Below are 115343 nucleotides of genomic sequence, written 5' to 3'. Positions count from 1 at the left end.
TTCACCCAGCAAACCGATGCCGAACAGAATCAGGCCCATGAAGAAGAACGCGATCGCGAACAGCGTGAACACGCCTTCGGCCTCGGCCCCCATGGCGAAACGGCGCACCAGCAGCAGCACGACCAGCGCGGCCGAGGCCACCGACATCAGCATGCCGAGCATGGAAAACATTTGCAGCGGCACCAGCGAAAAGCCGGTCACCAGGTCGAAATTCAGGCGGATCAGGCTGTACAGCGAATATTTCGACTCGCCGGCCGCGCGCTCCTCGTGCTCGACCACGACCTCGGTCGGGTTGCGCGCGAAGCGGTAGGCCAGCGCCGGCACGAAGGTGTTGACCTCGCCGCACTGGTTCATCAGGTCGACCACGTTGCGGCCGTAGGCGCGCAGCATATTGCCCTGGTCGGTGATCTTGATGTTGGTGATTTTTTCGCGCAGGCGGTTCATGGCCCTGGAGGCGTAGGTGCGCCAGGCCGAGTCCTTGCGCTTGCGGCGGATCGAGCCGACATAGTCGTAACCCTCGCGCATCTTCCTCACCAGCAGGCCGATCTCTTCCGGCGGATTCTGCAGGTCGGCGTCCAGCGTCACCATGATGTCGCCGCGCGCCGCCTCGAAGCCGGCCAGGATGGCCATGTGCTGGCCGTAGTTGCCGTTGAACAGCACCACGCGCGTGACGTCCGGACGGGCGCGGAACTGCTCGGCCAGGATCGCCACCGAGTTGTCGCGGCTGCCGTCGTTGACGAACACGATCTCGTAGGACATGCCCAGCTTGTCGAGCGCCGGGTACAGGCGGGCGAACAGCGTGGCCAGGCCGTCCTGCTCGTTGTACACGGGGATGACGATGGACAGCTCAGGATAAGGCAGCTCCCGGTTCATCTTCAATCCATCAGGGCTTGGGCGGCGGCCACTTGGCCACGGTAGGCGTCGAAGATCTTCTTCAGCGCGTCGGCCATGCTGGTGCTCGGTTTCCAGCCCAGCTCTTCGCAGGTGTTAGTGATCTTCGGCACGCGGTTCTGCACGTCCTGGTAGCCGGTGCCGTAGTAGGCGCCCGAGGTGGTCTCGACGATCTTGACCTGCTTGGCGCCGGTCGCGTACTCGGGGTATTTGTCGGCCAGCTCCAGCATCATGCCGGCCAGCTCGCGGATCGAGTAGTTGTTGACCGGGTTGCCGATGTTGTAGATCTTGCCGCTGGCGGCGCCGTCCTGGTTGGCGATGATCTTCATCAGCGCGTCGATGCCGTCGTCGATGTCGGTGAAGGCGCGCTTCTGGCTGCCGCCGTCGACCAGCGAGATGTTCTCGCCGCGCACGATGTGGCCGAAGAATTGCGTGACCACGCGCGACGAGCCTTCCTTCGGCGTGTGGATCGAGTCGAGGCCGGCGCCGATCCAGTTGAACGGACGGAACAGCGTGAAGTTCAAGCCTTCCATGCCGTAGCCCCAGATCACGCGGTCCATCAGCTGCTTGGCGTTGGAATAGATCCAGCGCGGCTTGTTGATCGGGCCGCAGATCAGCTCGGAGTTCTCGGGATCGAATTCCTCGTCGTGGCACATGCCGTACACTTCCGAGGTCGACGGGAACACCAGGTGCTTGCCGTACTTGGCGGCCGAACGCACGATCGGCAGGTTGGCCTCGAAGTCCAGCTCGAACACGCGCAGCGGCGCCTTGACGTAGGTCGACGGCGTCGCGATGGCGACCAGCGGCAGGATCACGTCGCACTTCTTGACATGGTACTCGACCCATTCCTTGTTGATCGTGATGTCGCCTTCAAAGAAGTGCATGCGCGGGTGTGCCAGCACGTCGGTGATGCGGTCGGTGTTCATGTCCATGCCGTAAACGTGCCAGTCCGTGGTTTCCAGAATGCGCTTCGACAGGTGGTGGCCGATAAAGCCGTTGACGCCGAGAATGAGTACTTTTTTCAATGTTGCACCAGTAAGTTGATCGTATTAAGCCGCGATTGTGCATTCTCGATCATTAACCGAGCATTAAAAATTACCGATTGGTAATAGAAGTACAAGCCGCACCCGGCGCCCCGGGGGCGACGGCGTCACGCCGGCGGTCACTCGGCCCTGGCCGGGTGGCAGCCGATATGATAGGTCGGCCCCAGGCGCGCGCAGACCGCCGCCGCGTCGAACACCGGCCCGCTCGCGGACGGCATGCCGGCGAACATGAACACCAGATTGTCGGCGGACGGCTCGATAAACTGCGGCGCAGCCGTATCGGACTGCGGCGCCGCCACGGCAAAATGCGTATAGCCGTGCCGCAAGGCCAACTCGGCACTGCGCAGCAAGGCGAACTCCCGTATCAAATCGCGGCGGGTGTGGCTGTTGGCCACGATTTCGACCCGCCACAGGGCCGGCCCCAGTTGCTTGTCGGCATATCCTCCGTCCGCGCCCCTGGCCTGGTACTCGGTGCCGCATCCGGCCAGCAGCAGCGCCGCCAGCAAACCGTTCACCCTATTTTTCATGATTTCTCCTGGTGGGATCCCGCCGCCGGCAAGCGGACCGTCACCACCAGTCCGATGCCGCCGGCATTGCTCGACAACTCTATCTCAGCGCCGTGTTCATCGACCACGTTCTTCACAATAGACATGCCCAGTCCGCAGCCCCACAGTTCATTGCCGTCGGGCCGGTAGAAGCGGTCAAACAGTCGCGCGCGGCTGGCTTCGGGCACCCCCGGACCGTTGTCGCTGACGCGCAGGCAGGGCCGGCCCTGATCGAGTTCCACCGCGACATCGACCTGCCCGCCGCGCTGGGTATAGCGCAAGGCGTTGTCGACCAGATTGTTCAGCATCACCTGCAAGCCTTCGGCGTGGGCCGGCGCGATCACCGTGGCCGCGCCGGCCGCGATGCCCAGGTCGATGGACTTGCTCTCGGCATGGATGGCGTGGTCCGACACCACGGCCTGCGCCAGCGCCAGCAGGTCGCACGGCAGGCGCGGCGGCGGCGACTGGGTCTGTTCGTGGCGGGCCAGCGTCAGCAACTGCTGCACCAGATGGGTCGAGCGGTCCAGCCGCTCGTGCAGCTTGCGGAACGACTCGGCGCGCAAAGCCTGGTTGCTGGAACGCTCGGCCAGCTGCAGCTGCAGCTTGAGCGCCGTCAGCGGCGAGCGCAGCTCATGGGCGGCGTCGGCGACGAAATTGCGCTGGGCCGACATGGCGCTGTCGATCTGGGCCAGCAGGCTGTTGAGGGAAACCACGATCGGCAGCAACTCCGGCGGCAGGCCGTCGGCGTCCAGCGGCTGCAGGGCGCTGGCGGAACGGCCGCGCACCGCCTGCGCCACCCGCTCCAGCGGCCGCAGCGCGGTGCCGACCACCACCCAGATCATCACCGCCAGCGCCGGCAACAGCAGCAGCAGCGGCGGCAGCACGCTCAGCGCCATGTGGGCCGCGACCCGCTGGCGCAGCGCGATCGGTTGCGCGACCTGCACAAAGTAATCGGCGCGCAGCTCGGCATACACGCGCCAGCGTTCGCCGCGCGAGGAGATCGTCCGGTAGCCCGGCTCCGGCTGCCGCGGCAAGGCCTGCGCCGGCTCCGACACATAGACCGCCGCGCCCTGGCGGTTCCAGACCTGCACCAGCACCACGTCGTCGGAATCGGGCTCCACCGGCACCCGCACGGCGTCGCCCATTTGCAGCGGCAAGGCCCAAGCCACCTGGCGCAGGCGGATGTCGGATTGCTCGTCGGCCTCATGATCGGCCAGCCGGTACAGCATGAAGGCGGCGGCCAGCGTGCAGCACAAGGCGCCGATCAGCAAGCCGATCAGCAAGCGGGCGCGGATCGATCTCATGCGAGGCTGGTCAGCTTGTAGCCGACGCCGCGCACGTTCTTGATGAAATCGCTGCCCAGCTTCTTGCGCAGATGGTGGATGTAGACGTCGATGGTATTGCTCTCGATTTCCTCGCCCCAGCCATAGATCTTCTCTTCCAGCTGGGCCTTGGTGACCACGCTGCCGGGGGTGTCGAGCAGCGCCCGCAGCAGCGCGAACTCGCGCGAGGACAGCGGCAGCGGCGCGCCGTTGAAAGTGGCGTCGTGCGCCGCCAGGTTGACGGTCAGGCCGCCGTGCGACACCACCGAATGGCTGCGTCCCCCGCGCCGCCGTAATACCGCGCGGATGCGGGCCAGCAGTTCGTCGACGTCGAACGGCTTGACCAGGTAGTCGTCGGCGCCGGCATCCAGTCCCGCCACCCGCGCCGCCGTGGCGTCGCGCGCGGTGACGATCAGCACCGGCGTCTCCCCGCCCTGGGCGCGGTGGCGGCGCAGCACATCCATGCCCTGCCGCTTGGGCAGGCCCAGGTCCAGCACCAGCAGGTCGTAGACATCCTGCCGTATCGACAACTCGGCCATGTCGCCGTCGCGCACCCAGTCGACCGCATAGCATTCGCCGCGCAACGCTTCCTCCATGCTTTCACCGATCATGGGATCGTCTTCTATCAACAGTATGCGCATGACTCTCCTCTACGGCTTTGCTCCGGCTCGCAGTGTAAGACAGCCTTCATTAAACCATTATTAACGCCGCGGACAGCGCGCATAGCGCATCAGTAGGCCAGCGACCGCAGCCGCACGGTCTTGCCGTAGCGGTCGTCGAAGCCGTAGACATCGATCCGCACCTTGCCGCTGGCGTGGACCCGCACCATGGCCCAGGCGTACATGCGGTCCTGCGGATTGGCCGTGTCGCCCGGCTTGGCGGTGAACGGCGAACCGCCCGAACCGACCATCACCTGCCAGGCCTTGCCGCCGCTGCCCCTGCCCGGCTGCTGGGCGTTGAAGATATGCTGGTGGCCGCAGAAATACGTGGCGCCATACTGGTCCATCACATCCCAGAAGGCCTTGGCGTTGTCCGGATCAATGTCCATGCCGTCCAGTTCCACGCCCTGCTTGAAGAAGTAGGTGTAGGCCGGCTTGTGGCCGAAGGCGAACAGGTTCTTGATGCCGCGCGCCCGGGCCTGGCGGAAGTCCTCCGCCAGCCAGGCCGCCGGGCCGTGGCCGTCGTTGCCCACCGGGTCGGTATTGATGACGGCGAAATGGCTGCCGCCGGCGTCGAAGGAGTAGCTGAGCTGCGACTGGCTGGTCTGGATCCGGTCCGGGCCGCCGACCACCGGCGTGTTGTCGGCGTCGAACGCGGTCGCGTCGAGGCCGGTGACCTGCTTCCAGCGCGGCACATCGAGTATCAGGTCGCCCATATTGTCGCGCCAGACCTGCTCGTTCTCGCCGCGCGCGACCTTGACGGTCTTGCCGGCGGCGTCCTTGCCCTTGTACTGCATCTCGTGATTGCCGCTGACCGGCACCACGTAGGTGCCGGTTTCCATCAGGCCGGCGGTCATGCCGCGCCAGTAGGCGTACTCGCGATACAGCACCGCCTTGTCGGTGGTGTAGCCCATGACCATGTCGCCGTTGAAGAACAGCGCCTTCGGCCTGGCCACCTGGATCTCGCGCAGGATGCGCGCCAGCGCCCTGGTGTTCTGCAGGTAGACCTTGTCCTGGCGGGTGTCGGAGGTGTCCGGGTCGGCGCGCGAATCGCCGACCGTGGCAAACGACATGACCACGGGATCGCGCGGCGCCGCCTGGGCCGCGGCCAGGGACAGGGCCAGGATCGCGGTGGCGCCGCGGCGCTGCATGGAGGTGGTGAGTTTCATGTCGGCTCCCGGTCAGAAATCGGCGCTCAGCGACACCGTCCAGCTGCGCTCGGGGACAAAGGTGTACTGGTCGAACTGCACGCCCTTGCTGTTCGGTGTAATCGACGTCGCGTCCTGCTTGTCGAACAGGTTGTTGATGCCGACCTGCGCCTTGACCGCCTTCACGACGCCGTTGAGGCGCCAGCGGTAGCCGGCGGTGAAGTCGGCCACCGTGTAGGAACCGATCTTGTAGGCCGCGGGCTCGCCGTCCTTGGCGTACTGGCTGCCGACGTTCTTGGCGATCAACGCGCCATACAGGCCGTGATCCTTGTACAGCAGGCCCAGCGCGGAGGTCGACTTCGGCACCTTGGCGATCTGCAGGCCGCTGTCCTTGGCTTCGGCCTTGTTCAGCGAACCGTTGGCGTGGACCGAGAAGCCGTGGCCCATATAGTAGGTGGCCGACGCTTCCACGCCCTTGTACACCACCCCGCCCTGGTTGTAATAGACCAGGTCATTGCCGCTGCCGCTAGAGGCGATCTTGTTATTGAAGTCGATGTAGTAGATATCGCCATCCAGCGTCAGGTTCTGCGACTGGTACACGCTGCCGGCCTGGTAGTTGGTCGAGGTTTGCGGCTTGGGCGTGCTCAGGTTCGGGTTATTCACGTAGAACATCGACAGGTCCGGCACCAGGAAGCCGCGCGCGGTCTGCGCGTAGGCCGACCAGTTGCCGCTGATGGCGTAGTTCGCGGTCAGGAACGGCAGCGTTGTGTCGTAGGTCTGGTCGGCCTTGGTGGGGATGCGCGTGCCCTGGTTGACGGCCGCGTCCAGCGAGCGCTTGAAGTTGACGTACTTGACGCCGGGCGTCACGGTCCATGAAGGCGCCAGCGCCCATTCGAATTCGATGAAGGGCTGGTACTGCTTCCACGACGAATCCTGCTCGTAGGAGATGTCCTTCGGCGCGCTCGACTCCTTCGGATTCGGCGCGTTCAGCGTCCAGTCCAGGTCATAGGTGTGGCGCTCGGTGCTGGAACTCTCCAGCCACACGCCGGCGCGCAGCAGGCCGGCGCCCATGCGCTTGGTGACCTTGGCGATGTCGCCGTTGACGCGATAGGAATTGAGCTTGTTGTAGCCCGGGACGTTCTTGTTGCCCGCGGCGCCGGCCTTGGTGCCGTTGGCGGTGGCGCCGCTGGCGTCCTGGCCGGAGAAGGTGTTGTTGTCGTAGGCGTAGGTGTAGAGCGTGTTGTCCAGCGCCCAGCCGTCGCCCAGGTTCGATTGCAGGCGGATGTATTCGAAGTCGGTGCGCTTGTCGTTGTAGTTGTAGGCGTAGTAGTTCTGGCTGTTCGGATCGTTGTTGAGCGAGTAGTTCTTGCCGAACTGCGCCACCTGGCTCAGCGTCACGCCGGCCTTGTCCGGCACGAAGCTGTGGATCTTGTTATAGGTCGAGAACAGCGTCAGCGTGGTTTCCGGCGCCAGCGGCATCTGCAACTTGAACTGGTAGTTGTCCTCGGTCACGCCGCTGTAGGTCTGGTAGCCGTCGCTGGTCAGGCGCGAGGCGTTGAACATCATGCGGGCGTCGTGAAATTGCGGCAGCACGCCGCTGTCCACTTCGGCGCCCCACATGCGGGTGTTCCACGAACCCACGCTGGCGTAGGGGCTGAAGCGGAAGTCCTGCGACAGCTCTTTCGAATACAGGTTGATCGAACCGCCGAAGGTGGCTTGCCCCAGGTTGCTGGCGTTGCCCGGGCCGCGCTCGATCACCATGCCGCCGATGATGCGGGCCGGGAAGTAGGAAGTCGAATGGTGGGTAGGATTGTTGGTGTCGCCGAACGGGATGCCGTCGTAGGTGACGTTGTACTCGCCGTCCTGGAAGCCGCGCAGCGTGACCTTGGATTCGCCCAGCCCCGGGCCGTTGGCCGAGATGCCGGAGCCGATACTGGGCGCGATGCGCGCCACCGCGTTGAAGTCGGCCAGCGGCGTCACGGCCTGCTCGATGAAGGTGGCGGTGATGATGGACTGCGGCTGGGTCGCCTGCAGCGAGGCCTGCACCGGTGCGCGGTTGGCGACGTTGGAGCCGGCCACCACGACGCGGCTCTTGATCGCTTCCGCGTCGAGCGCGGAATTGGATTCGACCACCGCATCGTTGACGGTTTGCGCCGAGGCGCCGCCGGACATCAGGGTCAGCGCCATCAGCACCTGCGCCGACATGACAGAGAGGACCAGTTGCTGCTTGTTGTTCTTCATGTGACTTTCCAGTTTTGAGTAGGTAAAAACCGGCTAGTCTAGGAAGCATTTGTGACAGCTTAATGAATCATGAAGATTGATTTTCTCCTTATAACAACAGGCTCCCCTTCATTTTTACGCAATCCGAAACGCCTGCCGCGAACAGCCTATCAGCTCAATTATTAAAGCCGAATTAAAGCATCTCCGCAGGCGTTTAATGCTGTTTTAATCCGCCGCCCGATAGCATGCCCTCCATGAAAAAAATACTTCTCCTACTGGTTCCGCTGGCCTGCGCCGGCACGGCGCTGGCGCTCAGCCTGCGCAGCGCACCGGCCGCCGCGCCGAAACCCGCGAAAATCCCGCTGGTCAGCCTGATCGAGGCCAGGCGCCAGGATCTGCCCCTGGAACTGAGCGCGCAGGGACACCTGGTGGCGCTCAAGCAGGTTGAAGTGCGGCCGCAGCTGACCGCCATCATCACCGCCATCCATTTCAAGGAAGGCGACGAAGTCAGGGCCGGCCAGTTGCTGTTCACGCTGGACGGCGCCGACGCCGGCGCCGCCCTGCAACGGGCGCAGGCGCTGGCGGCGCAGACCCAGGCGCAACTGGCCGACGCCAACCGCGACTACGGCCGCGCCTCGACACTGGTCAAGTCCAACTTCATCACCTCCAGCGCGGTCGATACGGCGGCCAGCAAGGTCGACGCGCTCAAGGCCCAGCTGAAGGCGGCGCAGGCCGACATCGAAAGCGCGCGCCTGGCGCTGACGCATACCCGCATCGTGGCGCCGTTCGACGCCACCAGCGGCGCGGTGGCGGTCCATCCGGGCAGCCTGGCGCAGACCGGCGCGACGGCGCCGCTGGTGACGCTGGCGCAGTTCGCGCCCATCGGCGTCGAGTTCAACCTGCCGGAGCAGGATCTGCAGGCGATCCTGCGCGCGCGCATGGACGGTCCGGTCAAGGTGCTGATCGATGGCCCGGACGGCGCGCCGATCGCCGGCGAGCTGTCCTTCATCAACAACATCGTCAACAGCGATACCGGCACCATCAACCTGAAGGCCACCGTACCCAACCAGCGCAAGACGCTCTGGCCCGGCGCCTATGCCAGGGTCACGGTGCTGGCGGGGCTGGACAAGGGCGCGGTGGTGCTGCCGCCGCAAGCCGTGCTGGAGGGACCGGCCGGCCGCTTCGTCTACCTGGCTTCGGCCGGCGGCAAGGCCGTGCGCCAGCCGGTGACGCTGCTGCGCATCCAGGGCGAGCTGGCGGTGGTCACCGGCCTGGCCGGCGGCGCCCGGGTGGTACTGGAAGGCGGCGGCAACCTGCGCGACGGCGACGCCGTCCGGGTGGCGCCGGCGCCGGCGGCGCCATCCGCGCCGGCGGCCAAGGCCGCGCCATGAGCATCGCCGAATTCTGCATGCGGCGTCCGATCGCGACGCTGCTGGCCTGGCTGACCATCGTCGCCGGCGGCGCGGCCTGCTGGCTGCAGCTGCCGCTGGCCGCGCTGCCGAACTACGACACGCCGACCATCCAGGTCACGGCGCGGCTGTCGGGCGCCAGCCCGGACACCATGTCGACCTCGGTGGCGACGCCGCTGGAAAAACAATTTACCGCGATTCCCGGCCTGCTGGCCACCACCTCCAGCAGCATCCAGGGCGAAACCCAGATTACGCTGGAGTTCGACCCGAGCCGCAATATCGACGCCGCCGCCGGCGACGTCCAGGCGGCGCTGTACCGCGCCACCCGCGCGCTGCCGACCGAGATGACGACGCCGCCGTCCTACCGCAAGGTCAATCCGGCCGACGCGCCGGTGCTGCTGATCGGCCTCGATTCGCCGTCGCTGAAACTGACGGAATTGAACGGCTACTCGGACAACCTGATCGTGCCCGCGCTGTCGACGCTGAGCGGCGTGGCGCAGGTGACGGTCAACGGCCAGAAGCGCTACTCGGTGCGCATCGAAGTCGATCCCGACCGGCTGGCCGCGCTGAACCTGACGCTGGACGAGGTCAGCACCGCGCTCAAGGCCGCCAATTCAAACGCGCCGCTGGGCCAGTTCGACAGCAGCCGCCAGATGATGACGCTGAAGATGCCGCCCGGGCTGATGAAGGCGCGCGACTTCAGCGCCCTGATCGTCGCCACGCGCGGCGGCCGCAATGTGCGGCTGTCCGACTTCGCCACGGTCCTCGACAGCATCGAAAACACGCAGAACACCAGCTCCATCAACGGCAAGGACGCCATCCTGCTGTCGGTGCAACGCCAGCCGGGCGCCAACACCGTCGCCATCATCGACGCCATCCGCGCCATGATGCCGCGCCTGGCCAGCCAGATGCCGGGATCGGTGCGCATCCAGCTGCTGAACGACCGCTCGGTCTCGATCCGCAACGCGATCCACGACGTCAACCTGACCATGCTGCTGACCATTGCGCTGGTGGTGCTGGTGATCCTGCTGTTCCTGCGCCAGCTGGCGGCCACGCTGATCCCGGCCATCAGCCTGCCGGTATCGCTGCTGGGCACCTTCGGCCTGATGTTCGCGCTGAACCTCAGCCTAAACAATATCTCGCTGATGGGCCTGACCATCGCCGTCGGCCTGGTGGTGGACGACGCCATCGTGGTGCTGGAAAATATCATGCGCTACATCGAGGAAGGCATGGCGCCGTACGACGCGGCGGTGCGCGGCGCCAGCGAGGTGGCGTTCACCGTGGTGTCGATCTCGGTGTCGCTGGTGGCGGTGTTCATTCCGGTGTTCTTCATGCCGGGCACCATCGGCCTGTTGTTCCACGAATTCGCCATCGTCGTCGCGCTGTCGATCGCGGTGTCGGCCGCCGCCTCGCTGACCCTGATCCCGGTGCTGGTGCCCAAGTTCATCAAGGCCGCGCAGCTGCACCGCGCGCCGCCGGCCTGGAGCCGCGCCTTCGAGGCGGGCTTCCAGCGGGTGCTCGCCGCCTACGCCCGCGCGCTGGAATGGGCGCTGGCGCGCCGCACGCCGGTGCTGCTGGCCGCGCTGGCCACCTTCGCCCTGACGGCCTGGCTGTACACCAGCGCGCCCAAGGGCTTCTTCCCGCAGGAGGACACCGGCCAGATCTCGGCCAACGTCGAGGCGCCGCAGGACATGTCGTACGAGGGACGGCTGGCGGTGCTCAAGCAGCTGCAGCAAGCCATCATGGCCGACGACAGCGTCACCGACGTGGTGGCCAAGGTCGATCACGACACCACCTCGTTCTACATCACGCTGAAGGATGCGGCGCTGCGGCCGGCGATGCAGGACGTGCTGGCCAGGCTGCGCAAGGAAACCAACTTCCTGCCGACCATCCAGGTGTTCTACAGTCCGGTGCAAAACCTCAAGATCGGCGGGCGCGGCTCGAAGAGCACCTACCAGTACACGCTGCAATCGGTCAGCCCCGGCGACTTGAACCTGTGGTCGGCCAGGCTGATCGCCGAACTGAAAAAAGGCGACGTGCTGGTCGGCTTGAATAGCGACGCCCAGTTCGACGGCCTCGATGCGCGCATCGACGTCGACCGCGAACAGGCCGCCACGCTGGGCGTTGACATGGCCAGCGTGCGCAACACGCTGTACGCGGCCTACGGCACGCGCCAGGTGTCGACCATCTACGCTCCGGAAGACAGCTACCAGGTCATCATGGAACTGGCCGACCAGTTCCGCCGCGACGAGAACAGCCTGGCCAGGATCCAGGTGCGCAACGCCGGCGGCAGCCTGGTGCCGTTCAGCGCCTTCAGCACGGTCAGCCGCGCGCGCGGCACGATGGCGGTCAATCACCAGGGCCAGCTGCCGGCGGTGACGATCTCGTTCGACCTCGCGGCCGGCAAGTCGATGTCCGACGCCACCGCCGCGATTGCCGACGCCCAGCAGCGCATCGGCCTGCCCTCCTCCATCTTCGGCGCGTATGCCGGCGCCGCCGCGCTGTTCCAGCAATCGCAGAACAGCCAGCTATGGCTGATCGCCATCGCCATCGCCGCCATCTACGTCATTCTCGGCATGCTGTACGAGAGCTGGATCCACCCGGTCACCATCCTGCTGGGCGTGCCGTCGGCGGCGGTCGGCGCGCTGCTGGCGCTACGGCTGGCGGGCCTGGAGCTGAGCTTCATCGCCATGATCGGCATCCTGCTGCTGGTCGGGGTGGTCAAGAAGAACGCCATCATGATCATCGACTTCGCGCTGGAGGCGCAGCGCGGCGGCCTGGCGCCGGCCGATGCGGTGCGCCAGGCCTGCCTGCTGCGTTTCCGTCCCATCATGATGACCACCCTGTGCGCCATCATGGGCGCGCTGCCGATCGCGCTGGGCCTGGGCGCCGGCGCCGAGCTGCGCCAGCCGCTCGGCATCGCCATCGTCGGCGGTCTGCTGTTCTCGCAGCTGATTACGCTGTTCATCACGCCGGTGCTGTACCTGTGGTTCGACCTGCTGGGCGGCGGCGCGGCCGCCGCGGCCGGCATCGATGCAGAGCGCCTTCTTGAAAGCCGGCATTGATTATCACCACAACACCCCGCTACTGGACCGCCGCCCTGGAGCGGCCGGTGGAACGGCGGCACGGCCTGGCGCCGCGCGAACTGCTGGCGCACCTGGAACGGGTGAACGGCCATGCCGCGCACGCGCCGCCGGTCGACGACGGCTTCGTCGCCGATGTGGTCCAGGCGCTGCACGAACTGCCGCACATCGTGCGGGCGCGCCTGCGCGATAACTTCCTCGGCGTGTACTTCGTGTCCGGCGCGGGATCGTCGGCCGTCACCGATATCGTGGTCGGCCCCGAAGGCGAGTTCCACGGCATCGCCATCGCACTGGAAGTCAGCGCCGTTGCCGGCTGCGGCGCCAACGAATGGGCGACCTGGCGCGAAAACATGCCGTTCCAGCCTGGCGCATACCGGGTGGCGGTGCGGATTGCCGGCGACGGACAAGACAACCGCAAGAACGCCATCCAGTTCCTGCTGCTGCATGAAATCGGCCACGTACTCTCGGCCGGGCGCGGATTCGTGCCCGACTGGTGGCTGTTGCCGCAACACACCGGCAGCAACGCCGATTATTCCTTCCTGCCGCTCTCCTGGCGGATCGACGGCGGCGTTGCCAGCCCCCTGTCCGGCGGCGCGCTCCCATTGCGCGAACGGCTGGCCTACTACGGCGCCCCGAGGCTGTCCGCCGACCACATCATGCCCATGTACCGCGCCCTTCTGGCGAGCGGCTTTTTCACGATGTATTCCACGCTCAGCCCGGACGAGGATTTCGCCGAATCGTTCGCGCTGTACGTCCATACCGAGCTGCTGAACAAGCCCTACTTTGTGCGGCTGTATCATGGCCAGCGCCTGCTGCTGCAGTACGCGGCGCAATGGAACGAGGAGCGGTTCAACGGCAAGCTGCGCCTGCTGCAGCACTTCCTGCCGGACATCGCGGCCGCCGCGCGCCAGCCGTTTGCGCCGCTGATCGGCGTCGCCCCGCTGATGCGGATGGCCTTCGCCGGACAGGACATGGTGCCGATCGCCACCGCGCTGGTCGAACGCGCCGATGCCAACCCGCTCGACGCCCACGCCTACCTGGACTGCTCCACGGTGCTGCAACTCACCGGCGACCGCGAGGTGGCGATGCCGGTGCAGGCCGAAGCCGTGCGGCTGCAAGCCGGCTATACCCTGCCGTCCAAGGACGGCGTCACGGGCCTGCGCCTGCTGGTGATCATGGGCCTGGGCGACCTGATGGCGAATACGCCGATCGAATTCCTGCTGGAAGACAGCGACGTCGCCATCGAGCTGCTGTACCTGACCGACGAGGCGCGCTGGCCGCCGGCGCTGCCGGAGCATGACCTGATGATGGTGGCGGTGGCCGAATCGGACGCCAACCAGCCGCTGTTGCGGCGCCTGGCGGACTGGCTGGCGAACTGGAACGGGCCGGTGCTCAACCGCCCGGAGCGCATCGCCGTGCTGTCGCGCGACGGCGCCTGTGCCGCGCTGGCCGGCGTCGATGGCGTCGAGATGCCGGTCACCGCGCGCGTCGACCGCGCCCGGCTGGCCGCGCTGGCCGAGGCGCCGGCAACGCTGAAGGCGATCCTGCCCGACGCCGCCTTTCCGCTGATCGTCCGTCCGCTCGGATCGCACGCCGGCCACGACCTCGAGAAGATCGACGCCCCGGCCGACCTGGCGGCCTACCTGGAACGTGTCGCCGCCGCCCGCTTCTACCTGGCGCGCTTTGTCGACTATCGCGGCGCGCGCGGCATGTACCGAAAATACCGCATCGTGCTGATCGCCGGCCGGCCGTTTGTCTGCCATTACGCGGTCTCGGAACACTGGATGATCCACTACCTGAACGCCCACATGGACCGGAGCGCGGCCAAGCGCGCCGAGGAAGCCGAATGCATGGCGCATTTCGACCAGACCTTCGCCGTCCGCCACCGGCAGGCGCTCGCCGAGATCGACCGCCGCATCGGCCTGCCCTACGTCGGCATCGATTGCGCCGAGACGCCCGACGGCCGCCTGCTGGTGTTTGAGATCGACAACGCCATGATCGTGCACGCCATGGATGACCAGCAGTTGTATCCCTACAAAAAGCCGGCGATGGAAAAGGTGTTTGCGGCCTTCCGCCAGTTGCTAGAGGCGCGCCGCCGCCAGTGAGCGCAGCGCGGCCAGCAGGATGTCGATGTCCCGCCGCCCGCTGCGGTGATTGACCACCGCCACCCGTATCGCCAGCCGGCCGTTGATCGTCGTCAGCGACGGCGCCGCCAGTCCCGACTCCTGCAGGTCGGCGACCAGCGCCGCGTTCAGGCGGTCCGTGTCGGCGCCGCGATGGCGAAAGCAGACGATGTTGAGCGACACGGGCGCCAGCAGTTCCAGCTCGGGCCTTGACGCCACCTGTTGCGCCAGGTAGCGCGCCACGTCGCAAGTGCCGGCGATGGCCTCGCCCAACCTTGCGCTGCCGTACACCTTGAGCGTGAACCAGGTCTTCAGTGCGCGGAACCCGCGCGACAGGTCAGGGCCGAAATCGCAGGGCCACGGCGAACCGGCCGCCATGCCGCGCGTCTCGCGCCGCAGATATGCCGCCGGCGCGGCAAAGGCCTGCCGATGCAGCTCGCCGTCTCGCACCAGCACAAAGCCGGCGTCGTACGGCACCTGGCCCCACTTGTGGAAATCGAAGGCGATCGAATCGGCCTGCTGGATGCCGTCCAGCCGCGGCGCCAGCACGGGCGACAGCATCGCCAGCGCGCCATAGGCGCCGTCGACGTGGAACCACAGGCCGTGGCGCCGGGCAACGGCGCCCACCGCCACCAGGTCGTCCACCGCGCCCACGTCCACCGTGCCGGCGGTGGCGGCCACAAAGAACGGTTGCAGCCCGGCGGCGAGGTCCTGCCCGATCATCCGCTCCAGCGCCACCGCCCGCATTTCGAAACGCGGGTTGACCGGGACGATGCGCAGCGCCGCCCGGCCAAAGCCGGTCAAGTCCATGGCCTGCGCTATGCAGTCATGGGCCGAGGCCGATGTATAGGCCACCAGCTTGCCGCCGCCGGCGGCGACGCCGTCCTCGCGCACCGTCGTGCCGACGGCGGCGGTGCGCGCCACCAGCAGCGCGATCATGTTGGCCATCGAGGTGCCGGTGACGAACAGGCCGCTGGCCGTATCGGGAAAGCCGAACAGTTCCGCCATCCAGCGCGCCACCTGCCGCTCCAGTTCGACCGGCATCTGGTCGCGCCCGCCCAGGTTGGCGTTCAGGCCGGCGGCCAGCATCTCGGCCAGCATGCCGACCGCCGTGCCGCCGCCATGCACCCAGCCGAAGAAGCCGGGATGCGCGTTGCCCACCGCGTAGGGCAATACCTGTTGCATGAATTGCCGATGGACGTCGGCCAGGTCTTGCCCGCCACGCGGCAGCGGCTCGCGCAGGGCCTCGCGCACCGCCGGCGGCGCCGCCTGCCAGACAGGCCGTTCGCGCAGCGTGCGCAGGTGGACGATCATATCGTCGAGCATGCGGTGACCCTGTTCTCGGAATTGCTCCCAATCCTCCGGGTCCAGGGAATCATGCCGCATCGGCCGCCCCTACTTGCCGGCCTTGTCCATGGCGGCCAGCAGGTCCGCCATCGCCCGCTTGCAGGCCGCCGCATCGGGGCGGGAGGCGCGCAGGGCGTCGAGCGCCCTGTCGATGGCCTTGTCCACCAGATGCCAATCGGCCGCCGCACGCGGCTTCAAGCCGGCTTCGGCCTCGTCCCAGCTGGTTTCCAGGTCCTTGATGCGGGCCTTGGCGCCGGCCAGGTTGCCTTTGTCGACCAGCACCGCCGTGTCCTGGGCGATGACCTGGAACTTGCTCAGGTCGCCCAGCTTGGCCATGCTGGCGGCTTGCGCGTTGCCGAGGATGGCATCGAAACCCGGCACATGGGCCGTCGCCAGCAGCGCTGCGGCGGCGGCCGCCGCCAGGAAAGTACGCGGGATATTCATTGCTGCTCCTTTGAAGTGTGATGTCTGGAACTGACGCTGGCCACCAACACGGCGATCACCGTCAAGAATACGGCGCTGGTGTTGATGCTGCCCCAGCCGATGCCGCCATAGTCCGGCGATTGCGACAACAGGTCGCCCAGCGATGCGCCCAGCGGACGCGTCAGGATATAGGCCAGCCAGAAGGTCAGCACCGGATTGACGCCGCTCAGCCTGGCGCCGTAGATAATGGCGATCAGCGCGCCGAACCCCACCACGCCGAGGCGGAAACCCAGGCTCAGCTCCTCGGTGGCGAGGTCGCCGGCGGCGGTGCCCAGCGCGAAGGTCAGCAGGATGGCGGCCCAGTAAAACAGCTCTCGGCGCCGCGTCACGATGGTCTCGATCGCCAGCGTGCCCTCAAGCTGGTACCACAGGCCGAAGACGGCGGCCAGCAATGCGCCGAAGACCGCCGTGCTGGCGTACAGGCTGACGCCCAGGCCGTCGGTGAGCGCGTCGGTGATCTGCGTCCCGACCACGCTGAGCAACACCACCGTCAGCCAGTACACCCACGGTATGTAGCGCGTCTGGCGCAGCTGATGCAGCAAGGCCAGCAGCAACAGCGTGCCCATCGTGGCGCCGGTCAGCGCCGTCCCCAGTCCGGCGTGCACGGCCAGGTAGTCGGCGCCGGTCTCGCCCACGGTGGTCGACAGGATCTTGATGATCCAGAAGATCAGGGTGACTTGCGGTACCTTGTTGTCCAGACGGATATTCATGCGGCGGCTCCTGGCTGCGATGGAAAGATGAGCCATTAAACCGCAACGAAAGTTAAAGCCGCATTAACCTTGTTCTTCCGGCGCCGGCTAGGTGCTCCAGGCAACCGTTCCGGTCCAGTAACTCAAGAGAATAAGCAGGCCGAAGGCGATGCGGTACCAGGCGAATCCCACAAAAGTATGATTGGTAATAAACCGCACCAGCGCCCGTATGACGAAAAATGCGCTGATGAAAGCCGCGACAAACCCCACCGCAAAAATACCCGCATCGTCCACGGTCAGCGCGTTTCGCGCTTTATACAGGCTGTACAAGGAGGCCGCGCCCAGCGTCGGGATCCCGAGGAAGAAGGAAAATTCGGTGGCCGATTTTCGAGAAAGCCCGACGAACAAGCCGCCGATGATGGTTGCGCCCGAGCGCGAAGTGCCCGGTATCAGCGCAAGGCATTGCAGCCATCCTATCTTGAAAGAGTCCCGCAGCGACATGTCGTCCACATCATGCACGCGGACCGTGTGCTGGAGTTTTTCGATGTAGAGGATGACCAGCCCACCCGCGATGAAGGCCATGGCCACGGGCACCGGAGCGAAGAGGAAGGCCTTGATGCTCTTGCCGAACAAGAGCCCCAGTATCGCAGCGGGAATAAACGCGATGACTAGTCCGGATAGCAAACGCCGTTGAGCGCCGCCCCGCACGGCGCCGGCGCAGGTCGCCGCTATTTTTGCCCGGTATTCCCATACCACCGCCAGCATGGCGCCAAGCTGTATAAAGATTTCGTAGAGATCGCGCTTTTCCTTGTCGAGGAAGTTGAGCATTTCACCGGCGATAATAAGATGTCCTGTGCTTGATATCGGCAGGAATTCCGTGACGCCCTCCACCACGCCCATGACAATTGAACTGAGCAACAACGGCATATCCATGTGCATCCTTAAAAATATGTGAACGGCACGTTCGTCCGCACGACGAACTGTCTACCAGGCGGCCCCATGTTGAACTACGTTGTGTTTACATTCAATTAAAGACGTCATGGCCGTCTTCGTTTATCCTTATGCATCAGTGCCTATATGAACGGAGTAGATACAAGATGATGTTGCATATCCCCGATGTCCTGCGCGTCGAACAGGTCGCCGCCATCCGCAAGCGTCTGGACGAAGCCGACTGGGTCGACGGCCGCGCCACCGTGGGCAATCAGGGCGCCCAGGTCAAGCAGAACCGGCAGTTGCCGGAGACGTCGCCGCTGGCCCGGGAGCTCGGCCAGATCATCCTCGACGCGCTCGCCGGCAGCCCGCTGTTCTTCTCGGCGGCGCTGCCGCTGCGCACCTGTCCGCCGCTCTTCAACAGCTACGCCGGCGGCGAACACTACGGCAATCACATCGACGGCTCGATGCGCCGCATTCCCGCCACCAATCAATGGCTGCGCACCGACGTCTCGTCCACGCTGTTCCTCAGCGATCCGGACGAATACGATGGCGGCGAGCTGATTATCGAAGACGCTTACGGCACCCATGAAGTCAAGCTGCCGGCCGGCGACCTGATACTGTATCCGTCGACCAGCGTGCACCGCGTCGAGCCGGTGACGCGCGGCGCCCGCGTGTGCTCGTTTTTCTGGACCCAGAGCATGGTGCGCGACGACGGCCGCCGTTCGCTGCTGCTGGACCTGGACCGCAACATCCAGTCGCTGCGCGCCCGCCTCGGCGACTGCCCGGAAATGGTCGGCCTCACCGGCCACTATCACAACCTGCTGCGCCAATGGAGCGAGGTGTAGGCCTTAGCCGATCCGAATTCAGCGATTGGCGATGACGATGCGGCGGCTGTCTTCCGTCACCACGCGCATCGCCACGCCCCTGGCTTTCAGCTCGGCGTAGGCGTCGTCGCTGAGGATGGCCATGGCTTTCACGCCGGCGGCGGTGTGGCCGTTCCAGCGCGCGACGAAACCGTCCAGCTTCGGAATGGACAGCTCCGGTTGTTGGCGCTGGCCGAAGGTGAATTCATCCCAGTAGTCGACCAGGATCACGGTGCGCCGCAGGTAGAAGGTCATCGACTGTTCATAGGTGTGGACCGAGTAGACCGGGGTGTCGGCCTCCAGTTCGGGCAGCATCTTGGCCGCCACCGCCTTGCCGGCGCGCAGTTGGCCGTAGGGCTCGAAGCCGGCCAGCAGCATGTGGGTGGCGGCGAAGCCGGCGACGGCCATCGCCAGCACGGTCAGGTCCCGCCGCTGTTGGCGCGCCAGCAGCAGCGCCAGTGCGCCGCCGGCGGCGGCGGCGATGGCGGCCGCCAGCAACCACGGCTGGTAGGCTTCCAGCAACAGCCGCTCGTCCGGATGGCGCGCCGACATCCCCATCAAATGCGGCACGGCGGCCAGGCCGGCCACGCCGACCAGTACCAGCACGCCGGCGGCGATCGTGCGGTTCAGGCGCGAGGCGTTTTCCAGGTAGTTGCCGATCAGCAGGGCCAGCGCCGGGAAGATCGGCAGGATATAACCCGGCAGCTTGGAGTTGGAGTAACTGAAGAAGCAGAAGATGAACACCGCCCAGATCAGCAGCAGCAGCTTGGGCTGGAAGGCGGCGCCGCGCTCGCGCCTGGCGCCGCTGAACAGCGCCTGCGGCAACACGCCCAGCCACGGCAGGATGCCCGGGGCCAGCATGGCGAAGAAGTAGTACCACGGCCCTTCGCGGTCGTGGGTCTTCAGGAAGAAGCGCTCCCAGTGTTCGTGCACGAAGAAGAAATGCGGTTGTTCGGGATTTTTCAACGCCACCAGCACGAACCATGGCGTGGCGATGGCGAAGAACAGCAGCAGGCCCTTGCCCAGATGCAACCGTTTCCAGATCGCCAGGTCACGCGACAGCGCCGAGTACAGCACCAGCACCGCACCCGGCAGCACCAGGCCGATCAAGCCCTTGGCCAGCACCGCCAGCGCCATGCCGGCCCAGCAGACCAGCATCCAGTTGCGGTTCTCGGCCGGCGTGGCGTCGTCGCGCTGGGCCACCAGCAAGGCGCACAGGGCGATGGTCATCATGCCCGACAAGCTCATGTCGAGCGAATCGATCTGGCCGGACGCCACCCAGAACAGGCTGGAGCCGAGCGCCAGCGCGGCGTAGAAGCCGGCGCTGGCGCCAAGCACGCGGCGGCCCGCATAGCCGGTCAGCAGCACGCCGCCCAGGCCGCACAGCCCGGTCCACAGGCGCGCCTGCCACTCGCCCAGGCCAAACACGGCAAACGTGGCGGCGTTCATCCAGGTTTGCAGCGGCGGCTTTTCAAAGTACTTGAGGCCGTTCAGGCGCGTGGTGATCCAGTCGCCGCTGGCGAGCATTTCGCGCGCCATCTCGGCGTAGCGGCCCTCGTCGGGCGGGACCAGCGTGCGCACGTCCAGCGCGACCAGGGAGCACAGGATGAAGCCGGCAACGAGGAGATAGAACGCTGCCTTGGAACGGAGGAAATCGGGCATGGAATAAAGCGGGATCAGGATAAGTTGCCGCAGTCTAATGCGCCGACAATTAACCGAACATTAAGCCATCCGGCTAGAGAGCAAAAAAGGAACGTCCCGGATTCCCGGGATAGCCTGTGGGGAGTACAGACCTTGGGTATTCCGATCCGCAACTTAGTCTAATACAGTCTGATTCGGGCCAATTCGATCTAATGCAGTCTGAAATTCAGGGGTGTCAGTCTAAAACAGTCTCTGAAATCTGACGGAAAATCTAATTTGATCGATTTTTTAAATGCGAAAGTCTAAAGCGAACCATAGTCCAGTTCTGAGGCCCAACTTATAGACCCATTTGGAAAAGGACTAAATCATGGCATACGAACCTAAGCGCGCTGTAAACCTGCCGTTATCCGACTTTATGAGTTTGGAATTTCATTTGATGGACACCCGCCCCGGAGTCAACCCTGATACCTTCGTGACGCAACTCGTTCAACACTGGCTGGCGATTGACATGGAGCGAGTCGCGTTGCGCAGGAACGGACCGGCGATGCGCGGCTTTCAATGGAAGAACGTCTTCCTGCCCGAGGGAACCCGTCTGCGAACCCGCTACCAACAAACTATTGAATTCGCCAAGGTGGTCGGTGATCGCATCCTGTCCGATGACGGCGAGTCCTTGACCCCGTCGCTGTTCGCCAATCGTCACGCGAACGGGCGCAATGCATGGCGCCTTGTCTGGCTGCGTTTTCCCGGTGACGACTACTGGGTTCGCGCCATCGATTGCCGGACGCGTGCTGACGGCCAGCGGAGAAATGCGTCTAAAGATTGGAACTCAGAACGGAATTATGGTTCACTTTAGATTTTCGCTTCAAAAAAAGGGATCGAATTAGACTTGAAGCCGGATTTTATGGATGGTTTTAGACTGCTGCCTCGCGAATTTAGACTCGATTAGCCCGAAGCCGGTCCAATCAGACTGAATTAGACTAAGTTGGGATTTGGAATACCCGACCCAAGGCGCCGAACGTGGTTCCCTGAAGGCTGCGATGAGCCATAAAAAGGCCCGCTGGACGCGGGCCTGGGCTTGGTGCCGGTTTCTCTACGTTGTGCTCTTACTTCATCACCGTCAGCTTGTAGCGCTTGGCCGCCTTGAAGGTGTAGATGGTCAGCACGCCGTCCTTGACGTCGCCGCGCGCATCGAAGGCGATGTTGCCGGTCACGCCCTTGTGCTTGATCTTGGCCAGCGCCGGCAGGTACTTGGCCGGGTCCGGCGAGCCGGCCTGCTGCATCGCGTCGACCATCGTCATCAGCGCGTCGTAGGTGTACGGCGCATAGGTCTGCACCTCGATGCCGTAGCGCTTCTTGTAGGCCACGCGGAAATCGGCCATGCCTTTTTCCTGCGACGGCTCGACGCCGCCCGCTTCGGCGCAGATCACCTGGCCGTCGCTCATGGCCTCGCCCGCCAGGCGCGGCACCGAGTCCGAGCACATCCCGTCGCCGCCCATGAACTTGATCGGGATCCCCAGCTGCTTCATCTGGCGCAGCATCGGGCCGGCCACGGCGTCCATGCCGCCGAAGAAGATCATGTCCGGCTTGCTGGCCTTGATGGCGGTCAGGATGGCGCTGAAGTCGGTCGCCTTGTCGTTGGTGAACTGGCTCGAGACGATGCCGGCGCCGGCGCCGCTCTTCTTGACGTTCTTGACGAATTCATCGACCAGGCCCTTGCCGTAGGCGGTGCGGTCGTCGACCACGGCAATGCGCTTGACCTGCATGGTCTGCACCGCGTAGCGCGCCAGCGCGGCGCCCAGCTGCTCGTCGTTGGCGATGTTGCGGAAAGTGGTGTTGTAGCGCTGGCGGGTGTACTGCGGGTTGCTGGCCGACGGCGAAATCTGCGGGATGCCGGCGTCATAATAAATGCGCGAAGCCGGGATGGTGGTGCCGGAAGTCTCGTGGCCGATCACACCCTGTACCTTGGCGTCGACCAGCTTTTGCGCGACGGCCGTGCCCTGCTTCGGATCGGCGGCGTCGTCTTCAGCCTGCAGCACGATCTTGTATTTCTTGCCACCGATGACCACACCCTTGGCATTCAGCTCCTCGACCGCCATGCGGGCGCCGTTTTCATTGTCCTTGCCCAGGTGGGCGATCGGGCCCGACGTGGCGGCCACGTGGCCGATCTTGATGATGTCTTCCGCATGCGCGGCGCCAGTGGCGATAAAGGCCAGCGCGACTACCTGGCAAACTGTTTTTGTTGTGAACTGCATAAGATCCTCGTTGGTTAAGCTGATTAGGATACCATCCGGCAAATATCTCTGTCATCCGTGCGTGCTTCACGACACAACTGAAGTAGAATTCGAAAATCGAAACTTTGCCATAGAGATATATTCGTATGGAAATTTCCCAACGTATCGCCCGCTCCAGGCCACTGGCCACCACCGCCATGCACGGCCGGGTGGACGCCATGAAGGCAGGCGGTGAAGACGTGATCGATTTTTCCATCGCCATCTCGCATTTCCAGGCGCCGGCCATCGTGCACGACGCCGTGCGGCAGGGCCTGCGGATGCCCGCCCTGCCCTACACCACGGTCGGCGGCGACGCCGGCGTGCGCGCCAGGCTGGCCGCCAAGGTGACGGCCGAAAACCGCATCCCCGCCACACCGGCCGAGATCATCGTCACCAACGGCGCCAAGCAGGCCTTATATCAGGCGCTGTACGTGATGGCCGATCCGGGCGACGCCGTCATCATATTCAAGCCACACTGGCCAGCCTATGTCGCCACCTGCAAGCTGCTGGAACTGGAGCCGGTGCTGGTCGACCTGCCGGCCGTGGTCACGGATGAACTGCTGGACAGCCTGCCGCCGGCCAGGATCCTGATCATCAACAACCCGCACAACCCGACCGGCGGCGTGCTGACGGCGGTGGAACTCGACCGCATCGCCGCCTGGCTGAAACGCACCGGCACCCAAGCCATCGTCGACGAGAGCTATGAGAAACTGATCTTCGACGGCGAGCATGTCAGCCTGGCCGCGCGCGGCGACTGGCGGGAGATCGGCATCGTCACCATCTACTCGGCCTCGCAAAGCTACGCGATGATGGGCTGGCGCGCCGGCTTCGCGGTGGCGCCGGCCCGGCTGGTGACGGCGATGGAGACGCTGCAAGGCCCGATCACCGCCGCCGCGCCGATGCTGATCCAGCTGGCGCTGGCCGCGGCCTTCGAGACCGGCGCGCCGCACGCGATGCTGGCCGACTACCGCCAGCGGCGCGACCTGGTGCTGGACCTGGTGCACGGCCTGCCGTGGCTGGCCATGCGCCGCCCCGCGTCGGGCCCCTACCTGTGGGCCGACATCTCGGCGCTGACCATGGACACGGTGGGCTTCGCCGAGGATCTGCTGACGCATCGCGGCGTGGCCGTGATGCCGGGCGACGCGCTGGGCGCGCCGGGCCACATCCGTATCGGCTACATCTCGGACGATGTCGCCACCTTGCGGCGCGGGGTGCAAGCCATCATCGGCTTCGGCAATCAACGCTACCAGGCCGCCTGAGCGCCGTGGCTTTTCTCCTCTTTCAGCTCAACACCCTGCGCGGCCGCCTGATCCTGCTGGTGGCGCTGGCCATCTCGCCCATCGCCATCATGACCTTGATCAGCGGCGTGCGCGAACGCGAACACGCGGTGCAGGTCGCCGAGGAAAACCTGCAGCGCCTGACCAACCTGGCCGCCGCCAACGAAGCGCAATCGATCGAAGGCGCGCGCCAGCTGCTGCGCGACCTGGCCAGCATTCCCGACCTGACGGGCGACCAGGCCCATTGCAGCCGCCTGCTGGCCAACATCCAGCGCCAGAACCCGGACTACGCCAACCTGGGACTGATCCAGTTGAACGGCGAGGTGACCTGCAGCGCGGTGCCGTCCAAGACCACGGTCAACCTGGCCGACCGCTCGCACTTCCGCCGCGCCGTGCACCTGCGCCGCTTTGTCGCCGGCGGCTATGTGTTCGGCCGCGTGATCCAGAAGCACACCATCAACCTCACCTATCCCTTGCTGGACGAGGGCCAGCAGGTCCGGGCCGTGGTGTTCGCCGCGCTGGACCTGACCAAGCTCGATCGCTTCGTCGCCGACATCAAGCTGCCTCCCGGCTCGCTGCTGCTGACCGCCGATTCCGAAGGCAATATCATTTCGCGCAAGCCCAGCCCTGAACAGTGGTTCGGCAAGCCGGTGTGGCCGGAGATGCGCGCGGCGATGGCCGGCGAGCCGGGCAAGCCCGTGCTGCTGACCGGGCCGGACGGCGTCGAGCGGCTGCACCGCTTCGCCCGCGTCGGCAACAACGGCCTGTCCGACTACACGGTCACCATCGGCATCCCGGCCGCCGACATCACGGCCGTCGCCCGCCACGACCAGATGCTGGACCTGCTGGCGCTAGCCGCGACGCTGGCGCTGGCGATGCTGGCCGCGTGGTTCGTCGGCGACGTGCTGGTGCTGCGCCGGGTCAAGCGCCTGGCCACCACCGCCAACAGCATCGCCTCCGGTACGCTGGGCGCGCGCAGCGGCATCGTCTACGGCCGGGAGGAAATCAGCGAACTGGCGCGGGCGCTGGACGCGATGGCCGAATCGCTGCAGGAGAAGGAACTGCAGCACCTGAAGGCCGAGAGCCTGCTGCGCGAGGCCGACCAGCGCAAGGATGAATTCCTGGCCATGCTGGCGCACGAGCTGCGCAATCCGCTGGCGCCGATCAGCGCCGGCGCGCAGCTGCTGCAAAGCGGCCACGCCAGTCCCGAAGCGGTGCAGCGCACGGCCGGCATCATCGTGCGCCAGGTGCACCACTTGACGCGGCTGGTGGACGACCTGCTCGATGTCTCGCGCGTCACGCGCGGCCTGGTGACCTTGACGCGCGCGCCGCTCAACGTCGCCAGCGTGGTGGCCGACGCCGTCGAACAGGCGGAGCCGCTGATGAAGTCGCGCCAGCACCGCTTCGAGCTGTCGCTGCCCGAATCGCCGCTGGTGGTCTCGGGCGACCATAAGCGGCTGGTGCAGGTGCTGGTCAATGTGCTCAACAACGCCGCCAAGTACACGCCGCCGGGCGGCGCCATCAAGCTGGCGGTGCGCGCCGGGGACGGCCAGGTCAGGCTGATCGTCAGCGACAACGGCATCGGCATGTCGCCGGAATTGCGCAGCCGTGTGTTCGACCTGTTCGCCCAGGCCGACCGCAACTCGGACCGCTCGCAAGGCGGGCTGGGACTGGGGCTGGCGTTGGTCAAGTCGCTGCTCGAACTGCACGGCGGCAGCGTCGCGGTCGACAGCGCGGGCGAGCAGCAAGGCAGCACCTTCATCATCTCGCTGCCCGCCACGCCGAGCCCGGCGGCGCTGGCCGGCGCCTCGCCGGCGGTCAAGCCGGCGCGGCGCCTGCGGGTGCTGGTGGTGGATGACAACATGGACGCCGCCCAGACCCTGCAGCTGCTGCTGGAAGCGGGCGGCCACCAGGTCGTCGTCGCGCATACGGCGCTGGCGGCGCTGGAACTGGCGCAATCGATCTCGCCCGAACTATGCCTGCTCGACATCGGCCTGCCCGACATCAACGGCAACGACCTGGCGCGCGGCCTGCGCGCCCTGCCCCACACCGCGCGCGCGACGCTGGTGGCGGTGACCGGTTACGGCCGCCGCGAAGACCGCGAACTATCGATTGAAGCGGGCTTCGACCACTACTTCGTCAAGCCGGTGGATATGGAAAAACTGCTGGCCTTGATCGCCACGCTACCTTAAGACAATCAGGAACCTCATGACCGCAAGACTTCTATTACTCGGCATCGCCTGCAGCGCCGTGGCGCTGGCCTTCCCGGCACGGGCGCAAGAGCAGGCGATGAGCCGCCTCGCCGCGCAGCCGTCGGTAAAACAGGCGCTGGCCTATATCGAAAAAAACGAATCCATCACCACCGCCAATACGCTGGCCATCAACGCGATTCCGGCACCGACCTTTGCCGAGGGCGCGCGCGCCCGCGACTATGCGGAGCGCCTGAAGGCCGCCGGCCTGCAGGACGTGCATCTCGACGACGCCGGCAATGTGCTGGGCACATATCGCGGCAGCGGCAAGGGCCCGGTCATCGTGCTGGCCGCGCATCTGGATACCGTGTACCCGGCCGGCACCGACCTGACGGTGCGCGAAAAGGACGGCCGCTTCTACTCGCCCGGCATCGCCGACAACGGCCGCTCGCTGGCCGCCATGCTGACCATCGTCGCCGCGCTGCGCGACGCGAGGATCCAGACCGAGGGCGATATCCTGGTGGTGGCCAACGTCGGCGAGGAAGGCCTGGGCGACCTGAAAGGCGTGAAGTACCTGTTCAGCCAGCGCAAGGACATCAAGGCCTTCGTCGGCCTGGAGCCGGCGCTGGGCACGGACGGCGATCCGGTCACCCACATCGGCACCGGCAGCCGCCGCTTCAAGGTCGCGATGCGCGGCCCGGGCGGCCATAGCTACGAAGGCTTCGGCCTGCCGTCGGCGGTGCACGCGCTGGGCCGCGCCATCGCCCGCATCGACGAGGTGCAGGTGCCGGCCCAGCCCAAGGTGACCTTCAACGTCGGCGTGATCCAGGGCGGGCAATCGGTGAACAGCATTTCCGCCGACGCCACCATGCTGATCGACATCCGTTCGGCCGACGCGGCGTTGCTGGCCAAGGTGGAACAGCAGATCAAGGCCGCGATCCAGCAAGGCGTGGACGAGACCAACCGGCGCTGGAACAGCAAGGCCATCACCGCCGGGATCGAATTGATCGGCGACCGCCCGGCAGGACAGATGGGCAAGGACGCCGTGATCGTCAAGACCGCGCTGGCGGCGGCCACGGTGCAGGGCCGGCCGGCGCTGCTGGACAGCGCCCACTCGACCGACGCCAACCTGCCGATGAGCCTGGGCATCCCGGCGATCACCATGTCCGGCGGCGGCGCCTCGGGCGGCTATCACTCGGAAAAGAACGAATGGTGGTCGCCGAAGAACGCCCACACCGGGCCTCAGAACGTGATGCTGACCATCCTCGGCCTGGCCGGTGTGCGCGGCGTGACGGCGCCGGTTATTCCGTAAGACTCAGGTACTGCCGCGCTGCATCAGCTCAAAGCCGGTATTGATGGAGAGCCGCGACGGCGTGGACGGATGGTCGCCCAGCCGGTCCAGTATGGCCTGCGCGGACAGGGCGCCGATGCGGGCGCCATCCACCTTGATCGTCGTCAGCGGCGGGAAGGTGTGGGTGCAGAAATTCAGGTCGCCGAAGCCCATCACGGCCAGCTGGGACGGCACTTGCAGGCCGCGGCTTTGCGCTTCGATCAGCACGCCGTGCGCCAGCGTATCGGAACCGCAGTAGATCGCATCCAGGTCCGGGTGCTCGTCGAGCAGCTTGACCGCGCCCTCGCGCCCTTGCGGCAATCCGCCCGGCGCCGGCACGCTGTGCATGGCCAGCACGTTGACGCCCTGCTTGGCCAGCGCGACCTGGAAGCCCTGGTTGCGCCGTCCCGCGCGCGGATCGTCCGCCGACAGCATGCCGATGCGGCGGTAGCCCCGTTCCAGCATATGCGCCGCGCAGGCGTGGCCCACCTCTTCATGCGAGAAGCCGATCACCATGTCGATCGACTGCGGCGCCGTGTCCCAGGTTTCCACCACGGGGATGCCGATTTGCAGCAGGCGCTGGCGGGTGCTGTCGGTGTGCTGCATGCCGGTCAGGATGACGCCGTCCGGGCGCCGGCTGAGGATGGTCTCGACCAGGATTTCCTCGCGCCATACCTCATAGCCCGAAATCCCCAGCAGCAGCTGATAGCCGGCGGCCGTCAGGCGGTCGGTTGCGCCCTGCACCATGTCGGCGAAGGTCTGGGTGGAGATGGTCGGCAGCACCAGCGCCACCAGTTTGCTGCGGCTGGAGGCCAGTCCGCCGGCCAGCATGTTCTTGACATAGCCGGTGCTCTTGACGGCGGCCTGCACCTTGGCCAGCGTGACGGGGCGCACCAGGTGCGGTTCGTTCAATGCACGGGAAACGGTGATCGGCGACACGCCGGCCGCCTTGGCAACATCGATCAATGTAACGCTGCCGGCAGCGCTTTGGAGAACTGGCATCTTTTCTTCCGTGATGAACAGGGCGGGTGTTTGCGTAATCATTCTAACTGACAATTGGGCAATACAGTTGTGTTTGGCTGTTGACAGGTGCTTGGCAACGCCCTACACTCAAAAATGATTGCGCTATCATTTATTCCAATAAGGAGACGTCTTGAACCCCTTCGTGCCTTCATACCGCGCGCTGGCCGCCGCTTGCCTGCTGTGCCTGATGGCTGCGGCAAGCGCCGCCTCCAGCACCGATCATCCCCGCCAGCGCCAGTCGATCAACGAAGGCTGGCGCTTCCGCCTCGGCGATCCGGACGGCTTCAGCGCGCAGCTGCAATACGATGTGCGCCCGGAAATCAAGCAGAGCGCCGACGGCAAGGTGGCCGACGCCCGCCCCGATGAAGCGGAAAAGCTGCAGCGCCCCGCCAGCGGTCTGCTCAAGCCATGGATACTCCCGAGCGGCAATGCCTTCGTGGCCGATCCGGCGCAACGGACGGCGCGGCCGGCCGGCGAGCCGGCGCTGGCGTTGCCCTTGCTGCAGGCCGGCTTCGACGACCGCGCCTGGCGCGCGGTGACGCTGCCGCACGATTGGGCGATCGAAGGCCCCTTCCTCGCCACCGGCCCCTACGGCGGCATGGGCCGGCTCAAGACTTGGGGGCCGGCCTGGTACCGCAAGCAGCTCGACATTCCGGCCGGCGCCAAGGGCAAGGCCATCTTCCTCGATATCGACGGCGCCATGTCGCACGCCAGCGTATGGCTCAACGGCCGGCTGGTCGGCGGCTGGCCTTACGGCTATAACTCGTTCCGCCTGAACCTGACGCCCTACGTCACGGCGGGCGGCGTCAACCAGTTGGCGATACGCCTCGACAATCCGGCCGAATCGGCGCGCTGGTACCCGGGCGCCGGGCTGTACCGTAACGTCTGGCTGACCACCACCGACCCGGTCCATGTCGGCCACTGGGGCACGGTGGTCCGCACGCCCGAGGTATCGGCCGAAGCGGCGCGCGTGGAACTGGCCGTCACGGTAGACAACGACGGCCAGGGCGCCGCCACGCTGGACGTCGGCACGCAGTTGTACGCGCTGGACAGCGACGGCAAGCGCAGCGGGCCGGCGGTCGCCACCCTGCCCGCGCAGCGCGTGCAGGTGGCCGCCCGCGCCAGCGCGACGGTCAACGCGGCGGCGCGCGTCGCCAAGCCGCGCCTGTGGGGACCGTTGCCGCAGCAGCGCCCGCATCGCTACGTGGCGGTGACCACGGTCAGCCGCAACGGCGTGCCGGTGGACCGCTATGAGACGCCGTTCGGCATCCGCTCGCTGCGCTTCGATCCCGAGCAAGGCTTGTTCGTCAACGGCGAAAAGATCATGATCAACGGCGTCAACAACCATCACGACCTGGGCGCGCTGGGCGCGGCCTTCAATGTGCGCGCCGCCGAACGCCAGCTGGAAATGCTGCAGCAGATGGGCGCCAACGCCATCCGCATGAGCCACAACCCGCCCGCGCCCGAGCTGCTGGAGCTGACCGACCGCATGGGCCTGCTGGTGATGGATGAAGTGTTCGATTCGTGGGAACGCAAGAAGACGCCGCTGGACTTCCACCTGATCTTCCCCGACTGGCACGAGCAGGACCTGCGCGCGATGATGCGGCGCGACCGCAACCACCCGTCCATCATCATGTGGAGCGTGGGCAACGAAGTGGGCGAGCAATACACCGGTGAAGCGGGAGCCGCCATCGGCAGCAAGCTGGTCGGCATCGCCCACCAGGAGGACGCCACCCGCCCCGTCACCGTCGCCATGAACTACGCCAAGGCCGACATGCCGTTGCCGGCCACGGTCGACGTGATCGCGCTGAACTACCAGGGCGCCGGCATCCGCAGCCTGCCCGGCCAGTTCCCGGCCTTCCATCAGAAATTCCCCGGCAAGATGATCCTGTCGACCGAAAGCGCATCGGCGCTCAGCAGCCGCGGCGAGTACCAGTTCCCGGTGCCGGGCGTGATCAGCGCGCCGGTGCGCCCCGGCGCCGGCGGCGATCCGAAGCGCCAGCAGGTCAGCGCCTACGAATTGTTTGCCGCCGACTTCGGCAGCTCGGCCGACCGCTCGTGGGCCGCGCAAGACCAGAATCCCTACGTGGCCGGCGAATTTGTCTGGACCGGCTGGGACTACCTGGGCGAGCCGACGCCGTATTACGGCGCGCGCAGCTCGTACTCCGGCATCATCGACCTGGCCGGCTTCCCGAAAGACCGCTATTACCTGTACCAGTCGCGCTGGCGCCCGGACTTGCCGTTGGCGCACCTGCTGCCGCACTGGACCTGGCCGGAGCGCGTGGGCGAAGTCACGCCGGTGCATGTCTTCACCTCGGGCGACGAGGCCGAGCTGTTCGTCAACGGCAAGTCGCAGGGACGCCGCAAGAAAGCGCCGTACGAATACCGCCTGCGCTGGGACTACGTGGTGTACGAAGCCGGCGAGCTGAGCGTCGTCGCCTACAAGGACGGCAAGGAATGGGCGCGTTCGTCGGTGAAAACCGCACAGGCGGCGGCCGCGCTGCAGGCCAGCGCCGACCGCAGCAGCATCGACGCCGACGGCCGCGACCTGTCCTTCGTCACGCTGCGCGTGGTCGACGCCAACGGCGTGACGGTGCCGCGCGCCAGCCAGCGCATCCGCTTCAGCGTCGAAGGTCCGGGCGAACTGGTGGCCACCGACAACGGCGACCCGAGCAACCTGGAAGCATTCCACACGCCGGAGCGCGACACGTTCAACGGCCTGTGCCTGGCCATCGTCCGCGCCAAGCCCGGCCAGCGCGGCGCGATCACGCTGCGCGCCACGGCGGAGGGCCTGGCCCCTACCGCAATTGAAGTGCGCAGCAAATAAGCCCGACATATGAAAACAGCCGAACTACTCATTGTCGTCGCGGCGGCGCTGGCGCTGCCGGCGCACGCGCAGCAGGAAGCGCGTCCGGCGGCCGGGCTGGCGTCCAAGACCTGGACGCCGGACAACGGCAACGGCACCTTCACCAATCCACTCTTCTACGACGAGTTTTCCGATCCCGACCTGATCCGCGTAGGCGAGTGGTTCTATCTCACCGGCACCACGATGCACGCCATGCCGGGCCTGCCGGTGCTGCGCTCGAAGGACCTGGTCAACTGGGAATTCCTCAGCTACGCGGCCGACCGCCTGGACTTCGGTCCCGGCTTCCGGCTGGAGGACGGCAAGGGCATCTACGGCCAGGGTATCTGGGCGCCGAGCCTGCGTTTCCGCAACGGCACCTTCTATATCTTCACCAACATCAACGGCCGCGGCACGCAGATCTATGCCGCCACCGATCCCAAGGGACCGTGGAAGCACAGCGAGATGAAGCGCAGCCTGCACGACCTGTCCGTGCTGTTCGACGACGACGGCAAGGCTTATGTGGTCTGGGACCACCAGCAAATGCGTATCGCCGAGCTGACCGCCGACCTGACCGACATCGTGCCGGGCACCGAAAAGGTCTTGTTCGCCAAGACCGCCGGCATGGGCGAAGGCGCGCACTTCTACAAGATCGACGGCAAGTACTACATCCTCAGCGCCAATTACGCCGGCGGCTTCCGCATGCCGGCCGCGCGCGCCGACCACGTCTACGGGCCGTATGAGGTGAACCAGGCGATCAGCAAGGATGAAGGCTTCGGCATGGCGCGCGGCTACCGCCTGCGCAACAACCAGCCACCGTTCCGGATCGATCCGCCCGACCCCGCCTCGCGCGACGCCACCGCCCTGCACCAGGGCGGCATCGTCCTGACGCAGGCCGGTGAATGGTGGGGCTTCTCGATGATGGACTACAACTCGGTCGGTCGCCTGCTCGGCCTGGCGCCAATCACATGGAAGGATGGCTGGCCCTGGTTCGGCCTGCCGGGCAACCTGGGCCGCAACCCGCGCACCTGGGCCAAGCCGCGCACGGCCGCCGCGCAAGCCATCACGGTGCCGTATGAGCGCAGCGACGATTTCTCCGCCGCCGCGCTCAAGCCGGTCTGGCAATGGAACCACGCGCCGGTCGACGGGCAATGGTCGCTGACCGAGCGGCCCGGCTTCCTGCGCCTGCACGCGCTGCCGGCCGCCTCGTTCTGGCAGGCGCGCAACAGCCTGACGCAACGCGCCATCGGGCCGGTGTCGTCGCCGACGGTGGCGCTGGATGTGGCGGGCTTGCAGGACGGCGATGTCGCGGGCCTGGCCCTGCTCAACCTGCCCTACGCCACGCTGGGCGTCGAAAAAAACGGCGGCAAGCTGAGCATCGCGCTGTACGACCAGGCCAGCAACCAGCGCAGCCGCGTCGATAACGAGGGTACACGCCTGTGGCTGCGCGCCGAATGCGACTTCCTGACCGAGAAGGCGCGCTTCAGCTATTCGGTGGATGGCGAGAACTTCGTCCGCATCGGCGGCGACTTCACCATGATCTTCCAGCTGACCACCTTCCAGGGCGTGCGCTACGCGCTGTTCAACTACAACACACAGAACCGGCAAGGCGGGACCGCAGACTTCGACAGCATCGACCTCTACCAGCCCTATCCGCACGGCCTGATGCGTCCGATCCCATATGGCAAGCAGATCCGGCTGAGCGCCTTCAACGCGGACCTGACGGTCAAGGACATGGGCCTGGGCCGCGTCGCGCTGCAGTCAGGCGACGGCTACGTCACGGTCGACGCCGATGGCGGCGTGGCGATCCAGGCCGGGCAAGCGGCACTGGCGCAGAGCTTCCAATGGATCGAGACGCCCACGGGCGAGCTGGTGCTGATGTCGCTGCGGACCCAGCGCTTCCTCCGCGTCGACAGTAAGACCGGGAACGTTACGGCCGACAGCCCCGGCCCGCAGCCGGACGGCGCCGATGGGGTGCGCCTGGGCTGGTAGGCGTCCGGTACGCGACATATTGCAAAAACCACACAGTTCAAGTTATAGTGAGAATAATTCTCATTTAAGTTTTTGATGTTCAGTCACTTGCACCGAAATGGAAAACAATCATGTCCAACGCTGAAGCTCGTCAACAGATAGGCACTCTCTATAGCGAACACCATGGCTGGCTTGCCAAGTGGCTGAGTCACAAGCTCAATTGCAGGAATCTGGGCGCGGACCTGGCGCACGACACCTTTTTGAGCATCCTGACGGCCCGCTTGCCGCAGGATCTGCGCGAGCCGCGCGCCTACCTCACCGCGATCGCCAAGGGCTTGCTCAACACCCACCTGCGGCGCAAGAAGCTGGAGCAGGCCTATCTGGAAGCGCTGGGCGCCCTTCCCGAACCGGTCCAGCCGTCGCCCGAAGAGCGCCTGGCCGTCCTGGAAACGCTGGCGGAGATCGACGGCATACTCGACCGTTTGCCGGCCAAGGCGAAACAAGTATTCCTGCTGGCGCAGCTCGACGGCCTGTCCTATGCCGATATCTGCGCGTTGCTGAACCTCTCGCTCAGCACCGTCAAGCGCCACATGGTGCTGGCATTCCGGCGCTGCCTGGTAGCGCTGTAGTGGGCCCGGCGGTGCTGCACGCCGCGCCCGAAGGCGCGGCCATTCCCGAGGATGTGCTGAACGAGGCCGCCACCTGGCTGATGGAATTGCACGAAGGACCTTTGAGTGCCCGCCAGCGCGTGCAACTGGCGGAGTGGCGCCAACGCAGCCCGGAACACGAGCGCGCATGGGAAAAAGCGACCGCCCTGCTTGAAAAATTCGGCGCCCTGCCGCCGTCCGGCGCCAGGGCACTGAAGCAGATGGCGCTGCCGGAACGGCGCAGCGCCGTCAAGATGCTGGCCGCGCTGCTGGTGGCGGGGCCGGCCGCGTGGCTGGGCTTGCACAGCGCCCCCTGGCCGCAGCACGCCGGCGCCTACAGCACGGCCGCCGGCGAACGCCGCGACATCATCCTGGCCGACGGCACCCGACTCAGCATGAATACCGATACCGCCATCGATGTCGAGTACGACCAGGCCCGGCGTGTCATTCATCTGCGGCGCGGCGAAATCCTCATCACCACGGCCAAAGACAGCGCGCGCACGCCCCGGCCTTTCCTGGTGGCGGTGGATCAGGGCCGGATCCGCGCGCTGGGCACGCGCTTCACGGTGCGGCAACTGGACGGGCACAGCCGGGTGGCGGTGTTTGCCGGCGCGGTCGAAATCAGCCCGCGCGACACGCCGTCCGCCACGCTGATTGTTCCCGCCGGCAAGCAGTCCGCCTTCTCCGCGACGCGGATCGAAGCGCTGGCGCCCGCCGACGAGAACAGCATCGCCTGGCGGAACGGCATGCTGGTCGCCGACCGGATGCCGATGTCGCAGTTCCTCGAGGAACTGGGACGCTATCGCCGCGGCACGCTGCAGTGCGACCCGGCCGTGGCCAGGCTGCAGGTCTCCGGCGTCTTCCCGCTGGCAGATACCGGCTTTACGCTGTCGCTGATCGAGCAAACCATGCCGGTACGGATGCAGTATTTCACCCGCTACTGGGTCACCGTACTACCCGCCTGAAAATAATCGAAAAAAGATGAGCCTTTTTCGATTCTCGTTCGACATATCAGATAAGCACCCCACATCTGATACTCGAAAGGCCCGTAGTGAATTCTCACCCGTTCATCAAGTACGCTGCCGCCGCGCTGGCGGTAGCGGCAGCCAGCCATGCACCGCTGGCCCAGGCGCAAGCCGTCGCCGACGCCATCCTGTCGTACGACATACCCGCCGGTCCGCTGCACCAGGCGCTGTCCGGCTTTGCCGCGCGCGCCGGCGTCGCGCTCTCGTTCGACGGCAAGCTGCTGGAGGGAAAAAATAGCCAGGGCCTGCGCGGCAGCGTCACGGTCCAGGAAGGTTTTATCCAGTTGCTGCAGGGCAGCGGCCTGCAGGCGCGGCGCCTGCCCAACGGCGGCTACACGCTCAAGGCGGTGGTCCCGGCCGCCGGCCAGCGCACCGCCGAAGTGGTCTTGCCGCAGCTGCCGGCCATCGAAGTGACGGCGCAGCGCACCAACAGCACCATGATCCGTCCGACCCGCCAAAGCACCGCCATCGAGCGCGATGAGCTCAACGAGCTGCGGCAGGCGTCCGACACCCTGGCCACCGTGCTGAGCAAGGCGGTGCCCGGCATGGCCGATTCCAGCCGCACCATCACCGACTATGGCCAGACGCTGCGCGGCCGCAACACGCTGGTGCTGGTGGATGGCATACCGCTCAACACCAACCGCGATTCGGCGCGCAATATGGCGGCGCTGAACCTGGCCAGCATCGACAAGGTCGAAGTGCTGCGCGGCAGCAGCGCCATCTACGGCGCCGGCGCCAGCGGCGGCATTATCGCCGTGACCACGCGTCCGGCCGGCGGCTTGCCGTATGCCGAAACCACCGTCTCGCTGCGCTCGCCGCTGTCGCGTCCCGGCAGCGACGGCCTGGGCGGCGAAGTCCAGCACTACCTGTCCGGCGCCAGCGGCGAGATCGACTACGCGCTGAACATGGGCCTGCAGCATATCGGCGGCTCCTACGACGGCAAGGGCAAGCGTATCGCGCCCGAGCCCAGCCAGGGCGATCTGTTCGACAGCAACAACTATACCTTCGGCGGAAAAATCGGCTTGCGCATCGACCGCGACCAGCGCGTGCAATTCGCCGCCAGCCGCTATGTCGCCGAGCAGGACAGCGACTATGGTTCCGATCCGTCGGTATCCCGGCTGGCGGCAGGTACGGCGGTGGCCCTGCCGATCGACGGCCTGCAACTGGACAACCAGAACCAGCTCAGGAACACGCTGGCGAGCGTCAGCTACCAGCACAAGAACATCGCCGGCAGCGCCCTCTCCACCCAGCTCTACTATCGCGACTACTTCACCCGCTTCACGCCGTTCGATGCGCGCGCGGTCTCGACGCGCGGCAACAACGTCGATCAGGTCATGCAGAACTCCAAGGTCTTCGGCGGCCGCGCCACGCTGGATACGCCGCTGGCCAAGAATCTGCAGTTGCTGTGGGGCCTGGATTTCAACCAGGAGCGCAGCGACATGCCCGACGACATCTTCGATCCCGTCGCCTACGACGCCAGCGCCGGCAAAGTCTTCCGGCAGACCCGCACGCTGATGTACATGCCGCCGCTGACCACCCGCAGCATCGGCGGCTTTGGGCAGCTGCAGTACAAGGTCGACCAGCAATGGGCGGTCGAAGGCGGATTGCGCTACGAGCATGCGCGCGCCCGCTTCGACAACTTCATTCCGCTGTCGCAAATCCGCGCCGCCAGCCCGCAGCAGGTCAAGGGCGGCGCGCTGTCCTACTCGGCCTGGATGTCCAACGTCGGCGCGGTGTTCAAGCCGGTTCAGGGGCACGAGATCTACGCCTCGGCCAGCCAGGGCTTCCAGCTGCCGGACATGGGCCTGCAAATCCGCAATGCGACGCCGGCGTTCAACATCGCCTCGTCCGCGCTGGAACCGGTCAAGACCAACAACTACGAACTCGGCTGGCGCGGCGGCGTCGGCGACGTGCTGGGAACGCTGGCGGTGTTTCATACGACATCCAGACTCGGCGACGTGCAAAGCTTCAACAACGGCCTGATACTGACCCGCACCGCCGAAAAAATCACCGGCCTGGAGGCGAGCGCCGACTACCTGCCGCAGGCGACGCCCTGGGGCTATGGCGCCACGCTGACCATGATGCAGGGCCGCGAAACGCCGCAAGGCGGCAGCCGCGACCAGATCATGACCGGCTACCGCATTCCGCCCGCCAAGCTCACCGCCTACGTGCTATACAAGCCGACCGGCCAATGGAGCAACCGCCTGCAGGCCACGTACTACGGCGCGCGCGACTACCGCCTGAACGGCGTGACCAGCTTCGGCCGCCGCGACGTGGCGAGCTACACCACGCTGGATTTGATCAGCAGCTACCAGCTGACATCGCAAGACGCGGTCAGCGCCGGCATCGAAAACCTGCTCAACCGCTACTACCTGCCCGCCTACAGCCAGCTCATGCGCAACAGCAATAACACCAGCCGTTTGCCGGCCTCCGGCGCGGTATTGAATATCAGCTACAACCATCGCTGGTAACACCGGAGTGCCGAACCGCGGCCCTCCGCCCTAATAGTGGAATACGAATCATTATCACTGCTATTCAACATGAAAGGCACTGCCATGATACTCAAAAGCATACTGGAACGTGTCGGCGAGACGCCGATCGTGCACCTGTCCCGCATGTTCGGCCCGTCCCGGCACCAGGTGTACGCCAAGCTGGAATTGCTGAACCCGGCAGGCAGCGTGAAAGACCGCCCCGCCCGCTACATCATCGAGCGCGGCCTGGCCGAAGGCAGCATACGGCCTGGCACGCACATCGTCGAAAGCTCGTCCGGCAACCTGGCCATCGCACTGGCCATGGTCTGCCGCATCCACGGCTTGTCGTTCACCGCCGTGGTCGATCCCAAGATCTCCTCCGCCAACCTGCAGATCATCCGCAGCTATGGCGCCCGCACCCACATGGTGACGGAACAGGATAGCCAGGGCGGCTACCTGGAGACCCGCATCCAGCACGTCAAGCGGCTGTTGCAGGACGATCCGCAGGCGGTATGGATCAACCAGTACGCCAACGAATACAACTGGCTCAGCCACTACCACGGCGAAGGCGAGGAAATCCTGCGCCAGATGGATCAGGCCCCCGACTACCTGGTGCTCGGCGTCAGCACCTCGGGCACGCTGCACGGCATTGCGCGCCGCCTGCGCGAGCAATGGCCGGCGCTGAAAGTGGTCGGCGTCGACGCCGTCGGCTCGGTGCTGTTCGGCACGCCGTCCGGCACGCGCGAGCTGCCCGGCATCGGCGCCAGCCGCGTGCCGGAGTTGCTGAAGCGCGAGGAAATCCCGCAATCCATACACATCGACGACTACGAATCCGCCGTCGCCTGCCGCCAGCTGGTCGAGCGCGAAGGCATCTTTGCCGGCGGCTCCTCGGGCTCGGTGATGGCCGCGATCCAGCGCCTGGGCGCCAGCCTGCAGCAACCGTCCCGCATCCTCACCGTGCTGCCCGACCGTGGCGACCGCTACCTCGACACCGTCTATGACGACACCTGGCTGCAACGCATGCAGCAGCGCCACCTGCAGCGCAGCGCACCAAGCCCCGCCACCGACCTCGAACCGATAGGACTGCCCGCATGAACAACGCCGCACCATCCCTGCTGTACCTGAGCCGCGCCGACCTCGCCTCGCTGGGCGGCGGCCATTCGCAACCGTATGTCGACGCCATCCGCGACGGCCTGACCGCGCACGCGCATGGCCAGTATGTGCAGCCGCTCAAGCCCTACCTGCGCTGGCCCGGCGCCGACCATATCGCCGACCGCATCATCGCCATGCCCTGCTACGTCGGCGGCGACCAGCCGATCGCCGGCCTCAAGTGGATAGGCAGCCGCCAGCACAATCCTGCCAGCTTCGACATGGAGCGCGCCAGCGCCGTCATCGTCCTCAACGACGCCCAGACCAACTACCCGATCGCGCTGATGGAGGGTGGACTCATCAGCGGCATGCGCACGGCGGCGATCACCGCCGTGGCCACGCGCTACCTGGCCCGCGAAGGATACACCGACCTCGCCAGCATCGGCTGCGGCCCGATCGGCCGCATGCAGGTGCAGTCCCTGTTGGAACAATTCCCCGGCATCGCCAAGGTGCACCTGTTCGACATGTCGCCTGCGGCCGCCGCCGCCCTGGCAGCAAGCTGGTCCGCGCAGTATCCCGAAGTGCAATTCCTGGTGGCGCCGTCCGCCGAAGCCGCCGTGCGCGCCGCCGACGTGGTGGTGACGGCGACCGTCACCGACACGCCCTACCTGCCGTTCGACTGGCTCAAGCCGGGCACCTTCGTCAGCAACGTCTCCATCATGGACGTGCACAAGGACGTCTATGAAAAAGCCGACAAGGTGATCGTCGACGACTGGGAACAGTCCAACCGCGAGAAGAAAATCATCAATCAGCTGGTGCTGGAGGGCCGTTTCAGCCGCGAGCGGCTGCATGCAGAACTCGGCGAGATCGTCACCGGCAAGCGCCCGGGCCGGGAAAACAACGAGGAAATCATCCTGCTCAACCCGATGGGCATGGCGCTCGACGACCTGGTCTGCGCGCGGCATTTCTATCACCTGGCGCTGGCCCGGCAGGTCGGCACGCGCCTGCCGCTGTACGGATAAGGCCCATGACCACTTCGCTCAACCTGCCGCCGCACGACGCCGGCCTGCTGCAGGACGTGATCGACGCCCTGTGGCTGGAACAATTGTTCGATTTCCGCCGGCATTGCAGCTTTTCGGTCCAGCCGGGCGGCCGGGCGGCGCTCGGCATCCGGCTCGACGGTAAGCGCAGCCTGCTGCTGCCGGGCGCCGTGAGCGGAGGCCTTCGCCCGTTCCGGGTCGGCGCGGAAGCCCCGGTCTTGCAGGCGGCAACGACCGTAACGCCGCTGGGCGCCGGCGAGCTGGTCCTGCAGCTGCAAAGCGCCGCATGGTGGCAAGACCGCAGCGGCCGCTTCGCACATTTTTTCCGCCTGTCGCAGCAACAGGCCCAGGCCGACCTGGCGCGTGAAGCAGCAATCATGGCCGCCGTTCGGCGGCGGCCGGAGGAGCTGCTGCACTGGGAAGTGCTGAGCTGCCTGAAAGACCGGCCCTTCCATCCGCTGGCGCGCGCCAAGGAGTGGGACGGCGATGACGCCGGCAATGTCGCGGCCTGCCTGCCGACCGCCATGGCGCCGTTGGCGCTGGTCTGGATCGCCGTCGCACGCAGCCAGTTGCTCAGCGGTGGCGCGGGCGGCGACGCCGGCCAGCCCATCGCCCAGGCCATGCTGGATACAAGCCAATTGGAGCGGCTGGCCCAGGCCGCGCACCGGCAGCAAGCCGGCGGCGCAGACTGGCTGTGGCTGCCGGTCCATCCGTGGCAATGGCGCTGGCTGCAAGCACGACAGCCCGCCCTGGTGGACGGCTGCCGGCCGCTCGGCGACGACTTCGGCCACGCCGCGCCCACCGCTTCGCTGCGTTCGCTGGCCGTGCCGGGCCACGACCAGGTGCACGTCAAGCTGTCGCTCTCGGTCAACACGCTGGGCGCCATCCGCACGCTGCCGCCACGGTATCTGAAGAACGCCGCCGCCGCCGCCGCTTGCCTGGAAGGCCTGCGCGCCGGCGACGCCTGGCTGGCCCGCCACCTGTTGCTCTGCGATGAAACGCTGTGGCTCGCCAAGCACAGCGGCGGCGCGCAGGACGATGCCGGGCTGATCCGCAATAGCGGCGAACTGGCCTGCCTGATCCGCCGCTATCCGCTGCTGCCGCGACGCACGCTGATACCGATGGCGGCGCTTCCCGTACGTCTGGCCGACGGCACGCTGCCGGTGTTCGACCACCTGCTCGGCGGCGATGCGGGAGCCGAGCAGGCCTGGCGGCTGTTCGACCATATCGCCAGGCTGTTGATCGGCGTGGGGTTGCGCTGCGTCGCCAACGGCGTCATGCCGGAGCTGCATGGACAGAATATTGTGCTGGTATGCGACAACGCGCGGGTCGAGGCCTTGCTGCTGCGCGATCACGATACGCTGCGCGTCTGCCCTGAAGCGATGCGGCAGCGCGGCCTGGACGTGCCGCCGTACCACATCGACCGCAGCACGCCGAACACGCTGGAATTGCCGGGCGTGGCGCAGCTGCTGGCCTATTTCCAGACACTGGCCATCGAGGTCAACCTGTATGCCGTGCTGGCCGCGCTGGCGCAGCGCCATGGCGAACCGGAAGCGCGCGGCTGGCGCCTCGTCCGCGAGGCCATCGCCGAAGCGCTGGACGAGGTGGCGATGCACGAGCAAGACCGGGATGAGGTGCGCAAGCTGTTGCTGGATGCGGAACTGTGGCCGTTCAAGCAGGTGCTGGCGCCCTTGCTGGCCAGGAAAGACTTTGGCACGGGCATGCCCAGCAGCATGGGCGCCATCGCCAATCCCTTGCTGGCGGAGGAAGACTGAATGCGCCGGCGCCACGAAGACGCGGCCGCCCCACAACAGCGCAACCTGCTGCTGCTGCTGGTGTGCCAGAGCGTCACCACGCTCGGCATGATGACGGTGGTGCCCATCATGCCGCTCTATCTGGCCGCGCTGCCGCAGGCCGGCGCCTTGAGCGATCCGGCCGCGCTCATGCGCTGGAGCAGTCTGGCGCTGGCCGCGCCCGGCCTCGGCACGCTGTGCTGCGCGCCGTTCGCGGGTCGCTTCTGCGACCGCTATGGCTATCGGCGCATGCTGCTGGTGTCGCTGACCGTGTTCATCGCCAGCATGCTGCTGATGGCCATCAGCAGCGGCCTCGCCGGCTTCATCGCCGGACGTTTGCTGCAAGGCGTCAGCACCACCGGCCTGATCTTGACGGCGTTCATCGGCCGCATCAGCACCGACAGCGTGCGCGGTCGTAATTTCGGCCTGCAGGAAAGCGCGATCGGCGCCGGCGCCCTGCTCGGCCCGGTGCTGGGCGGCGTCATGCTCGACTACTGGTCCTTGCGTCCGATGCTGCTGGCCAGCGCGCTGTTCATCGGCGTCGCCGGCGTCCTCCTGTGGCTGCGCACGCAGGAACCGCCGCCCGCAACGATGCCGCCGCCAACGGACGACTTCAAAGGACTGCGCACGGTCCTGCGCCATTCCGACCTGCGCAGCTGGATGCTGGCCAGCTGCCTGGCGCAGGCGGCCGGCTTCGCCATGCTGACGGTGTTTGCACTGTTCATCCCGGCGCGTTTTCCTTTGCTGCAAACGCCGGGCAGCATCATCGGCGCCCTGCATGCGCTGGGCTGGCTGGCCACCATCATGGCGGGGCCGGTTTGGGGCAAGCTCAACGACCGTGGCCACGCGCGCCGCCATTTTGTGTACGCCGCGACCGGCTGCGCGCTGGCCAGCGCCTTGCTGATGGCCAGTAGCCAGCTCTGGGCGATCGCGCTGCTGCGCCTGGTCCAGGGCGCCTGCTACGCAGCGCTGGCGCAATCCATGCTGCTGGCCTGCCTGCGTCAAATGCCGGCGTCGGTGCACGGCTATGTGACCGGGCTGGGCCGCAGCTTCATGGTGGTCGGGCAACTGCTCGGGCCCATGCTGGTGATGCTCTTTTCGTCGCTGCTGGCACCGCAACATCTGCTGTGGCTGGTAGCACTGCTGTTCCTTTGCGCCGGATTGCTGGTATGGCGCCCCGCCGGCCACGCCGCGCATTCCCACCCCATTTAAGGAGAACCCTCCATGTCTCTATCGACCTCACAAGCCGGCGGTATCGAACGCCGCCTGGCGGAGCAATACATCAATACCTGGTGCCGCGAGACCGGCGTGCACGACCCGCGCATCGGCGCGCTGCCGGAGCCGGATGCCGGCCTGGCGCAGCCATTCGCCGCATGGCGCGGGCATGGCTGGACACCCTTCATCTTGCCGCTCGCCGGCGCCCGCGTGGCCGGCGCCTTCAGCTACTATTCGCCGATCGGCTACCATCGGCTCGCCAGTGAATTGTGGCTGGACGACGGCGGCGGCTGGGCGCGTGCTGCCGATGTCCCCGCCCTGACCGATCTGATCGCCGCCGCGCTCGCCGCCGACAGTCCGTCGCCCCAGGCCACGGTCAACCAGCATCGCCTGCAGGGATTGATGCGCAACAGCATCGCCAAGGTCCGGCGCTTTCACCGCGCTCCCCCGCAAGCCCAGCGCCCGGATTATGTGGTGTCCGAACAAGGGCTGCGTTTCGGCCATGTCTTCCACGTGACCTCCAAGGCCTCGGACGGCTTCAGCGAGGACGATCTGCAGGCCTATGCGCCGGAACTGGGGAACGCGTTCCAGCTGCATTATTTCGCCGTGCGTTCCGAGCTGATGGACATGCAAGCCATCGGCCGCAAGGCCGTGCCGATCGATCCCGATGCGATGCGGTTCGCCGAGGCGCTGCTCGCCGAAGGCGAGTACCGCCTGCTGCCCTGCCACCCGTGGCAGGCAAGGCATCTGCTCAAGCAACCCAACATCGCCATGCTGGTGCGCGACCGCGCGCTGATCTCGCTGGGGCCGCTGGGCGAGAACGTGTGGCCGACCTCGTCGGTGCGCACGGTCTGGCTGCCCCAACAGAATCTGTTCCTGAAGTTGTCGCTCAACATCCGCATCACCAACTTCGTGCGCAACAACCCGGACGAGCAAGTCGCCCGCGCACTCGATGCCAGCAAGGCAATCGGACTGCTGCCTGAAGCGCGGCTGCAGCAGGAGCATTTCCGCGTGCTGCGTGAAATCGGCAGCGAGACGCTGAAGCTGCCGGACCCGGAATTGCGCGCCGCCTGCGCCATCGTCTATCGCCAGGCGATGCCGGCGGAAGACACAAGCGAACTGCACCTGGTCGCGGCCTTGCTGGAAGAGTCGGCCGACGGCCATCTGCCGCTGCTGGACGTGGTGCGCCGGGCGGCCGGCGGCGTCGGGCCCGATGCCGGGCTGATACGGCGCTGGTGGCAACGCTATCTCGATGCCACCCTGCTGCCGATGCTGGAATTGTTTGCCGACTACGGCATCAGCCTGGAGGCCCACCTGCAGAACTCGCTGATCGCCTTCCGCGATGGCTGGCCGCAGCGCGGCTATGCGCGCGACATGGAAGGCACGTCGATCAGCCGCGAGCGCTTTCCCTTTCTCGACCGGATCGCCGCCGACAGTCCCGCGCTGTACGACGAAGCGCAGGCCTGGCACCGTTTTCAGTACTACGTGCTGGTCAATCACATCGGCCACCTCGCGGCCTGCCTGGCCCGGCTCGGCTGGTGCGACGAAGCCACCCTGTGGCGCGACGCCGCGCAACGCCTGCGCACCTGCCCGGCCGGCGTACAGCCGCTGGTGGACAAGCTGCTGCAACAAGCCACGCTGCCGGCCAAGGCCAACATGCTGAGCAGCTTCCACCAGCAGGGCGAAACACCCGCCTGGATCGCCATTCCCAATCCCCTGAGAACCTGACATCATGCCGACACGCCACTACCAAGAATTGATCGACAGTCCCGCCTATCACCAGGCCAGCCGGCGCGTGCTGCGCCAGTTGCTCGAAGCCTTGCTGTTTGAACGCGCGCTGCGCGGGATCGCGGTCGAGAACGGGCAAGTTCGCCTGCCCGGCCGCGACCACGAAGGCGCCGACATCGCCTACAGTTGCACGGCGCAGACCAGCTTCAGCTTCGGCCGCGTCCGATTGCTCAGCCCGCTCATGCGCGTCGCCGCGGACGGCAGCCAGGAGGAAGCCGGCGACCCCGCGCTGTTCCTGGCGGAGATCGCGGCCTTGCTCGAGGCCGATGCCCAGCGGCTGCAGCAATTTGCGGCGGAACTGCTGGCGACCCAGATCAAGGACGCCCAGACCCTGCATTTCCGCAGCCGCAGTCCACTGCGCGGCGCGGCCTACGACCGGATGGAGGCGCGCCTGACCGACAGCCACCCCTATCATCCGAGCTACAAATCGCGGCTGGGGTTCACGCTGGCCGACAACGCCGCCTACGGCCCCGAAATCACCGAAGCCGTCCAGCCGCTGCTGCTGGCCGTCAAGCGCGCCCGCGCCGCTGCGGCATTCGCCGCCGATGTCACCGCCATGGGGGAAAGCAACTACCTGCTGCACGAGGCCGACCATCTGCGCTTCGACCGGGAGTTGACGCGGCGCGGCCTGGCCGCCGGCGACTACCTGCCGCTGCCGGTTCACCCCTGGCAGTGGGAAGAGATCATCGCTCCGGGCTTTCACCAGGCGCTGGCTTGCGGCGATCTGCTGTTGCTGGGCCCCATGTCCGAACAATACCTACCGCAGCAATCAATACGCACGCTCGGCAGCATGACGGCGCCGCAGCGGCCCTCGATCAAGCTGGCCATGAATCTGGTCAACACCTCGACCTCGCGCGTGCTGGCGCCGCATACGGTACGCAATGCGGCGCCGATCAGCGACTGGCTGCAGGCGCTGGTGCGCGATACCGCATGGCCGCAACCGATGCGGCCGCCTGTGATCCTGCGCGAAACGGCGGGCGTCAGCTACACGCGCCCCGCCGCTGCCGCCGCCCAGTACGGCGCGCTGGCGTGCATCTGGCGCGACAGCATCCATCGGCATCTGGCGCCGCGGGAGCAGGCGGCGCCGATGACCGCCATCCTGCATATCGATACCGATGGACGGCCCCTGATCGATGACTGGGTCGCACGGCATGGCGCCGCCCACTGGCTGCAAACGCTGGTCGAACGGGCCTGGCTGCCGGTGCTGCACCTGCTGTGGACCCAGGGTGTCGCGCTCGAATCGCATGCGCAAAACATGCTGCTGCTGCACATGGATGGATTGCCCGAACGCGTGGCGCTGAAGGATTTCCACGATGGCGTGCGCTTCAGCCCGGCCTTGCTGGCCGGGCCGGCGCCGGCGCTGACCGCGCCGCCAGGCGCGCATGCGCTGGTCAATCCCAATTCATTCATCCAGACCGACGACGCCAACGAGCTGCGCGACTTCACCTTCGACGCCCTGTTCTTCGTCAACCTGGCCGAATTGGCGTGGCTGTACGCGCGCTTTTATGCGGTGCCGGAAGCCCGGTTCTGGGGCATCGTCGCCGATGTGCTGCATGCGCACCAGGCGCGCCATCCCGAACTGGCGGCGCGTTACGCGCTGTTCGACTGTTTTGCCGCCGAGGTCGATATCGAGCTGCTGGCCAGCCGCCGCTTCCAGTCCGAGATACGCCTGCGCACCCGGGCGGCGCCGAATCCGCTGGCGCGGCAAGCATGACAACGCTCAAACAGAGACTGGCGCTGCCGGCGCCGTTGTTCGGCCTGTTCTGCTCGACGCCGGCGGCCTTGACGGTCGAGCTGATCGCCGCCGCCGGCTACGACTTCCTGGTGATCGACCTCGAACATACGCTGATCGGCCCCGGCCAGCTGGCGTCCATGCTGCTGGCGGCGCGCGCGGCGGGCATCGCGGCGCTGGTGCGGGTGGCCGCGCCCTATCAGGCGCTGCAGGCGCTCGATCACGGCGCCGAAGGCATCGTGTTTGCGCGCATCCAGTCCGCCGCACAGGCGCAGGAAGCGGTGCGCGCCTGCCACTACGCGCCGCGCGGACAACGCGGTCTCAACAGCACATGGCACAGCGCCTACGGCCGCGACGACCTGGCCGCCGCCATGGCCGCGATGAGCAGCCAGACGCTGGTGATCGCCATGATCGAAGACGCCGAAGGCCTGTCCGAGGCCGACCGCATCGCAGCCGTCGACGGCATCGATGTCCTGATGGAAGGCGCGGCCGATCTGTCGCAATCGCTGGGCCTGCCATGGCAGACCCGCCATCCGCGCGTACGCGCCGGCGTGAGCGCGATACAGTCGGCCGCCAGCCGTCATGGCAAGGCGTTCTGCGTACTGCCGCGCGCCCGTGAAGACTTCGACGCCGCCATGCTGCAGCAGGTGCGCCTGTTCATCCTCGGCGACGACCGCGGCATCAGCCGCCGCGCCATGAGCGCCCATCTGGCGCAGCACCAACCCAACCTGGAGTAAGACATGCGCGAACAATTAGTCCTCGACTACATCCAGGCGCAGGCCACCCCGGCCTGCGCCTACCTCTACGACCTGGCGCATTTGCAGACCCGCGCCCAGGGTTTGCATGGCAAGCTGCCGCCGCAATGCAAGCTGTTCTATGCAATCAAGGCCAACAGCGATGCGCCGGTGCTAGAAGCGCTGCATCCCGCGCTGGACGGCTTCGAGGTCGCTTCGCTGGGCGAGATCGACAAGGTCCGCGCGGTGGACCGGCAGGTGCCGATTATTTTCGGCGGCCCCGGCAAGACCGACGCCGAGCTGGAGGGCGCACTGGACCAGCAAGTGATGCTGATCCACATCGAAAGCGAACACCAGCTGCGGCGCCTGGACTGGATCGCCGGCAAGCGCCGCCAGACCGCGCGCATCCTGTTGCGCGTGAATCCGGCCAGCCTGCCCGGCGACACCCAGGCCACCTTGCGCATGGGCGGCCAGGCCACCCAGTTCGGCATCGACCAAGCGCAGATGCCGGCAATGATCGCCTTGAGTCTGAGCCTGCCCAACATCCAGCTGGAGGGACTGCATATCCATGCGCTGTCGAACAACCTGCATGTCGGCGACCACCTGGCGCTGCTGCGCCACTACATCGGCCTGGCCCAGGCATGGGAGGAGCGCTATCGGATCCGCTTCGCCTGGCTCAATGTCGGCGGCGGCATCGGCGTCAACTATGCCGACCCCGCCCGGCAATTCGCGTGGGATGCGTTCTGCACCGGGCTGGCCGGGCTGATCGCGCAATGCCGGCCCGCCTTCCAGCTGATCTTTGAATGCGGCCGCTACATCAGCGCCGATTGCGGCGTGTATGTGAGCGAGGTCATCGATATCAAGACCACGCATGGCAAGAACTTTGCCATCCTGCGCGGCGGCTCGCATCATTTCCGCCTGCCGGTCTCGTGGCAGCACAACCATCCATTTACGATCGCCCGCCGCGAGCACTGGGGCTATCCGTTTGCGCGCCCCGGCGTGACCGATGCGCCGGTGACGATCTGCGGCGAACTGTGCACGCCCAAGGACGTGCTGGCGAGCGACGTCCAGGTGACGCAACTGCGCGCCGGCGATTGCCTGGTGTTTGCCCTGGCCGGCGCCTACGGATGGCATATTTCGCACCACGACTTCCTCAGCCATCCCCATCCCGAACGGCGCTACTTCAGCCGCTGATCCGCATACCGCGTCTCCTGCAAGCCCCCCTCGCCCAAGAAAAGTGCCAGTTAATCTACCTTTTGTGCAAAGCCATGCGGCCAAGAATTCATTACGCTACGACATCGCAAGTACAAAACGGAGATGCAACAACAAACGACACCGACAGCACCAGGGAATCAACGAGCAACCCAGGAGACAATATGAAAAAACTACAAGACCTATTAATCTGCAGCGCCAGCATGCTGGCGATCTGCGGCACGGCCTCCGCCCAAAGCGAGAGCGCCAGTACCATTCCGCCCAACGATGCGCCGCCGGCCGAAGCACCGCTGACGTCGGTGACCGTCACCGGCTCGCGCGTGATCAAGAACGGCGACGGCAGCCCGTCGCCGATGACGGTCATGAATTCGGATGACCTGCTGACCTCCAAGCCAGGCTCCACCCTGGCGGAAGCGCTCAACACCCTGCCGGTGTTCGCCGGCTCGCGCGGCTCCAGCAGCAACCCGACCACCGCCGGCAGCGCGGCCGGCGGCAGCGGTTCCGCCAACCAGCTCAACCTGCGCAATATCGGTTCGACCCGCACGCTGGTGCTGATGGACGGCAAGCGCGTGCCGCCGACGCTGTACAACGGCGCGGTCGACGTCGACCTGATCCCGCAGATGTTTGTCGAGCGGGTCGATATCGTCACCGGCGGCGTGTCGGCCGTGTACGGATCGGACGCCATGACCGGTGTCGTGAACTACGTGATCGATCACAAGTTCAACGGCGTCAAGGTCGACGCCAGCCATGGCGTATCGGAACAAGGCGACGCGGCCAAGTCCAACGCCGGCCTGGCCTACGGCGCCACATTGGCGCGCGGCCTGCATGTCGAGGCCGGCCTCGAATATCGCAAGGAAGGAGGCATCGACCACCGTTCGGACCGCGACTGGATGAACCAGGTGGGCGTGACCGGCGCCGGCACGGCGGCCAATCCCTATGTCCTGCAGAGTAATCTCCGGCAGAAGAGTTTCCCGGCCGGCGGCTTGATTACCAACGGCGCCCTGGCGGGACAAACCTTCAAATCCAACGGCGTGCTGAGTCCGTTCATCGCCGGCACGCCGACCGGCACGGCGGCGATTGAAGTCGGCGGCGATGGCGGCTACTGGGATTCCGGCCTGCTGTCCCAGCTGGAAGGCAAGCAGCTGTTTGGCCGGGTCGACTACGAGCTGACGCCCGATGTGCGCACCTATCTGCAGATCTCGGGCAATCTGAAAAGCAATACCAGCTTCGCGGAGACCAATCAGCTCAACGGCGTATCCCTGCGCCGCAACAACGCCTTCCTGCCGTCGCAGTACCAGGCGCTGATCCCGGCCACGCAGGCGACGTTCGGCTTCAGCAAGTTCATGACCGATATTCCGCGCATCCAGGCCGACTCGGATTCCAGGCAATGGGTCTACACCGGCGGCATTGAAGGCAAGTCCGGCGGCGTGAACTGGAATGCCGACTACACGCACGGCGTCGCCAAGCTCGACACGACCCTGGGCAACGTCCTGAATCGCCAGAAACTGTCGGGCGCGCTCGATGCGGTCAACAGCGGCGGCAAGACCGTGTGCAATATCACGGTGACCAATCCCGGCGTAGCCGACGATTGCGTGCCGCTGAATGTCTTCGGACCGAGCGCCTCGTCGGCGCAGGCGATCGACTACATCACGGACGACGTGCGGTTCGCCTCCAGGACGGTGATGAACGACGTCTCCGGCCAGATCACCGGCAGTCCGTTCGACAGCTGGGCCGGCCCGGTCAACGCCGCCGTCTCCGCCGAATGGCGCGACATGTCGTTCACCTCGCACAGCAGCTCGCGCCCCACCGACCTGGTCAACTGCACCGGCCTGACGCTGAACTGCGCCGCCGGCACCGCGCTCACTGAATTTGTGTTTGGCGAAAGTCCGCTGGCCGTCAGCCAGCGCGTATGGGAAGTGGCGGGCGAGGTCGATGTGCCGCTGCTCAAGGATGCGCCGCTTGCCAAAAAACTCAACGCAAACGGCGCCGTTCGCTACACCTCGTACAACACCAGCGGCAACTACGTGACGTGGAAAGCGGGGATAGACTGGAGCGTGCTGGACTCGCTGCGGCTGCGCGTGACGCGCTCGCGCGACATCCGGGCACCGACGCTGTACGACCTGTTTGCGCCGACCTCGATGGTGCAGGTCCGCCCCACCGACACGCTGACGGGCACCAGTCCGACCGTGCCGCAATACGACGTGTCGAACGACAAGCTGACTGCGGAAATCGGCAACACCACGACCGTGGGCCTGATCTGGAAGCCGATGCCCAAGCTCAGCTTTGCCGTCGACGCCTACCGCATCAAGATTTCCGACGCCATCACCACCGTCTCCGGATCGACCGCCGCGTTCCAGGCGGCGTGCTACAACAGCGGCGGCAGCTCGCCTTACTGCGCGTTGCAGGCGCGTCCCAACGGCTTTGCCGACAAGTCGGCCGCCAACGCGGTCACCGCCTGGTACAACCGCAGCGTGAATATCTCGCAAGTCGAAACCTTCGGTCTCGACCTGGAGGCCAACTATGCGGCCAAGCTGTTCGACCGTCCGATGTCGCTGCGCGTGCTGACCGCATGGCAGCCGCACGTCTACTACGAGCAGCCGGGGCTGGCGACGGTCGACCAGGGCGGCGTGGCGTTTGGCGCCGGCGGCATGGCCGCGACGCCGGCGGTGCGCGTGTCGGGCTTCTTCCGCTTCCGGCCGCTGGACGACCTGACCGTGGACGTCATGCAGCGCTGGCGCAGCGCCATGAAGTTGAGCGGCGATCCGGCCGAGGTGTGGGCCAACAACCACATGCGTTCGTTCGCCACCACCAGCCTGAACTTCGGTTATAAGGTCGACCTGGGATTGGGCGACGCCCAGCTCTACTTCAATATCGAAAACCTGTTCAACGCCACGCCGCCGATCGGCGCGTTCTCCGGCAACGGCACCAGGGCCGGCCTGCGCGACGGCTTCGCGCTGGGCGACGATCCGCGTGGACGTTACTTCACCTTGGGCGCTCGGACGCTGTTCTAGGCGGGCATCCAGCCGCGCAAATTAACGCTTGATATTAAGTTTGGCACCGAACTATAATGGTTCGGTGCCAAACTACATTAAAGGATCCACATGGACCACTTGAATCCACAATCGGCAGCAGCCTGGGTTAAGAGGTACTACCTCGCCAGTCGCGCGCTGATGGAAACGACCTTGCGTCCGCATGACCTCGGTTCGACGCAGTGGTATGTCCTGTGGCAATTGGCTAATAACGGGCCGACGGTGCAGCGCGACTTCTTGAACTTATTGCAGGTGGAGAAGCCAACGCTCAGCGAAATCGTGGGCGCCCTCGTCCGCAAAGGCTTCATCAAGCAAACGCCGGCCGCCGACGATCAGCGCCAAAGGCTACTCACGATCACTCCCGCCGGGCTCAAGCTGTGGAAGGGATTGCCGGACCCGATCGACCTGATCCTGAAGGTGTCCTTCGACGCGGTCGACGACGCCGAGCTCGCGACCGTTGTCCGGGTGCTCCAGGGCGCCACGGAACGACTAAGCCATCAACTAAAGGAAGGAAGCAAAACATGACGATCCTGGTAACCGGCGGCACGGGTCTTGTGGGACCGCGCCTGCTGAAACGCCTCGTGGAGGCCGGTGTTGAATGCCGCGCGCTGGTGCGGGCTGGCAAGCAGCTGCCTGCAGGCGTAACGCCGGTCGAAGGCGACATCCTCGACCCGGTCTCGCTCGCCGAGGCGGTACAAGGCGTGTCCGCCATCGTCCACCTTGCCGCCGTTTTTCGCACGCCCGACACCGGCCTGGTTTGGCGGGTCAATCTCGAAGGTACGCGCAACCTCATCGACGCGGCGAAGGCCCACGCGCCCGATGCGCGTTTCATCATGGCCAGCACGATCCTGGTCTACAACCCTGACAGCCCGCGTCCAGGACGCGAAGACGATGCCTGCGATCCGAAGGAAGACTACCCGGCCAGCAAGCTCGCTGCGGAAAAAGAACTCCGGGAAAGCGGTCTGAACTGGTCGATCCTGCGCCTCCCCTTCGTGTATGGCGACCAGGACGGACATCTGGAATCGCTGCCCAGGTATGTGGACATGCTGAAGTGGCATCCCGCCAAGAAGCTGAGCATGATCCATCATCGAGACATCGCCACCGCCGTCAATCTGGCCCTGTCTGGCGCGGTGGACGGGCGCATCGTCAACACGGTCGATGAAGCGCCGATTTCGATGTACGAGGTCGTCGAACTGGTCGGTGCGACGATGGCGCCGTCGTCCATGCCGCTTGAGCATCCCTGGTCCGGCCACGCCGACGGCTCGCTCGCGCGCAGCCTGGGCTTTCAGCCGACGGTCGCGACCATTTACCAAGCTCAGCGAGAAGAAATACTCTAGCCGCGCTGACGGTCCGGCAGTATGCGCGGCCCCGGTCAACGGGCCTCGCCCGCAGGACGAGGCCGAGGCATCGTGGTTTTGTGCAGCAGCGCACACAGCGCTTGGGCTCCCCGTGTAATTATTACAGTGGTTAAATCTTGACCCTGACTATTCACTATCTCTTGAGAGCGAACGCATGAATGCACAACACTATGACCCTAATTCGATGCTGAACGCAATCTTATGGAAGTTGCGATTGAAGAACGACGCTGCGCTATGCCGCATAGCCGAAGTCAATCCTGCTGTCATCAGCAAGATCCGGCATAACCGCATGCCGGTGAGCGCAGCGGTATTGCTGCGACTGCATGAAGTCACGGGAATGAGCGTCAAGGCGCTCCAGGACCTGATGGGAGACAGGCGGCTGAAATTCAGATTATCGACCGCTCAAGGCAGGCCGGGTGCGGAAAACGCGATGTGAACCGGCCTCTGCGGATCACAGAAACAAAAGGCCCGCGTTCTCACGCAGGCCTTTGATTGCATTGGTATTCTTGGTCGGAGGTGCAAGTTTCGAATTTAACTCGTCCGTAACAATAGAGCGGCTCAGTGGTTCCTGGTCTATGCCGTTTGACGGCCGCCTTCGGATATTTTTTTGTCAATTGAAAATCCGTTGTGCGAGAATGTCACTCCCGCCTTGGATAATGCGCCTGATGAACAAACTCGCCGTAGTCATAACTGGAATGACGCTGGTGCTAACCGCGTGCAAGCCCGCAGACTCTGCGTCTACGCGTGACATCCCAACGGCAATGAGCCGGACCGCGAGCACCCTGTTGCAGGCCAAACTGCTGCACGCGACCTCGATCGCGGTCGTCTATCGCGGCAAGGAATTCATCCAGCATCACGGCGAACTGGAGACCGGCAAAGCCAATCCTCCGAACAATACGACACTTTATGAAATCGGCTCGATCAGCAAGACTTTTGCTGGCCTGCTGTTGGCGAACGCGGTGCTTGATGGGAAGGCGACGCTCGACGATCCGATACAAAAGTACCTACCGGCCGCTTACCCGAACTTGCAGTCGCAGGGCGAGCCAATCCGCTTGCGCCATCTGATCACACACACCAGCAATATGCCGGGCATGCTGCCGCTGCAGGTGAACACGGTGTTAAAGGACTTCACTGCGCACGGCACGCCGGCCAAACTCAATGCCGCCTACGCCAGCTACGGGCAGCAGCAATTCTGGCAGGACCTGCACACAGTTAGCATCAAAGGCCCGCTCGGCAAAGAATATGCATATTCAAGCGCCGGTACCGAACTGGTCGCGTATTCTCTCGAGAAAATCTACGGAACACCCTACGAAGTCCTGCTCACGCAATTCCTGGCGCGCGAAGCCAGCATGCACGATACCAAGCTGCACGTGACTGCCCAGGATGCCGGCCGGCTGGCGCCCGGCTACCACAGCGACAATCCTGTCGCCACCACACCGATGCCGCAGTTGCCTTGGGGCGCGGCCGGGAACCTGAAGTCGACGATGCCGGATATGGTGAAGTACCTGCGCCTGCAATTGGACTCCAATCCCGCCGTACTCGAGTCGCACAAGCCGCTGGTGCGCTTTCAGGACGACTTCAGCATTGGCTATTTCTGGAATATCGGCCACAACAGCCAGTTAGGCACACACTATGTGCATCACGGCGGCGTGCCACGCGCACAAAGCTACGCCTATATCGTACCGAAATATCAGCTCGGGGTCTTCATCATCACCAACCAGAGCGGCAACGCCACTGCCGACGCCATGGAAAGCGCGCTGGCGCACATCTTCGACGCAGTGGAATCCATGCAAGGCGCGAACTAGGGTCGGCTGCGTCAATTGCTCAACTTCGCCCCCGTTAACTGTCCGTCCCGCTCAGCAACACCTGAATCACGCGCGCATTTAGCTCGCCTTCGCATTTCGTCAGGATGGATGGCAAGGCGCGCTTGAGAGCAATCGGTGTTTGACCTCGACGATCAGCACCATATACCGGTCCCTCGTAAGGAAAAACACGTAGGGAAAACCACTTGAGAATAATTACCTAGGTAAATATAATTCCTATCTCAGTGCAGGCACTTGATAAAGAAATGCTGCCGCCCGACCTGACTGCGTCGCAGTTTATCGTCGTCATCGGTGCGATGCGTGATCGCGCACGGACCGTAAATAAGTTTTGCCAGTTGGCCGCGATCGAGCCCGGCCCAATGTCACGTTTGCTGGATCGGATGGAGGCCAAGGGCATTGTCCGAAAAGTCCGCGATCAGGCGGACCGCTGCCAAGTCAATATTACCCTGACCGAAAAAGGCGCCGCGCTTTACCCATAGATCAACGCAGTGATCCACAAGGTCTACGGGCGCTCCCGTTTTTGCTCGACGGTGCCGGTCGCTTTCAATATTCCTTAGAAGGGTACACCCCATGAGTCAAGCAAAGAACAACAATACAGCAGCGCCTGCCAGCGGCAAGCGCTTCTCCCGACGCAAGTTTATTGGAGCCGCCGTGGGCGCCGCAGCAGTATGGGGTGGTTACTCGGTCTTCTTCGGTGGCCAATTCCGTGCCGCCAAGGCGGATCGCACGGTGGACGTGCTGCTGATCGGCGGCGGCATCATGAGCGCGACGCTCGGTGTCTATCTGTCCGAGTTGGAACCAAAATGGACCTTCGAAGTGTTCGAACGTTTGGACAAAGTTGCGGAAGAAAGTTCCAATGGATGGAACAACGCCGGCACCGGTCACTCGGCGCTCTGCGAACTGAACTACACCCCGATGGACGATAAAGAGGAAGTGCATATTACCCAGGCGATAGGCATCAACGAGAACTTCCAGATCTCGCGCCAATTCTGGTCGCATCAGGTGCGCAAGGGCGTGCTGGGCAATCCGCGCGAGTTCATCAATTCGACGCCGCACATGAATCTGGTGTTCGGCAAGGAGAACCGCGAGTTCATTCGCAAGCGCGTCGCGGCGCTGAAGGCATCGCCGCTGTTCGCCGGCATGGAAATGACCACCGATCCGGCCAAGGTTACTGAATGGGTTCCGATCATGATGGAAGGCCGCAAACCGGACGAGATGGTTACCGCCACCCGTTCGCCGCTCGGCACCGATGTGAACCTGGGCGCGATCACCCGCCAGTTCTACAAGCATCTCGGCGAAACCGTGGGCAGCAAGATTTCGACCGGACACGAGGTCCGCTCGATCACGCGCAACGACGATGGATCCTGGCGCGTATCGGCTTTCGACATCAAGGATAGTTCCAACATCCAGACGATCGATGCACGCCACATCTTCATCGGCGCGGGCGGCGCCGCTTTGCCGCTGTTGCAGTTGTCGGGTATTCCCGAAGCGAAGCAGTATGGCGGTTTCCCGGTAGGCGGCGAGTTCCTGGTCACGGACAATCCGGCAATTACCTCGCGCCATCTGGCCAAGGTCTACGGCCTGGCGGATACCGGTTCGCCACCGATGTCGGTGCCGCATCTGGACACCCGCGTGCTGGATGGTAAAACCGTGCTGCTGTTCGGACCGTTCGCCACCTGGTCCACCAAATTCCTCAAGAACGGATCGTATTTCGATATCGCGAAGGCAACCACGCCGTCCAACATCATTCCGCAACTTCAAGTCGGCGCCCATGAGTTTGCGCTCGTCAAATATCTCGCGCAGCAACTGGAGCTGTCCCGCGAAGATAAAATGGCGGCGCTGCGGCGCTACATGCCTGAGGCAAAGGACGAAGACTGGCGTTTGTGGCAAGCGGGCCAGCGTGTGCAGATCATCAAGAACATTCCCGACAAAGGCGGCGTACTGAAGCTGGGTACCGAAGTCGTGGTTTCGGAAGACCGTTCGGTGTCTGCGTTGCTGGGAGCGTCGCCAGGCGGCTCCACCTCGCCGGCGATCATGCTGTCGCTGCTGGAGAAGGTGTTCCCGGACCGCGTGAAGACGGACGCCTGGCAGGCAAAAATTCGCGAGATCGTTCCTTCGTATGGCAAAAAGCTCAACGAGAACCCGCAACTACTGGCGGCCACCTGGGCAACCACCGCTGAAACACTGCAGCTGGCCATCGCATCGCCAAGCCTGGACAGCTTCGTTCCAGGCGCCGAGCCCGTCGAGCAACCTGGGCAAGTGAAAAAAGTACCGGATATCGCACTGTAGTGCTGCCAGGCTGCAGCTAAGAAATGGACGCGTGAAGGCGTCCAACTGCAGGCACGCAGCGCTCCAGGGAGCACTGCGACGTCGATCATCATCGGTTTTTGTAAAGCCTACTCCGACGCTACTTGCGATCGGAAACCACTGAGCCTCCCATGCGGAGCGACGATCGGTTCGCGGATTAAACAAATACTCGGTGCAGTTAGCCGTCCTTCGTCATTGTGTACATCGGATGGTTTTGCTGGTTTCGAGGATCGAAATAGACCCCCTCCGCAAAATTGCGGAGGCCCCACCCGCCTGCATCTTTCGCTCGCTTGCGAATAAGTCGCAGCACGTCATCGCGACGATTACCGTGGATAGCTGCCACCTTCAGTGAATCAGTGACCAACCTTAACCTTCCGTCTGATACTCGGTCGTTCATGCGGCTCTCCTGGCTAATTTGTAAATCAGTCGAACGTCTGATAGTGGTTATAAAAGTCCGCAAGCGCAAGCCGTTCCACCAAGCCTTTCAATTCGTTATGGATTATCAGTACTCGCGCAATTCAGCCGCCAAACACGTGTAACCGTAAAGTTACGTGGATTCTCCGCTGCAGTGTGGTACATCTACTGCGTGAAGACCCAAATTCAAAATGCCAACCAACCAGCTAAGGCCACATCCCAAGGAATGTCGGAAGCTGTTAATGACGTTCGTCCGCAAGCGGCCGCCCAGGCAAAATTGCAGGCACTGGCTGCCCAAAGCCAACAGGCCCTTCAGCTAAAAAGTCTGCAAGCAATGGCCGATGAAGCCGCAACTCGTCAAAGAAAACCTCCTGCGCCCTCTCCAGCCAAAGCAACAGCCCAGTTGGAAGGCGATGAGGATGAGATGGGCTGGGAAGGTGCCGTCGGAACAGCCCTCCTATTGTTGGTGCTGAGCTACATAATTCGACTCCTATTCTCAAATCGCACCCAGCAACAGCAAGGCGTATTACGCGATCAAGCGGCGAACAATCCAGATGTTCAGAATGTTGTGGGCAAAGCTTCACAGCAAGCCCCGAATGCGCCACCAGAATCGCTGGCAGGCGTAGTGGCCGGGGAGGTTGCGCAACATCTGGATGGAGATGCTGCGTCGGAAAGCTCAACGGCAGCAACCATTCATACGCCCGTGGTGCCCGCCCCGGAGAGTATGAATGCTGAACAACTAGCCCCCCCCTCCATGCCGACTGCGGCGGAAGCGGATCTCGGCGGCGATCATGCAGCACCGGACCAAATCGATCATGGCTTGCTGCCCGAAGCCTCCTCGAATGCGAGTCCACTCATGCCATTGACACCCAGTCATGAGCTTGAGCCACTATCTGCTGCAACAATGCCGTCAGCTGCTGCGATGCCGTCAGCTGCAGCGTGGGCTGGTGACGCAGCGTTTGAAGATATCTACGAGGCGAAGGTCCAGCGACCTGATTTTGACGATGGAGGCTCGTCTGCCGCTATGTCTGAAGCCGATGAGTCTGCAGGACAGGAAGAAGGTACAAAACAACGGGGATATCGCGGTCGACGAGGAGGTCGAGGCGGCCGACGAGGTCGAGGAAGAAGATCCGGACGGGGAAGTTCTAATAGGGCGCCAGCATCGGCGGCAGCAAGTTCGTCAGCACCAGCGGCAGCGAGCTCCTCATCGACAGCTATCTCGTCCGAAGATGACGCCAGCGAAGGTGAATACAACGACATGATGGCGGAATTCGCTTATGACGAAGCCATGGCGACGAAAGCAAGAGAACTTGCTATTGAATTTCATCAAGCGTTCCAGAACAGAATATGGGAGGGAAAATACGTGATGTGGATAATTGATGGAGTTGAATATCACATCACCACCAGTGTAGGTGAAAACTATCACGTTACAACATCGGCCTCCAAAGCACAGCAAAAACGCTATTACTTCAGGCTTGGAGCAGATGGCCCCGAGGGCGTCGCACCTGCTGCAAGCGAGCGAGGCTCGGCCGGTAGCTATATGAATTTCGACAGAGCGCCAGCTAAAGTGAAAAAGTTTGTTAAAGAAAACCTAAACGGATTGCTTCCGAATTCGTGATATGGACGTAAGTTGTTCGTTTGCACGGTGATTTGATCCAGGATGATTGACCCGCTTTTTTATGTTGATCGTGCCTGCGAAGAGGGACCTTGATCCCCGTCACAGGGGGCATTCGGCTATGCAAGCAAATTTATGCTTGAAGTTGAGTCAAACTCTGATGCAAATCAACACTGCAAGGCTTTCAGCTGCTTGGCCTGAGGACTCGTTGCAGCCAGTTCCCGCAACCTGGCTTGAGCAACAGCCTCCGGGCGTTGGTCGCTGGCCCGTGCAAAGAAGGGGTTGACGCTCGCGTGGAAGCGCCGGCTGACACACGAGAATCACGGTTTGCGGATAGAGGCCGTCGCAGTCAACAACAAACGCGAGGTATTTTTGATAATACAGGAAGCGAGCGATATTGCACAGCATTGCACCAGGCAGGCGCAAGCGGCGATCTGGGCCGCGCTGCTGACCGCGCCCGGCGAGGCGAACTGTTCAAGATCCACGCCGAGCACATCGGCGCCGACACCATCACCCTGCCAGCCACACGAAGACGCTGGGCACGCGAGTGATCCCGATCATTTCGGCGCTGCGGCCATCGCTGGAGTACTTTCCACTGGAGATCACGGCCGACGGCGCGAAGTCGGCCTGGCGCCGCACGCGAACGAAAGCAGGTATGGAGCACGTCAACTTCCACGACCTGCGCCACTCGTGCGCCAGCACGCATGCTCGGCCTCGGGGTCGACTTGTACACGATCAGCAAAATCCTCGGGCACAGCAATGTGCAGACGACGCAGCGCTACGCCCACCTCCAGGTCGACGCGCAGCGGGCCGCGCTGGGCAAGCTGTCTGATCTGACTGCGCCGGCGCGTGTGCAAAAGTAAATTATACCGACAATTTACACAGGCAAAAAAAATCCAGCCGACGAAGGGCTGGATCATTTCTAAGTACCTGATTTTGATACGTATTCTGGTGGGAAGTGCAAGTTTCGAACTTGCGACCCCTGCAGTGTGAATGCAGTGCTCTACCCCTGAGCTAACCTCCCGAAGCGGGGCGAATTATCGCACAGAACTTCCTCCCATGGGAAGGCCCCGAGGCGAAAATTATCAGGCGGCGATCTGCGGCGCCAGCGACGCGGTCCAGATGCACTGCCCTTTGACCGCCTTGTCCAGCCCGGCCAGCGTGGCTTCGTGCGCCGCCAGCTCTTCCGCCGAGGCCGGCACGAAGATGATCTCGGCCAACGGCACCGGCGCCAGCAGCTCGGCGCCCGCCACGACTTCCTCTTCCACGTCCATGCCCAGGCTGTTCTGCCCGCGCGTCATCGACAGGTAGACGTCGGCCAGCAGTTCGGCGTCGAGCAGCGCGCCGTGCAGCTTGCGGTGCGAGTTCGACACGCCATAGCGGTCGCACAGCGCGTCCAGCGAGTTGCGCTTGCCCGGATGGAGTTCCTTGGCCTGCACCAGCGTGTCGATGACGCCGCCGATGTGGCTGCTGAAATCCGGCAGGTTCAACAGCTTGAATTCGTGATTCAGGAAGCCCAGGTCGAACGGCGCGTTGTGGATGATGACTTCGGCGCCCTGGATGTAGGTGCGCAGCTGTTCGACGATCTCGTGGAATTTCGGTTTGTCGCGCAGGAACTCGGTGGTCAGGCCGTGGACGTTCAGCGCGCCCTCTTCCGAGTCGCGTTCCGGATTGATGTAGACGTGGAAGTTATTCCCCGTCAGCATGCGGTTTTCCAGCTCGACGCAGCCGATCTCGATGACGCGGTTGCCCAGCTTGGGGTTGATACCGGTGGTTTCGGTATCGAGTACGATTTGGCGCATAGTGTGTGGCTTTCAGTTCAAGCGGTGCAGTATAGCAGGCCGGGCAGCCTCACCTGGCGGCGCGGGCGACCTCGACGCCGCGGTTGGCCAGCATGTCGGCGCGTTCGTTGCCTGGATGGCCGTTGTGGCCGCGCACCCAGCGCCATTCGACCGTGTGCATCGCCTGGGCGGCGTCGAGCGCCTTCCACAGGTCTTCGTTCTTGACCGGTTCCTTGGCCGCCGTCTTCCAGCCGCGCGCCTTCCAGCCGTGGATCCACTCGCTGATGCCTTTTTGTACATACTGGCTGTCGGTGTGCAGCGTGACCATGCACGGCCGCTTGAGCGCCATCAGCGCTTCGATCACCGCCTGCAGTTCCATGCGGTTGTTGGTGGTGTCGCGGGCGCCGCCGCAAATTTCCTTTTCCGCGCCGTCGGCCACCAGGAACGCGCCCCAGCCGCCCAGGCCCGGGTTGCCCTTGCATGCGCCGTCGGTAAAAATCTCAACCTTATCCATCCTGCTGTTTCCGCCTTTTATTTGTTGCCGGCACGACCGCGGGGGCCGATGCCGTTTTTTTGGTCCAAGCCGGACCGATCAAATGCATGCCCTTCACGCGCTTGATCGCTTGTACGATGTAGACGCCGCCGAAATACGGCCACCAGCGCGGCCCGGCATTATCCATGAATGCGTAGCGGTGCAGCCACTTTTCTGTGCGGCAGGCCGGCGCGTAGCAGCCGAAGTGACTCTGGCTGGCGCCCATATTCAATAATTTTAACCAGTCTTTCATGCGCGGCATAGAGATCAGCTCTTCGGTGCGCGGCAGGAAGGAGGTGCCGCCGACGCGCCGCAGCACGTGGCGCGCGCCCCACAGGCTGGCCGGGTTGAAGCCGCAGATGATGACCTGCCCTTCCGGGATCAGGACACGCTCGACTTCGCGCAGCACCTGATGCGGGTCGGTGGAAAATTCCAGCACGTGCGGCAGCACCAGCAGGTCGATGCTTTGCGAGGCGAACGGCAGTTCGGTGTAGTCGAGCGTGAGGTCGACCGCGCGCACCATGTCTTGCGCCGGCCGCACTTTGCGGTCGGCCAGGATTTTATACGGCATGCGGTTGGCAGCCAGTGCATCAATTTGAGGCATGCCGATCTGCACGGCGTTGTAGCCGAAGATATCGGCTGTTAAATTATCGAGACAGGTTTGTTCCCACGCACGCAAGTAGACGCCTGCGGGCGTTTGCAGCCAGCCTTCCAGCGCTATAATGGATTTCTCCGATCCCGCCTTATCCATGCTTAGCCTTTAGCAATCCAATGACCATATCTTCTACTCAAGCTCTCAGTGTTCTGACCGTTCCTGCGTTCCGCGACAACTATTTGTGGTTGATACATGATGGCGTCCACGCCGCCGTGGTCGACCCCGGCGATGCCAAACCGATCCTGGCGGCGCTCAAGGCAAACGGGCTCAGGCTCACCGCCATTCTACTCACCCATCACCATGCTGACCATATTGGCGGCGTTCCTGAATTATTACAGCATTATCAGGTTCCCGTTTTCGGCCCGCGCAATGAAAGCATCGCCGCCACCACCCTGCCGGTCGGCGAGGGCAAGCTGATCGACGTGCCGGGCCTGGCGCTGCGCCTGTCCGTGCTCGACGTGCCTGGGCATACGATGGGCCATATCGCCTACGTGCGCGAGCCCGCCGACGGCGAGCCGACCTGGCTGTTCTGCGGCGATACGCTGTTTGCGGGCGGCTGCGGACGCCTGTTCGAAGGCACGCCGGCGCAGATGATCAGTTCGCTGGGCAAGCTGGCCGCGCTGCCGGAGGATACCAAGGTATTCTGCGCGCACGAGTACACGCTGTCCAACCTGCGCTTTGCGCGCGTGGTGGAACCGGACAATGTGGCGCTGCAGGAGCGGGTGAAGGTGGAGACCGACAAGCGTGAACACGACCTGCCGACGGTGCCGAGCACGATCGGTGTGGAAAAAGCCACCAATCCATTCCTGCGCTACCGCGAGCCGGCGATCGCCGAGCAATTGGTGAAGGCCGGACGGCTCGACCGTCTCGATACGCCGCTGGCGACCTTCACCGCGCTGCGCTTGTGGAAGAATGACTTTTGATGCGATCCGTCGTTCCCGCGAACGCGGGAACCCATGCTGCGGTGATGTGCATGTGACGCATGGATTCCCGCTTGCGCGGGAGCGACGAGCTTAGATTTCTTCGTACAGCGGCAGGGTCAGGAACTCCGCGAAGTCGGTCGAGGTCGACATCTCTTCAAATATCTGGCCTGCGCGCACGTAGGTCGGACCGTCGCCGCCCGGCGCATCGCGCTGCACCTTCGCCAGTTCTTCCGGAATCATCGCGCGCACCATGTCGGCGGTGACCTTGCGGCCGTCTTCCAGCACGCCCTTGTCGGAACGGATCCACTGCCACACCTGCGAACGGCTGATCTCCGCCGTGGCCGCATCTTCCATCAGATTGTGGATAGGCACACAGCCATTGCCGGCCAGCCAGCTGCCCAGGTAGTGGATGCCGACGTTGATGTTGTAGCGCAGGCCCGCTTCGGTGATCGGCGCTTCCGGCTTGAAGTCCAGCAGCTGGGCCGCGGTGACGTCGACATCCGGACGCTGCTTCTCGATCTGGTTGGGCTTGTCGCCCAACACCTTGGTGAATTCGGTCATCGCCAGCTCGACCAGGCCCGGGTGCGCGACCCAGCCGCCGTCGTAGCCGTCGGTCGCATCGCGCGCCTTGTCGGTGCGCACGCCGCCCATGGCGATGTCGTTCTTTTCCGGATCGTTCTTGATCGGGATCAGCGCGGCCATGCCGCCGATTGCCGGCGCGTTGCGCTTGTGGCAGGTCTTCAGCAGCAGCAAGGCGTAGGCGCGCATGAACGGCGCGGTCATGGTGACCTTGGCGCGGTCGGCCAGGCAGAATTCCTTGTCCAGCTTGAACTTCTTGATGCACGAGAAGATGTAGTCCCAGCGGCCGGCGTTCAGGCCCGAGCTGTGCTCGCGCAGTTCGTACAGGATCTCGTCCATCTCGAACGCGGCCAGGATGGTCTCGATCAGCACGGTGGCCTTGATCGTGCCCTGCGGCAGGCCCAGTTCGTTCTGCGTCATCACGAAGATGTCGTTCCACAGGCGCGCTTCCAGGTGCGATTCCAGCTTCGGCAGGTAGAAGTAGGGACCGGCGCCGCGCGCCAGTTGCTCCTTGGCGTTGTGGAACATGAACAGCGCGAAGTCGAAGATGCCGCCGGAGATGCGCTTGCCGTCGACCAGCACGTGCTTCTCGTCCAGGTGCCAGCCGCGCGGACGCACGACCAGCGTGGCGATCTTGTCGTTCAGCTTGTAGGACTTGCCGTTCTGCTCGAGCGCGATGGTGCGGCGCACGGCGTCGAACATATTGATCTGGCCGGTGACCTGGTTTTCCCAGTTAGGCGTGTTGGAATCTTCGAAGTCGGTCATGTAGCTGTCGGCGCCCGAGTTGAAGGCGTTGATCACCATCTTGCGCTCGACCGGGCCGGTGATTTCCACGCGGCGGCATTCCAGCGCCTTCGGGATCGGCGCGATCTTCCAGTCGCCGGCGCGGATGTGCGCGGTTTCCGGCAGGAAGTCGGGACGCTCGCCGGCATCCAGGCGCTTGGCGCGCTCGACGCGCACGGCCAGCAGTTGCTGGCGGCGGGCTTCGAATTCGCGCGTCAGCTTGACCACCAGCGTCAGCGCCTCGGTGGTCAGGATGTTTTCGTAGCCAGGCTGGATATCGCCCGTGATTTCCATGCCTGCCGGCAGATTGATGGTGGACTGCGTCATGAGTGTCTCCGTAAGAAAGTATTAACTACCAAATCAAATTATAAGCTTGTTGCACTGCGATTCTTTTAGTGTGTGGACTCAGTTACGCGCCCAGTTGTTTTACAGTATATTCACTCTTTAGTTATGCAAACAAGACTAAAAATCACTTCATCTATGCGTTTTAATCACAAGTGAATGGCAAGCAAGTTATGGGGCAATTCAGACAGATATCCACTTTTGTCGAGGTGGTCGCCAAGGGCAGCCTGTCGGCGGCCGCGCGCGCCGAGGGCATCGCCCCGGCCATGATAGGGCGCCGCCTGGACGCGCTGGAGAGCCGCCTGGGCGTCAAGCTGCTGCAGCGCACCACGCGCAAGCTGGCGCTGACCGACGAAGGCACGGCCTTCCTGGAGGATTGCCAGCGCATCCTGGCCGAGCTGGAGGAAGCCGAATCGGCGGTGGCCGAACGTAGCGCCCACGCCACAGGACACCTGATGATCTCGGCGCCGGCCGGCTTCGGCCGCCAGCACGTGGCGCCGCTGCTGCCCTCCTTCCTGTCCGAGCACCGCGACGTCACGGCCACGCTGAACATGAGCGACCGCGTGGTCGACATCGTCGGCGAAGGCATCGACGTGGCGATCCGCATCGCCAGCCTGGCCGATTCCAACCTGGTCAGCGTCAAGCTGGCCGACAACGAGCGCGTGATCGTCGGCGCGCCGTCGTATCTGAAACGCTACGGCGAGCCGAAGACGCTGGCCGATCTGGGCAAGCACAACTGCCTGGCGATCAGCAGCGAAGGCAGCCAGCGCGGCTGGACCTTGCGCGAAAACGGCAAGAACGTGGTGCTGAAGGTGAGCGGCAATATGGGCTGCAACGACGGCCAGGTGCTGCATGAGTGGGCGCTGGCCGGCAAGGGGCTGGCGTGGCGCTCGATGTGGGAGGTGGGCAGCGCGATCGAGGCCGGCAAGCTGCAGACGGTGCTCGACCAGCACGCTGCGCCGGGCAACGACATCTACGCGGTGTTCGCGCAGCGCCGCCACCTGCCGCTGCGGATACGGGCGTTTGTCGATTTCCTGCGGCACACGTATGCGCAGCCCGACTACTGGCGCAAGCCGGGCAAATGAAGCGGCAATACAAAAACGCAGACGAAAAAAAATCCTCGGATACCGAGGATTTCTTTATTTCGTTAGATTCAGCGTATTAGATTGGCTGAATGTTCGAAGCTTGCTTGCCCTTAGGACCAGCGGTCACTTCAAAAGAAACGCGTTGGTTCTCTTGCAGCGACTTGAAGCCTGCGGACTGAATCGCCGAGAAGTGAGCGAACAGATCTTCGCCGCCTTCGTCAGGGGTGATAAAGCCGAAGCCCTTCGAATCATTGAACCATTTTACGATACCAGTTGCCATTACAATTCCTATTTCAGTTAAGTTGGGCTTGCGCCCGTGATATCGTTTGAGGCAAGAAAGAAATGACAGACAAACTGCACTACTCTTGAATCTAAACGATCCCGCATTATACCCATTTACGAGAGAAAAGCACGTTTTCACGAAAATAAATGCAAAGCGTCGCTTTTTTTGGTAGAAAAACCGAACTCTGCTGACTTTTCGTCGTAAAGACTCAGGGCGTAAATGTCACTATAGACAACTTTATCCTAATGGATTTGCGCTATATCAAGCGCACGATTCACTCGTAGTTGCCCGAACGCGCATCGATGGCGGCCCAACGCAACAATTTTTCGACTTCCGGTATCACGGCCGGCCATTCGCCACCGCCCGCCATCACCGCCCGCACCATCTGCTCGATGCGGCGGCATTCGGTCCCCAGCGTGGCAAAACCGAAGGTGCCGGCCGATCCGGCCACGCCGTGTAGCACTTCGTGCAGCTGGCGCAGCGCGGCCGCCGGCGGCTCGGCGCCGCCGGCGGTGCAATCGGCGAGCGCCAGGCGGATCTTTTCCATCGTCCCCGGCACGGTGGCGGCGAATTTATCGTTCAGCGCCGCCAGGCGGGCGCGGAAGTCCGGATCGACAGGCGTGGCCATCGGAATTACTTGGTGCCGAAGATGCGGTCGCCGGCGTCGCCCAGGCCAGGCACGATGTAGGCGTGATCGTTCAGGTGCGAATCCAGCGAGGCGCAGTAGATCTTCACGCCCGGATGCGATTTCTGGAACACGGCGATGCCTTCCGGCGCGGCGACCAGCGCCAGGAAGATGATCTGCTCGTCCGTCACGCCGCGCTTTTTCAGCACGTCCACCGCGTGCACGGCCGAATTGCCGGTCGCCACCATCGGATCGCACAGGATGAAGGTGCGCTCGACCGTGTCCGGCAGGCGCACCAGGTATTCCACCGGCTGGTGGGTGTCCGGGTCGCGGAACACGCCGATGTGGCCGACGCGGGCCGACGGCACCAGGTCCAGCAGGCCGTCGCTCATGCCGATGCCGGCGCGCAGGATAGGCACGATGGCCAGCTTGCGGCCGGCGATGACCGGCGCGTCGATCGTCATCAGCGGGGTTTCGATGGTGCGGGTGGTCAGCGGCAGGTCGCGGGTGATCTCGTAACCCATCAGCAGCGTGATCTCCTTGAGCAGGTCGCGGAAGGTACGGGTCGACGTGTCCTTGGCGCGCATGTGGCTCAGTTTGTGCTGGATCAGCGGGTGGTCGGTGATGAACAGGTTCGGAAAGCGCGGATCTTGTTTCATTAGGTTTGCTCTTATTTAGACGGTTGTAAGCCTCATTATACTAGGCCTCCGGTCCTAAAAACATGGCGACGGCGGCATCCGCGATCTGGTCCAGGTCCGATCCGTGCCCCGGTTTGTACCACAGCACCGTGTAGTTGACGGCCCCCATCAGCAGCAGGCGCGACACCGCGCTGTCGCTTTTCAGCAGGCCGGCGGCCGACAGCTCGCTGACCACGTCCTGCCACAGCTGGTCGTAGCGGTCGCGCAGCACCTGCACCCGCTCGCGCAGTTCCGGCGTCAGGCGCCGCCAGTCGTACAGCAGCACCGGGATGAAGTCATGGCCTTCGCCCAGCACGATTTCCAGGTGGGCCCGCACCAGCGACTGGAACTTGGCGCGCGGCGGCAGGCTGCCGGCGGCGATCTGCTCGGCGGCCGGCAGGCCCGCCGTCAGCCCCTCCTCCATCACGGCGGCGAGGATTTCCTGCTTGCTCTTGAAGTGATAGAACGGACTGCCCGAGCGCATGCCGACGGCGTCGGCGATGTCGCGGGTGGTGGTGCCGTCGAAGCCGCGCTCGCGGAACAGGCGGGCGGCGACCCGCACCAGATCGGCGCGGCGGTTATCGACAGTGACGCTTGTATTCATGGATTCCTTTTTATTCAACCAATGCGCGCGCAAGGATCGCGGCGCAATCGACACCGGCCGGCAGGCGCCCGAACGCGCCGCCCGGCTCGCGCTTCAGGCGCGATGCGATAAACGCCGAAGATACATAATCCGGCGCATGGCGCAGCAGCAGGCCCGCCTGCACCGCCAGCACCACGCGCTCGGCCAGCACGCGGGCGCCGAATTCGTCGGCCTGCGGTTCGGCGAGATCGGCCAGCAGCGTGGTCTTGTAGGCGACGTAGAAGGTATCGGCATTGCCGGCCAGCGCCAGTTCGGCCGCCAGCGCGTCGCGCGCCGCAGGAGTTTTGCCGAAGGCGCGCAGCAAGTCAAGGCACATCACGTTGCCCGAGCCTTCCCAGATCGAATTGACCGGCAGCTCGCGGTACAGGCGCGCCAGCGGGCCGTCCTCCACATAGCCGCTGCCGCCGACGACTTCCATCGCCTCGGCGCCGAAGGCCGGGCCGCGCTTGCAGATCCAGTACTTGCCGGCCGGCGTCAGGATGCGCGCCAGCAGCGCCTGCGCCGGATCGTCGCCCTGGTCGAAGCAGCGCGCCAGCCGCATGGCGAAGGCGGTGGCGGCTTCCGATTCCAGCGCCAGGTCGGCCAGCACGTTCTGCATCAGCGGCTGCTCGGCCAGCGGACGGCCGAAGGCGGCGCGGCCGCGCGCGTGGTGCAGCGCATGGGTCAGCGCGGCGCGCATGGTGCCGGCGCTACCTAGCACGCAATCGAGCCGCGTGTGGCCGCCCATTTCCAGGATCGTCGGAATGCCGCGCCCCTGCTTGCCGACCAGCCAGCCGTAGGCGCCGGTGAACTCCACTTCCGACGAGGCGTTGGAGCGGTTGCCCAATTTCTCCTTGAGCCGCTGCACGCGGATCTGGTTGCGGCTGCCGTCCGGCAGGTAGCGCGGCAGGAAGAAGCACGACAGGCCGGCGCTGCCCGCGTCGTCGGTCTGCGCCAGGATCAGGTGCGCATCGCTTTGCGGCGCCGAGAAAAACCACTTGTGGCCGACGATGCGGAACACGTCCTCACCCTCTTCGCCGAACAAGGCGCGCGCCTCGGACGGCGGCACCGGCTCGGCGCGCGTGGTGTTGGCGCGCACGTCGGAACCGCCCTGCTTCTCGGTCATGCCCATGCCGATGATGGCGCCGCGCTTTTGCTCGACCGGCAGCGAGCGCGGGTCGTAGTCGTTGGACAGGATCTTCGGCAGCCACTTGGCGGCGATCCGCGGCGCCTGCTTCAGCGCCGGCACGCAGGCGTAGGTCATCGTCACCGGGCATTGCGAGCCGTTCTCCAGTTGGCCGAACAGCATGTAGCGGGCCGCGCGCGCGACCTGCGCGCCGGCGCCGCCCTGCCACGGCGACGAGTGCGCTCCATTCCCGATCAGCAGCGACATCAGGCTGTGCCAGGCCGGATGGAACTCCACCTCGTCGATGCGGTTGCCGCTGCGGTCGAAGTTGTGCAGCCTGGGCGAGTGCTGGTTGGCCAGCCGCGCCAGGTCCAGCACCTCCGCCCGGCCAAGCTGGGCGCCCAGCGCGTGCAGCGATTCCGCCTCCGCGCCGCCCCCCTCGCGCCGCACGGCTTCCTGCAAGGCCGGATCGGCGGCGTACAGGTTGATGTTTTCAAACGGCGCAACCGTGTTGCGCACCTCATGCGTGTCGAAAGGATTCATTTTGTCTCCCGTTTTTTCATGCCCATTTTCTTAGCGATAATCTCCAGCATGACCTCGTCCGCGCCGCCGGCGATGGAGGTCAGCCGGCCGTCGCGGAACATGCGCGCCACGCGATTGTCCCAGCTATAGCCCATGCCGCCCCAGAACTGCATGCAGGCGTCCGGCACGGTGCGCAGCAAGCGGCCGGCTCTCAGCTTGGCCATCGAGGCCAGCTCGGTCACATCCTGTCCACCAATATAAAGCTGTCCGGCGCGATAGGCCAGCGCGCGCAGGCATTCGACGTCGGTCTTCAATTCCGCCAGCTTGAACTGCACGTGCTGGTTGTCCAGCAACCGGCCGCCGAACATGGCGCGCTCGCGCGCCCATTCGATGGTCAGGTCGAGGCAATTGCTCAGTATCCGCACCGCGTTGACGGCGGCCCACAGCCGCTCCTCCTGGAACTGCTGCATCTGGTAAGTGAAGCCCATGCCCTCCTCGCCGACCGCGTAGCGCCGCGGCACGCGCACGTCGTCGAAGTGAATCAGGCCCGTGTCGGAGGCGTTCATGCCGATCTTGCGGATCTTCTTGCCGGCCGAAACGCCGGGCGTCCGCATCGGCACCATGATCAGCGTCTTGTTCCTGTGCGGCGGACCGTCGCCGGTATTGGCCAGCACACACATCCAGTCGGCCTGCAAGCTATTGGTGATCCACATCTTGCTGCCGTTGATGATGTAATCGCCGCCATCCTTGCGCGCGCTGGTGCGGATCGCCGCCACGTCCGAGCCGGCGTGCGCCTCGGAAATACCGATGCAGCCGACCATGTCGCCGCTGATGGCCGGCGCCAGGAATTCGCGCCGCAGCGGGTCCGAGCCGAAGCGGGCCAGCGCCGGCGTGCACATATCGGTCTGCACGCCGATCGCCATCGGGACCGCGCCGCAATCGACGTCCCCCAGCGCTTCGGCCATCGCCATCGAATAGGAATAATCCAGTCCCAGGCCGCCGAATTCTGGCGGTTTGGTGAGTCCGAGCAAACCGAGATCGCCCATTTTCTTGAACAATGCATGAGCTGGGAAGCTTTCCGCCTCCTCCCACTCATCGACGTGCGGATTGATTTCACAGTCGATGAAGCGCTTGAGCGTGCGTTGCAGCTCCTGGTGTTCATGGCTGTCGAACATGATTTACCCCCTGTTGTACGGCCAGACTAGCTGAAATAAATGCACGAAGCAAGCAGTTGCTTTGTAACTTGACGCGATCTATGATAAGCGCATAACAAACGGAGAGCATATGACCGAAGCGTATATTTACGACGCCATCCGCACCCCGCGCGGCAAAGGCAAGCGGGATGGCAGCCTGCACAGCGTGAAGCCGGTATCGCTGGTGTCCGGCCTGATGCGCGAGCTGCAAAGCCGCCACCAGCTGGACACTTCGCTGATCGACGACGTGGTGATGGGCTGCGTCACGCCGGTCGGCGACCAGGGCGCGGACATTGCCAAGGTCGCAGCGCTGACGGCGGGCTGGGACTGGAAAGTGGCCGGCGTGCAGCTGAACCGCTTCTGCGCCTCGGGCCTGGAGGCGGTCAACCTGGCGGCGCAAAAAGTGCGCTCCGGCTGGGAAGACCTGGTGGTGGCCGGCGGCGCCGAGTCGATGTCGCGCGTGCCCATGGGTTCCGACGGCGGCGCCTGGTCGCTGGACCCGGAAACCAGCTTCCGCACCGACTTTTTGCCACAGGGCATAGGCGCGGACCTGATCGCCATGCTGGACGGCTACACGCGCGAACAGGTGGACGCCTACGCGCTGCGCTCGCAGCGCAAGGCCGCCGCCGCCCGCGCCGAAGGCCGCTTCCGCTCCGTGGTGCCGGTGCGCGACCAGAACGGCCTGACCATCCTGGCCGAGGATGAATTCATCAAGCCCACCACCACGCTGGAGACGCTGGGCGGCCTGAAAGCCTCGTTCGAGGCGGCCGGCAAGCTGGGTTTCGACCAGGTCGCCCTGCGCAAGTATCCGCAACTGGAGCGCATCGTCCATATCCACACGGCCGGTAATTCCTCCGGCATCGTCGACGGCGCGGCGCTGGCCCTGATCGGCAGCAAGGCCGCCGGCCACCGGCAAGGACTCAAGCCGCGCGCGCGCGTGCTGGCCACCGCCGTCACCGGCGCCGATCCGACCATCATGCTGACCGGCCCCGCTCCCGCCGCCCGCAAGGCGCTGCACAAGGCCGGGCTGTCCATCGCCGACATCGACCTGTTTGAAGTCAACGAAGCCTTCGCCTCCGTGGTGATGCGCTTCATGACCGAGATGCGGGTGCCGGAAGAGAAAGTCAACGTCAACGGCGGCGCCATCGCGCTCGGCCATCCGCTCGGCGCCACCGGCTGCATGCTGCTCGGGACCCTGCTGGACGAACTGGAAGCCCGCGACCTCAAGCGCGGCCTGGTCACCCTGTGCGTGGGCGGCGGCATGGGCATCGCCACCATCATCGAACGCGTTTGAATGGAACGAGCATGATCACTACACATCAAAACGGCACGACCATCACCGTGATGCTGGCGGCGCGCGCGATCAATCCGCTGAGCCGCCTGTTCCAGCGCGAACTGGCGGCGCTGATCGACAAGCTGGAAGCCCAGAGGCAGCAGCTGTCCGGCGTGATACTCGGCTTCCACGCGGAGGCCGCCGGTTCCGACCACGAGCTGGAACACCTGATGGCGCTGACGCCGGCGCAGGCCGGCGACTGCATGCACATGCTGGGCGCCTACAACGCGCTGCTGCGGCGGCTGGAAAGCCTGGGCATCCCGGTGGTCGCCACGCTGGGCGGCGCCGTCGGCGGCCACGCGCTGGGATTGGTGCTGGCCTGCCATCGGCGCGTCAGCCTGGCCGACGCCACTTACTGCCTGCCGCAAGTGCACCTGGGCTTGACGCCGGTGGCCGGCGAGATCGCCCGCACCGTGCGCCTGGCTGGCTTGCAGGCCGCCATGCCGCTGCTGATCGAAGGGGCGACGCTGGACGCCGCGCAAGCGCTGCAGGCGGGCCTGATCCACGCGGTGGCCGAGGACGAGGCGCAAGCCGCGCAGCTGGTCGGCGCGGCGATCGGGACCGCCCCGGTGCAGCCCTGGGAAGCCAAGGGATTCCGCCTGCCGGGCGGCGAACTCGCCTCGGCGCCGATGCAGGCCTTGCTGCAGGTGGCGCCCGCCATGCTGCGCGCGCGCACCGGCGGCCATGCGCCGGCGCCGGAGGCCATCCTGTGCGCGATGGTGGAGGGCCTGCAGGTCGATTTCGACAGCGCGCTGCTGATCGAGAGCCGCTATTTCTGCCAGACCGCGATCAGTCCCGTGGCGCGCAACCTGATGCGGCTGAGCCAGATCCGCGCCGATACCGGCACGCCGGCCGCCGCGCAGTTCGGCGGCATCCTCAGCGCCGCGCTGGAATACGAAGCCTGCGCGCTGCGGGAAGAAGGCGTGCCGGAAGCGCTGCTGCGCAACGCCGCGCGCGCCGCCGGCCTGGCGCCGCTGCCGTCGCCTGCGCCGGCGACGGAACCGGCATCGGCCGCAGTCGCCGATAGCGCGCCCCTGCCCGCCTTCGACGACATCCGCGACCGCCTGCTGTACGCCATGACCATCGCCGCGCTGCGCAGCGTCGGCCGCGGCGTGCCGGCCAGCCGCGACGAGGCCGACCTGATCTCGGTGCGGGTCTGCGGATATCCCGCCCACACCGGCGGCGCGATCCGGTTTGTTCAATACGCGGGCAAAGACACATTTGCCGGACGCGCCGCCGCGCTTGGCCCGCGCTTTGCGTTGCCGCTCAACTGGGATGCCTGACGTGCCCCAAGCTGCCTTCGAAAGCAGCATGTTTCCCTCTATGGCGCCGTTTTTCGATGTAACTCAACAGTTTTCTGTAAAAGTCGCAGGGATGTTGTCATTTTTCATGTAATTTCACTCTCATCAGTGATACATTTCGTTCTGGTTTTGCAAGATTCGAGCAGCCACGTCACATAAATATTTAAAAGATAATATCCTGCGATGCCATCCAGCCTTACATCCCAGCCGCGACATGAATTGGATAACCTCATGGAGGAGGCTGGCGATGTTGTATTCCGCGTGAACCAGCTCGGCCAGCTGCTGTTTGCCAGCCAGCGCGCCAGCGCGCGCATCGGCGGCGGCGTGCCGCTGGCCGGCAGCGCCCTGGCCCGGCTGGTGACGGACGCCGACCAGGCGCCGCTGGCCGCCGTGCTGACCGAGGTGGTCGAATCGCGCGCCCCGCGCCTGCTGGAAGTGCGCATCAAGACGCCGGAGGCCGATGTCTGGCACGAGCTGCGCGTGTCCTGCTACACCAGCCAGCACGAGGCCGCCGAGCTGCTGATCGTCGGCCGCGACATGACCATCCAGCACGCGACCGAGGAACGCCTGCGCCACATGGCCACCCACGACGCCTTGACGGAGCTGCCGAACCGCCTGCTGCTGTCGGACCGCATGCGCATGGTGATCGCCAATGCACGCCGTTCCGGCCAGGGCTTCTCGGTCGCCACCATCGGCCTCGATGGATTCAAGAAGGTCAACGACGGCCTCGGTCATCCGATCGGCGACGCGCTGCTGCGCATGGCCGCCGGCCGCCTGCGCAAGACCCTGCGCGACAGCGACACCCTGGCTCGCGTCGGCGGCGACGAATTTGTCGCCATCCTGCCCGGTACCGCTACCGAAGCGCAGATCAAGCTGGTCACCGGCCGCTTGATCGCCACGCTGCAGTCGCCGTTTGAAATCGAAAACCACACGATCTATGTCGGCGCCTCGGTCGGCGTCTCGGTCTATCCGCAGCATGCGGAAGACGAGGTGCGCCTGATCGCGCTGGCCGACGCCGCCATGTCGCGCGCCAAGGAAACCGGCAAGGCGCGCTGCGTGGTCTACAGCCAGGCCCACGCCGGCCCGCCGGAGCACGACATCTCGCTGGAAGCGGCGATGTTCCAGGCGGTGCGCGAAGGCGAGTTCCTGCTGTACTACCAGCCCATCGTCGACGCCCGCACGCGCGAGATCCAGGGCTTCGAGACGCTGATGCGCTGGAAACACCCGACCTTGGGCATGGTGCCGCCGGCCCGCTTCATTCCGATCGCCGAGACCAATGGCCTGATCAACCTGCTCGGCGCCTGGGCCCTCAAGGCGGCCTGCGTGCAGCTCAAGCAGTTCGAGGAGGTGGCCAAGCGCAGCCTGTACATCTCTGTTAATATCAGCCCGCGGCAATTCCGCAATGATAAATTTCTCGATGTGCTGGACGATGCCATCGCCTTTTCCGGCCTACTTGGTGAGCAATTGGTTTTAGAAATCACAGAAGGCACGCTGATGATCGACCCGGTGCACGCCGAGTCCATCCTGTCCAAGATGGCCGAACGCAGCGCCCGCATCGCGATCGACGATTTCGGCACCGGCTATTCGTCGCTGGCCTACCTCAAGCGCTTCCCCATTTCCGTGCTGAAGATAGACCGCACCTTCATCCGCGACCTGCCAGGCTCGCAGAAGGATGGTGCGATCTGCAACGCGGTGCTGGACCTGGCCAAGCACCTCGATTTATCGGTGGTGGCCGAGGGCGTCGAAACCGAAGAACAAATGCAGTATCTCGAACAGCGCGGCTGCCAGTACATCCAGGGTTACCTGACCGGCAAGCCGATGCCCGCCAACGTGGCGCTGGCGGCGCTCAAGGAAAGCATCCACGTCAACGTGGTGCCGCCTGAACTGCGCCAGGTGGTTCAATGACGGGCGGTTTCAAAGCCAGCACGCCGCAGGGCGACGCCACGCTGGCCCAGTTATGGGAGTGCACGCGCCGGCGCGGCGACATGCCGGGCTTCGCCAAGGCCATCACCGCCATCCTCGGCGCCATGCGCGGCGAGGACGAGCAGGAATTCAACATGACCCGTACCGTGCTGTCCGATCCGGTGCTGACCCAGAAGGTGCTGCGGCTGGCCAACAGCGGCATGTACTCGGCCTTCGGCCAGCATGTCAACACCGTCAGCAAGGCGGTGCTGGTGCTGGGCACGGAGGCCATCGGCCACCTGGCGCTGGGATTGAAACTGATCGAGGAACTGGCGGCGACGTCGAGCGACACCACCATCGCCCACATCGAAATGGAAAAGGCCGTGCTGGCCGGGATCGTGGCGCAGCAGATCGCCTACGCGGCCGAAAGCCGCCACGGCGAGGAAGCCGTGGTGTGCTCGATGCTGCACACGCTGGGCCGCATGATGCTGACCTTTTACATGCCTGAACGCTGGCACGAGCTGCAGCGCCTGGCCGACCAGGAGGCGCGCACCGTCGACCAGACGGCGCCAGGGCTGCTTGGCCTGAGCATGGAGGAAGTCGGCCACGCCGCCGCCCTGCACTGGGGCTTGCCGAAGTCGCTGATCGACGGCATGCGCAGGCTGCCGCCGCCGGAACCGGGCGCGGAAGTGTCGCCGTCCGACTGGATCGCCGGCCTGTCGACCATGTCGGCGCTGTGCGCTGAATCGCTGTGGCATGACGACGCCGCCGGCGCCGCCGCGGTGCACGAGCTGACCCAAAGCTATTCCGGCATGCTGGGCGTGGAGCCAGCCAGCCTGATGCACGCCATCGAGCAGGCCAAGGTGGTGGCGGCCAACGACCTGACCATCGCGCCGCTGTCGCGTCCCGCCGAACGCCGCGCCAAGGCGCTGGCCAAGACGCGCCAGCGCGCCGCCGGCAACAAGATCCTGCTCAGCGGCCTGTCCGACATGCGCGACGTGCTCGATACCGCCAGTCCTGGCCAGATGGTGCAGATCGCGCTGGAGACCGTGTACAAGGGCCTGGACTTCTCGCGCGCGGTGGCCTTCGTCCGCAACCGCAAGGAGAACCAGTACTCGGCCAAGATCAGCTTCGGCGACGGCACCAGGGAATTGCTGAACGCGATGACCTTCGACGACAACTACGAGCCGAACGTATTCCACGCCGCGCTCAATAGCGACCGCGTAATCTTCATCGAGAACGCGCGCGACGCCAAGTTCGCGGCCAAGCTGCCGCTGTGGTGGAAAAGTTCGCTGTCCGAGGCGCGCAGCTTCGTCATCCTGCCGCTGTCGGCCAACGGCCAGCCGGCCGGTTTCCTGTACGGCGACTGGGACGATTCCTTCCCGCCGATCTCGCTGAGCGCCACCGAGTTCTCGCTGCTGAACGACATGCGCGCGCTGGTGGTGCGGGCGGTCGAGCGACGCCACAAGGTGGAAACGGTCAGCCGCTAGTCAATACGTATCGCGCTGCTGCCAGCGGAACGACAGCATCGCGGCCAGCGCCGACAGCAGCGCCAGCACGGCCGCCACGTAGTACACCGACTCCGCTCCCGCCCTCTCCCACCACTGCGCCAGGAACAAGCCGCCCAGCGAGCCGCCGATGCCGTAGGAGATGCTCATGTACAGCGCCTGCCCGCGCGCCTGCAGCGGCCCGGAGAACCAGCGCTGCAAGGTCATCACCGACGACGAGTGGTGCAGCGCGAAGGTGGCCGCGTGCATCACCTGCGCCACGATCAGCAGCCATAGCATGTGCGAGCCGGCGCCTATCATCACGAAGCGCGCCACGGCGACGCCCAGCGCCAGGTACATCATGCGCATCGCGCCCCAGCGCTTGAACAGCGGCGCCTGAAAATAGAACAGCAGCACCTCCGCCAGCACGCCCAGCGACCACATGGCGCCGATCACGGTCTTGCTGTAGCCGCTGCGCTCAAGGTAGAGCGAGTAAAAGGTGTAGAGCGAGGCGTGGGCCGACACCATCAGCGCGGTCGACAGGAAGAAGGCGAGCACCTCGCGCCGGCGCAGCAAGGCGCGCAGCAGCGGCGGCGCGTCCTTGTGCACGCGGCGCGGCACGTCGCGCAGCCGGAACGCGGCCAGGATGGTGAACACCAGCAGCGCGGCGGCCACCCACGGCAGCGTCATGATGCCGTAGTGTTCCAGCGCGATCGAGGCCAGGGTCACCGAGACGATGAAGCCGATCGAACCCCACATGCGGATGCGGCCGTAGTACGTGAGGTCGCCCTTCATCTCGGACAGCATCAGCGCCTCGCAGATCGGCGCCTGGCCGCTGGTGAACAGGTTGAGGACGACCATGGCCAGCATGAAGTGGCCGAAGCTGCTGCCGAAGAAGAAGCCCGAGAAGCCCGCCAGCGCGGCGAAGCCGGCCACCCGCAGCACCAGCACGCGGCGGTCGTAGTGGTCGGCGACATGGCCCCAGACGTTGGGGCCGACGATGCGCAGCACCTGGATCATCGACATCAGCACGCCGATCTGCGCCACCGTCATGCCCTTGTCGGCGAAGAACAGCGTCGCGTAGGTGCTCCAGGTGCCCGCGTGCGCGTAGTAGCAGAAGAGGAATAAGGCGAAGCTGAAGGCTTGTACCGGCACCGCTTATCGGGTCGAAGGCGGGGCGATATTCGGGGTCGCGACCTTGACGTCGCCGCACTGGGCGCGGTGCATCAGCGCGTGGTCGATCAGCACCAGCGCCAGCATGGCCTCGGCGATCGGCGTGGCGCGGATGCCGACGCACGGGTCGTGGCGGCCGAAGGTTTCGACCAGCACCGGATTGCCCTCCTTGTCGATCGAGTGGCGCGGCGTGCGGATCGACGAGGTCGGCTTGATGGCGATCGACACCGTGATGTCCTGGCCGGTCGAGATGCCGCCCAGCACGCCGCCGGCGTTGTTGCCGATGAAGCCGGTCGGGGTCAGCTCGTCGCCGTGCTCGGTGCCCTTTTGCGCCACCGACTTGAAGCCGGCGCCGATTTCCACGCCCTTGACGGCGTTGATGCCCATCATCGCATAGGCGATGTCGGCGTCCAGCTTGTCGTAGATCGGCTGGCCGAGACCGACCGGGATGTTTTGCGCGATGACGTCGATGCGGGCGCCGATCGAGTCGCCGGCCTTGCGCAAGTCGTCCATCGCCGCCTCCATGCGGGCGATCAGGCCGGCGTCGCCGCTGGCGGCGAAGAACGGGTTGTCATGCACATGCTTCCAGTCCTGGAACGGCACGGCGATGTCGCCGAGCTGGCTCATGCAGCCCTTGAACACGGTGCCGTATTGCTGGTTCAGCCACTTCTTGGCGATCGCCGCCGCGCCGACCACGGGCGCCGTCAGGCGCGCCGACGAACGGCCGCCGCCGCGCGGATCGCGGACGCCATATTTGTGCCAATAGGTGTAATCTGCATGACCGGGACGGAAGCTTTCGGCGATATTGCCGTAATCCTTGCTGCGCTGGTCCTCATTGCGGATCAGCAACGCGATCGGCGTGCCGGTGGTCACCCCCTGGTACACGCCCGACAGAATCTCCACCGTGTCCGACTCCTGGCGCTGCGTCACGTGGCGCGATGTGCCCGGTTTGCGACGGTCCAGTTCCGGCTGGATGTCCGCTTCCGACAAAGGCAGTCCCGGCGGGCAGCCATCGATCACACAACCAATCGCGGGACCGTGCGACTCACCAAAAGTAGTAACAGAAAACAATTTGCCAAAAGTATTGCCGGACATAGGAAGAGAATCTTTGGAAAAAGGTGGAAAGTCCCTAATTCTACCAGCCAGCCGCCGGTGGCGTCCTGCCCGCATAATAATTTCCACAAAGCAAGTTTCGCTTGGTAAAATATCATTCTTTTGATACAAGTATGGTGAAACTTGCACATCGGTCCGCAAGGTTCGGCTGAAAGCATGGGAAATCTGCGTTCTTTCTAACAATCCGCTATATACTTGAACGCAAGAACACCGAGAAATCCTGGAGAAGCTACACATGCCCCCATCGATCACACCCCTTGAGCAATCCAAGGACGATCAAGACGATCTGGTATTCTTAGAAGAGCATCCGGCCGCGCCCGCCACGACGGGCGCGCGCAACGTTTGGCGGGTCATGATCATCGATGACGACGAAGACGTCCATTCGACCACCACGTTCGCGCTCGGTAACCTCGACATGCAACATCGTCCGCTCGAATTCGTGCATGCGTATTCGGCCGGGCAGGCGCGCGAGCTGCTCAAGCACGAGCCGGAAATCGCCGTCATCCTGCTCGACGTGGTGATGGAGCAGGACGACGCCGGCCTGCACCTGGTGCGCTATATCCGCGAAACGCTGAAACTGGCCGACGTCCGCATCATCCTGCGCACCGGCCAGCCCGGCTACGCGCCGGAAATCGACGCCATCCGCGATTTCGACATCAACGACTACAAGACCAAGTCCGAGCTGACCCGCATCAAGCTGTTCACCACGGTGACGGCGGCGATCCGCTCGTATGAACAAATCCGCAAGATCAACGACAGCCGGCGCGGCCTGAACCAGATCGTCCACGCCAGCACCCTGCTGATGGCCCTGCACGGCGTGCAGAACTTCGCCGTCGGCGTGCTGGCGCAGATCGGCGAACTGCTGGGCCAGGACGCCAGCGGCGTGCTGTGCGTGCAGGAATGCCCGGACAGCGGCTGCCACGAACTGATGGTGATGGCCACCGCCGGCGCCTATCGCCACCTGGACAACCTCACGCTGACCATGCGCAGCGACCAGCGCATCCACGACGCGATGGAACTGGCGCTGGCCCAGCGCCGCAACGTCTACGGCGCGGATTTCGTCACGCTGTACTTCGCCGGCAAGGCCAGCCGCGACTTCGTCGCCTTCCTGGACATGGGCCGCGCCACCACCGAGATCGACGAGCGCCTGCTGGAAGTGTTCTGCAGCAACGTCGCCGTCGGCCTCGACAACGTCGAGCTGGTGACGCACCTGCACAACGCCGCCTTCTACGATCAATTATCGAAGCTGCCCAACCGCACCCGCCTGGTCGAGATCCTGGACGCCACGCTGGCCGGTCCGGCGCGCGACGAGGCCACGCTGTCGCTGGTCGACCTCGACCACTTCGCCGAAACCAACGACGCGCTGGGCCACCAGTTCGGCGACATGCTGCTGGTCGCGGTGGCCGGCCGGCTGCAGTCGGAGCTGGGCGGCCAGCTGACGGTGGCGCGCATCGGCGGCGACATCTTCTGCGTGCTGGGCGACTCGTCGCAAGTCAATCCGGGCAATATCCTGGCGCTGTTCCAGCGCCCCTACAGCATCGACGGCCAGGACGTGCAGCTGTCGGCCACGCTGGGCCTGGTGCGCCTGGTCGAGCACGAAGGCAGCGGCGCCGACGCGCTCAAGGACGCCGACATCGCGCTCAAGCGCGCCAAGTCGCAGCAGCGCGCCGGCCACTTCTACTTCTCGCGCTCGATGGGCGTCGAGATCCGCGAGCGGGTGCGCATGATGCACGCGTTGCGCACGGCGTTCGGCCAGAACCAGCTGTTCGTGGTGTACCAGCCGCAGATCGACCTCGCCACCCGCCGCCCGGTCGGCGCCGAGGCGCTGCTGCGCTGGCAGACGCCGGACGGCAAGTTCATCTCGCCGGACCGCTTCATCCCGATCGCCGAGTATTCGGGCCTGATCATCGACCTCGGCGAATGGGTGCTGCGCACCGCCTGCCGCGAGCTGGTCGACCTGCGCAAGGCCGGCCACCAGGACTTCATGATGTCGATTAACGTCTCGCAGGTGCAGTTCCGCCATCCGCACTTCCTCGAGATGCTGCGCAAGGCGCTGGAGGACACCGGCGCCCCGCCCGAGCACATCGAGCTGGAGATCACCGAATCGATGGCGATGGAAGAGCCCGACCTGCTGATCAAGATGCTGGGCCAGATCAAGCAGACCGGCGTCAGCATCGCGATCGACGACTTCGGCACCGGCTTCTCGTCGCTGTCCTACCTGCAGCGGCTGCAGATCGACCGCCTGAAAATCGACCGCGCCTTCGTCACCGAGATCACCGGTTCCGCGCGCGGCAGCAGCATCGCCGAGATGGTGATCCAGCTGGGCCGCAACCTGGGCCTGGCGGTGATCGCCGAAGGCGTCGAGGACGAGCGCCAGGCGCAGATCCTGCAGGCCCTGGGTTGCCCGCTGGCGCAAGGCTTCCTGTTCGCACGGCCGATGACGGCCACGGCGCTGAACGGCTGGCTGAGCAACGATGCGCTGGAGGGCGCGGCCTGATCCACTCGTTTCGGCACCAATAAAAAAACGCCATGCGGCCCGGGCCGCATGGCGTTTTTTTGTGGGCGGCGCCGGTTAGTCGGCGTTTTGCTCGGCCGGCCAGTCGCGGATGTAGGCTTTCAGCATGCGGTTCTCGAAGCTCTGCGCTTCCAGCACCGCGCGCGCCACGTCGTAGAACGAGATCACGCCGAGGATGGTTTTGGCGTTCATCACCGGCAGGTAGCGCGCATGCTTTTCCAGCATGATGCGGCGCACCTCGTTGACTTCAGTGTCCGGCGTGACGGTGATCGGATGGTCGTCCATGTGCTTGCGCACCGTGCCGCCGCCGACGGTGCCGGCGTTGTCGTGCAGCGCCCGCAGCACTTCGCGGAAGGTCAGCATGCCGACCAGATCGCCAAACTCCATGACCACCAGCGAACCGATGTCCTTCTCAGCCATCGTATTGGCGGCGTCCGCCAAAGGTTGATCTGGAGAAATAGTGTAAAGGATGCTGCCTTTAACCTGAAGAATTTCGGAGACTTTCATTTTGGGCCGTCCTGTCCGCTGATATAGGCTTTGTGAATGAAGGGAGTTCTAGTTATTGTAGCCTTATAGCGAATGTAGCCTATGCCCGGTAAAAAATCCAGCGCTGCGGATAAGCAAATCGCAACATTTTTGCGGTGCTGTTGTCCACGCGCGATTCGGGTTAGGATGCCCTGCATACCTATAACTCCACCGAGACAATATGAGCGGTCCCAAATACCCCGGTTTCGACACCCAGTCGCTGCACGCCGGCGCGGCGCCCGACCCGACCACCGGCGCGCGCGCCACGCCGGTCTACTTCACCTCCTCGTTTGCGTTTAAAGACTCCGATCATGCGGCGTCGCTGTTCAATATGGAGCGCGCGGGCCACGTGTATTCGCGCATCTCCAATCCCACCAACGCCGTGCTGGAAGAGCGCATCGCCGCGCTGGAAGGCGGCGTGGCCGGCATCGCCACCGCCAGCGGCCAGGCCGCCATGCACCTGGGGCTGTGCACGATCGCCGGCGCCGGCTCGCACATCGTCGCCTCGCGCGCGCTGTACGGCGGCTCGCACAACCTGCTGGCCTACACGCTCAAGCGCTTCGGCATCGACACCACCTTCGTCGATCCGCGCGACCTGGACGCCTGGCGATCCGCGATCCGCCCCAACACCAAGGTGCTGTTCGCCGAAACGCTGGGCAATCCGGGGCTGGACGTGCTGGACATCGGCGCGGTCGCCGCGCTGGCGCATGAGCAGCACCTGCCGCTGATGATGGATTCGACCTTCACCACGCCCTACCTGCTGCGGCCTTTCGAGCATGGCGCCGATCTGGTGTTCCACTCGGCGACCAAGTTCCTGTGCGGGCACGGCACCGCCATCGGCGGCCTGCTGGTGGACGGCGGCACCTTCGACTGGCACAACGCCTACGAGCGGACCGGCCGCTTTGCCGAGCTATGCGAGCCGTATAACGGCTTCCACGGCATGGTCTTCGCCGAGGAGTCGACCGTGGCGGCGTTTGCGCTGAGGGCGCGGCGCGAAGGCTTGCGCGACTTCGGCGCCGTCATGAGTCCGCACAACGCCTTCGCCGTGCTGCAGGGCGTGGAGACGCTCAGCCTGCGCATGGACCGGCACGTGGCCAACACGCGCAAGGTGGTCGAGTTCCTGCTGGCGCATCCCGCCGTGGAATCGGTGTCCTATCCGGAACTGCCATCGCACCCGGACTACGAGCTGGCCAAGCGCCTGCTGCCCAAGGGCTGCGGCGCGGTCTTCTCTTTCAGCCTGAAAGGCGACCGCGCGGCGGGCCGGCGCCTTGTCGACAGCCTCAAGGTGTTCTCGCACCTGGCCAATGTCGGCGATGCCAAGTCGCTGGTGATCCATCCGGCATCGACCACGCACTTCCGCGTGCCGTCCGAGCAGCTGGCGGCGGCCGGCATCACCGAAGGCACGATGCGCCTGTCGGTCGGGCTGGAAGACGCCGACGACCTGATCGAAGACCTGGCGCGCGGCCTGAAGCTGTCGCAGAAGGGAGCCTGAGATGCTGCTGACAGTCCAAGGCGTCGACGCCTATTGCTACACCGGCGGCAAGCCGTTCAATCCAGCCTTGCCGACCGTGGTCTTCATCCACGGCGCGCAAAACGACCATTCGGTATGGATTTTGCAGACCCGCTACTTCGCCCATCACGGCTACGGCGTGCTAGCGGTGGACCTGCCGGGACACGGCCGCAGCAAGGGCACGGCCAAGGCCAGCGTGCCGGAACTGGCGGACTGGCTGCTGGAGGTACTGGATGCGGCGGGCGTGCAAAAGGCCGCGCTGTTCGGCCACAGCATGGGATCGCTGATCGCGCTGGAGGCATCGTTCAAGGCGCCGCAGCGCGCCAGCCACCTGGCGATGATAGGCTCGACCTATCCGATGACAGTCTCGGACGCGCTGCTGGAAACCTCCCGCAGCGACGAGCAAAGCGCGATCGACATGGTCAACATCTGGTCGCACTCGTCGATCGCGCAAAAGCCGTCCTGCCCCGGGCCGGGATTCAACACCATGGGCGGCGCGCGGCGGCTGATGCAGCGCATCTCGCAGATCAATCCGGCGCAGGTGTTCCATACCGATTTCGCGGCCTGCAACGCCTATGCCAACGGCGAAGCGGCCGCGCAGGCGGTACGCTGCCCCACCCTGTTCCTGTTCGGCGCGCGCGACATGATGACGCCGCCAAAATCCACCAGGCTGCTGACCTCCACCATCGCCCACGCCAAGGTGGAGACGGTGGACAGCGGCCATTCGCTGATGAGCGAGCAGCCGGACGCGGTGCTGGACGCGCTGTTCAGTTTTGCGGGAACCTGAAGCGGATAAGCGGTTCGCAGCCTGTATAACTGTAGCGGTCTATCGACCGATACAGCATGGGTCTGTGTCCTTGCTCTTGTGCCTTGTGCCGGCCGCGCCGTGCTCATAGACTGGGCCCGTTCCCAAACTGTGAAGGCATCGCATGACCGAACTCCTGCCCTTGATAAGCTATTGCTTCGTGATGTCGGCCACGCCCGGGCCGAACAACGTCATGCTCGCCACCACCGGCGCCAATTTTGGCGGTCGCGGCGCGCTGCCGGTCGTCCTGGGCATCCAGGCCGGCATGTTCGTGCAAACCTTGCTCATGTGCGTCGGGCTGGGTACTGTCTTTGATACCTACCCATTGGCGCATCAGGTGCTGCGGATCGCGGGATCGTTGTACCTGGTGTTTTTGGCCTGGAAGCTCAGCGGGGCATCGGCGGGCGCGGCGCAGGCGCCCAAGGCGGTGTCGTTTGCCCAGGCTACGATATTTCAAGCGCTTAACCCCAAGAGCTGGGTCAAGGCCGTTACCGTAGCCTCGGTGTTCATGCCCGCAGGGCAAAATACGGTCGCCGATGCGCTGCTGGTCGCGGCGATAGGCACCGCCGTGGGGGCACCCTGCAATGCCATGTGGGCGCTGTTTGGCGTCTCGATTCGCCACTTGCTGAAAGATCCACGCAAGCAGCGCATCTTCAACTTGACGATGGGCGCCATCCTGCTGGTCCTGGCCGTCATGTTTTTGCGCTAGACTCTCGCCATGTTCACCATCGACCGCTCCTCTCCCATCGCCCTGTCCAAGCAGATTGAGGCGCAACTGCGCCACATGGTCGAGAGCCGGGCTCTGCCTGGCGGCACCAAGCTGATGTCGATACGCCAGCTCGCCACCCAGCTAGCCGTCAGCACGAATACCGTGGTGGTCGCCTATGACAGGCTGGTCGCCGCAGGCGTCATTGATACACATGGCACTGCGGGCTTTTTTGTGTGCACACCTAACGACGCCGGCAAGTCAATTCCCGATGAGGTCGCGCTGGAAGCGGGCGAGGAACAAGAGCCGGTCTGGTTGGCGCAGCAGGCCAACGATCAGCGCGCCGGCATCTTGTTGGCCAGCAGTGGCGCCTTGCCGCCAACCTGGCTGCAGGACGCGGTACCGGCCAGCGCCGTGCAAAAGGCCTTGACGCGCAGCGCCGCAGGCATGGCCTCGCGCTGTCCACCGCAAGGGCTGCCGGAGCTGCGCGAGCACATCGCCTTGCTATTGCGCGGCATCGGCATTGCCGCTGACGCCGGCCACATACTCACGACCTTTGGCGGCACCCATGCGATCGACCTGATTTGTCGTAGTTTCTTACAAGCTGGCGACACCGTGCTGGTGGAGGATCCCGGGTACTTCCTGATGTTCGGCCGGCTGCGCCAGGATGGCATACGTTTGGTGCCCATCAAGCGCGGTCCCGATGGCCTCGACCTGGATGCATTGGAGGCCGCCTGCCGCGAACACCGTCCACGCCTGCTGTTTGTGCAAACGGCCCTGCATAATCCCACCGGCTGGAGCAGCAGCGCCGCCAATTTACACAAGGTCTTGATACTGGCGCAGCAACATGGCTTCCTGATCGCCGAAGACGACGTGCATGGTCATTTCCAGCAAGGCCACAGTACGAGGCTGGCATCACTGGCGGGGCTTGACGGCGTAATCTACTACTCCAGTTTTTGCAAGGCGCTGAGCCCCGCTTTGCGGATGGGCTATCTCGCCGCCGCCCCTGCCCTGCTCAGAGTGCTGATGCGCACCAAGATTCACTCCATCATGACGATGCCGGCGCTGAACGAATATGTACTGCTGGAAGTCCTCCGGGCCGGCAACCTGCGCAAGCACCTGGACCGTCTGCAACGCAAGATCATGGCGGCACGCAACACCAGCGCGCAGCAATTGCGCGCGGCGGGCGTGCTGTTCGAGCAGCCCGGCGACGCGGGCATCTTCTTGTGGGGCACCATGCCGGAAGGCCTGGACGTTGACTTGGTGGTGCAAGACGCCTACCGCAACAATATTCTGCTGATGCGGGGTGCCGCCTTCTCGGCAAACGACACGCCCGACCAGCACATCCGCTTCAATGTCGCGTTCAGCCAGCATCCCCGCCTGAGCAACTACCTGCAAGAACGCTTGCAAGCCGTGGCGGGAGCGCGTTCAAGCCTGGCGCGCGCCAGCGGCGCGGTTCGTTCGGGCGCTTGAACGAACGCTTACCGGCAGTCGAGCGGGCCGAAATGGTCGGCCAGGGTTTTACCCAGGCCTGTTTCGACGGCGGTTTCCACTTCGCGCGCCAGCGACGCGGCTTCGCGCGCGGCGTGCAAGTCGCGTTCGTCGTCGCTGACCGCCACCACGCCGGCGTTGATCGGCATGCCGGCAAACACGAACAGGCGGTAGACATCGGCCAGGGTCAGCTTGTCCAGGTTGGCCAGGATGACCCAATGATCGGCGCCATCGCTGACGCGCTTGCCCCACTGGACCCGCGCCGGCGCGGACACCGGCACGCGCCCCACCCAGCCCTCGGCCATCATGCGCTCCAATAGATTGTCCATTTCATCGAAGCCCAGGCGCGTGCGCGAGCGGATCGCGCCGGCGCTGACCAGCGCCGTGTCGCCGCATTTGCAGGCCACGTGCAGCACCTTGAGGATCGCCATCGCGTCGACGAATTCGCCGCCGGGCTGCGCTTCATGCCACCAGCGCTCGTACTTCACCACCGGCAGCGCGGCCACCAGCAAGGCGCCGACCAGCGTGATCAGCCACGAGACATAGACCCACAGCAGGAACAGCGGCAAGGCCGCCAGCGCACCGTAGATCTTCGAATAGGTCGGGAACTGCGTGATGAATACCGCGAAGCCGCGCTTGGCCAGCTCGAAGGCCAGGCCGGCCACCAGGCCGCCCCAGGCCGCGTCGTACCAGTCGACGTCGCGATTGGGCACGGCGACGTACAACAGCGTGAAACCGGCCGTGGTCAGCGCCAGCGACACCACGGTGTAGATCAGCGCGCCCAGCACCGGCACATGGCCCACCAGGTCGCTGGTGGCCATGAACACCTGCGACGACAGCGTCAGCGAGACGCCGATCAGCAGTGGGCCCAGCGTCAGGATGGCCCAGTAGACCAGGATGCGCCGGGTCCAGCTGCGCCGCGCGCGCACGCGCCAGATGCGGTTGAACACGCGCTCGATCAGGTTCATCATCGCGATCGAGGTGAAGATCAGCGCCACCGCGCCCACCGCCGACAGCCGCGTGGCCTTGGAGGCGAACATGGTCAGGTAATTGAGGATGGTGCTCGAAATCGACTTCGGCATCACGCTCTGGACGAAATACGCCTCCAGCGAGCTGCGGAAGGTGTTAAACAGCGGGAAAGTGGTGAAGATCGCCAGCGCGATGGTCAGCAGGGGCACCAGCGCAAACACGGTGGTGAAGGTCAGGCTGCCGGCGACCTGCGGCAGGCTCTCCTCGCGCAGGCGGCGATGGGCGAACAAAAACAGGTCCCGCACCTCGGGCCAGGACAGCGAGCGCATGGTCTCCAGGCCGCTGCGGCAGGTACGGAACAGATACTGAAAAATCGGGCGTATATATTTTGCGGACATGAGGGATAATCGAATTACAAAAGTGGCAACGATGCCACCCGCTAAAGCGCCCTATAATACCGCTGATGAACCCACCTAATCTGATTATTCTCGTATTGTTTTACTCACGTCACGGCGCCACGCGCAAATTGGCTGAGCTGATCGCCCAGGGCGTCGAGAGCGTACCGGGCTGCGACGCCCGCCTGCGCACGGTTCCCGCCGTGTCGACCGTGGCCGAGGCGACCGAGCCGGACGTGCCGGCCGAAGGCGCTCCCTACGTCGAACTGGACGACCTGGACGAATGCGCCGGACTGGCCGTGGGCTCGCCCACCCGCTTCGGCAACATGGCCTCGGCCATGAAGTATTTCTGGGACGGCACCGCCAGCCAGTGGCTGTCCGGCGCGCTGGCGGGCAAGCCGGCCTGCGTGTTCACCTCCACCGGCAGCCTGCACGGCGGCCAGGAGTCGACGCTGCTGTCGATGATGATACCGCTGTTCCACCACGGCCTGATGGTGCTCGGCCTGCCGTACACGAACCCGGAACTGATGACCACCGCCAGCGGCGGCACGCCGTATGGCGCCAGCCACTGGGCCGGACTTGACGGCAAGAAGAGCATCACCGAAGATGAAAGACGCCTGGCCATCGCGCTGGGCCGGCGCCTGGCCGAGACGGCCGTCAAACTCCGCGCCGCAGCCTGATCGGAGACGCAAGATGGAAAACACTATGCAGAAGTATTTTCACTGGGGCGCCATCGGCAGCCTGGTGACGCTGATTATCTGGTGCGTGCTGTGGGAGGCGGTGCTGGCGCCGCTCAAGCCGGGCGGCTCGTGGCTGGTGCTGAAGGCCGCGCCGCTGCTGCTGCCGCTGTACGGCGTCTGGAAGCGCGACATCTACACGCTGCAGTGGACCTCGATGATGATACTGCTGTACTTCACCGAGGGCGTGGTGCGCGGCTGGAGCGACACCGGCAGCCTGTCGTCGTGGCTGGGCTGGGGCGAGGCGCTGATCGTCTGCGTCTACTTCGTCTGCGCCGTGATGTATCTGCGTCCTTACAAGAAGGCGGCAAAGAAGCTGGCCAAGGAACTGCTCGATAAGGTGAAGGTCTCGACCGTCAAATGATGGACTTCCTCGCCCAATGCCGCGCCGTTTTGGGCGACGCCTACGTACTCGATACGGCGGCCGACATGGCGCCCTTCCTCACCGATTGGCGCGGCCGCTTTACCGGCAAGGCCGCCGCCGTGCTGCGCCCCGGCACGGTGGAGCAAGTGGCGGCGCTGGTGCGCGCCTGCGCCGACCATCGGGTGGCATTGGTGCCGCAAGGCGGCAACACGGGCCTGGTGCTCGGCAGCGTGCCCAATGCCAGCGGCACGGCCGTGGTGCTGTCGCTGGCCCGCCTGAACACCATCCGCCAAATCGATACGGTCAACCGCACCATGACGGTCGATGCCGGCTGCATACTCCAGCAGATCCAGGAAGCGGCGGCGGCGCAAGGCTGTTTGTTCCCGTTGTCGCTGGCGGCAGAAGGCAGCTGCACCATCGGCGGCAACCTGTCCACCAACGCGGGCGGCACGGCGGTTCTCCGCTATGGCAATACGCGCGAACTGTGTCTCGGGCTGGAGGTCGTCACGCCGCAGGGCGAGATCTGGAGCGGGCTGCGCGGCCTGCGCAAGGACAATACCGGCTATGACCTGCGCGATTTGTTCATCGGCGCCGAGGGCACGCTGGGCATCATCACCGGCGCGGTGCTCAAGCTCTACCCGCAGCCCAAGGCCAGCATCACCGCGCTGGCGGCCGTGCCCTCGCCCGCCGCAGCCCAGCAGTTGCTGGTGCTGATGCAGGATCACTGCGGCTCCAGCCTGACCGGCTTCGAGTTGATGTCGCGGTTCTGCCTGGACCTGGTGGCACGCGAGTTCCCGCAGCTGCCCAAGCCATTCGCTATGCCGCATCCACAGTACGTGCTGCTGGAGCTGTCGAGCAGCGAATCGGAAGAGCATGCGGTCGGCCTGCTGGAACGCTCGATCGGCGCCGCGCTTGAGCGCGATGTCATCGCCGATGCGGTGGTGGCGACCTCGGTGGCGCAATCGGCCGGGCTGTGGCAACTGCGCGAGCATATCCCGCTGGCGCAGGCCAAGGCCGGCAAAAACATCAAGCACGATATCTCGCTGCCGGTATCGCGCATCGCCGACTTCATCGCCGTCACCGGACCTCAGCTGGAAGCGGCCTTCCCCGGCTGCCAGCTGGTGTGCTTTGGCCACCTTGGCGACGGCAACCTGCACTACAACGTCGCGCCGCCGGACGGCATCTCCAATGAAGCGTTCCTGGTCAACCAGGACAAGGTGAACCGCGTCGTGCATGACAGCGTGGTCAGTTTCGGTGGCTCGATCTCGGCCGAACATGGCATCGGCGCGTTGAAGCGCGACGAACTGGCCCACTACAAGCCGGCGGTGGAGCTCAACATGATGCGAGCCATCAAGGCAGCGTTGGACCCGCTGGGTATCATGAATCCCGGCAAAGTCATTTAAGCGAGGATGAGATGAAAACCTGTGCTGCTGTCATGTTGTCATTCGCCGCGCTGGCGGCGCAAGCCCAGACCGTCCACAAATGCACGGTGGACGGCAAGGTCAGCTACAGCGACCAGCCTTGTCCCGCCAGCGCCGGCGCCAAGGCGGTCCTGGACGTGCAGGCCGCGCCGGCCGCCGATCCCGACGCCATCAAGGCGGTCCGCCAGCAGAAAAAACAGGCCGACGCGCTGGAGAAGTCCCGCCTCAAGCGCCAGGACAAAGACGAGCGTGAAGACGCCAGGGCCGCGCAGGCGGCCGCCGTGCAGCGCAAGAAATGCGGCAAGCTCAAACTGAACAAGCAATGGGCGGACGAAGACGCCCGCCGCGCCACCGGTGGCGCGGCCGAAGCGGCCAGGCTCAAGGCCAAGCGCGCCGGTGAAGCAATGGCGCTGGAGTGTCCGCACTGATGCACGACCAGGTCCCGGCGGCACCCGTCCCCGCAACGCCGGCCGCCTCGATGCGGCGCCTGTCGCGCTGGCTGCTGCTGGGCGAATGGCGCGCCCACCCGGCGCGGGCGCTGGTGGCGATCGCCGCCATCGCGGTCGGCATCTCGCTCGGCTTCGCCATCCACCTGATCAACGCGGCCGCCTTCAACGAATTCTCGTCTGCCATCAAAGGCCTGTCCGGCGTGGCCGATGTGCAGGTGCGCGGCACCGAGCCATTCTTCGACGAAGCGGTCTACCCGCTGCTGGCGCGGCGCGACGGCGTGGCGGTCGCATCGCCGGTGCTGGAGTTCGACGCCTCCGTGCCGGGCCAGCGCACGGCGCTCAAGATCATCGGCATCGACGTTTTCCGCGCCGGCTTCATCTCGCCCGACCTGATCGGCGTGCCGGCCGGGAGCGACGTCGCCGACACCCTGGCCGACGACACCGTATTCCTGTCGCCCGCCGCGCAGCAATGGCTCAAGCCCGCCGCCGGCCAGTCGCTCACGCTGCAAGTCGGCACCCATCCGCTACAGTTGCGCATGGCCGGTTCGCTGCAACGCGCCCGCGCCGGCCAGCGCATCGGCGTGATGGACCTGGGCGCCGCGCAATGGCGCTTCGACAAGGTCGGGCAGTTGTCCCGCGTCGACCTCAAACTGCGCGACGGCGTCAATCGCGACGCCTTCAAGGTCCGGCTGGAACAGCAGCTGCAACGCGACTACCCCGGCCGCTTCCGCGTCAATCAGCCCAACGACGAAGAGCAGAACAGCCGTAATGAAGGCATGAGCCGCGCCTACCGCGTCAATCTGACCGTGCTGGCGCTGGTCGCACTGTTCACCGGCGCCTTCCTCGTATTCTCGACGCAGGCGCTGTCGGTGATACGCCGCCGCAGCCAGTTTGCGCTGCTGCGCGTGCTGGGCATGGACCGTCAGCGGCTGCTGCGCCAGATCCTGATCGAGGGCCTGAGCCTCGGTATCGCCGGTTCCGCCATCGGCATCGCCGCCGGCTACGGCATGGCCGCGGCGGCGCTGCACTTCATGGGCGCGGACCTGGGCGCGGGCCTTTTCTCCGGCGTGCAGCCGCAGGTGCAGTTCGCACCGGTCGCCGCCGTGGTCTACTTCGCGCTCGGCGTCGGTGTCGCCTTGCTGGGCTGCGCCGCGCCGGCGCTGGACGCCGCGCGCGCCAAGCCGGCCGTCGCGCTCAAGTCCGGCACCGAGGAAGCGGCGATGTCGCGCCTGTCCAAAGCCTGGCCGTCGCTGCTGAGCATCGCGCTGGCCGCGCTGCTGTCGCAGGCGCCGCCGGTGTTCGAGCTGCCCCTGTTCGGCTACCTGTCGATCGCGCTGCTGCTGATCGGCGCCATCGCCTTGATGCCGCGACTGGCCGCCATCGTGTTCCGCTTCGCGCACCGGCGCTGGAGCGCCGTCACCGCCGACCAGCCCGGCGCCTCGCCGGTGCTGACACTGACGCTGGCCCGCCTGGCCAACGCCTCCAGCCAGGCCGGCATCGCGCTGGGCGGTGTGCTGTCCAGCTTCAGCCTGATGGTGGCGATGGCCATCATGGTCGCCAGCTTCCGCGTCTCGCTGGACGACTGGCTGCTGCACATCCTGCCGGCCGATCTCTACGTCAGCACCGCCAGCGGCGGCGCCACGGCCGGCCTGCGGCCGCAGGAACAAGCCGCAATCGCCGCCTTGCCCGGCGTCGCCAGCGTCGATCTCCTGCGCACGCGCGCCGTCTCGCTGGATGCCGCGCGGCCTCCCGTGATGCTGATGGCGCGTAACGTCGATGCCGCCGATCCGGGCCGCTCGCTGGCCATCGTCGGCGCCACGCAAGTTCCCGGCCCCGGCGCACCGCCGCCGGTGTGGGTCTCGGAAGCGATGGTGGACCTGTACGACATGGCGGTCGGGAAGCGCATCGAACTGCCGCTCAACGGCGCGCTGCATGCCTTCCAAGTCGCCGGCGTCTGGCGCGATTACGCGCGGCCCACCGGCACCATCCAGATGCGCCTGAGCGACTACCGCGCCATCACCGGCGATCTCGATGCCAGCGGCGTCGCCCTGATGCTCAAACCCGGCGTCAAGGCCGGCGAAACGGAACAGGCGTTGAAGCAGCTGCCGTTCGGCGCCACGCTGGACGCCAGTGCGCCGTCCGAGATCCGCGCCATGAGCATGAAGGTGTTCGACCGCAGCTTCGCCATCACCTACCTGCTGGAGGCGATCGCCATCGTCATCGGCCTGTTCGGCGTGGCGGCGACCTTCTCCGCGCAGACGCTGGCCCGCGCCAAGGAATTCGGCATGCTGCGGCACGTCGGCGTCACGCGCGGCCAGATCCTGTCGATCCTGGCCATCGAAGGCGGCGCGCTGACGGGCCTGGGCATCGCCACCGGCTTCGCGCTGGGCTGGGTCATCAGCCTGATACTGGTTTTTGTCGTCAATCCGCAGTCCTTCCACTGGACCATGCAGTTGCACCTGCCCTGGCCCCTGCTGGCTACCGTGGCCGGCCTGCTGCTGGCCGCCGCCGCCCTGACCGCGCTGCTGGCCGGGCGCCAGTCATTGTCCGGCGGACCGATACGCGCAGTCAGGGAGGATTGGTAATGCGGAACCGCTTACGCACATGGGCTGCCATCCTGGCTGCCATCGCCATGCTGGCCGCGCTGCCCGCGCAGGCCGCCGCGCCCGAATTCAAGCCGGTCGTGCCGCTGCCGCCCGCCGCCACGCTGCAATTCCCCGCCGACTACGGCGCCCATCCCGATTACAAGACCGAATGGTGGTACGTCACCGGCTGGCTCAATACCGCCGACGGCAAGCCGCTGGGCTTCCAGGTCACTTTCTTCCGCAGCGCCACCGGGCATGACCGCGCCAATCCGAGCCGGTTCGCCCCCAAGCAGCTGATCGTCGGCCATGCCGCGCTGTCCGATCCGGCCAACGGCAAGCTGCTGCACGACCAGCGCAGCGCGCGAGAAGGCTTCGGCCTGTCCTACGCCAAGGTCGGCGACACCGACGTCAAGCTGGACGACTGGCGCATGGTGCGCGCCGCCGACGGCAGCTACGCCATCCACGTCGACGCCCCCAACTTCGCCTTCGACATCAAGCTGACTTCCTCGCAGCCCGCGCTGATACAGGGCGAACGGGGCTTTTCCCGCAAAAGCGCGCAGCCCATCCACAGCAGCTACTACTACAGCGAGCCGCAGCTGCGCGCCAGCGGCAGCGTCACGCGCGCCGGCAAGGCCGCCGCCGTCACCGGCGCCGCCTGGCTGGACCACGAATGGTCGAGCGACGCCCTCGATCCCGACACCGTCGGCTGGGACTGGATAGGCGCCAACCTGGACGACGGCGGCGCGCTGATGGCTTTCCAGGTCCGCGACAAGACAGGTGCTAAACTATGGGCGCACGCGACATGGCGCGATGCATCCGGTAGAATCACGCAGTATTCGCCGGACCAGGTCAGTTTTACCCCGCAAAGGCGGTGGCGTTCGCCCCGCACCAATGCCGAGTATCCCGTCGCGACCCAGCTCTCCACAGGCAGCACCGTTTGGGAGATCGTGCCATTACAGGACGATCAGGAGCTCGATTCGCGCCGGTCCACCGGCGCGGTGTACTGGGAAGGCGCGGTAACGCTCGGCAGGGATGGAAAGACCGCCGGCCGCGCCTACCTGGAAATGACGGGTTATGTTCGACCGATGAAACTGTAGTGAAAATAATCAGCACAATATTTAGCCATACGAATCGTCACCAAAGCATACTTACCGAAACCGCAGCCACACGATGACCAATAGCACCACCGCCAGCACGCCGTCCGCAGCAGCACCGACCACCGCACGCGAATTAAAGAAAGGCAGCCTCGCCACCCTGCGCGGGCTGGTGCCGTTCCTGCTGCCGTACAAGCGCCAGTTCGTCATGGCCGGCATCGCGCTGGTGGTCGCGGCCTGCGCCACGCTGGCCATCCCGGCCGCCTTCAAGCAGATGATCGACCTGGGCTTCGGCGGCGCCGGCGACAAGAGCATCAAGCATGTCGACCTGGTGTTCCTGGCGCTGTTTGGCGTGGCCACGGTGCTGGCGCTGGCCACGGCCGCGCGCTTCTACACCGTCTCCTGGCTGGGCGAGCGCGTCACCGCCGACATCCGCAGCGCGGTCTACAAGCACGTCGTCACGCAAAGCCCTGAATTCTTCGAGACCACGCAGACCGGCGAGGTCCTGTCGCGCATCACCACCGACACCACGCTGATCCAGGCGGTGGTGGGCACCAGCATCTCGATGGCGCTGCGTAACGTGCTGCTGTTCCTCGGTGGCCTGGTGATGCTGTTCGTGACCAGCCCCAAGCTGTCGGCCATCATCATCGGCCTGCTGATCCTGACCGTGCTGCCGATCGTGATGTTCGGCCGCCGCGTGCGCAAGCTGTCGCGCGATTCACAGGACCGCATCGCCGATGCCTCGGCGATGGCGGGCGAAATCCTCAACGCCATGCCGACCGTACAGTCCTTCACGCACGAGCATATCGAATCTTCGCGCTTCGGCAGTTCGGTCGAAGGCGCGTTCCAGACGGCGATGCGCCGCATCCGCGCCCGCGCGCTGCTGACCATGATCGCCATCGTGCTGGTGTTCGGCACTATCGTCTTCGTGCTGTGGCTGGGCGCGCACGCGGTGCTCAACGGCGACATGACCGGCGGCGATCTTGGCCAGTTCATCCTGTACGCCTCCATCGTGGCCGGCGCCATCGGCGCCCTGTCCGAAGTGATGGGCGAAGCGCAGCGCGCCGCCGGCGCCACCGAACGCCTGCTGGAGCTGATGTCGGTCAAGTCGGCGATCCAGTCGCCGGCCCAACCGCTGGCGCTGCCGCCGCGCGCCGCCAACGGCGCCGCATTGAGCCTGCACGACGTCACCTTCTCGTATCCGTCGCGTCCCGAAACGGCGGCGCTGGGCCACCTGTCGCTGGACATCCGGCCGGGTGAAACGGTGGCCGTGGTCGGCCCTTCCGGCGCCGGCAAGACCACGCTGTTCCAGCTGTTCCTGCGCTTCTACGATCCGCAAAGCGGCAGCATCAAGCTCGATGGCGTCGACATCACCCAGCTCGACCTGCACACGCTGCGCGGCGCCATCGGCATCGTGCCCCAGGATACGGTGATCTTCTCGGCCGACGCGATGGAAAATATCCGCTACGGCCGCGACGGCGCCACCGACGAGGAAGTGATCCAGGCCGCCAAGCTGGCCGCCGCCCACGAATTCATCGAGCGCCTGCCGCAGGGCTATCAATCCTTCCTGGGCGAGCGCGGCGTGCGCCTGTCCGGTGGACAGCGCCAGCGCATCGCCATCGCGCGCGCGCTGTTGAAGAATCCACCGCTGCTGCTGCTGGACGAAGCCACCAGCGCGCTGGATGCGGAATCGGAGCGCCTGGTGCAAAAGGCGCTGGAGGCGGCGATGGTCGGCCGCACCACCGTCATCATCGCCCACCGCCTGGCGACCGTGCAGCGCGCCGACCGCATCATCGTCATGGAAGACGGCAAAATCGTCGAAACCGGCACCCACTCGTCGCTGGTGGCGCTGGGCGGCATCTACGCCAACCTGGCTGCTCTGCAGTTCCACAACGTTCACGTCGAACACTGATCGGGGTATCATTCGTTCTTTCAGGAGAACGACTTGACCGACGCAGAACTGCGGCTTAGCTGCACAACCCACCTTCCGGGCCACCGCCAGCCCTCGCCCGCGCAGCTGTTCGCGGCGATGGGAGCGTGGTGCGAGGCCAACGGCGTAGCGCACGACACCTACGGCAGCGGCGCGCTGATACAGGATTTCGAGCAGAAAGTCGCGAAACTGCTGGGTTTCGAGGCCGCGCTGTTCTGCATCACCGGCACCATGACGCAGGCGACCGCGCTGCGCATCGCCTGCGAGGAACGCGGCAGCAAACTGGTGGCGCTGCATCCGACCTCGCATATCCTGCGCCATGAACGCGGCAACCACCAGCTGTTCGACCACTTCCACGCGCTGCAGATCGGCGACCAGCACCGCCCGTGGACGCTGGACGAGCTCAAAGGCATCCCGGACAAGCTGGGCGCCGCCACGCTGGAACTGCCGATGCGCGAGATCGGCGGCCAGTGCCCCGGCTGGGATGAACTGGCCGAGATCAAGGCCTACTGCCGCAAGCAGGCGATCCATCTGCACCTGGACGGCGCGCGCTTGTGGGAAACCGCGGCGGCCTATCAACGTCCCGCCGGCGAAATCGCGGCGGGCTTCGATTCGGTCTACATCTCGCTGTACAAGGGCATAGGCGGCATGGGCGGCGCCATGCTGCTGGGTAGCGAGTCCTTCGTGGCCAAGGCCCAGGAATGGTTCCGCCGCCAGGGCGGCAACGTCTACCAGCGCACGCCGTATGTGGTCGCGGCGGCGATGCAGTTCGACACGCGGCTGGCGGCGATGCCGGACTACTTCCGGCGCACGCAATGGCTGTACGAGACGCTGCGCGACTACCCGCTGCTGACGCCCAATCCGGCCCGGCCGCAGGCCAGCATGCTGCACCTGCATCTGCCGGTCAGCCGCGAACGCGCGCTAGAGATCCGCAACCGCATCGCCGAGCAGCATGGCGTGTGGCTGTTCAACGGCGCCAGCCACGCGGCGCTGCCTGGCCGCAGCTCGGTGGAGCTTTACATCGGCGACAACCTGCTCAACACCCCGGACGACCGCGTGCGCGAGATCCTGGGCATTTGGTCGGCGGCGCTGGCCAATTAATTCCGCATCAGCCGGTACAACCGGCTACACTGCGCCCTTTTTACGTTTTACGGCATACATCATGACTTTCCAAGCACTCGGCCTGATCGATCCACTCCAGCGCACCCTGGACACTCTGGGCTACAAGCAGCCCACGCCCGTCCAGAAGCAAGCCATACCGGCCGTGCTGGCGGGCCGCGACCTGATGGCCGCCGCGCAGACCGGCACCGGCAAGACCGCCGGCTTCGCGCTGCCCATCCTGCAGCGCCTGACGATGGACGGCGTGACCGGCCCGAAGGCCGTGCGCTGCCTGGTGCTGGTGCCGACCCGCGAACTGGCCGAGCAGGTCTACGAAAGCTTCCGGACCTATGGCGGCAACCTGCCGCTGAAATCCGCCGTGGCCTACGGCGGCGTGCCGATCGAGCCGCAGATCACCAAGCTGCGCAAGGGCCTGGACGTGCTGGTGGCGACGCCGGGCCGCTTGATCGACCTGCACGACCAGGGCGCGATCAGCTTCGCCATGCTGCAAACGCTGGTGCTCGACGAGGCCGACCGCATGCTGGACCTGGGCTTCGAGCGTGACATCGACATCCTGCTCGCGGCGCTGCCGAAGAAGCGCCAGACCTTGCTGTTCTCGGCCACCTTCTCGGACGAGATCCGCAAGCTGGCCGGCGGCATGCTGAAGGATCCGCTGTCGATCCAGATCAGCGCCAGCAACACGGCCACCAAGAGCGTCAAGCAATGGCTGATCCCGACCGACAAGCGCCGCAAGCCGGAACTGCTGCTGCACCTGTTGAAGAAGCTGGGCTGGGGCCAGGTGCTGGTGTTCGTCAAGACGCGCAAGGGCGTCGAAACGCTGGTCAAGACGCTGCAGGAACACGGCATCTCGGCCGACTCCATCCACGGCGACAAGACCCAGCCTGCGCGCCTGAAGGCGCTGGCCCGCTTCAAGAAAGCCGAAGTCCAGCTGCTGGTCGCCACCGACGTCGCCGCGCGCGGCCTGGATATCGAAGCGCTGCCGCAGGTGGTCAACTTCGACCTGCCGACCGTGGCCGAGGACTACATCCACCGCATCGGCCGCACCGGCCGCGCGGGCATGGAAGGCGAAGCGGTCTCGCTGGTCTGCGCCGATGAAGTCGAGATCCTGAAGGCCATCGAAACGCTGACGCGCCAGGTCATCGCACGCAAGGAGGAACCAGGCTTCGAGGCCGATCACCGCGTGCCGGAGACCGGTCCGAAAGGCGCCGCCATCGCGGCAGCCAAAAAAGCGGCGGCCGAAGCGCCGGCCAAGAAAAAGCGTCCATTCACCGGGCCGCCGGGCGACAAGGCCGCGGCGCGCCCCGCCGGCGGCGATGCGTCGCTGGGCACCTGGGAGGCGCCCGTCAAGCTGGGCAAAGCGGCCGGCGGTGCACGGCCCGCAGGCGGCAAGCCGGGCGGCGGGCGGATCTACGGCGCTGCCGGCAAGCCTGCCGCGCCCAAAGGTGCGGTAGTCGTCACCGGCGGTCGCGGCGCCAAGTCGCTGGCCCGTACGGCCGGCAAGGCCACGGCGCAGCCGGGCGGCCGCAAGTCCAAGCCGGGCCCACGCTGACCTGTCGCCCGGGCGCCTGTTAAAATAGCTGTCTTTCCGGGCCACGTCGCCCGCGCCTCATGTTGGAGAATTGAATGCAGCAATACCAGGAACTGATCCAGACCGTCATCGACACCGGCAGCTGGCAAGACAACCGCACCGGCATCCGCACGCTGAGCGTGCCGGGCGCGATGATGCGTTTCGACCTGACCAAGGGTTTTCCTGCGGTGACGACCAAGAAGCTGGCATTCAAATCGGTGGTCGGTGAACTGTGCGCCTTCATGCGCGCCTCCCGCAGCGCCGCCGATTTCCGCGCGCTGGGTTGCAAGGTCTGGGACCAGAACGCCAACGAAAACAAGCAGTGGCTGGAGAACCCGTACCGCCTGGGCGAGGACGACCTCGGTCCGGTCTACGGCGTGCAATGGCGCCAGTGGCCCGGCTTCAAGCTGATCGAACTCGATCAGCCGCAGCAGATCGCCGACGCGCAAAAGAACGGCTTCCGCCTGATTTCGCAGTTCGACGACGCCGGCGTACCGAAAGTCCTGCTGCATAAATCGATCGACCAGCTGCGCGAGTGCCTGGACACCATCATGAACAATCCAGGCAGCCGCCGCATCCTGTTCCACGGCTGGAATCCTGCCGTGCTGGACGCGGTCGCCCTGCCCGCCTGCCATTTGCTGTACCAGTTCATCCCGAACCCGGCGACCCGCGAGCTGTCGATGTGTCTCTACGTGCGCTCGAACGACCTCGGTCTCGGCACGCCGTTCAACCTGGCCGAAGGCGCTGCGCTGATGCATCTGGTCGGCCGCCTGACCGGCTACACGCCGCGCTGGTTCACCTACTTCATCGGCGACGCGCATATCTACGAAAACCACATGGACATGGTGCAGGAGCAGCTCAAGCGCGAACCGTTCCCGGCGCCGAAGCTGGTGATCTCCGACCGTGTGCCATCCTTCGCCGAAACCGGCAAGTATCAGCCGGAATGGCTGGAACTGGTCGAGCCATCCGACTTCTCGCTGGAAGGCTACCAGCACCACGCGCCGATCACGGCGCCGATGGCGGTCTAGTTATAAAAATCGGCAACTGGCAGGGTGCGCCCCCCCCAGGTAAGTTGCGTTGCCGTTGCAGACCAAGATACCCGGATTGCGTTCGCTCAGCCGGCGAACGAAATCGTCCTTCGCCGGACTTATCCAGATTTTTTTCAAACCGCTTGGATTCAGGAGTGGTGAATCCGCGGTATCGACCTTGCAATTCGTTAGCGCCAGATACCGCAACCGGCCGAGGCCGTTGAAGTCCTCTAGCCGAATCTCCTGCCGGCAAGACATGATCGTCACCAGTTCCAACGCTTGCAGCTTCGCGACTGAACGAAAGTCCAGCTTGTTGCAGGCGCTGATGGTGAGTTGCCTGATACGCTGATCGACATCCGCGAAGCCGGCCAGCTTCGTGCAGCTTTCCAGCCAGAGTTCCTCGACCTGGGCAAGCTTACGCACATCAACCAAGCCATCCAACTTGCCATGCACCAGCGTTAGCGCTTTTGCTTTGCTGCGGCCTAACATTGCGAGGTCTGTCAGCGCACCGCCGCTGAATTGCAATTTATCCAGCGTCGCGGCCCTGGCGATCATGTCAATGTCATCAAGGCTGGCGGCCCGGATCTCCAATACGCTTATCCGGGACTGGTCCAGTTCATCAAGGCGCATCTTGTTCTTCGTGCCGCTGAGCATGAACAACTTGCGCAGCGACTTCGCCGCGTGCAGACCTGCCGTCGACACGATCGATTGCCCCGCCAAAGTCAGGGTTTCGACGCCGGGAAAATGCGCCAGAAACCGGCACGATGTCAGATTCGAATGAACGTCTACTTTGATATGCCGAATCGATTTCCGCGAATCGAGATGCGCCAGCGTGGCAAGAAACGCCGGCTCGTCAAAATGGGCCTTGTCCCCGCCCATGAAAACAATCTCATCGACGGCCTTCGTACTGGATGGCAGCTCAAGCTGATCGTCCCGGATATGCAGTGCACTAGTCAAAAAAATCTCCGTCAATGGATCAATAGATGGAAAATTCGGTCCTGTCAGGCTTTCCTTTTTTGATTTTCGTACTGCCCGGCGCCTGTAGCGCAATCAAGGTTTTCCTGATTGCCTGAAGCGCTTCATCAAACCGATCTTCGTTGACCTCCACATCGATAATGTAGACACCGGCTCCGCCACCGCCGCCGGTAACCTCTCCCAAGCCGGTGACGGCAAACATATCCTCTAATGGCTCCTCTATTTCGTCCCGGCCCGCTATTCCGGCCAGCGAGGCATCTGTCGCGTTGACGATAATCTCCAAGAAGACTGTTTCCATTCCTACCGTGCCTTTCCCTGATAGAAGCTGACAATGTCCCTGTCTTCGGCCTCAAACAACCCCATCAATGCATCAAACCCGTGATCGATCTTGAACTGCCGCTCACGCGCATCGATCAGAACGGCCAAGCTGAAGCAATAGCCCTTCCCCTTGATTTCTGCCTCATCGGGAAACCCTTCGATGAGGAAGTCCAGCGGACAAAATAGTGCCGCGCTCCAGCCTGCGTCCGGTGCCTGTTCATTATCAATCAGGGGAACCGTGTGCCCGCAGTGCAGCCGAGCGCGCATATGATCGTAGTGTTGAAAGCTCGCCACCATCCCGGCGAGAAGCTTCGGCTCTCCGTCTGAAATAGCGACAAAAACGTGGTGCGTCTCTTTGGGCAGTCCCACAACCATGTGCACCGGTGCGCCGCCGGACGGCATGCGCGAGTAGGCGGCAGTGTAGAAATATTCTTCGCTCCCTTCAAAGCTGAAGTCTTGAATGCCGACCTCCGAATTCAGCTTGGCCAATTTAGCGACAAACATAAGAATAGCTGCTTGGTCAGCATCCAGCTCAGGCGCGTTCATTGATTCCTCTCTGCTCTTAGGCGCGCAAATATGAGTCCCGCAGAGGGTCCGCCGGGCTCCACTCGGACGCCTCTTCGATCTCGTCGTAGGCTTCCAGCCCGGAATGTTTGATCAGCTCGAACTCGTCCGCATGAATGGGCACCATCCACAGCAACTTGACCTCATGCACGCCGACCCGAATTGACGCTAGAAATTCCTGCTCCGCTCTAGGCTCATCAACCAGGAATGCGCGCGCCGCCCAGGCCGGCGGCGCCAATGCCGATGGCGGAAATGCTTCGCCAATCTGGAAATCCACATCCTCGCGAAAAGAAAATGCCACGATGTCCAGCAGATAGGCGGTGATTTCCTCGTGCGTCCCGGCGGAGCCATCGGCGGGTACCACCATCAACAGCTCCCAATCCACCGGCTTGTCATCGGGGATCACGCGATCGGAGACGCCCACCGTCACATAGCGGCTCACCACCGCCCCGGCTGCGGCCGGAAAAAAGTACACCTCGACCCTGTGCTCCTGCCGCTGCGAGACGGTCCGCCTCTGCGGCATTCCCCACGCGCGAATATACGTACTTAGCAATACGGATCGCAACACGTCGTAAGAAAGACTCTGCTCTTGATGCATTTCAGGAACCATCGTGCGTCTCCTCGCAAAGGCTCGCCCTACAAGGATCGATGAAATTAAAATCGCTGGATTCGAACAGGTCTTCCAGCTTCTCCACGCCGAATTTCTTCTTGTACTCAACTTCCGCATGCGTAATCGGGATCAGCCATAGAAACTTGGCCCCGGCGCCTTCAAGCTCGGGGCCATCCAGATACGGGAGCGAGATGATGCCGTATTCGCACGGCGAGCGATCCATCCATGGTTTTCCGAAGTTCACCGTATGCCCTACACGCTCGTAATGCCCGCGCGTACTCATTTCTCGCTACTCATGCTCAATGCCCTGCATGCCGGCCACGATATCCGCGTGCATCCACACTTCCATCGAGACAGGCGGTCCATCGGCGGAAAGGCCTGGAATAAGAAATAGCTCATCACATTTTTCATCGTCTCAGTCCGCAATACCAAACGCTTCCGCCAGACCGGCCACAAAATCGGCTTTTTCCGGCGGATAGCGATCCGCCAGCGTCGCCAGCTGCAAACGAAAATCCAATCTGTTCCATGCATCCATGCATTGCAGTTCAGCCGCCATCTGCTCCATCGCCTGCATGGCGGCGTCGGGATCGACGAGCGACTCGTCGCCAAACTCCAGGAAAATCGCCATATCGACGACGGCTTTGACCAAATGGCTCACGATGTCCCACCAAGGCGTTTGAGATAAGTCTTTGCCGCCGTCCGTATCCATGCGTACGCCGAATCTTGAGCGATATGGGTCATTGCCTCATCACATCCAGCCACTTTCAGCTTGATTAGTGCGTTCACGACGTGCCCAACCACATCAGGATCGTCGATGAGTTCCTTCAACGTCTCGACATATCGATCGCTGCCATACGCCCCCATGATGAGAACAAAATTCTGCCGCCCCTTCTGGTATCGTCGATCCGCAATAATCGTCTCTATCGCATCCATCAGGGCGCCTGTCTTTCCCAGATCGCGACGCTCCGTCAAAAAAAATCGAATCTTCTCGCTCAACTGCCACGTGGCGGATTCAAATCCCAACCAGTCCGGGCCTCCGGCAACGCCGCGCATGGAAATACCTTTACGAGTCTCGAAGTAAAGCTCGACCACGCCTAAAAGCGCGGCGGCCAGCAAGTGCCCATCAATCTCCTTGGCCGGCCGCGCGCCCAGCGAGGCCAATAGCGCTCGTTCAGATTCCAAGGGAAGCATTTACGAGCCGCCTTCCTGCATCTTTTTTCGATGTCATATCTCATATTTCCTGAAAAGCGATACCACCGTCGGCATCAAGTCGCCTCTCCTGTACGTCACGCTGAAGGAATACGCGACTCGGTCCCAGCGCTCGCCAAGCGCAGTCTGATCGTCTCGCAGCCGCTGAAACGACGGGCTGCCGGCTTTGCCCAAGATGTCGTCTCGCGCATCCGTCATCAGCAACCCCTCAGGCAGCGCGCCTTTATAGCGCTGTAACCGTCCTTGCCTTCGGCGTAGAAAAAAATGCCGGTGAAATAAAGTGCCCCATGCCCGACAGGCCGCCAGCACCGGCGCGTCATTCTGCAACGCCAGCACTTCGACGACCGAGGCATCCGTGTCCGGTCGTCCGAATAGTCCCACCAAGACGTTGATATCAAACATACCGGCCCCCGACGCTAGCGTAATCGCTAGTGTAGCGAGGAAAACATGGAAATAATTCCATGTGGAAATATATTTATATTTAACCCTTGGAGGGATTCGGAGAGATTGTTGGGCGCCGGGGCGTGCTAGAAATATTAGGAACTTGGCAAATGGTAAGATAGCAGGCAAGGAGAACCATACTGCATGCAAACTACTCGACTCGACCTCGTCCCCGGCACCCTGTGCGATGAACGGATGTGGTCCCGCCTGACGCCGCTGCTGGGCGGCGATTTTGAATTCAACTATGTGCCGCTGTACGAAGCACAGGACCGGCCGCAGATGCAGCAAGTCTTGTCCGATCACAGCGCCGAGCCGACCAATCTGGTGGCGTTTTCATTGGGTGTGTATATGGCGCTGGAATTCGCGCTGGCCCATCCCGAGCGCGTCAAGTCGCTGGTGCTGATCGCCGGTTCTGCCAAGGGCCTGAGCGAGAAGGAAAAGGAACTGCGCCTGCGCACGATTCCGATGCTTGAGCGCACCGCGTACGCCGGCCTGTCCAGCGTACGCCTGCGTGAGGTGCTGCATCCGGTTCACCACGACGACCAGACGATCATCGATCTGATCCAGCAAATGGCGCTGGACCTCGGCAAGGATGTGCTGCTGACGCAGTTCCGCGCGTCGATGAATCGTCCCGACGTGATGGACCGCCTGCACGAAATCACCTGCCCGGTGCTGCTGGTCGGCGCCAACGAGGACAAGCTGGTCAACCCCGGCATCCTGCCCGAGATGCACCCGCGCTTCCCGAATGCGCGCCTGCGCATGTACGGCGACACCGGCCACATGATCCCGCTGGAAGTGCCGCAGTTGCTGGCCGCCGATATGCTCGACTTCTACAGCTAGCCCATCGTTCCCGCGCAGGCGGGAATGACGATAACGATCAAGCAGCGTTGGCCAGCTCCAGCAGGTCGACGCCTTTCAGGCCGGAGAGGTCCTGCGTCAGGTTGCCGGCGAAGGCGGCGCGGCTAGGCTTGCCGTTCTTCAGCCACTGGCGCACGACTGCGCGGATATGCTCCAGCGTGCAGTTCAGCGCATCGGTGCGGAAGCGCTGGCGCACGGTATCGTCGACGCCGCGCTGGTGCAGGCTCCACGCATGCAGCACCTGGTCGTACGGCGCGTTCGGCTTGTCCATGCCCTTGATGACGCCAAGGATGGCCTCTTCCAGCTCTTCCTGCGAAAACTCGGTTTCCAGCATCTGGTCGATGGCCAGGTCGAAGTCGGCGTAGGTGCCGGCCAGGCGCGGATCGCGATACGACGACATCACGAAAGTGCCGGTGCTGCCGGTGTAGCCCGCGCTGCCGCCATAGGCGCCGCCCTTTTCACGCAACGCCGTATGCAGCAGCTGATTCGTCATCAACTCGCCAGCCACCGCCAGCGCAGCCGCCCCCTCTTCATGCAGCATCGGTGCGCGCCACGCGGCCACGCAATGATTGATCTGGCTGACCGCGTGCAGCGCGGCGCTTTCCAGCGGCACCTCGGTCTGCACTGCAGCCACGACCCGCGCCACCGGCTGCGATGCCGGCAAGGACAGCAAGCTGCCCAGCGCCTTGCCGTCGTCGCCGGCGCCGGCCGACAGCACGGTCGGCGTGATGGCGATGATGCGGCCATGCAGTTCGCTCAGCTTCGCGGCGATGGCGGCGATGCCTTCCGCCGTCTTGCTTTGCTTGAGGATGCTGCCTTCAAACGGCAGCGATGCCGCACCGCCGACGATATCCTCAAAGCGGCGCAGCTGCGACAGCGGCGCGGTGGCCGACAGCATGGCGTAGCGGTTGCCCGACTGCGCCAGACCGTTCAGGCGGTCCTGCACATTGCTGTCGATGAGGAAGGCCAGGCGTTCGTGTTCGTCGAAGCGGGTTTCGGCGAGTGAACGCGACATCAGCTCGGCGATGCCGGCGTGTTCCTCGCGCAGGCCGCTGGCGCCGAACCACAGTTCCAGGCGCAGCGCGCCGTCGGTCTGCTGCGATGCGTCCAGGCCGATATTGAACGATGGCGCCATGCGCTGACGCCAGGCGTCGGCCTGTTCATAGTCCATGTCGCCCACGCCCAGCTCCGACGCCAGGTCGGTGTACAGATGCAGCCACGGCCAGTCGGCGGCATCGAAACCGGAAACGTCATATGACGCCCGCACATACGACAGGCCGTTGGAAGCGATCGCGAACGGCAGCACCTTGGCCGAGGTCTTTTCCTCCTGCGGCGGCAACGGCAGGCTGGCGCGCGTTTGCGGCGACAGTTCGTCCGGGCGGATGCGCGGCAGCACTTCGGAGTTCGACGGCAGCTTCTGGTGCTTGTCCAGCGCCGCGGTGTCGGCTTCGATGCGGGCGCGCTCGCTGTCGCTCAGGGCGGCGGTGCGCGCGGCCAGTTGCGCCTCTTCCACCGCATCGCGCGAGGTGAAGTATTCGGCGTCCGGCACCACGCTGGTGGTCAGGCGGGTCGGCGACTCCAGCAGGAAACGCACCAGGCCCTTGAAGTATTCCGGATCCTGGATCGCGATTTCCAGCTTGGCCAGGTCGTCGTCGCTGTCCAGCGAATCGAAGACATTGCCGTCGCGCATGGCGACCGGCAACGCGTGCAGCAAACGCGACAGGGCGTTCGGCATGCGGCCGCTGGCGGTGTCGCGCTGGGTGTAGCGGATGTCGCGCAATGCGGCCTGCAGCGCCTCGACCGGCACGCCCTCTTCCGCCGCTTTTTCCAGCGCGGCCCAGATGCGCACGCGCGCCTGTTCGATCTGCGGTTCGGTCAAGCCTTCCATGCCGACGTGGAAAATCAGCTGGCGCGGGCTGTTGTCGTGGCCATTGAGGCGCGACGGACGGCCGTAGCCGGCCGATTCCATCGCCTTCATCAGCGGCGAGGACGAATCGCCCAGCAGGCCGGCCGACAGCAGATAGGCGTTGTAATAGGCTTCCATATCGGCCGATTCGCCCATCAGCCAAGTCAGCTGCAGGCCGTATTCGTCGGCCTTGGCTTTTTGCGACGGGATGCGCACTTCGTTGACTTTCGGCGCGGTCCAGCCTTCGGCCAGCTCCGGCAGCATGCGTGGTGCGGTGCCGGACAGCTTGGACAACACGCGCTTGGCGATCTGCTCCTGCACTTCGGCGGCGCTGATGTCGCCGGCCGTCATGAACACCGCTTGCGACGGATGGTAATGGCTGGCGTGGAATTCCTTGAGCATCTCGTGCGTCAGTTCGGGAATCACCAGCGGATCGCCGCCGGACTCCACCTCGTAGGTCGTCCCTTGCAACAGCGTGCTCTCGACGCCGCTGTACAGCGCGCGGATCGGATCGTTGAAGGCCCCCTTCATTTCGTTGAAGACCACGCCCTGGTAGGTCAGCTTGCCGTCCTTGAGCTCATGGCGCCAACCTTCCTGCAGGAAGTTCAGGTAATCCAGGTTCGGGAAGAAAGTCGCGTCGAGGTAGACGTCCAGCAGGTTCAGGAAATCCTTCTTGTCGGTGCTGGCGAACGGGTAGACGGTGCGGTCGGCGTAGGTGAAGGCGTTCATGAAGGTCGCGGTGGAGCGGCGCATCATCGAGAAGAACGGATCGCGCACCGGGTAGCGCTGGGAGCCGCACAACGCCAGGTGCTCCAGGATGTGGGCACGGCCGTCGCTGACATCGGGCACCGTCGGGAACGCCACCAGGAACACCATCTCGGCCTGGTCGCTGGCCAGGTGGATGTGGCGGGCGCCGGTGCCTGGCTCGATATATTCTTCCACAGTGGCTTGCAGCGATGGGATGGCGCGGCTGCCGGTTTTCTTAAAAGTCGTCATAAACACTCGGTAAAGGTGCTGAAATAAGGATACTAATCAAATGATACGGTAATCGCGCGTTTCAAGTGGGAATGATAGAAAAGAGAATTATAATTGCGCGCTCCGGACGTTCCGGGATCCCAATACAGGCAAAAACCGCATGAGCCAGCTCACCATTATCGTCGCCACGGACGCCCAGCGCGGCATCGGCATCAACAATACCCTGCCGTGGAAGCTGCCGGAAGACTTGGCGCATTTCAAGCGCTTGACCACCGGCAACCCGATCATCATGGGCCGGAAAACCTTTGATTCGATCGGCCGCCCGCTGCCGAACCGCCGCAACATCGTCATCACCCGCAACGCCGGATGGCGCCACGACGGCGTCGAGACGGTCGGTTCGGTCGAGGCGGCCGTCGCGCTGCTGGACGGGACGCCCGGCTTCATCATCGGCGGCGCCGAGATCTACAAGCAATCGCTGCCGCTGGCCGACCAGTTGATTATCACCGAGATCGCCCACACCTACGACTGCGATGCCTTCTTCCCGGCGATCGACGCCGGCGCATGGCAGGAAACCGCGCGCGAGCAGCACTTCTCGGAAACCGCCGGTCTGGACTACGCTTTTGTTACACTGCGCCGCAAGGCCTAAGACCTACCTCTCACTTCACCAAGGAATACTCAGCACATGTCAGGCGATGGTTTTCACGTACACGGACCGCACGATCACGCGGTCGAACACGCAGCACACGGCAACGATGGCTTTTCCAACAACATCGCCGTCATGACGGCCATCCTCGCCACGGTAGGCGCCGCGTTCGGCTACCTGGGCGGCGCCACGCAGAACGATGCGGCCCTGTTCAAGAATAACGCGGCCATCGACAAGACCCAGGCCGCCAACAGCTGGAATTACTACCAGGCCAAGTCCAGCAAGCAGAACCTGGCCGAGCTGGCGATGACGCTGCCCGGCGTCGACCCGAAGCGCTACGAAACCGAGGTGGCCCGCTACAAGTCGGAAAAGGAAGATATCAAGAAGGACGCCGAAAAGTGGGAGGAATCCTCTAAGGAGTGGAACCACAAGTCGGACGAATCCATGCACCAGCACCACCAGTGGGCGCTGGCCACGACCGCCGAGCAGATCGCCATCTCGCTGGCCGCGATCACCCTGCTGACCCGCAAGAAATGGATGATGGGCCTGGCCTACGGCGTGGCGGCGGTCGGCATCGCGCTGGGCGTGTTTGCCTGGCTGCACGTGGACCCGATCGGCGCGCTGCTGACGGGCGGCCACTAAGGTCAGGCAACATTGCACAAATGGCATGACGTGTAATACGGACGTCATGCCGGTCGTGCATTCTGTTACGATAATTTTTTTCCCGCAGCGGCTCCATTTCTGCGAGAATCCCGTTCTTATTTTTTTGCGGCCATACCGGTCGCGCCCTGTCCGCCCCTACACATTTGTCAGGGGCGGCTTGCTTTTTTGGAGACATGCATGAAATTTCGTTTCCCCATCGTCATCATCGACGAGGATTTCCGTTCCGAGAACACGTCCGGCCTGGGCATTCGCGCCCTGGCCGATGCAATGGAAAAAGAAGGCATGGAAGTGGTGGGCGTGACCAGCTACGGCGACCTGTCCCAGTTCGCCCAGCAGCAATCGCGCGCGTCGGCCTTCGTGCTGTCGATCGACGATGAGGAATTCGGCGGCGGTTCGGCCGAGGAAACCGACACCGCGCTGAAATCGCTGCGCGCCTTCGTCGAAGAGATCCGCTACAAGAACGCCGACATCCCGATCTACCTGTACGGCGAAACCCGCACCTCGCGCCATATCCCCAACGATATCCTGCGCGAACTGCACGGCTTCATCCACATGTTCGAGGACACGCCGGAATTCGTCGCGCGCCACATCATCCGCGAAGCCAAGTCCTACCTGGACGGCCTGTCGCCGCCGTTCTTCCGCGCGCTGGTGCACTACGCCAACGACGGCTCGTACTCGTGGCACTGCCCCGGCCACTCGGGCGGCGTGGCCTTCCTGAAGTCGCCGATCGGCCAGATGTTCCACCAGTTCTTCGGCGAGAACATGCTGCGCGCCGACGTCTGCAACGCCGTGGAAGAACTGGGCCAGCTGCTGGACCACACCGGCCCGGTCGCCGCGTCGGAACGCAATGCCGCGCGCATCTTCAACGCCGACCACTGCTACTTCGTCACCAACGGCACCTCGACCTCGAACAAGATGGTCTGGCACTCGACCGTCGCCCCGGGCGACATCGTGGTGGTCGACCGCAACTGCCACAAATCGATCCTGCACTCGATCATCATGTGCGGCGCGATTCCCGTGTTCCTGATGCCGACCCGCAACCACCTGGGCATCATCGGTCCGATTCCGCTGGAAGAGTTCACGATGGAAAGCATCATGCGCAAGATCGAGGCGAACCCGTTCGCCCGCGAAGCCGTGAACAAGAAGCCGCGCATCCTGACCATCACCCAGTCGACCTACGACGGCGTGGTCTACAACGTGGAAACCCTGCGCGAAATGCTGGACGGCCAGATCGACACCCTGCACTTCGACGAAGCCTGGCTGCCGCACGCCACCTTCCACGACTTCTACAAGGACATGCACGCGATCGGCAAGGACCGTCCGCGCGCCAAGGAGTCGATGATCTTCTCGACCCAGTCGACCCACAAGCTGCTGGCCGGCCTGTCGCAGGCCTCGCAGGTGCTGGTGCGCGAATCGGAAACGGTCAAGCTGGACCGCGACGCCTTCAACGAGGCTTACCTGATGCACACCTCGACCTCGCCGCAATACTCGATCATCGCCTCGTGCGACGTCGCCGCTGCCATGATGGAAGCGCCGGGCGGCACCTCGCTGGTGGAAGAATCGATCCTCGAAGCGCTGGACTTCCGCCGCGCGATGAAGAAGATCGACCAGGAATGGGGCAAGGACTGGTGGTTCCAGGTGTGGGGACCGGACAAGTTCTCCGACGAAGGCATCGGCTCGCGCGAAGACTGGATCATCCGCGCCGAGGACGACTGGCACGGCTTCGGCAACCTGGCGCCGAACTTCAACATGCTGGACCCGATCAAGGCCACCATCGTCAACCCGGGCCTGTCGCTGGACGGCCAGTTCGCCGAGACCGGCATTCCCGCGTCCATCGTCACCAAGTACCTGGCCGAGCACGGCGTGATCATCGAGAAGTGCGGCCTGTACTCGTTCTTCATCATGTTCACCATCGGCATCACCAAGGGCCGCTGGAACACGCTGCTGACCGCTTTGCAGCAGTTCAAGGACGACTACGACAAGAACCAGCCGATGTGGCGCATCCTGCCGGAATTCGCGGCCGCCAACCCGACCTACGAGAAAATGGGCCTGCGCGACCTGTGCCAGCAGATCCACGACTTCTACAAGGCCTACGACGTCGCGCGCCTGACCACCGAGATGTACCTGTCGGACATGATCCCGGCCATGAAGCCGTCGGACGCGTTCGCCAAGATGGCGCACCGCGAGATCGAGCGCGTCGCCATCGACGAGCTGGAAGGCCGCATCACCTCGATCCTGCTGACGCCTTACCCGCCGGGCATTCCGCTGCTGATCCCGGGCGAGCGCTTCAACAAGACCATCGTCGACTACCTGCGCTTCGCACGCGACTTCAACGAGCGCTTCCCCGGCTTCGAGACCGACGTGCACGGCCTGGTCAAGCGCGAAGTGGACGGCAAGCGCGGCTACTTCGTCGATTGCGTCAAGCAATAAGCGACGGTCGCCACACATCCAAGGGCAGCTTCGGCTGCCCTTTTTCTTTTGCCCGGCTGCGCAAATGTAAATGTTTCGTTGCTCGGATGTGACATTTACATAAAATCATCTTAGTTTTCAATTGCTAAAGTTCGGCCAAATACCCGCCAAATCCCGCCAACTTCAGCCAAATAAATTCTTAAGAATTAATAATTTCATTTAACAAAGAAACAAATTTCAAACGTACGCTGACGACTCTTCTACAATCTAGCCCATAGGAAACATTCTCAAGGGCAAGATGATGAAGCGCGATTATCTCAAGCCGGCATCCGGACTGATGCTGGCCATGTTGTTGGCAGCATGCGGCGGCGGTGGCGGCGCCTCGCCGGAGTCCGCCGTCGTCAGCGGCGGCACGCAGTTGGCCAGCATTACGACGGCAACGGGGGCGGCCGCCCCCGCCGCGCCGGCGCAGGACCAGGCACCCGCACCGGCGCCGGTGCGGAGCGGCGGCGCCCCAGCCGCGCTGACGCCGGCGGCGGCGTCGCGCTTCCTGGCGCAAGCCACCTTCGGTCCGACCGCCGTCAGCATCAACGCCCTGGTCGCCAGCAATAAATCGGACTGGATCAATGCCCAGTTCGCGAAGCCGCAAGTACTGCACCGCAGCTACCTCGAGCAGATCGGCGCCACGCTGGCCGCCGGCGCCGTCGTCAGTCCCAGCCAGGTGTACGAGTCGTTCTGGAACCAGGCCGTGACCGGCGACGACCAGTTGCGCCAGCGCATGAAATTCGCGCTGTCGCAGATCTTCGTGATCTCGATGGTCGACGACCAGCTGGCCTCCTCGCCGGCCGGCGTGGCCAGCTATTACGACATGCTGGGCCAGTACGCCTTCGGCAATTACCGCGACCTGCTGCAAGCGGTCGCGCTGCATCCGATGATGGGCATCTACCTGAGCCATCTGCACAACCAGAAGGAATCCGGCAGCCGCGTGCCGGACGAGAACTTCGCCCGCGAGATCATGCAACTGATGAGCATCGGCCTGTACCAGCTGAACGCCGACGGCAGCCTCAAGCTGTCGAACGGCAAGCCCATCGAGACTTACACCCATGACGACGTGGTCGGCATGGCGCGCGTATTCACCGGCTGGAGCTGGGCCGGCCCGGACAAGAGCGTGCAGCGCTTCTTCGGCGGCACGCCTTACGCGGCGCGCACCTGGACCCCGATGCAGATGTACCCGGCGTACCATTCGAGCCTGCCCAAGAATTTCCTGGGTGTCAGCCTCGGCGGCGCCGGCTCGGGCGAGGCCGACCTGAAGGTCGCGCTCGACACGCTGTTCAACCATCCCAACGTCGGCCCCTTCATCGGCCGCCAGCTGATCCAGCGCCTGGTCAGCAGCAACCCCAGCCCGGCCTACGTCGCGCGGGTGGCCGCCGCCTTCGCCAACAACGGCGCCGGCGTGCGCGGCGACATGCGCGCCGTGATCCGCGCCGTGCTGCTCGACAGCGAGGCCGCCGATGCCAACACCGTCAAGAAGCTGCGCGAACCGGTGCTGCGCCTGGCCCACTGGATGCGTTCGTTCAACGCCAAGTCCAAGTCCGGCCGCTTCCTGATGGGCATCACGGATGACCCGATCACCAGCCTCGGACAAACCGTGCTGCGCTCGCCGTCGGTGTTCAACTTCTACCGGCCGTCCTACACCCCGTCCAATACCGCGCTGTCGACGGCGGGCATGGTGGCGCCGGAAATGCAGATCACCGGCGAACCCTCGGTCACCGGCTACCTGAACTACATGCAGCGGACGATCCAGTTCGGCACCGGCGGCGCCAGCGACGTCCAGGCCGACTACAGCGCCGAACTGGCGCTGACGACGCAGCCGGCGCAACTGGTCGACCGCGTCAGCCTGCTGCTGCTCGGCGGTGGCATGTCCACCACGCTGCGCAACCAGATCATCTCGGCGCTGAACGCCGTCAACGTGCCGTCGCCCAATGCCTACAACGCCATGACGATCGATACCGGCCGCAAGAATCGCGTCTACCTGGCGATCTACCTGACGATGGCCTCGCCCGAATACCTGGCGCAACGCTAGAAAGACAAGGACAGCTCATGCACAAGCACAATCAATCGCGCCGCGACTTCGTCGGCAAGATGTTCGCACTGGCCGGCGGCAGCGCCGTGCCGTTCACGCTGAACCTGGCCGCGATGGGCAACGCCGCCGCGCAGGACGCCAGCGACTACAAGGCCATCGTCTGCCTCTTCATGAACGGCGGCAACGACCACTTCAACACCGTGCTGGCCACCGACAGCACTTCTTGGAACGATTACCAGCGCATCCGCCGCACCACCGATGTGGGTTCGATCGCCCTGCCCGGCGTCGGCGCCACCGGCGGCGTGCTGCCGATCGTGCCCAACAGCCCGCAGGGCGGGCGCACCTTCGCGCTGCACCCGTCGCTGCGGCCGCTGAAGGATTTGTTTGACGCCGGCCGCCTCGGCGTGGTCGCCAATGTCGGCACGCTGATCCAGCCGGCCACGCTGGCGCAGTACAAGGCGCGCTCGGTGGCGCTGCCGCCGCGCCTGTTCTCGCACAACGACCAGCAGGCCGTCTGGCAGTCGTCGCAGGCCGAGACCTCGGTCTCCTCCGGCTGGGGCGGGCGCATGGGCGACCTGATGGCGTCGGCCAACGGCAATGCGACCTTCACCTGCGTCTCCAGCGCCGGCAATGCGCTGTTCCTCAGCGGCCGCCAGGTGCGCCAGTACCAGATCAGCGGCACCAATGCAGCGCCTGTCGCGCGCCTCAACGACACGCTGTTCGGCGTGCCGGCATCGGCCAATCCGCTGCGCCAGATCATCACCGGCGAGCAGTCCGATCCGTTCCAGAAAGAGCATGCGGCGGTGGTCGCGCGCGCCGTCAGCTCGCAGGCCGCGTTGAGCAGCGCCATGCTGCCGGCCGGCAGCGGCGTGCCCGATCCGGCGCCGTATGTGAACCCGAACACCGGCGTGGCCGCCGTCAATCCGCTGGCCGTCCAGCTGCAAACGGTGGCCCGCATCATCGGCGGCCGCAATGCGCTGGGCGTCAGGCGGCAAGTGTTTTATGTGAGCCTGGGCGGATTCGACACCCATGATTTCCAGCGCGCCAACCAGGCCGACCTGCTGGCCAAGCTGGCGCACGCGATGGCGTATTTCGACAGCGCGATGGCCAGCCTGCAAGGCGCCGACCTGCGCAAGCAGGTGACGCTGTTCACCGCCTCCGACTTCGGCCGCACCTTCGCCAGCAACGGCGACGGCACCGACCACGGCTGGGGCTCGCACCACTTCGTCATGGGCGGCGCCGTCAAGGGCAAGGATATCTATGGCAGCATGCCGGTGACCGGCCTGGGTCACGCGCTGGACATCGGCTCCGGCGCGCTGCTGCCGACCACCTCGGTCGACCAGTACGGCGCCACGCTGGCCAGCTGGTTCGGCCTGTCGCCGGCCCAGGTTGCCGACGTGTTCCCCAACATCGGCAACTTCAGCACCCGCAACCTGGGCTTCATGGCCTGAGGCCGGCAACGTGATAATCTTGCCGTTTTAAACTTTATGAAAGTTTGACGGCATGGCTATCACCCTGTTGAACCAAACGGCATATCCCGCCGCCTTCCAGATGCACAAGGGCGGACTGGTGCTTGCCGTCCTGCCCGCCATCGAGCCGGGCGCCGAACTTGTGGTGTCGGCGGAATCCGTCTCCTACGAGATCACCGCCGAGATCATATTGAATGGCAATCGCCTGACGTCGGCCCCGGTCGCCTTCGGGGCCGGCAACAACGTCCGCCTGCTGGCGCAGGTAACGCAGCAGCTGCCTGAACAGGCCTATGTCTTCAACGTGATCCCGGTCTACCCCAGCGAACTGGGACAGCTGCAGCTCGCCTCGACCTGCGGTTCGGACGTGCTGTTCCGCATCA

The 115343-nt window shown here is 64.6% G+C and carries 96 protein-coding genes and 1 tRNA gene (2 of these 97 only partly in view); 58 read left to right on the top strand and 39 right to left on the bottom strand.

The genetic code is table 11. The annotated features are described in order from the left end of the window. The 7 genes from ACEN9F_RS01370 to ACEN9F_RS01340 form a co-directional block, all read right to left on the bottom strand. Window positions 1-873, bottom strand: partial view of a glycosyltransferase gene (locus ACEN9F_RS01370; RefSeq protein WP_413417070.1) — the 5' portion only. It extends 96 nt beyond the left edge of the window; the window shows 873 of its 969 coding nt (coding positions 1-873); the start codon lies at window positions 871-873; the stop codon falls past the left edge of the window. Window positions 874-875: 2 nt separating this feature from the next. Further along, a complete protein-coding gene (locus ACEN9F_RS01365; protein ID WP_413417068.1) occupies window positions 876-1916 on the bottom strand; it encodes a bifunctional UDP-4-keto-pentose/UDP-xylose synthase in 1041 nt (346 codons plus the stop codon). 137 nt (window positions 1917-2053) lie between these two features. Beyond that, window positions 2054-2461 (bottom strand): CC0125/CC1285 family lipoprotein, encoded by a 408-nt coding sequence (locus ACEN9F_RS01360; RefSeq protein ID WP_413417066.1) that lies wholly within the window; start codon window positions 2459-2461, stop codon window positions 2054-2056. Then, the gene (locus ACEN9F_RS01355; protein ID WP_413417064.1) at window positions 2458-3783 is read right to left on the bottom strand and encodes an ATP-binding protein; all 1326 of its coding nucleotides are present in this window, start codon (window positions 3781-3783) and stop codon (window positions 2458-2460) included. Before ACEN9F_RS01355 ends, ACEN9F_RS01360 begins: the two co-directional genes overlap by 4 nt. Then, window positions 3780-4442, bottom strand: a complete 663-nt coding sequence (locus ACEN9F_RS01350; RefSeq protein ID WP_413417062.1) for a response regulator — start codon at window positions 4440-4442, stop codon at window positions 3780-3782. The genes ACEN9F_RS01355 and ACEN9F_RS01350 overlap by 4 nt, the downstream gene beginning before the upstream one ends. Before the next feature lie 89 nt (window positions 4443-4531). Continuing rightward, a complete protein-coding gene (locus ACEN9F_RS01345; RefSeq protein WP_413417060.1) occupies window positions 4532-5629 on the bottom strand; it encodes a metallophosphoesterase family protein in 1098 nt (365 codons plus the stop codon). Window positions 5630-5641: 12 nt separating this feature from the next. Continuing rightward, complete coding sequence (locus ACEN9F_RS01340; RefSeq protein ID WP_413417058.1) at window positions 5642-7849, bottom strand: TonB-dependent receptor; 2208 nt, start codon at window positions 7847-7849, stop codon at window positions 5642-5644. 233 nt (window positions 7850-8082) lie between these two features. Between ACEN9F_RS01340 and ACEN9F_RS01335 the strand changes: the two genes are divergently transcribed. The 3 genes from ACEN9F_RS01335 to ACEN9F_RS01325 are packed head-to-tail and all read left to right on the top strand — an operon-like array spanning window position 8083 to window position 14425. Beyond that, window positions 8083-9219 carry an efflux RND transporter periplasmic adaptor subunit gene (locus tag ACEN9F_RS01335; protein WP_413417056.1) on the top strand — a complete coding sequence of 379 codons (1137 nt, stop codon included), beginning with the start codon at window positions 8083-8085 and terminating at the stop codon, window positions 9217-9219. Further along, on the top strand, window positions 9216-12302 hold the full coding sequence (locus tag ACEN9F_RS01330; protein WP_413417054.1) for an efflux RND transporter permease subunit: 3087 nt from the start codon (window positions 9216-9218) through the stop codon (window positions 12300-12302). Before ACEN9F_RS01335 ends, ACEN9F_RS01330 begins: the two co-directional genes overlap by 4 nt. Further along, on the top strand, window positions 12299-14425 hold the full coding sequence (locus ACEN9F_RS01325) for a hypothetical protein (protein WP_413417052.1): 2127 nt from the start codon (window positions 12299-12301) through the stop codon (window positions 14423-14425). The genes ACEN9F_RS01330 and ACEN9F_RS01325 overlap by 4 nt, the downstream gene beginning before the upstream one ends. Here the strand turns inward: ACEN9F_RS01325 and ACEN9F_RS01320 are convergent. From ACEN9F_RS01320 to ACEN9F_RS01305, 4 genes are all read right to left on the bottom strand, one after another. Beyond that, window positions 14402-15769: a pyridoxal phosphate-dependent decarboxylase family protein gene (locus tag ACEN9F_RS01320; protein ID WP_413417050.1), complete on the bottom strand. Its 1368-nt coding sequence runs from the start codon at window positions 15767-15769 to the stop codon at window positions 14402-14404. The two genes, ACEN9F_RS01325 and ACEN9F_RS01320, sit on opposite strands and share 24 nt — an antisense overlap. Window positions 15770-15838: 69 nt before the next feature. Then, the gene (locus tag ACEN9F_RS01315; protein ID WP_413417048.1) at window positions 15839-16234 is read right to left on the bottom strand and encodes a histidine kinase; all 396 of its coding nucleotides are present in this window, start codon (window positions 16232-16234) and stop codon (window positions 15839-15841) included. After that, window positions 16231-16983 (bottom strand): hypothetical protein, encoded by a 753-nt coding sequence (locus tag ACEN9F_RS01310; RefSeq protein WP_413417046.1) that lies wholly within the window; start codon window positions 16981-16983, stop codon window positions 16231-16233. Before ACEN9F_RS01310 ends, ACEN9F_RS01315 begins: the two co-directional genes overlap by 4 nt. Window positions 16984-17070: 87 nt before the next feature. Further along, entirely contained in the window at window positions 17071-17895 is an 825-nt protein-coding gene (locus ACEN9F_RS01305; RefSeq protein WP_413417044.1) for an undecaprenyl-diphosphate phosphatase, read from the bottom strand. Between the two features lie 164 nt (window positions 17896-18059). On the opposite strand from ACEN9F_RS01305, the gene ACEN9F_RS01300 reads away from it, so the two are divergent. Continuing rightward, window positions 18060-18740 carry a Fe2+-dependent dioxygenase gene (locus ACEN9F_RS01300; protein ID WP_413417042.1) on the top strand — a complete coding sequence of 227 codons (681 nt, stop codon included), beginning with the start codon at window positions 18060-18062 and terminating at the stop codon, window positions 18738-18740. Between the two features lie 18 nt (window positions 18741-18758). Here the strand turns inward: ACEN9F_RS01300 and ACEN9F_RS01295 are convergent, their stop codons facing one another. Continuing rightward, entirely contained in the window at window positions 18759-20420 is a 1662-nt protein-coding gene (locus ACEN9F_RS01295) for a phospholipid carrier-dependent glycosyltransferase (protein ID WP_413417040.1), read from the bottom strand. 346 nt (window positions 20421-20766) lie between these two features. Here ACEN9F_RS01295 and ACEN9F_RS01290 point away from each other — a divergent pair, with 346 nt between their 5' ends. Then, window positions 20767-21252 (top strand): hypothetical protein, encoded by a 486-nt coding sequence (locus ACEN9F_RS01290; protein WP_413417038.1) that lies wholly within the window; start codon window positions 20767-20769, stop codon window positions 21250-21252. Between the two features lie 250 nt (window positions 21253-21502). Here the strand turns inward: ACEN9F_RS01290 and ACEN9F_RS01285 are convergent, their stop codons facing one another. Further along, on the bottom strand, window positions 21503-22651 hold the full coding sequence (locus tag ACEN9F_RS01285) for a branched-chain amino acid ABC transporter substrate-binding protein (RefSeq protein WP_413417036.1): 1149 nt from the start codon (window positions 22649-22651) through the stop codon (window positions 21503-21505). A gap of 125 nt (window positions 22652-22776) precedes the next feature. Between ACEN9F_RS01285 and ACEN9F_RS01280 the strand changes: the two genes are divergently transcribed. From ACEN9F_RS01280 to ACEN9F_RS01270, 3 genes are read left to right on the top strand one after another with little or no spacing between them, the layout of a single operon-like run. After that, on the top strand, window positions 22777-23928 hold the full coding sequence (locus tag ACEN9F_RS01280; protein ID WP_413417034.1) for a pyridoxal phosphate-dependent aminotransferase: 1152 nt from the start codon (window positions 22777-22779) through the stop codon (window positions 23926-23928). A gap of 5 nt (window positions 23929-23933) precedes the next feature. Next, window positions 23934-26138, top strand: a complete 2205-nt coding sequence (locus ACEN9F_RS01275) for an ATP-binding protein (RefSeq protein WP_413417032.1) — start codon at window positions 23934-23936, stop codon at window positions 26136-26138. Between the two features lie 16 nt (window positions 26139-26154). Further along, complete coding sequence (locus ACEN9F_RS01270) at window positions 26155-27447, top strand: M20/M25/M40 family metallo-hydrolase (RefSeq protein ID WP_413417030.1); 1293 nt, start codon at window positions 26155-26157, stop codon at window positions 27445-27447. Between the two features lie 3 nt (window positions 27448-27450). Here ACEN9F_RS01270 and ACEN9F_RS01265 read toward each other — a convergent pair whose 3' ends face one another. Then, a complete protein-coding gene (locus tag ACEN9F_RS01265) occupies window positions 27451-28467 on the bottom strand; it encodes a LacI family DNA-binding transcriptional regulator (protein WP_413417028.1) in 1017 nt (338 codons plus the stop codon). Between the two features lie 151 nt (window positions 28468-28618). On the opposite strand from ACEN9F_RS01265, the gene galB reads away from it, so the two are divergent. From galB to mqo, 20 genes are all read left to right on the top strand, one after another. Then, entirely contained in the window at window positions 28619-31315 is a 2697-nt protein-coding gene (gene galB, locus ACEN9F_RS01260; RefSeq protein WP_413417026.1) for a beta-galactosidase GalB, read from the top strand. A 9-nt stretch (window positions 31316-31324) separates the two neighbouring features. Continuing rightward, window positions 31325-33322 (top strand): family 43 glycosylhydrolase, encoded by a 1998-nt coding sequence (locus tag ACEN9F_RS01255; RefSeq protein WP_413417024.1) that lies wholly within the window; start codon window positions 31325-31327, stop codon window positions 33320-33322. A 110-nt stretch (window positions 33323-33432) separates the two neighbouring features. Then, window positions 33433-33930, top strand: coding sequence for a sigma-70 family RNA polymerase sigma factor (locus ACEN9F_RS01250; RefSeq protein WP_413417022.1), 498 nt, complete (start codon window positions 33433-33435; stop codon window positions 33928-33930). Further along, window positions 33930-34913 carry a FecR domain-containing protein gene (locus ACEN9F_RS01245; RefSeq protein ID WP_413417020.1) on the top strand — a complete coding sequence of 328 codons (984 nt, stop codon included), beginning with the start codon at window positions 33930-33932 and terminating at the stop codon, window positions 34911-34913. Before ACEN9F_RS01250 ends, ACEN9F_RS01245 begins: the two co-directional genes overlap by 1 nt. Window positions 34914-34999: 86 nt before the next feature. Beyond that, window positions 35000-37444, top strand: a complete 2445-nt coding sequence (locus ACEN9F_RS01240) for a TonB-dependent siderophore receptor (protein WP_413417018.1) — start codon at window positions 35000-35002, stop codon at window positions 37442-37444. 84 nt (window positions 37445-37528) lie between these two features. Beyond that, entirely contained in the window at window positions 37529-38539 is a 1011-nt protein-coding gene (gene sbnA, locus ACEN9F_RS01235) for a 2,3-diaminopropionate biosynthesis protein SbnA (RefSeq protein WP_413417016.1), read from the top strand. Beyond that, window positions 38536-39555 (top strand): 2,3-diaminopropionate biosynthesis protein SbnB, encoded by a 1020-nt coding sequence (gene sbnB / locus ACEN9F_RS01230; RefSeq protein ID WP_413417014.1) that lies wholly within the window; start codon window positions 38536-38538, stop codon window positions 39553-39555. The genes sbnA and sbnB overlap by 4 nt, the downstream gene beginning before the upstream one ends. A 5-nt stretch (window positions 39556-39560) precedes the next feature. Next, window positions 39561-41348: an IucA/IucC family protein gene (locus ACEN9F_RS01225; protein WP_413417012.1), complete on the top strand. Its 1788-nt coding sequence runs from the start codon at window positions 39561-39563 to the stop codon at window positions 41346-41348. After that, complete coding sequence (locus ACEN9F_RS01220) at window positions 41349-42578, top strand: MFS transporter (RefSeq protein ID WP_413417010.1); 1230 nt, start codon at window positions 41349-41351, stop codon at window positions 42576-42578. A gap of 12 nt (window positions 42579-42590) precedes the next feature. Then, window positions 42591-44309, top strand: coding sequence for an IucA/IucC family protein (locus ACEN9F_RS01215; RefSeq protein WP_413417007.1), 1719 nt, complete (start codon window positions 42591-42593; stop codon window positions 44307-44309). 4 nt (window positions 44310-44313) lie between these two features. Beyond that, window positions 44314-46083 carry an IucA/IucC family protein gene (locus ACEN9F_RS01210; protein WP_413417005.1) on the top strand — a complete coding sequence of 590 codons (1770 nt, stop codon included), beginning with the start codon at window positions 44314-44316 and terminating at the stop codon, window positions 46081-46083. Continuing rightward, on the top strand, window positions 46080-46838 hold the full coding sequence (locus ACEN9F_RS01205) for an HpcH/HpaI aldolase family protein (RefSeq protein WP_413417003.1): 759 nt from the start codon (window positions 46080-46082) through the stop codon (window positions 46836-46838). The genes ACEN9F_RS01210 and ACEN9F_RS01205 overlap by 4 nt, the downstream gene beginning before the upstream one ends. Before the next feature lie 3 nt (window positions 46839-46841). Continuing rightward, entirely contained in the window at window positions 46842-48029 is a 1188-nt protein-coding gene (locus ACEN9F_RS01200; protein ID WP_413417001.1) for a type III PLP-dependent enzyme, read from the top strand. A 182-nt stretch (window positions 48030-48211) separates the two neighbouring features. Then, the gene (locus tag ACEN9F_RS01195) at window positions 48212-51058 is read left to right on the top strand and encodes a TonB-dependent receptor domain-containing protein (RefSeq protein WP_413416999.1); all 2847 of its coding nucleotides are present in this window, start codon (window positions 48212-48214) and stop codon (window positions 51056-51058) included. Between the two features lie 90 nt (window positions 51059-51148). Then, on the top strand, window positions 51149-51601 hold the full coding sequence (locus tag ACEN9F_RS01190; RefSeq protein WP_413416998.1) for a MarR family winged helix-turn-helix transcriptional regulator: 453 nt from the start codon (window positions 51149-51151) through the stop codon (window positions 51599-51601). After that, window positions 51598-52413, top strand: a complete 816-nt coding sequence (locus ACEN9F_RS01185; RefSeq protein WP_413416996.1) for an NAD-dependent epimerase/dehydratase family protein — start codon at window positions 51598-51600, stop codon at window positions 52411-52413. Before ACEN9F_RS01190 ends, ACEN9F_RS01185 begins: the two co-directional genes overlap by 4 nt. Before the next feature lie 175 nt (window positions 52414-52588). Continuing rightward, the gene (locus ACEN9F_RS01180) at window positions 52589-52870 is read left to right on the top strand and encodes a hypothetical protein (RefSeq protein WP_413416994.1); all 282 of its coding nucleotides are present in this window, start codon (window positions 52589-52591) and stop codon (window positions 52868-52870) included. A 229-nt stretch (window positions 52871-53099) separates the two neighbouring features. Next, window positions 53100-54239: a serine hydrolase domain-containing protein gene (locus ACEN9F_RS01175; protein ID WP_413416992.1), complete on the top strand. Its 1140-nt coding sequence runs from the start codon at window positions 53100-53102 to the stop codon at window positions 54237-54239. Between the two features lie 263 nt (window positions 54240-54502). Further along, window positions 54503-54736 (top strand): MarR family winged helix-turn-helix transcriptional regulator, encoded by a 234-nt coding sequence (locus tag ACEN9F_RS01170; protein WP_413416990.1) that lies wholly within the window; start codon window positions 54503-54505, stop codon window positions 54734-54736. Window positions 54737-54827: 91 nt separating this feature from the next. Further along, window positions 54828-56546: a malate dehydrogenase (quinone) gene (mqo, locus tag ACEN9F_RS01165; RefSeq protein ID WP_413416988.1), complete on the top strand. Its 1719-nt coding sequence runs from the start codon at window positions 54828-54830 to the stop codon at window positions 56544-56546. A gap of 196 nt (window positions 56547-56742) precedes the next feature. Here the strand turns inward: mqo and ACEN9F_RS01160 are convergent, their stop codons facing one another. Further along, on the bottom strand, window positions 56743-56961 hold the full coding sequence (locus ACEN9F_RS01160; protein WP_413416986.1) for a Rha family transcriptional regulator: 219 nt from the start codon (window positions 56959-56961) through the stop codon (window positions 56743-56745). Window positions 56962-57150: 189 nt separating this feature from the next. Between ACEN9F_RS01160 and ACEN9F_RS01155 the strand changes: the two genes are divergently transcribed. Both ACEN9F_RS01155 and ACEN9F_RS01150 read left to right on the top strand, forming a co-directional pair. After that, complete coding sequence (locus ACEN9F_RS01155; protein ID WP_413416984.1) at window positions 57151-58596, top strand: hypothetical protein; 1446 nt, start codon at window positions 57151-57153, stop codon at window positions 58594-58596. Between the two features lie 722 nt (window positions 58597-59318). Continuing rightward, window positions 59319-59456, top strand: coding sequence for a hypothetical protein (locus ACEN9F_RS01150; protein ID WP_413416982.1), 138 nt, complete (start codon window positions 59319-59321; stop codon window positions 59454-59456). 86 nt (window positions 59457-59542) lie between these two features. Here ACEN9F_RS01150 and ACEN9F_RS01145 read toward each other — a convergent pair. From ACEN9F_RS01145 to ACEN9F_RS01130, 4 genes are all read right to left on the bottom strand, one after another. Continuing rightward, window positions 59543-59617 (bottom strand) — tRNA-Val (locus ACEN9F_RS01145). 61 nt (window positions 59618-59678) lie between these two features. After that, window positions 59679-60395, bottom strand: coding sequence for a DNA polymerase III subunit epsilon (gene dnaQ, locus ACEN9F_RS01140; protein WP_413416980.1), 717 nt, complete (start codon window positions 60393-60395; stop codon window positions 59679-59681). Between the two features lie 49 nt (window positions 60396-60444). Next, window positions 60445-60888 (bottom strand): ribonuclease HI, encoded by a 444-nt coding sequence (gene rnhA / locus ACEN9F_RS01135; protein ID WP_413416978.1) that lies wholly within the window; start codon window positions 60886-60888, stop codon window positions 60445-60447. Beyond that, a complete protein-coding gene (locus ACEN9F_RS01130; RefSeq protein ID WP_413416976.1) occupies window positions 60881-61657 on the bottom strand; it encodes a class I SAM-dependent methyltransferase in 777 nt (258 codons plus the stop codon). The genes rnhA and ACEN9F_RS01130 overlap by 8 nt, the downstream gene beginning before the upstream one ends. 20 nt (window positions 61658-61677) lie before the next feature. Between ACEN9F_RS01130 and gloB the strand changes: the two genes are divergently transcribed. Next, a complete protein-coding gene (gene gloB / locus ACEN9F_RS01125; protein WP_413416974.1) occupies window positions 61678-62484 on the top strand; it encodes a hydroxyacylglutathione hydrolase in 807 nt (268 codons plus the stop codon). Window positions 62485-62574: 90 nt separating this feature from the next. Here the strand turns inward: gloB and aceB are convergent, their stop codons facing one another. After that, window positions 62575-64173, bottom strand: a complete 1599-nt coding sequence (aceB, locus tag ACEN9F_RS01120) for a malate synthase A (RefSeq protein ID WP_413416972.1) — start codon at window positions 64171-64173, stop codon at window positions 62575-62577. A gap of 188 nt (window positions 64174-64361) precedes the next feature. Between aceB and ACEN9F_RS01115 the strand changes: the two genes are divergently transcribed. Beyond that, window positions 64362-65273, top strand: a complete 912-nt coding sequence (locus ACEN9F_RS01115) for a LysR family transcriptional regulator (RefSeq protein WP_413416970.1) — start codon at window positions 64362-64364, stop codon at window positions 65271-65273. Window positions 65274-65349: 76 nt separating this feature from the next. Here the strand turns inward: ACEN9F_RS01115 and ACEN9F_RS01110 are convergent, their stop codons facing one another. The 6 genes from ACEN9F_RS01110 to ACEN9F_RS01085 form a co-directional block, all read right to left on the bottom strand. Further along, window positions 65350-65553: a cold-shock protein gene (locus ACEN9F_RS01110; protein ID WP_020703630.1), complete on the bottom strand. Its 204-nt coding sequence runs from the start codon at window positions 65551-65553 to the stop codon at window positions 65350-65352. 277 nt (window positions 65554-65830) lie between these two features. Beyond that, on the bottom strand, window positions 65831-66184 hold the full coding sequence (locus ACEN9F_RS01105) for an Hpt domain-containing protein (RefSeq protein ID WP_413416967.1): 354 nt from the start codon (window positions 66182-66184) through the stop codon (window positions 65831-65833). Window positions 66185-66189: 5 nt separating this feature from the next. Further along, window positions 66190-66840, bottom strand: coding sequence for a uracil phosphoribosyltransferase (gene upp / locus ACEN9F_RS01100; RefSeq protein ID WP_413416965.1), 651 nt, complete (start codon window positions 66838-66840; stop codon window positions 66190-66192). A gap of 40 nt (window positions 66841-66880) precedes the next feature. Then, complete coding sequence (locus ACEN9F_RS01095; RefSeq protein WP_413416963.1) at window positions 66881-67462, bottom strand: TetR/AcrR family transcriptional regulator; 582 nt, start codon at window positions 67460-67462, stop codon at window positions 66881-66883. Window positions 67463-67472: 10 nt separating this feature from the next. Continuing rightward, window positions 67473-69149: an isovaleryl-CoA dehydrogenase gene (locus ACEN9F_RS01090; RefSeq protein WP_413416961.1), complete on the bottom strand. Its 1677-nt coding sequence runs from the start codon at window positions 69147-69149 to the stop codon at window positions 67473-67475. Further along, window positions 69146-70303, bottom strand: a complete 1158-nt coding sequence (locus tag ACEN9F_RS01085; protein ID WP_413416959.1) for an acyl-CoA dehydrogenase family protein — start codon at window positions 70301-70303, stop codon at window positions 69146-69148. The genes ACEN9F_RS01090 and ACEN9F_RS01085 overlap by 4 nt, the downstream gene beginning before the upstream one ends. Before the next feature lie 109 nt (window positions 70304-70412). On the opposite strand from ACEN9F_RS01085, the gene ACEN9F_RS01080 reads away from it, so the two are divergent. The 4 genes from ACEN9F_RS01080 (at window position 70413) to ACEN9F_RS01065 (ending at window position 76347) form a co-directional block, all read left to right on the top strand. After that, complete coding sequence (locus ACEN9F_RS01080) at window positions 70413-71615, top strand: acetyl-CoA C-acetyltransferase (protein ID WP_413416957.1); 1203 nt, start codon at window positions 70413-70415, stop codon at window positions 71613-71615. An 11-nt stretch (window positions 71616-71626) separates the two neighbouring features. Then, window positions 71627-72937 carry an enoyl-CoA hydratase-related protein gene (locus tag ACEN9F_RS01075; RefSeq protein ID WP_413416955.1) on the top strand — a complete coding sequence of 437 codons (1311 nt, stop codon included), beginning with the start codon at window positions 71627-71629 and terminating at the stop codon, window positions 72935-72937. Window positions 72938-73186: 249 nt separating this feature from the next. After that, on the top strand, window positions 73187-74860 hold the full coding sequence (locus ACEN9F_RS01070) for a putative bifunctional diguanylate cyclase/phosphodiesterase (protein ID WP_413416953.1): 1674 nt from the start codon (window positions 73187-73189) through the stop codon (window positions 74858-74860). Then, window positions 74857-76347, top strand: a complete 1491-nt coding sequence (locus ACEN9F_RS01065; RefSeq protein ID WP_413416951.1) for an HDOD domain-containing protein — start codon at window positions 74857-74859, stop codon at window positions 76345-76347. The genes ACEN9F_RS01070 and ACEN9F_RS01065 overlap by 4 nt, the downstream gene beginning before the upstream one ends. Here ACEN9F_RS01065 and ACEN9F_RS01060 read toward each other — a convergent pair whose 3' ends face one another. Together ACEN9F_RS01060 and aroC are read right to left on the bottom strand one after the other, a co-directional pair. Then, the gene (locus ACEN9F_RS01060) at window positions 76348-77499 is read right to left on the bottom strand and encodes an MFS transporter (RefSeq protein ID WP_413416949.1); all 1152 of its coding nucleotides are present in this window, start codon (window positions 77497-77499) and stop codon (window positions 76348-76350) included. It lies immediately after the preceding gene. A 3-nt stretch (window positions 77500-77502) separates the two neighbouring features. Beyond that, window positions 77503-78612, bottom strand: coding sequence for a chorismate synthase (gene aroC / locus ACEN9F_RS01055; protein WP_413416947.1), 1110 nt, complete (start codon window positions 78610-78612; stop codon window positions 77503-77505). A 253-nt stretch (window positions 78613-78865) separates the two neighbouring features. Between aroC and ACEN9F_RS01050 the strand changes: the two genes are divergently transcribed. After that, window positions 78866-81127 carry a putative bifunctional diguanylate cyclase/phosphodiesterase gene (locus ACEN9F_RS01050; protein WP_413416945.1) on the top strand — a complete coding sequence of 754 codons (2262 nt, stop codon included), beginning with the start codon at window positions 78866-78868 and terminating at the stop codon, window positions 81125-81127. A gap of 75 nt (window positions 81128-81202) precedes the next feature. On the opposite strand, the gene ACEN9F_RS01045 is transcribed toward ACEN9F_RS01050, so the two are convergent. Continuing rightward, complete coding sequence (locus ACEN9F_RS01045) at window positions 81203-81652, bottom strand: CBS domain-containing protein (RefSeq protein ID WP_413416943.1); 450 nt, start codon at window positions 81650-81652, stop codon at window positions 81203-81205. Window positions 81653-81851: 199 nt separating this feature from the next. Between ACEN9F_RS01045 and ACEN9F_RS01040 the strand changes: the two genes are divergently transcribed. The 4 genes from ACEN9F_RS01040 to ACEN9F_RS01025 all read left to right on the top strand — a co-directional run bounded on the left by ACEN9F_RS01040 (window position 81852) and on the right by ACEN9F_RS01025 (window position 86164). Beyond that, the gene (locus ACEN9F_RS01040) at window positions 81852-83162 is read left to right on the top strand and encodes an O-acetylhomoserine aminocarboxypropyltransferase (RefSeq protein ID WP_413416941.1); all 1311 of its coding nucleotides are present in this window, start codon (window positions 81852-81854) and stop codon (window positions 83160-83162) included. Between the two features lies 1 nt (window position 83163). After that, complete coding sequence (locus ACEN9F_RS01035; protein ID WP_413416939.1) at window positions 83164-83967, top strand: alpha/beta fold hydrolase; 804 nt, start codon at window positions 83164-83166, stop codon at window positions 83965-83967. A gap of 142 nt (window positions 83968-84109) precedes the next feature. Next, window positions 84110-84694, top strand: a complete 585-nt coding sequence (locus ACEN9F_RS01030; RefSeq protein ID WP_413416937.1) for a LysE family translocator — start codon at window positions 84110-84112, stop codon at window positions 84692-84694. Between the two features lie 9 nt (window positions 84695-84703). Further along, entirely contained in the window at window positions 84704-86164 is a 1461-nt protein-coding gene (locus ACEN9F_RS01025; protein WP_413416935.1) for a PLP-dependent aminotransferase family protein, read from the top strand. Between the two features lie 8 nt (window positions 86165-86172). Here ACEN9F_RS01025 and ACEN9F_RS01020 read toward each other — a convergent pair whose 3' ends face one another. Beyond that, window positions 86173-87549: a YihY family inner membrane protein gene (locus tag ACEN9F_RS01020; RefSeq protein WP_413416933.1), complete on the bottom strand. Its 1377-nt coding sequence runs from the start codon at window positions 87547-87549 to the stop codon at window positions 86173-86175. Window positions 87550-87614: 65 nt separating this feature from the next. Between ACEN9F_RS01020 and wrbA the strand changes: the two genes are divergently transcribed. From wrbA to ACEN9F_RS00970, 10 genes are all read left to right on the top strand, one after another. After that, window positions 87615-88226, top strand: coding sequence for an NAD(P)H:quinone oxidoreductase (wrbA, locus tag ACEN9F_RS01015; protein WP_413416931.1), 612 nt, complete (start codon window positions 87615-87617; stop codon window positions 88224-88226). A 13-nt stretch (window positions 88227-88239) separates the two neighbouring features. After that, window positions 88240-88647 carry a DUF2069 domain-containing protein gene (locus tag ACEN9F_RS01010; protein ID WP_413416929.1) on the top strand — a complete coding sequence of 136 codons (408 nt, stop codon included), beginning with the start codon at window positions 88240-88242 and terminating at the stop codon, window positions 88645-88647. Then, window positions 88644-90050 carry an FAD-binding oxidoreductase gene (locus ACEN9F_RS01005; protein WP_413416927.1) on the top strand — a complete coding sequence of 469 codons (1407 nt, stop codon included), beginning with the start codon at window positions 88644-88646 and terminating at the stop codon, window positions 90048-90050. The genes ACEN9F_RS01010 and ACEN9F_RS01005 overlap by 4 nt, the downstream gene beginning before the upstream one ends. Before the next feature lie 32 nt (window positions 90051-90082). Continuing rightward, complete coding sequence (locus ACEN9F_RS01000) at window positions 90083-90496, top strand: DUF4124 domain-containing protein (protein ID WP_413416925.1); 414 nt, start codon at window positions 90083-90085, stop codon at window positions 90494-90496. After that, window positions 90496-93102 carry an ABC transporter permease gene (locus tag ACEN9F_RS00995; protein WP_413426930.1) on the top strand — a complete coding sequence of 869 codons (2607 nt, stop codon included), beginning with the start codon at window positions 90496-90498 and terminating at the stop codon, window positions 93100-93102. The genes ACEN9F_RS01000 and ACEN9F_RS00995 overlap by 1 nt, the downstream gene beginning before the upstream one ends. After that, on the top strand, window positions 93102-94199 hold the full coding sequence (locus tag ACEN9F_RS00990; RefSeq protein ID WP_413416923.1) for a lipocalin-like domain-containing protein: 1098 nt from the start codon (window positions 93102-93104) through the stop codon (window positions 94197-94199). The genes ACEN9F_RS00995 and ACEN9F_RS00990 overlap by 1 nt, the downstream gene beginning before the upstream one ends. Window positions 94200-94272: 73 nt before the next feature. Continuing rightward, window positions 94273-96108, top strand: a complete 1836-nt coding sequence (locus ACEN9F_RS00985) for an ABC transporter transmembrane domain-containing protein (protein WP_413416921.1) — start codon at window positions 94273-94275, stop codon at window positions 96106-96108. Window positions 96109-96141: 33 nt separating this feature from the next. After that, window positions 96142-97227: a threonine aldolase family protein gene (locus ACEN9F_RS00980; protein WP_413416919.1), complete on the top strand. Its 1086-nt coding sequence runs from the start codon at window positions 96142-96144 to the stop codon at window positions 97225-97227. 61 nt (window positions 97228-97288) lie between these two features. Further along, window positions 97289-98794: a DEAD/DEAH box helicase gene (locus ACEN9F_RS00975; RefSeq protein ID WP_413416918.1), complete on the top strand. Its 1506-nt coding sequence runs from the start codon at window positions 97289-97291 to the stop codon at window positions 98792-98794. 74 nt (window positions 98795-98868) lie between these two features. Next, window positions 98869-99840, top strand: coding sequence for a thymidylate synthase (locus tag ACEN9F_RS00970; RefSeq protein ID WP_413416916.1), 972 nt, complete (start codon window positions 98869-98871; stop codon window positions 99838-99840). Here ACEN9F_RS00970 and ACEN9F_RS00965 read toward each other — a convergent pair whose 3' ends face one another. The 8 genes from ACEN9F_RS00965 to ACEN9F_RS00930 all read right to left on the bottom strand — a co-directional run bounded on the left by ACEN9F_RS00965 (window position 99841) and on the right by ACEN9F_RS00930 (window position 103918). Continuing rightward, window positions 99841-100797, bottom strand: coding sequence for a hypothetical protein (locus ACEN9F_RS00965; protein ID WP_413416914.1), 957 nt, complete (start codon window positions 100795-100797; stop codon window positions 99841-99843). It abuts the gene before it with no gap. A gap of 19 nt (window positions 100798-100816) precedes the next feature. Beyond that, window positions 100817-101113 carry a hypothetical protein gene (locus ACEN9F_RS00960; protein WP_413416912.1) on the bottom strand — a complete coding sequence of 99 codons (297 nt, stop codon included), beginning with the start codon at window positions 101111-101113 and terminating at the stop codon, window positions 100817-100819. Between the two features lie 2 nt (window positions 101114-101115). Next, window positions 101116-101679, bottom strand: a complete 564-nt coding sequence (locus tag ACEN9F_RS00955) for a hypothetical protein (protein ID WP_413416910.1) — start codon at window positions 101677-101679, stop codon at window positions 101116-101118. A 16-nt stretch (window positions 101680-101695) separates the two neighbouring features. Further along, a complete protein-coding gene (locus ACEN9F_RS00950; protein WP_413416908.1) occupies window positions 101696-102307 on the bottom strand; it encodes a suppressor of fused domain protein in 612 nt (203 codons plus the stop codon). Next, window positions 102297-102530, bottom strand: a complete 234-nt coding sequence (locus tag ACEN9F_RS00945) for a suppressor of fused domain protein (RefSeq protein ID WP_413416906.1) — start codon at window positions 102528-102530, stop codon at window positions 102297-102299. The genes ACEN9F_RS00950 and ACEN9F_RS00945 overlap by 11 nt, the downstream gene beginning before the upstream one ends. A gap of 192 nt (window positions 102531-102722) precedes the next feature. After that, entirely contained in the window at window positions 102723-102965 is a 243-nt protein-coding gene (locus ACEN9F_RS00940; RefSeq protein ID WP_413416904.1) for a hypothetical protein, read from the bottom strand. Then, the gene (locus ACEN9F_RS00935) at window positions 102962-103498 is read right to left on the bottom strand and encodes a hypothetical protein (protein ID WP_413416902.1); all 537 of its coding nucleotides are present in this window, start codon (window positions 103496-103498) and stop codon (window positions 102962-102964) included. The genes ACEN9F_RS00940 and ACEN9F_RS00935 overlap by 4 nt, the downstream gene beginning before the upstream one ends. Before the next feature lie 33 nt (window positions 103499-103531). After that, complete coding sequence (locus ACEN9F_RS00930) at window positions 103532-103918, bottom strand: hypothetical protein (RefSeq protein ID WP_413416900.1); 387 nt, start codon at window positions 103916-103918, stop codon at window positions 103532-103534. A 183-nt stretch (window positions 103919-104101) separates the two neighbouring features. Between ACEN9F_RS00930 and ACEN9F_RS00925 the strand changes: the two genes are divergently transcribed. Beyond that, window positions 104102-104797, top strand: coding sequence for an alpha/beta fold hydrolase (locus tag ACEN9F_RS00925; RefSeq protein ID WP_413416898.1), 696 nt, complete (start codon window positions 104102-104104; stop codon window positions 104795-104797). Between the two features lie 37 nt (window positions 104798-104834). Here the strand turns inward: ACEN9F_RS00925 and ACEN9F_RS00920 are convergent, their stop codons facing one another. Beyond that, on the bottom strand, window positions 104835-107717 hold the full coding sequence (locus tag ACEN9F_RS00920; RefSeq protein WP_413416897.1) for an insulinase family protein: 2883 nt from the start codon (window positions 107715-107717) through the stop codon (window positions 104835-104837). 139 nt (window positions 107718-107856) lie between these two features. Here ACEN9F_RS00920 and ACEN9F_RS00915 point away from each other — a divergent pair, with 139 nt between their 5' ends. The 6 genes from ACEN9F_RS00915 to ACEN9F_RS00890 form a co-directional block, all read left to right on the top strand. Continuing rightward, window positions 107857-108342 (top strand): dihydrofolate reductase, encoded by a 486-nt coding sequence (locus ACEN9F_RS00915; protein WP_413416895.1) that lies wholly within the window; start codon window positions 107857-107859, stop codon window positions 108340-108342. 36 nt (window positions 108343-108378) lie between these two features. Beyond that, window positions 108379-108981 (top strand): DUF4337 domain-containing protein, encoded by a 603-nt coding sequence (locus tag ACEN9F_RS00910; protein ID WP_413416893.1) that lies wholly within the window; start codon window positions 108379-108381, stop codon window positions 108979-108981. 198 nt (window positions 108982-109179) lie between these two features. Next, window positions 109180-111432: an Orn/Lys/Arg decarboxylase N-terminal domain-containing protein gene (locus ACEN9F_RS00905; protein WP_413416892.1), complete on the top strand. Its 2253-nt coding sequence runs from the start codon at window positions 109180-109182 to the stop codon at window positions 111430-111432. A gap of 277 nt (window positions 111433-111709) precedes the next feature. Further along, on the top strand, window positions 111710-113494 hold the full coding sequence (locus tag ACEN9F_RS00900) for a DUF1800 domain-containing protein (RefSeq protein ID WP_413416891.1): 1785 nt from the start codon (window positions 111710-111712) through the stop codon (window positions 113492-113494). A 17-nt stretch (window positions 113495-113511) separates the two neighbouring features. After that, window positions 113512-114945 carry a DUF1501 domain-containing protein gene (locus ACEN9F_RS00895; RefSeq protein WP_413416890.1) on the top strand — a complete coding sequence of 478 codons (1434 nt, stop codon included), beginning with the start codon at window positions 113512-113514 and terminating at the stop codon, window positions 114943-114945. Window positions 114946-114997: 52 nt separating this feature from the next. Beyond that, on the top strand, window positions 114998-115343 hold the 5' portion of the coding sequence (locus ACEN9F_RS00890; protein WP_413416889.1) for a hypothetical protein. The gene runs 209 nt beyond the window's last position; the window shows 346 of its 555 coding nt (coding positions 1-346); its start codon is at window positions 114998-115000; the stop codon falls past the right edge of the window.

The sequence above is a fragment of the Duganella sp. CT11-25 genome (assembly GCF_047302815.1).
Lineage (GTDB): Bacteria > Pseudomonadota > Gammaproteobacteria > Burkholderiales > Burkholderiaceae_D > Rugamonas.
The sequence above is the reverse complement of the archived record's forward strand: the minus strand, read 5'-3'. Positions and strand labels throughout refer to the sequence as shown.

What these genes read in the sequence shown, in the direction of transcription:
- ACEN9F_RS01360 (WP_413417066.1), bottom strand. Translation starts at nt 2,461, where the DNA reads ATGAAAAATAGGGTGAACGGTTTGCTGGCGGCGCTGCTGCTGGCCGGA.
- ACEN9F_RS01355 (WP_413417064.1), bottom strand. Translation starts at nt 3,783, where the DNA reads ATGAGATCGATCCGCGCCCGCTTGCTGATCGGCTTGCTGATCGGCGCC.
- ACEN9F_RS01350 (WP_413417062.1), bottom strand. Translation starts at nt 4,442, where the DNA reads ATGCGCATACTGTTGATAGAAGACGATCCCATGATCGGTGAAAGCATG.
- ACEN9F_RS01345 (WP_413417060.1), bottom strand. Translation starts at nt 5,629, where the DNA reads ATGAAACTCACCACCTCCATGCAGCGCCGCGGCGCCACCGCGATCCTG.
- ACEN9F_RS01340 (WP_413417058.1), bottom strand. Translation starts at nt 7,849, where the DNA reads ATGAAGAACAACAAGCAGCAACTGGTCCTCTCTGTCATGTCGGCGCAG.
- ACEN9F_RS01335 (WP_413417056.1), top strand. Translation starts at nt 8,083, where the DNA reads ATGAAAAAAATACTTCTCCTACTGGTTCCGCTGGCCTGCGCCGGCACG.
- ACEN9F_RS01330 (WP_413417054.1), top strand. Translation starts at nt 9,216, where the DNA reads ATGAGCATCGCCGAATTCTGCATGCGGCGTCCGATCGCGACGCTGCTG.
- ACEN9F_RS01320 (WP_413417050.1), bottom strand. Translation starts at nt 15,769, where the DNA reads ATGCTCGACGATATGATCGTCCACCTGCGCACGCTGCGCGAACGGCCT.
- ACEN9F_RS01315 (WP_413417048.1), bottom strand. Translation starts at nt 16,234, where the DNA reads ATGAATATCCCGCGTACTTTCCTGGCGGCGGCCGCCGCCGCAGCGCTG.
- ACEN9F_RS01310 (WP_413417046.1), bottom strand. Translation starts at nt 16,983, where the DNA reads ATGAATATCCGTCTGGACAACAAGGTACCGCAAGTCACCCTGATCTTC.
- ACEN9F_RS01305 (WP_413417044.1), bottom strand. Translation starts at nt 17,895, where the DNA reads ATGGATATGCCGTTGTTGCTCAGTTCAATTGTCATGGGCGTGGTGGAG.
- ACEN9F_RS01300 (WP_413417042.1), top strand. Translation starts at nt 18,060, where the DNA reads ATGATGTTGCATATCCCCGATGTCCTGCGCGTCGAACAGGTCGCCGCC.
- ACEN9F_RS01295 (WP_413417040.1), bottom strand. Translation starts at nt 20,420, where the DNA reads ATGCCCGATTTCCTCCGTTCCAAGGCAGCGTTCTATCTCCTCGTTGCC.
- ACEN9F_RS01290 (WP_413417038.1), top strand. Translation starts at nt 20,767, where the DNA reads ATGGCATACGAACCTAAGCGCGCTGTAAACCTGCCGTTATCCGACTTT.
- ACEN9F_RS01285 (WP_413417036.1), bottom strand. Translation starts at nt 22,651, where the DNA reads ATGCAGTTCACAACAAAAACAGTTTGCCAGGTAGTCGCGCTGGCCTTT.
- ACEN9F_RS01280 (WP_413417034.1), top strand. Translation starts at nt 22,777, where the DNA reads ATGGAAATTTCCCAACGTATCGCCCGCTCCAGGCCACTGGCCACCACC.
- ACEN9F_RS01270 (WP_413417030.1), top strand. Translation starts at nt 26,155, where the DNA reads ATGACCGCAAGACTTCTATTACTCGGCATCGCCTGCAGCGCCGTGGCG.
- ACEN9F_RS01265 (WP_413417028.1), bottom strand. Translation starts at nt 28,467, where the DNA reads ATGCCAGTTCTCCAAAGCGCTGCCGGCAGCGTTACATTGATCGATGTT.
- ACEN9F_RS01255 (WP_413417024.1), top strand. Translation starts at nt 31,325, where the DNA reads ATGAAAACAGCCGAACTACTCATTGTCGTCGCGGCGGCGCTGGCGCTG.
- ACEN9F_RS01250 (WP_413417022.1), top strand. Translation starts at nt 33,433, where the DNA reads ATGTCCAACGCTGAAGCTCGTCAACAGATAGGCACTCTCTATAGCGAA.
- sbnA (WP_413417016.1), top strand. Translation starts at nt 37,529, where the DNA reads ATGATACTCAAAAGCATACTGGAACGTGTCGGCGAGACGCCGATCGTG.
- sbnB (WP_413417014.1), top strand. Translation starts at nt 38,536, where the DNA reads ATGAACAACGCCGCACCATCCCTGCTGTACCTGAGCCGCGCCGACCTC.
- ACEN9F_RS01225 (WP_413417012.1), top strand. Translation starts at nt 39,561, where the DNA reads ATGACCACTTCGCTCAACCTGCCGCCGCACGACGCCGGCCTGCTGCAG.
- ACEN9F_RS01220 (WP_413417010.1), top strand. Translation starts at nt 41,349, where the DNA reads ATGCGCCGGCGCCACGAAGACGCGGCCGCCCCACAACAGCGCAACCTG.
- ACEN9F_RS01215 (WP_413417007.1), top strand. Translation starts at nt 42,591, where the DNA reads ATGTCTCTATCGACCTCACAAGCCGGCGGTATCGAACGCCGCCTGGCG.
- ACEN9F_RS01210 (WP_413417005.1), top strand. Translation starts at nt 44,314, where the DNA reads ATGCCGACACGCCACTACCAAGAATTGATCGACAGTCCCGCCTATCAC.
- ACEN9F_RS01205 (WP_413417003.1), top strand. Translation starts at nt 46,080, where the DNA reads ATGACAACGCTCAAACAGAGACTGGCGCTGCCGGCGCCGTTGTTCGGC.
- ACEN9F_RS01200 (WP_413417001.1), top strand. Translation starts at nt 46,842, where the DNA reads ATGCGCGAACAATTAGTCCTCGACTACATCCAGGCGCAGGCCACCCCG.
- ACEN9F_RS01195 (WP_413416999.1), top strand. Translation starts at nt 48,212, where the DNA reads ATGAAAAAACTACAAGACCTATTAATCTGCAGCGCCAGCATGCTGGCG.
- ACEN9F_RS01190 (WP_413416998.1), top strand. Translation starts at nt 51,149, where the DNA reads ATGGACCACTTGAATCCACAATCGGCAGCAGCCTGGGTTAAGAGGTAC.
- ACEN9F_RS01185 (WP_413416996.1), top strand. Translation starts at nt 51,598, where the DNA reads ATGACGATCCTGGTAACCGGCGGCACGGGTCTTGTGGGACCGCGCCTG.
- ACEN9F_RS01180 (WP_413416994.1), top strand. Translation starts at nt 52,589, where the DNA reads ATGAATGCACAACACTATGACCCTAATTCGATGCTGAACGCAATCTTA.
- ACEN9F_RS01175 (WP_413416992.1), top strand. Translation starts at nt 53,100, where the DNA reads ATGAACAAACTCGCCGTAGTCATAACTGGAATGACGCTGGTGCTAACC.
- ACEN9F_RS01170 (WP_413416990.1), top strand. Translation starts at nt 54,503, where the DNA reads ATGCTGCCGCCCGACCTGACTGCGTCGCAGTTTATCGTCGTCATCGGT.
- mqo (WP_413416988.1), top strand. Translation starts at nt 54,828, where the DNA reads ATGAGTCAAGCAAAGAACAACAATACAGCAGCGCCTGCCAGCGGCAAG.
- ACEN9F_RS01160 (WP_413416986.1), bottom strand. Translation starts at nt 56,961, where the DNA reads ATGAACGACCGAGTATCAGACGGAAGGTTAAGGTTGGTCACTGATTCA.
- dnaQ (WP_413416980.1), bottom strand. Translation starts at nt 60,395, where the DNA reads ATGCGCCAAATCGTACTCGATACCGAAACCACCGGTATCAACCCCAAG.
- rnhA (WP_413416978.1), bottom strand. Translation starts at nt 60,888, where the DNA reads ATGGATAAGGTTGAGATTTTTACCGACGGCGCATGCAAGGGCAACCCG.
- ACEN9F_RS01130 (WP_413416976.1), bottom strand. Translation starts at nt 61,657, where the DNA reads ATGGATAAGGCGGGATCGGAGAAATCCATTATAGCGCTGGAAGGCTGG.
- gloB (WP_413416974.1), top strand. Translation starts at nt 61,678, where the DNA reads ATGACCATATCTTCTACTCAAGCTCTCAGTGTTCTGACCGTTCCTGCG.
- aceB (WP_413416972.1), bottom strand. Translation starts at nt 64,173, where the DNA reads ATGACGCAGTCCACCATCAATCTGCCGGCAGGCATGGAAATCACGGGC.
- ACEN9F_RS01115 (WP_413416970.1), top strand. Translation starts at nt 64,362, where the DNA reads ATGGGGCAATTCAGACAGATATCCACTTTTGTCGAGGTGGTCGCCAAG.
- ACEN9F_RS01110 (WP_020703630.1), bottom strand. Translation starts at nt 65,553, where the DNA reads ATGGCAACTGGTATCGTAAAATGGTTCAATGATTCGAAGGGCTTCGGC.
- ACEN9F_RS01105 (WP_413416967.1), bottom strand. Translation starts at nt 66,184, where the DNA reads ATGGCCACGCCTGTCGATCCGGACTTCCGCGCCCGCCTGGCGGCGCTG.
- upp (WP_413416965.1), bottom strand. Translation starts at nt 66,840, where the DNA reads ATGAAACAAGATCCGCGCTTTCCGAACCTGTTCATCACCGACCACCCG.
- ACEN9F_RS01095 (WP_413416963.1), bottom strand. Translation starts at nt 67,462, where the DNA reads ATGAATACAAGCGTCACTGTCGATAACCGCCGCGCCGATCTGGTGCGG.
- ACEN9F_RS01090 (WP_413416961.1), bottom strand. Translation starts at nt 69,149, where the DNA reads ATGAATCCTTTCGACACGCATGAGGTGCGCAACACGGTTGCGCCGTTT.
- ACEN9F_RS01085 (WP_413416959.1), bottom strand. Translation starts at nt 70,303, where the DNA reads ATGTTCGACAGCCATGAACACCAGGAGCTGCAACGCACGCTCAAGCGC.
- ACEN9F_RS01080 (WP_413416957.1), top strand. Translation starts at nt 70,413, where the DNA reads ATGACCGAAGCGTATATTTACGACGCCATCCGCACCCCGCGCGGCAAA.
- ACEN9F_RS01075 (WP_413416955.1), top strand. Translation starts at nt 71,627, where the DNA reads ATGATCACTACACATCAAAACGGCACGACCATCACCGTGATGCTGGCG.
- ACEN9F_RS01070 (WP_413416953.1), top strand. Translation starts at nt 73,187, where the DNA reads ATGGAGGAGGCTGGCGATGTTGTATTCCGCGTGAACCAGCTCGGCCAG.
- ACEN9F_RS01065 (WP_413416951.1), top strand. Translation starts at nt 74,857, where the DNA reads ATGACGGGCGGTTTCAAAGCCAGCACGCCGCAGGGCGACGCCACGCTG.
- aroC (WP_413416947.1), bottom strand. Translation starts at nt 78,612, where the DNA reads ATGTCCGGCAATACTTTTGGCAAATTGTTTTCTGTTACTACTTTTGGT.
- ACEN9F_RS01050 (WP_413416945.1), top strand. Translation starts at nt 78,866, where the DNA reads ATGCCCCCATCGATCACACCCCTTGAGCAATCCAAGGACGATCAAGAC.
- ACEN9F_RS01045 (WP_413416943.1), bottom strand. Translation starts at nt 81,652, where the DNA reads ATGAAAGTCTCCGAAATTCTTCAGGTTAAAGGCAGCATCCTTTACACT.
- ACEN9F_RS01040 (WP_413416941.1), top strand. Translation starts at nt 81,852, where the DNA reads ATGAGCGGTCCCAAATACCCCGGTTTCGACACCCAGTCGCTGCACGCC.
- ACEN9F_RS01035 (WP_413416939.1), top strand. Translation starts at nt 83,164, where the DNA reads ATGCTGCTGACAGTCCAAGGCGTCGACGCCTATTGCTACACCGGCGGC.
- ACEN9F_RS01030 (WP_413416937.1), top strand. Translation starts at nt 84,110, where the DNA reads ATGACCGAACTCCTGCCCTTGATAAGCTATTGCTTCGTGATGTCGGCC.
- ACEN9F_RS01025 (WP_413416935.1), top strand. Translation starts at nt 84,704, where the DNA reads ATGTTCACCATCGACCGCTCCTCTCCCATCGCCCTGTCCAAGCAGATT.
- ACEN9F_RS01020 (WP_413416933.1), bottom strand. Translation starts at nt 87,549, where the DNA reads ATGTCCGCAAAATATATACGCCCGATTTTTCAGTATCTGTTCCGTACC.
- wrbA (WP_413416931.1), top strand. Translation starts at nt 87,615, where the DNA reads ATGAACCCACCTAATCTGATTATTCTCGTATTGTTTTACTCACGTCAC.
- ACEN9F_RS01010 (WP_413416929.1), top strand. Translation starts at nt 88,240, where the DNA reads ATGGAAAACACTATGCAGAAGTATTTTCACTGGGGCGCCATCGGCAGC.
- ACEN9F_RS01005 (WP_413416927.1), top strand. Translation starts at nt 88,644, where the DNA reads ATGATGGACTTCCTCGCCCAATGCCGCGCCGTTTTGGGCGACGCCTAC.
- ACEN9F_RS01000 (WP_413416925.1), top strand. Translation starts at nt 90,083, where the DNA reads ATGTTGTCATTCGCCGCGCTGGCGGCGCAAGCCCAGACCGTCCACAAA.
- ACEN9F_RS00995 (WP_413426930.1), top strand. Translation starts at nt 90,496, where the DNA reads ATGCACGACCAGGTCCCGGCGGCACCCGTCCCCGCAACGCCGGCCGCC.
- ACEN9F_RS00990 (WP_413416923.1), top strand. Translation starts at nt 93,102, where the DNA reads ATGCGGAACCGCTTACGCACATGGGCTGCCATCCTGGCTGCCATCGCC.
- ACEN9F_RS00985 (WP_413416921.1), top strand. Translation starts at nt 94,273, where the DNA reads ATGACCAATAGCACCACCGCCAGCACGCCGTCCGCAGCAGCACCGACC.
- ACEN9F_RS00975 (WP_413416918.1), top strand. Translation starts at nt 97,289, where the DNA reads ATGACTTTCCAAGCACTCGGCCTGATCGATCCACTCCAGCGCACCCTG.
- ACEN9F_RS00970 (WP_413416916.1), top strand. Translation starts at nt 98,869, where the DNA reads ATGCAGCAATACCAGGAACTGATCCAGACCGTCATCGACACCGGCAGC.
- ACEN9F_RS00960 (WP_413416912.1), bottom strand. Translation starts at nt 101,113, where the DNA reads ATGGAAACAGTCTTCTTGGAGATTATCGTCAACGCGACAGATGCCTCG.
- ACEN9F_RS00955 (WP_413416910.1), bottom strand. Translation starts at nt 101,679, where the DNA reads ATGAACGCGCCTGAGCTGGATGCTGACCAAGCAGCTATTCTTATGTTT.
- ACEN9F_RS00950 (WP_413416908.1), bottom strand. Translation starts at nt 102,307, where the DNA reads ATGGTTCCTGAAATGCATCAAGAGCAGAGTCTTTCTTACGACGTGTTG.
- ACEN9F_RS00945 (WP_413416906.1), bottom strand. Translation starts at nt 102,530, where the DNA reads ATGGATCGCTCGCCGTGCGAATACGGCATCATCTCGCTCCCGTATCTG.
- ACEN9F_RS00935 (WP_413416902.1), bottom strand. Translation starts at nt 103,498, where the DNA reads ATGCTTCCCTTGGAATCTGAACGAGCGCTATTGGCCTCGCTGGGCGCG.
- ACEN9F_RS00930 (WP_413416900.1), bottom strand. Translation starts at nt 103,918, where the DNA reads ATGTTTGATATCAACGTCTTGGTGGGACTATTCGGACGACCGGACACG.
- ACEN9F_RS00925 (WP_413416898.1), top strand. Translation starts at nt 104,102, where the DNA reads ATGCAAACTACTCGACTCGACCTCGTCCCCGGCACCCTGTGCGATGAA.
- ACEN9F_RS00920 (WP_413416897.1), bottom strand. Translation starts at nt 107,717, where the DNA reads ATGACGACTTTTAAGAAAACCGGCAGCCGCGCCATCCCATCGCTGCAA.
- ACEN9F_RS00915 (WP_413416895.1), top strand. Translation starts at nt 107,857, where the DNA reads ATGAGCCAGCTCACCATTATCGTCGCCACGGACGCCCAGCGCGGCATC.
- ACEN9F_RS00910 (WP_413416893.1), top strand. Translation starts at nt 108,379, where the DNA reads ATGTCAGGCGATGGTTTTCACGTACACGGACCGCACGATCACGCGGTC.
- ACEN9F_RS00905 (WP_413416892.1), top strand. Translation starts at nt 109,180, where the DNA reads ATGAAATTTCGTTTCCCCATCGTCATCATCGACGAGGATTTCCGTTCC.
- ACEN9F_RS00900 (WP_413416891.1), top strand. Translation starts at nt 111,710, where the DNA reads ATGATGAAGCGCGATTATCTCAAGCCGGCATCCGGACTGATGCTGGCC.
- ACEN9F_RS00895 (WP_413416890.1), top strand. Translation starts at nt 113,512, where the DNA reads ATGCACAAGCACAATCAATCGCGCCGCGACTTCGTCGGCAAGATGTTC.